Source organism: Aquiflexum gelatinilyticum (genome assembly GCF_024741135.1).
Lineage (GTDB): Bacteria > Bacteroidota > Bacteroidia > Cytophagales > Cyclobacteriaceae > Cognataquiflexum > Cognataquiflexum gelatinilyticum.
Window position 1 is genome coordinate 1 of record NZ_JANSUY010000010.1, and the last position, 115343, is coordinate 115343.

General features: G+C 41.0%; 92 protein-coding genes (1 of these 92 running past the window's edge). 50 read left to right on the forward strand and 42 right to left on the reverse strand.

Annotated elements, in window-relative coordinates; all coding sequences use genetic code 11:
• Window positions 1-192: 192 nt before the first annotated feature.
• The 4 genes from NU887_RS11710 to NU887_RS11725 form a co-directional block, all read right to left on the reverse strand.
• A complete protein-coding gene (locus NU887_RS11710; RefSeq protein ID WP_258423563.1) occupies window positions 193-420 on the reverse strand; it encodes a hypothetical protein in 228 nt (75 codons plus the stop codon).
• Complete coding sequence (locus NU887_RS11715) at window positions 375-815, reverse strand: DUF5675 family protein (protein WP_258423564.1); 441 nt, start codon at window positions 813-815, stop codon at window positions 375-377. Before NU887_RS11715 ends, NU887_RS11710 begins: the two co-directional genes overlap by 46 nt.
• 4 nt (window positions 816-819) lie before the next feature.
• The gene (locus NU887_RS11720) at window positions 820-1566 is read right to left on the reverse strand and encodes a hypothetical protein (RefSeq protein ID WP_258423565.1); all 747 of its coding nucleotides are present in this window, start codon (window positions 1564-1566) and stop codon (window positions 820-822) included.
• 2577 nt (window positions 1567-4143) lie between these two features.
• Window positions 4144-4710, reverse strand: coding sequence for a cyclic nucleotide-binding domain-containing protein (locus NU887_RS11725; protein WP_258423566.1), 567 nt, complete (start codon window positions 4708-4710; stop codon window positions 4144-4146).
• Between the two features lie 1071 nt (window positions 4711-5781).
• Between NU887_RS11725 and NU887_RS11730 the strand changes: the two genes are divergently transcribed.
• On the forward strand, window positions 5782-6366 hold the full coding sequence (locus tag NU887_RS11730; RefSeq protein ID WP_258423567.1) for a hypothetical protein: 585 nt from the start codon (window positions 5782-5784) through the stop codon (window positions 6364-6366).
• Window positions 6367-6405: 39 nt separating this feature from the next.
• Here NU887_RS11730 and NU887_RS11735 read toward each other — a convergent pair whose 3' ends face one another.
• From NU887_RS11735 to NU887_RS11745, 3 genes are all read right to left on the reverse strand, one after another.
• Window positions 6406-7596, reverse strand: coding sequence for an acyltransferase family protein (locus NU887_RS11735; RefSeq protein ID WP_258423568.1), 1191 nt, complete (start codon window positions 7594-7596; stop codon window positions 6406-6408).
• Between the two features lie 98 nt (window positions 7597-7694).
• Window positions 7695-8864 (reverse strand): helix-turn-helix domain-containing protein, encoded by a 1170-nt coding sequence (locus NU887_RS11740; RefSeq protein WP_258423569.1) that lies wholly within the window; start codon window positions 8862-8864, stop codon window positions 7695-7697.
• Between the two features lie 12 nt (window positions 8865-8876).
• Entirely contained in the window at window positions 8877-9641 is a 765-nt protein-coding gene (locus tag NU887_RS11745; RefSeq protein WP_258423570.1) for a LytR/AlgR family response regulator transcription factor, read from the reverse strand.
• 171 nt (window positions 9642-9812) lie between these two features.
• Here NU887_RS11745 and NU887_RS11750 point away from each other — a divergent pair, with 171 nt between their 5' ends.
• The 5 genes from NU887_RS11750 to NU887_RS21255 all read left to right on the forward strand — a co-directional run bounded on the left by NU887_RS11750 (window position 9813) and on the right by NU887_RS21255 (window position 16211).
• Window positions 9813-10655, forward strand: a complete 843-nt coding sequence (locus tag NU887_RS11750) for an alpha/beta fold hydrolase (protein ID WP_258423572.1) — start codon at window positions 9813-9815, stop codon at window positions 10653-10655.
• Window positions 10656-10763: 108 nt separating this feature from the next.
• Complete coding sequence (locus NU887_RS11755) at window positions 10764-13100, forward strand: histidine kinase (RefSeq protein ID WP_258423573.1); 2337 nt, start codon at window positions 10764-10766, stop codon at window positions 13098-13100.
• Window positions 13101-13212: 112 nt separating this feature from the next.
• Window positions 13213-13944 (forward strand): CPBP family intramembrane glutamic endopeptidase, encoded by a 732-nt coding sequence (locus NU887_RS11760; RefSeq protein ID WP_258423574.1) that lies wholly within the window; start codon window positions 13213-13215, stop codon window positions 13942-13944.
• Between the two features lie 14 nt (window positions 13945-13958).
• Window positions 13959-15647, forward strand: coding sequence for a serine hydrolase domain-containing protein (locus NU887_RS11765; protein WP_258423575.1), 1689 nt, complete (start codon window positions 13959-13961; stop codon window positions 15645-15647).
• A 291-nt stretch (window positions 15648-15938) separates the two neighbouring features.
• Window positions 15939-16211, forward strand: a complete 273-nt coding sequence (locus NU887_RS21255; RefSeq protein ID WP_420839762.1) for a GNAT family N-acetyltransferase — start codon at window positions 15939-15941, stop codon at window positions 16209-16211.
• Here NU887_RS21255 and NU887_RS11770 read toward each other — a convergent pair.
• The 5 genes from NU887_RS11770 to NU887_RS11790 all read right to left on the reverse strand — a co-directional run bounded on the left by NU887_RS11770 (window position 16156) and on the right by NU887_RS11790 (window position 18994).
• Window positions 16156-16707: a GNAT family N-acetyltransferase gene (locus NU887_RS11770; RefSeq protein WP_258423576.1), complete on the reverse strand. Its 552-nt coding sequence runs from the start codon at window positions 16705-16707 to the stop codon at window positions 16156-16158. The two genes, NU887_RS21255 and NU887_RS11770, sit on opposite strands and share 56 nt — an antisense overlap.
• Before the next feature lie 135 nt (window positions 16708-16842).
• Entirely contained in the window at window positions 16843-17340 is a 498-nt protein-coding gene (locus NU887_RS11775; RefSeq protein ID WP_258423577.1) for a GNAT family N-acetyltransferase, read from the reverse strand.
• Window positions 17341-17386: 46 nt separating this feature from the next.
• Complete coding sequence (locus NU887_RS11780) at window positions 17387-17815, reverse strand: SRPBCC domain-containing protein (RefSeq protein WP_258423578.1); 429 nt, start codon at window positions 17813-17815, stop codon at window positions 17387-17389.
• A 341-nt stretch (window positions 17816-18156) separates the two neighbouring features.
• A complete protein-coding gene (locus NU887_RS11785) occupies window positions 18157-18318 on the reverse strand; it encodes a hypothetical protein (protein ID WP_258423579.1) in 162 nt (53 codons plus the stop codon).
• 58 nt (window positions 18319-18376) lie between these two features.
• Window positions 18377-18994 (reverse strand): hypothetical protein, encoded by a 618-nt coding sequence (locus tag NU887_RS11790; RefSeq protein ID WP_258423580.1) that lies wholly within the window; start codon window positions 18992-18994, stop codon window positions 18377-18379.
• A gap of 467 nt (window positions 18995-19461) precedes the next feature.
• On the opposite strand from NU887_RS11790, the gene NU887_RS11795 reads away from it, so the two are divergent.
• The 13 genes from NU887_RS11795 to NU887_RS11855 all read left to right on the forward strand — a co-directional run bounded on the left by NU887_RS11795 (window position 19462) and on the right by NU887_RS11855 (window position 40712).
• Window positions 19462-20115, forward strand: coding sequence for a hypothetical protein (locus NU887_RS11795; RefSeq protein ID WP_258423581.1), 654 nt, complete (start codon window positions 19462-19464; stop codon window positions 20113-20115).
• 317 nt (window positions 20116-20432) lie between these two features.
• Window positions 20433-21914, forward strand: a complete 1482-nt coding sequence (locus tag NU887_RS11800; RefSeq protein ID WP_258423582.1) for a type I restriction-modification system subunit M — start codon at window positions 20433-20435, stop codon at window positions 21912-21914.
• Window positions 21915-23213 carry a hypothetical protein gene (locus NU887_RS11805; RefSeq protein ID WP_258423583.1) on the forward strand — a complete coding sequence of 433 codons (1299 nt, stop codon included), beginning with the start codon at window positions 21915-21917 and terminating at the stop codon, window positions 23211-23213.
• Window positions 23210-24673: a type I restriction-modification system subunit M gene (locus NU887_RS11810; protein ID WP_258423584.1), complete on the forward strand. Its 1464-nt coding sequence runs from the start codon at window positions 23210-23212 to the stop codon at window positions 24671-24673. Before NU887_RS11805 ends, NU887_RS11810 begins: the two co-directional genes overlap by 4 nt.
• The gene (locus NU887_RS11815) at window positions 24666-25856 is read left to right on the forward strand and encodes a restriction endonuclease subunit S (RefSeq protein WP_258423585.1); all 1191 of its coding nucleotides are present in this window, start codon (window positions 24666-24668) and stop codon (window positions 25854-25856) included. The genes NU887_RS11810 and NU887_RS11815 overlap by 8 nt, the downstream gene beginning before the upstream one ends.
• Window positions 25856-26581, forward strand: coding sequence for a hypothetical protein (locus tag NU887_RS11820; RefSeq protein ID WP_258423586.1), 726 nt, complete (start codon window positions 25856-25858; stop codon window positions 26579-26581). The genes NU887_RS11815 and NU887_RS11820 overlap by 1 nt, the downstream gene beginning before the upstream one ends.
• A gap of 18 nt (window positions 26582-26599) precedes the next feature.
• The gene (locus tag NU887_RS11825) at window positions 26600-26959 is read left to right on the forward strand and encodes a hypothetical protein (RefSeq protein ID WP_258423587.1); all 360 of its coding nucleotides are present in this window, start codon (window positions 26600-26602) and stop codon (window positions 26957-26959) included.
• A 153-nt stretch (window positions 26960-27112) separates the two neighbouring features.
• Window positions 27113-28087, forward strand: a complete 975-nt coding sequence (locus tag NU887_RS11830) for an AAA family ATPase (protein ID WP_258423588.1) — start codon at window positions 27113-27115, stop codon at window positions 28085-28087.
• Window positions 28088-28090: 3 nt separating this feature from the next.
• Window positions 28091-30598, forward strand: coding sequence for a S8 family peptidase (locus NU887_RS11835; protein ID WP_258423589.1), 2508 nt, complete (start codon window positions 28091-28093; stop codon window positions 30596-30598).
• A 71-nt stretch (window positions 30599-30669) separates the two neighbouring features.
• The gene (locus NU887_RS11840; RefSeq protein ID WP_258423590.1) at window positions 30670-33636 is read left to right on the forward strand and encodes a type I restriction endonuclease subunit R; all 2967 of its coding nucleotides are present in this window, start codon (window positions 30670-30672) and stop codon (window positions 33634-33636) included.
• Between the two features lie 1460 nt (window positions 33637-35096).
• Window positions 35097-36959 carry a tetratricopeptide repeat protein gene (locus NU887_RS11845; RefSeq protein ID WP_258423591.1) on the forward strand — a complete coding sequence of 621 codons (1863 nt, stop codon included), beginning with the start codon at window positions 35097-35099 and terminating at the stop codon, window positions 36957-36959.
• A 130-nt stretch (window positions 36960-37089) separates the two neighbouring features.
• Window positions 37090-38724: a hypothetical protein gene (locus NU887_RS11850; RefSeq protein WP_258423592.1), complete on the forward strand. Its 1635-nt coding sequence runs from the start codon at window positions 37090-37092 to the stop codon at window positions 38722-38724.
• Between the two features lie 116 nt (window positions 38725-38840).
• A complete protein-coding gene (locus tag NU887_RS11855; RefSeq protein WP_258423593.1) occupies window positions 38841-40712 on the forward strand; it encodes a CocE/NonD family hydrolase in 1872 nt (623 codons plus the stop codon).
• Between the two features lie 146 nt (window positions 40713-40858).
• Here the strand turns inward: NU887_RS11855 and NU887_RS11860 are convergent, their stop codons facing one another.
• From NU887_RS11860 to NU887_RS11870, 3 genes are all read right to left on the reverse strand, one after another.
• Complete coding sequence (locus tag NU887_RS11860; RefSeq protein WP_258423594.1) at window positions 40859-43513, reverse strand: DNA gyrase/topoisomerase IV subunit A; 2655 nt, start codon at window positions 43511-43513, stop codon at window positions 40859-40861.
• An 88-nt stretch (window positions 43514-43601) separates the two neighbouring features.
• Window positions 43602-45497: a DNA topoisomerase IV subunit B gene (locus tag NU887_RS11865; protein WP_258423595.1), complete on the reverse strand. Its 1896-nt coding sequence runs from the start codon at window positions 45495-45497 to the stop codon at window positions 43602-43604.
• A gap of 24 nt (window positions 45498-45521) precedes the next feature.
• Complete coding sequence (locus NU887_RS11870) at window positions 45522-46022, reverse strand: DNA topoisomerase IV (RefSeq protein WP_258423596.1); 501 nt, start codon at window positions 46020-46022, stop codon at window positions 45522-45524.
• A gap of 124 nt (window positions 46023-46146) precedes the next feature.
• Between NU887_RS11870 and NU887_RS11875 the strand changes: the two genes are divergently transcribed.
• Entirely contained in the window at window positions 46147-47397 is a 1251-nt protein-coding gene (locus NU887_RS11875) for a sterol desaturase family protein (RefSeq protein ID WP_258423597.1), read from the forward strand.
• Complete coding sequence (locus NU887_RS11880; RefSeq protein WP_258423598.1) at window positions 47390-47785, forward strand: hypothetical protein; 396 nt, start codon at window positions 47390-47392, stop codon at window positions 47783-47785. The genes NU887_RS11875 and NU887_RS11880 overlap by 8 nt, the downstream gene beginning before the upstream one ends.
• A gap of 794 nt (window positions 47786-48579) precedes the next feature.
• Here the strand turns inward: NU887_RS11880 and NU887_RS11885 are convergent.
• Window positions 48580-49509, reverse strand: coding sequence for an ROK family protein (locus NU887_RS11885; RefSeq protein WP_258423599.1), 930 nt, complete (start codon window positions 49507-49509; stop codon window positions 48580-48582).
• Window positions 49510-49983: 474 nt separating this feature from the next.
• Between NU887_RS11885 and NU887_RS11890 the strand changes: the two genes are divergently transcribed.
• Window positions 49984-50343: an arsenate reductase family protein gene (locus NU887_RS11890; RefSeq protein WP_258423600.1), complete on the forward strand. Its 360-nt coding sequence runs from the start codon at window positions 49984-49986 to the stop codon at window positions 50341-50343.
• On the opposite strand, the gene NU887_RS11895 is transcribed toward NU887_RS11890, so the two are convergent.
• A complete protein-coding gene (locus NU887_RS11895; protein WP_258423601.1) occupies window positions 50340-51167 on the reverse strand; it encodes a CvfB family protein in 828 nt (275 codons plus the stop codon). The genes NU887_RS11890 and NU887_RS11895 overlap by 4 nt on opposite strands.
• Window positions 51168-51317: 150 nt before the next feature.
• Between NU887_RS11895 and NU887_RS11900 the strand changes: the two genes are divergently transcribed.
• From NU887_RS11900 to NU887_RS11910, 3 genes are all read left to right on the forward strand, one after another.
• Complete coding sequence (locus NU887_RS11900) at window positions 51318-52205, forward strand: 3-hydroxybutyryl-CoA dehydrogenase (protein WP_258423602.1); 888 nt, start codon at window positions 51318-51320, stop codon at window positions 52203-52205.
• 60 nt (window positions 52206-52265) lie between these two features.
• The gene (locus NU887_RS11905; RefSeq protein WP_258423603.1) at window positions 52266-52883 is read left to right on the forward strand and encodes a deoxynucleoside kinase; all 618 of its coding nucleotides are present in this window, start codon (window positions 52266-52268) and stop codon (window positions 52881-52883) included.
• A 159-nt stretch (window positions 52884-53042) separates the two neighbouring features.
• Window positions 53043-53558: a hypothetical protein gene (locus NU887_RS11910; protein ID WP_258423604.1), complete on the forward strand. Its 516-nt coding sequence runs from the start codon at window positions 53043-53045 to the stop codon at window positions 53556-53558.
• A 90-nt stretch (window positions 53559-53648) separates the two neighbouring features.
• On the opposite strand, the gene NU887_RS11915 is transcribed toward NU887_RS11910, so the two are convergent.
• Genes NU887_RS11915 through NU887_RS11925 form a run of 3 tightly spaced genes read right to left on the reverse strand, consistent with a single transcriptional unit; the run spans window position 53649 to window position 54917 of the window.
• Window positions 53649-54293, reverse strand: coding sequence for a DUF7255 family protein (locus NU887_RS11915; RefSeq protein WP_258423605.1), 645 nt, complete (start codon window positions 54291-54293; stop codon window positions 53649-53651).
• Between the two features lie 8 nt (window positions 54294-54301).
• Window positions 54302-54763 (reverse strand): DUF2452 domain-containing protein, encoded by a 462-nt coding sequence (locus tag NU887_RS11920; RefSeq protein ID WP_258423606.1) that lies wholly within the window; start codon window positions 54761-54763, stop codon window positions 54302-54304.
• A complete protein-coding gene (locus NU887_RS11925; protein WP_258423607.1) occupies window positions 54741-54917 on the reverse strand; it encodes a hypothetical protein in 177 nt (58 codons plus the stop codon). Before NU887_RS11925 ends, NU887_RS11920 begins: the two co-directional genes overlap by 23 nt.
• Before the next feature lie 228 nt (window positions 54918-55145).
• Here NU887_RS11925 and NU887_RS11930 point away from each other — a divergent pair, with 228 nt between their 5' ends.
• The 3 genes from NU887_RS11930 to ggt all read left to right on the forward strand — a co-directional run bounded on the left by NU887_RS11930 (window position 55146) and on the right by ggt (window position 59649).
• Window positions 55146-55478 carry an Hpt domain-containing protein gene (locus tag NU887_RS11930; protein WP_258423608.1) on the forward strand — a complete coding sequence of 111 codons (333 nt, stop codon included), beginning with the start codon at window positions 55146-55148 and terminating at the stop codon, window positions 55476-55478.
• A 99-nt stretch (window positions 55479-55577) separates the two neighbouring features.
• Window positions 55578-57953, forward strand: coding sequence for a S9 family peptidase (locus NU887_RS11935; protein WP_258423609.1), 2376 nt, complete (start codon window positions 55578-55580; stop codon window positions 57951-57953).
• On the forward strand, window positions 57943-59649 hold the full coding sequence (ggt, locus tag NU887_RS11940; protein ID WP_258423610.1) for a gamma-glutamyltransferase: 1707 nt from the start codon (window positions 57943-57945) through the stop codon (window positions 59647-59649). The genes NU887_RS11935 and ggt overlap by 11 nt, the downstream gene beginning before the upstream one ends.
• Window positions 59650-59667: 18 nt before the next feature.
• On the opposite strand, the gene NU887_RS11945 is transcribed toward ggt, so the two are convergent.
• Both NU887_RS11945 and NU887_RS11950 read right to left on the reverse strand, forming a co-directional pair.
• Window positions 59668-61053, reverse strand: a complete 1386-nt coding sequence (locus tag NU887_RS11945; protein ID WP_258423611.1) for an NAD-dependent epimerase/dehydratase family protein — start codon at window positions 61051-61053, stop codon at window positions 59668-59670.
• A 1-nt stretch (window position 61054) separates the two neighbouring features.
• Complete coding sequence (locus NU887_RS11950; protein WP_258423612.1) at window positions 61055-62305, reverse strand: protoporphyrinogen/coproporphyrinogen oxidase; 1251 nt, start codon at window positions 62303-62305, stop codon at window positions 61055-61057.
• Window positions 62306-62459: 154 nt separating this feature from the next.
• Between NU887_RS11950 and NU887_RS11955 the strand changes: the two genes are divergently transcribed.
• Window positions 62460-63686 (forward strand): serine hydrolase domain-containing protein, encoded by a 1227-nt coding sequence (locus tag NU887_RS11955; protein ID WP_258423613.1) that lies wholly within the window; start codon window positions 62460-62462, stop codon window positions 63684-63686.
• Between the two features lie 88 nt (window positions 63687-63774).
• On the opposite strand, the gene NU887_RS11960 is transcribed toward NU887_RS11955, so the two are convergent.
• Complete coding sequence (locus NU887_RS11960; RefSeq protein WP_258423614.1) at window positions 63775-65154, reverse strand: DEAD/DEAH box helicase; 1380 nt, start codon at window positions 65152-65154, stop codon at window positions 63775-63777.
• A gap of 11 nt (window positions 65155-65165) precedes the next feature.
• A complete protein-coding gene (locus NU887_RS11965) occupies window positions 65166-65510 on the reverse strand; it encodes a DoxX family protein (protein WP_258423615.1) in 345 nt (114 codons plus the stop codon).
• 134 nt (window positions 65511-65644) lie between these two features.
• Here NU887_RS11965 and NU887_RS11970 point away from each other — a divergent pair, with 134 nt between their 5' ends.
• From NU887_RS11970 to tyrS, 3 genes are all read left to right on the forward strand, one after another.
• Window positions 65645-66706 (forward strand): carboxypeptidase-like regulatory domain-containing protein, encoded by a 1062-nt coding sequence (locus NU887_RS11970; RefSeq protein WP_258423616.1) that lies wholly within the window; start codon window positions 65645-65647, stop codon window positions 66704-66706.
• The gene (locus NU887_RS11975; protein ID WP_258423746.1) at window positions 66706-68547 is read left to right on the forward strand and encodes a gamma-glutamyltransferase family protein; all 1842 of its coding nucleotides are present in this window, start codon (window positions 66706-66708) and stop codon (window positions 68545-68547) included. Before NU887_RS11970 ends, NU887_RS11975 begins: the two co-directional genes overlap by 1 nt.
• Before the next feature lie 142 nt (window positions 68548-68689).
• On the forward strand, window positions 68690-69985 hold the full coding sequence (tyrS, locus tag NU887_RS11980) for a tyrosine--tRNA ligase (protein ID WP_258423617.1): 1296 nt from the start codon (window positions 68690-68692) through the stop codon (window positions 69983-69985).
• Window positions 69986-70062: 77 nt separating this feature from the next.
• Here the strand turns inward: tyrS and NU887_RS11985 are convergent, their stop codons facing one another.
• Entirely contained in the window at window positions 70063-70506 is a 444-nt protein-coding gene (locus tag NU887_RS11985; protein WP_258423618.1) for a styrene oxide isomerase, read from the reverse strand.
• 145 nt (window positions 70507-70651) lie between these two features.
• A complete protein-coding gene (locus NU887_RS11990; RefSeq protein ID WP_258423619.1) occupies window positions 70652-71422 on the reverse strand; it encodes an SDR family NAD(P)-dependent oxidoreductase in 771 nt (256 codons plus the stop codon).
• A 564-nt stretch (window positions 71423-71986) separates the two neighbouring features.
• Between NU887_RS11990 and NU887_RS11995 the strand changes: the two genes are divergently transcribed.
• Both NU887_RS11995 and NU887_RS12000 read left to right on the forward strand, forming a co-directional pair.
• Window positions 71987-72625: a hypothetical protein gene (locus NU887_RS11995; RefSeq protein ID WP_258423620.1), complete on the forward strand. Its 639-nt coding sequence runs from the start codon at window positions 71987-71989 to the stop codon at window positions 72623-72625.
• Window positions 72626-72709: 84 nt separating this feature from the next.
• On the forward strand, window positions 72710-73411 hold the full coding sequence (locus NU887_RS12000) for a TetR/AcrR family transcriptional regulator (RefSeq protein WP_258423621.1): 702 nt from the start codon (window positions 72710-72712) through the stop codon (window positions 73409-73411).
• A gap of 1222 nt (window positions 73412-74633) precedes the next feature.
• Here the strand turns inward: NU887_RS12000 and NU887_RS12005 are convergent.
• Window positions 74634-75605, reverse strand: coding sequence for a zinc-dependent alcohol dehydrogenase family protein (locus NU887_RS12005; RefSeq protein ID WP_258423622.1), 972 nt, complete (start codon window positions 75603-75605; stop codon window positions 74634-74636).
• Between the two features lie 145 nt (window positions 75606-75750).
• Between NU887_RS12005 and NU887_RS12010 the strand changes: the two genes are divergently transcribed.
• Genes NU887_RS12010 through NU887_RS12025 form a run of 4 tightly spaced genes read left to right on the forward strand, consistent with a single transcriptional unit; the run spans window position 75751 to window position 79648 of the window.
• Complete coding sequence (locus NU887_RS12010; RefSeq protein ID WP_258423623.1) at window positions 75751-76518, forward strand: SDR family NAD(P)-dependent oxidoreductase; 768 nt, start codon at window positions 75751-75753, stop codon at window positions 76516-76518.
• An 11-nt stretch (window positions 76519-76529) separates the two neighbouring features.
• Window positions 76530-77738: an acyl-CoA dehydrogenase family protein gene (locus NU887_RS12015; protein ID WP_258423624.1), complete on the forward strand. Its 1209-nt coding sequence runs from the start codon at window positions 76530-76532 to the stop codon at window positions 77736-77738.
• Window positions 77735-78766: a phosphotransferase family protein gene (locus NU887_RS12020; protein WP_258423625.1), complete on the forward strand. Its 1032-nt coding sequence runs from the start codon at window positions 77735-77737 to the stop codon at window positions 78764-78766. Before NU887_RS12015 ends, NU887_RS12020 begins: the two co-directional genes overlap by 4 nt.
• Window positions 78767-78769: 3 nt before the next feature.
• Window positions 78770-79648, forward strand: coding sequence for a 3-hydroxyacyl-CoA dehydrogenase (locus tag NU887_RS12025; protein ID WP_258423626.1), 879 nt, complete (start codon window positions 78770-78772; stop codon window positions 79646-79648).
• Between the two features lie 184 nt (window positions 79649-79832).
• On the opposite strand, the gene NU887_RS12030 is transcribed toward NU887_RS12025, so the two are convergent.
• From NU887_RS12030 to NU887_RS12065, 8 genes are all read right to left on the reverse strand, one after another.
• A complete protein-coding gene (locus NU887_RS12030) occupies window positions 79833-80732 on the reverse strand; it encodes a phospholipase D family protein (protein ID WP_258423627.1) in 900 nt (299 codons plus the stop codon).
• Window positions 80733-80912: 180 nt separating this feature from the next.
• Complete coding sequence (locus NU887_RS12035) at window positions 80913-81335, reverse strand: hypothetical protein (RefSeq protein ID WP_258423628.1); 423 nt, start codon at window positions 81333-81335, stop codon at window positions 80913-80915.
• A gap of 83 nt (window positions 81336-81418) precedes the next feature.
• Complete coding sequence (locus NU887_RS12040) at window positions 81419-83926, reverse strand: GIY-YIG nuclease family protein (protein ID WP_258423629.1); 2508 nt, start codon at window positions 83924-83926, stop codon at window positions 81419-81421.
• Window positions 83919-85439: an Eco57I restriction-modification methylase domain-containing protein gene (locus NU887_RS12045; RefSeq protein ID WP_258423631.1), complete on the reverse strand. Its 1521-nt coding sequence runs from the start codon at window positions 85437-85439 to the stop codon at window positions 83919-83921. The genes NU887_RS12040 and NU887_RS12045 overlap by 8 nt, the downstream gene beginning before the upstream one ends.
• On the reverse strand, window positions 85436-86095 hold the full coding sequence (locus NU887_RS12050; protein WP_258423632.1) for a DNA methyltransferase family protein: 660 nt from the start codon (window positions 86093-86095) through the stop codon (window positions 85436-85438). Before NU887_RS12050 ends, NU887_RS12045 begins: the two co-directional genes overlap by 4 nt.
• 69 nt (window positions 86096-86164) lie before the next feature.
• The gene (locus tag NU887_RS12055; protein ID WP_258423633.1) at window positions 86165-87091 is read right to left on the reverse strand and encodes a GIY-YIG nuclease family protein; all 927 of its coding nucleotides are present in this window, start codon (window positions 87089-87091) and stop codon (window positions 86165-86167) included.
• Window positions 87092-87186: 95 nt separating this feature from the next.
• Window positions 87187-87771 carry a hypothetical protein gene (locus tag NU887_RS12060; RefSeq protein WP_258423634.1) on the reverse strand — a complete coding sequence of 195 codons (585 nt, stop codon included), beginning with the start codon at window positions 87769-87771 and terminating at the stop codon, window positions 87187-87189.
• A gap of 119 nt (window positions 87772-87890) precedes the next feature.
• Window positions 87891-89348, reverse strand: coding sequence for a Fic family protein (locus tag NU887_RS12065; RefSeq protein ID WP_258423635.1), 1458 nt, complete (start codon window positions 89346-89348; stop codon window positions 87891-87893).
• 620 nt (window positions 89349-89968) lie between these two features.
• Here NU887_RS12065 and NU887_RS12070 point away from each other — a divergent pair.
• Complete coding sequence (locus NU887_RS12070; RefSeq protein WP_258423636.1) at window positions 89969-90139, forward strand: hypothetical protein; 171 nt, start codon at window positions 89969-89971, stop codon at window positions 90137-90139.
• 1238 nt (window positions 90140-91377) lie between these two features.
• Here the strand turns inward: NU887_RS12070 and NU887_RS12075 are convergent.
• On the reverse strand, window positions 91378-91803 hold the full coding sequence (locus tag NU887_RS12075) for a c-type cytochrome (protein ID WP_258423637.1): 426 nt from the start codon (window positions 91801-91803) through the stop codon (window positions 91378-91380).
• 375 nt (window positions 91804-92178) lie between these two features.
• On the opposite strand from NU887_RS12075, the gene NU887_RS12080 reads away from it, so the two are divergent.
• From NU887_RS12080 to NU887_RS12095, 4 genes are all read left to right on the forward strand, one after another.
• On the forward strand, window positions 92179-93333 hold the full coding sequence (locus NU887_RS12080) for an efflux RND transporter periplasmic adaptor subunit (protein ID WP_258423638.1): 1155 nt from the start codon (window positions 92179-92181) through the stop codon (window positions 93331-93333).
• A gap of 30 nt (window positions 93334-93363) precedes the next feature.
• Complete coding sequence (locus tag NU887_RS12085; protein WP_258423639.1) at window positions 93364-96513, forward strand: efflux RND transporter permease subunit; 3150 nt, start codon at window positions 93364-93366, stop codon at window positions 96511-96513.
• 1 nt (window position 96514) lies between these two features.
• Complete coding sequence (locus tag NU887_RS12090; protein WP_258423640.1) at window positions 96515-97891, forward strand: efflux transporter outer membrane subunit; 1377 nt, start codon at window positions 96515-96517, stop codon at window positions 97889-97891.
• A 177-nt stretch (window positions 97892-98068) separates the two neighbouring features.
• Window positions 98069-100453 carry a hybrid sensor histidine kinase/response regulator gene (locus tag NU887_RS12095; RefSeq protein ID WP_258423641.1) on the forward strand — a complete coding sequence of 795 codons (2385 nt, stop codon included), beginning with the start codon at window positions 98069-98071 and terminating at the stop codon, window positions 100451-100453.
• Here NU887_RS12095 and NU887_RS12100 read toward each other — a convergent pair.
• From NU887_RS12100 to NU887_RS12110, 3 genes are read right to left on the reverse strand one after another with little or no spacing between them, the layout of a single operon-like run.
• A complete protein-coding gene (locus tag NU887_RS12100; RefSeq protein ID WP_258423643.1) occupies window positions 100450-101280 on the reverse strand; it encodes a maleylpyruvate isomerase N-terminal domain-containing protein in 831 nt (276 codons plus the stop codon). The two genes, NU887_RS12095 and NU887_RS12100, sit on opposite strands and share 4 nt — an antisense overlap.
• 2 nt (window positions 101281-101282) lie before the next feature.
• Window positions 101283-102272, reverse strand: coding sequence for a glycoside hydrolase family 43 protein (locus tag NU887_RS12105; protein WP_258423644.1), 990 nt, complete (start codon window positions 102270-102272; stop codon window positions 101283-101285).
• A 10-nt stretch (window positions 102273-102282) separates the two neighbouring features.
• Complete coding sequence (locus NU887_RS12110; protein ID WP_420839756.1) at window positions 102283-104130, reverse strand: glycoside hydrolase family 2 protein; 1848 nt, start codon at window positions 104128-104130, stop codon at window positions 102283-102285.
• Between the two features lie 321 nt (window positions 104131-104451).
• Between NU887_RS12110 and NU887_RS12115 the strand changes: the two genes are divergently transcribed.
• Both NU887_RS12115 and NU887_RS12120 read left to right on the forward strand, forming a co-directional pair.
• The gene (locus NU887_RS12115; protein WP_258423645.1) at window positions 104452-105837 is read left to right on the forward strand and encodes a 3-keto-disaccharide hydrolase; all 1386 of its coding nucleotides are present in this window, start codon (window positions 104452-104454) and stop codon (window positions 105835-105837) included.
• Window positions 105838-105851: 14 nt separating this feature from the next.
• The gene (locus NU887_RS12120) at window positions 105852-107207 is read left to right on the forward strand and encodes a Gfo/Idh/MocA family protein (RefSeq protein ID WP_258423646.1); all 1356 of its coding nucleotides are present in this window, start codon (window positions 105852-105854) and stop codon (window positions 107205-107207) included.
• 66 nt (window positions 107208-107273) lie between these two features.
• Here the strand turns inward: NU887_RS12120 and NU887_RS12125 are convergent, their stop codons facing one another.
• Complete coding sequence (locus NU887_RS12125; protein ID WP_258423647.1) at window positions 107274-108287, reverse strand: LacI family DNA-binding transcriptional regulator; 1014 nt, start codon at window positions 108285-108287, stop codon at window positions 107274-107276.
• 197 nt (window positions 108288-108484) lie between these two features.
• Between NU887_RS12125 and uxaC the strand changes: the two genes are divergently transcribed.
• The 3 genes from uxaC (at window position 108485) to uxuA (ending at window position 112128) form a co-directional block, all read left to right on the forward strand.
• Window positions 108485-109915, forward strand: a complete 1431-nt coding sequence (uxaC, locus tag NU887_RS12130; protein ID WP_258423648.1) for a glucuronate isomerase — start codon at window positions 108485-108487, stop codon at window positions 109913-109915.
• Between the two features lie 11 nt (window positions 109916-109926).
• Window positions 109927-110733, forward strand: coding sequence for an SDR family oxidoreductase (locus NU887_RS12135; RefSeq protein WP_258423649.1), 807 nt, complete (start codon window positions 109927-109929; stop codon window positions 110731-110733).
• Window positions 110734-110946: 213 nt separating this feature from the next.
• Window positions 110947-112128 (forward strand): mannonate dehydratase, encoded by a 1182-nt coding sequence (uxuA, locus tag NU887_RS12140; protein ID WP_258423650.1) that lies wholly within the window; start codon window positions 110947-110949, stop codon window positions 112126-112128.
• Between the two features lie 24 nt (window positions 112129-112152).
• Here uxuA and NU887_RS12145 read toward each other — a convergent pair whose 3' ends face one another.
• A complete protein-coding gene (locus tag NU887_RS12145) occupies window positions 112153-112854 on the reverse strand; it encodes a LytR/AlgR family response regulator transcription factor (protein ID WP_241127612.1) in 702 nt (233 codons plus the stop codon).
• 1 nt (window position 112855) lies between these two features.
• Window positions 112856-113911 carry a sensor histidine kinase gene (locus tag NU887_RS12150; protein ID WP_258423651.1) on the reverse strand — a complete coding sequence of 352 codons (1056 nt, stop codon included), beginning with the start codon at window positions 113909-113911 and terminating at the stop codon, window positions 112856-112858.
• Between the two features lie 359 nt (window positions 113912-114270).
• Between NU887_RS12150 and NU887_RS12155 the strand changes: the two genes are divergently transcribed.
• Window positions 114271-115146: an alpha/beta fold hydrolase gene (locus NU887_RS12155; protein ID WP_258423652.1), complete on the forward strand. Its 876-nt coding sequence runs from the start codon at window positions 114271-114273 to the stop codon at window positions 115144-115146.
• Between the two features lie 69 nt (window positions 115147-115215).
• A protein-coding gene (locus NU887_RS12160; protein WP_258423653.1) for a DUF7010 family protein crosses the window boundary here: on the forward strand, window positions 115216-115343 show its 5' portion. Its footprint extends 430 nt past the window's final position; only the first 128 of its 558 coding nucleotides appear in the window; it begins with the start codon at window positions 115216-115218; its stop codon lies beyond the right edge, outside the window.

The window sequence follows — 115343 nt, forward strand, 5'->3', positions numbered from 1 at the left end:
TCATGGCCTTCGCCGGCGCGGAATTTCGCCTCCCCTCGCTCGGCGGTTTCAGTATTCAATTTGTTGAATGTATTAAGTTTCTGCTTGAGATTATTGGCAGTTGGTGGAGTTGGCCTTAGGGGAGAAAGAAAAAATCATCCCTATCTCAATAAGACAGGGATGATTGGTCAAAGGGTCAAATAATCAACAGTATTATACAGGTGCTTTCTTTTGGAGTTGTAGCCTGAGGGCATTCAGGTCCTTGGACATGGTCTGCATGGCTACTTCCATCAACTGGTACCTGGTCTGCACCTCATGGAGGTTTTGTTGCAGTGCCCTGAAGTCCTGCAAGAGGAACTTCAACAGGTAGGCAATAACGGAGAGCATCAATGAAATTACCCCTCCTGCGCCTGCAAGGTATTCTGCGGATTCAATTTCCATCGGATCTGTGTTGAAGGTTTGGACTTACTGTAAATCTCCAGCCATACCTCTTCCCCCTCTTCCATGCAATCCATCAACCTGTCGGTCAACTTCCTACATGCAAGCCGGGTAAACAATGGCATGCTTTCTTTGAAACAGGTGACCGGGACTATGCAGTCTTTTGCAGCTGACACCGAATTGTACCTAATTTTTATGCGTCTGTCATCCGCTTCAAAATAGAGGTGCCAACCGCTGTTCTCGTCATATTCGCATTCCAATCTGTACAATCCTTCCGGACAGGGGATACTTTCTGATGATACCGAAGGTTCAAGGGTTTTGCAAAGCAGCTTTCCGTATAGGGAAATTTCTCCCCTAGTTACGTGCGTTCCATACTCCCTTTTCATGAGCAGCTTCATGGCCTTAGACTTTTTCGACAGTGACGATAGCCGCGGCATTGTGCTCCTCACTGTTGAAGGCATAGTCTTGCCCGTTGACCACCTGCAGGAATTCAATCCCGATGATAAACATCTTGTTTGGTTCGGGTAAACCTGCTTTGGGGATGGTCACAGAAATCGCTCCTGTGAGTTCTTCCAAGGGAAGGTTTGCTCCTGCATCAAGCAAGAAGCTTTTGGTCCCTGCCTGGAAATCAAATGATGCCCCTGCAGCCATCAATCGAAAATGCGTAGCTCCCAAGGGAATGGAAAGGAAATCCACCGGCAGGAATGAATTGATGGAAAATCCCCATTCTGTAGGGCTGTTGGTCACCGTGATTTCTGTCTTGATTGAGCCGGATAGGACTGCACTGGAATTGATCTCAAAACCCTGGAGCAGGTTCCAATCTCCTTCCGAAACAAGGCGCTTTCCCCTGCCGTTGATAGGATCAGTTCTGAGGACTTTCATCATTTCCCTGATCAACCTGTTGTGCAGCTTTGCGTCCGCAATTCTGAGGATTGCCGGTCTGATGGTATCCTTGACCATCTTGACAGTCCTGGCATTTTCGGAAAACTCTTTCAGGTTTTCCCTGGTCCGCGCGTATTTGGGATCGGTCATGATCCTGTCTTTGGAGACGCCTCCTTTTTCTCTGGCCATGTGGCCATCCCTGGTTTTGTAGAAGGACAAGCCTCCTATGTTACCTTCGAGTTTGAATGCACTTGATTGCTTTCCCATTTTTGATTTGGTTTAAGTGAAACATGGTCAAATGTGGGGAGGCCTGGAATGGAATAAAAAACAATCTGCGGATCCTGCGGATATTGCGGATATTGCGGAAAAGTGCAGTTTCTGCGGATTCTGCGGAATTGGGCAGTTTTCAGTTAGCAGTAGGCAGTCGCAGTAAACAGTGGGCAGTTTTCAGTAGGCAGGCACAGTAAACAGTGGTAAGTTACTCTTTCAGTGATCAGAGATCAGTATGCGGTCACAATGGGGAGTGTTGAATCAATTTTGATTGGGGATTTTTTATCATCATGAGCCAATATTTCTTTCTTAGAAAAGTACAAGAGTAAAAAATATTGGAATAATGATATGGTTTCTTGGAAATTGGTCAAAAGGTAACGAATGGGTAAGGAGGGTGTAACGGAAGGGTAAGGGAAGGGTAAGGGAAGGGTAACGGGAATGGGGGTAAAATCTACCTATTTCGGCGATTTTTATTGTATTATTTCTTAAATAATTGATTTTTTCTAAGGTTTAAGGAGTTGTATTTTTAAGGGAAATTGACTTTAAAAGGTTGTAATTGTTGTATTTGTTCTAATTGTTGTCTGCTGCGCGTTGTCAGGTTGGAGTATCCGTCATCCTGAGTGCAGCGAAGGATCTCTTATGAAATTGTTGTAGTTGTTGTAATTGTTGTAATTGTTGTCAAGTTCTCAGGTTGTCGGGTTGACTGAACCTTGATTTTTCAACTGGTTAAGTCTTGGATCTTGTGTCATTTTTGTTGTCTGATTCGCGTTGTCGAGTTCTCAATGTTGTCGGGGAAACAATCTTACATCTTGTGTCTAGCATCTTGAGTCTTATTTTGTTGTCTGCTTCGCGTTGTCAGGTTCTCAGGTTGTCGGGTTGACTGAACCTTGATTTTTCAACTGGTTAAGTCTTGGATCTTGTGTCATTTTTGTTGTCTGATTCGCGTTGTCGAGTTCTCAATGTTGTCGGGGAAACAATCTTACATCTTGTGTCTAGCATCTTGAGTCTTATTTTGTTGTCTGCTTCGCGTTGTCAGGTTCTCAGGTTGTCGGGTTGAAAAACCCCGAAGGGGTGGCATGTTTATAGAAAAAATGTGAAATGAGTCAGATTTGGTTTTGGCTAATTTGATGGTCGAGAGTAAAAAAGACTCCCCGCCAAAACATTTAAAGTTGTTTTTTTCCCACAGATTAAAAGGATGAAGCATATTCCTTTTGTCACTTTTTGTCTTACCACAAAAAGTAACCAAAAAAGGCAAGCGAAATAATCCTTCCCCCCACTAGGCCATCGCCGGCCCGGAATTTCGCCTCCTCACGCACTCTTGCTTCGAATGAAATTTTTACCAAAGTATGAATTTGAGTTTAGAAAGGTCTGGTAAAAATAAACCCCGAAGGGGTGGCATGTTTATAGAAAAAATGTGAAATGAATTGGGTTTGGTTTTGGCTAATTTGATGGTCGAGAGGAAAAAAGGCTTTCCGCCAAAACAGGGAAGGTTATTTTTAACCACAGATTAAAAGGATGAACGCAGATACAAAAGAGTTGTAATTGTTGTAGTGGTTGTAATTGTTGTCAAGTTCTCAGGTTGTCGGGTTGACTGAACCTTGATTTTTCAACATGTAAAAGTCTTGTGTCTTGTGTCTTGAATCTTGTTTCTTTTTTGGTTGTCGGCTGCGCGTTTTCTGTTTGGGAAAGTTCCGCCACGGCGGACAGGTGTAATTGTTGTCGAGTTGAAAAACCCCGAAGGGGTGGCATGTTTATAGCAAAAATGTGAAATGAATTGGGTTTGGTTTTGGCTAATTTGATGGTCGAGAGGAAAAAAGGCTTTCCGCCAAAACAGGGATGGGGATTTTAACCACAGATTTAAATGATTTTCACAGATGGAATAATATGAATTTTTTACCACATAGGGTCATAGAGAACATAGGGTGGAAATGTTGTAATTGTTGTAGTGGTTGTAATTGTTCCGCTACGGCGGACAGGTGTAGTGGTTGTAATTCTTGTCAAGTTGACTGAACCTTAATTTTTTAACGGGCCAAAGTCTTGAGTCTTGCGTCTATTGTCTTGCGTCTTTTTTTGTCTTGCGTCTAATATCTTGTGTCTATTTTTAAAAATTCAAAGAAATGGTTCAACCTCATGTAGCGGGATTCCTGAAAAAGTGCAGAACTCCTGGACGGTGATGAACTGGTGGGGCTGTTTTTTGTATACTTCCCTGATTTTGTTCAACAGGTCTTGCGCATACCTCTCACTCTTGCCGGTGATGAGCTGGACGTCTTTCGGGTAAATGACACATCGCTTTCGGTACATGGGGCTTTTGGTTAATGGTTATTGGGTTAATAGTTATTTGGTTAATGGTTATTTGGTTAATGGTTACTTCGACTTCGCTCAGTACGGGTACTTCGACTGCGCTCAGTACGGGTATTTGGTTAAGGGGTTAAGGGGTTAATGGTTAATTGGTTACTTCGACTTCGCTCAGTACAAGTATTTGGTTAGAGGGAATTTTTTGAAAAGGCATGGGGGTATCGGGCCATATGGAGATGGCAAGGTAAAATAGGTCTTTAATAAAGAAAGTTGGGGTAGTTAGCTTTTTCCTCTCAGGCGGTGTAGGGTTCTTTCGGGCAGGTTGAGGATGCCGCAAATATCCTTGATTTTGATCAGGGCAAAGTCGGGGCAGATTTGGGGCAGTCTGCTGTACCTTGCCTTGGGGGACAGCCAAAGAACACTGGCCCATTCCAAATTCTGAACCACCACCTGATGGCTTAACCTTAAAATCAATTTGATGATGTTGGGTGCGGGAATCAATATGGCTGCTTCAAGCTCTTTCGGAATTTCACAGACCAAACAGTCTGTGTAGGCCACTATGGAAAAGTCGGTAAGTCGCTCTTTTTCGAAAGATTCAAAATCACAGACCAAACAGTATTTGCTATATATCCTTCTGCAAACTTTCGAGCCCTGTTGGTTTTCAAACAAGGCCAAGGTACCTGAGATGAGGTATCTTCTGGTCGTTTCGATCTCATGGCAAGCTTTTAAAATTTGATTTTTGCTGTAGCTTTTGACTTTTAAAAAGGGCAATAGCTCATTGTACTCTTCGATCGGGATGGGTACCTGCGAGATGATGGTCCCCTCTCCTATTTTGTTTGATTCCATATAGTTGTGTTAAAAAATTACTTTACCTCTTGATTTCCTTGAACCGTTGCAAGGATGAAACGCCCAAAATATTTACAGAAATCCGCCTTTTGGGTCATCTGAAGGTGGTTTCTGTCCCATTTTCCATTTTCATGGAGACGATACTCTTATTATGATAGTTAATTTAGGAAGATCTTTATGATAACTGCAAGTTTATTTACAAAATATTAACATTTAAACTAAAAAAACTGCCTACAGGCAGGAAAAATTGCTGAGTTTTGAGTTTGCTGGGTTTTGTTGGGTTGAAAAAGTTCCGCCACGGCGGACAGGTGTAATTGTTGTAGTTGTTCTAACTGTTGTCTGCTTCACGTTGTCAGGTTAGGAAGGTTGTAATTGTTCTAGTTGTTGTAGTGGTTCTAATTGATCTAGTTTTTGATGGGGAACCAAGTCTTGGACCTTGTGTTTTTTTTGGTTGTCTGCTTCGCGTTGTCGAGTTTTTTGATTGGTAAAAAACCCCGTAGGGGTGTCATGTTTGTAGAAAAAATGTGAAATGAGTCAGATTTGGTTTTGGCTAATTTGATGGTCGAGAGTAAAAAAGACTCCCCGCCAAAACATTTAAAGTTGTTTTTTACCCACAGATTAAAAGGATGAAGCATATTCCTTTTGTCACTTTTTGTCTTACCACAAAAAGTAACCAAAAAAGGCAAGCGAAATAATCCTTCCCCCCACTAGGCCATCGCCGGCCCGGAATTTCGCCTCCCCACGCACAGCGGTTTCAATTGAGACTTTGTCGAAAATGTTGAAGGTTGGGGAGAATTGGAGTTGTAGTCGGGTGGTCGGGTTGGGAAAGTTCCGCCACGGCGGACAGGTGTAATTGTTGTAGTGGTTCTAATTGTTGTGTGCTGCGCGTTGTCGGGTTGTCGCTTCGCGTTGTCGAGTTCTCATTGTTGATGGGGAATCAAAGTCTTGTGTCTTGTGTCTAGCATCTTATGTCTATTTTGAAATCCTGATTATGTGACAATATGCGTCGGAGGGGTCCCAATGAATTAACACCTTTATTAGAATTTCTTAATTTGATGAAAAATTGAGGATATGGTAATTTTTGAAATCGACAGCAAACAGGCCAAGAAGGTTTTTTTGGAAATTAAAAATCTGATGCGTGTCTCCAAAACATGGAAATTGACTTCATCGATTGAAATCACTGTCCTGGATGGAAAGATCCAATTGGTGGGGCAAGGATTTGTCAAGGAATTGGATGCATCGACTACCGGTACCTGCAAGCTGGTGGTCAGGGCGCTTTATTGGTTTGATTTGGTGGACATGACCCAAGACAAAATCTTCAAAGTCGTGGTCACAGATGGAGAAGCGATGGTCAGGACGGTGACTGTACCGGTGCAGACCACATTTTTTGAAACAGACAGGATTCTGAGAAGTATTCCGCTTCCGGCCAATCCTGAGACCATTGATTATTGGAAACTGGAATACCAAGGGTACACAGTGGACGAACTTCAGTTTAACAGTGTTGCTGACAAAATCCCCAAGGCCAAGAAAGAATTCGAGGCCTGTATCCGAAAAGCAGCCCTGATTCTTCATCCTTTTAGAATTTCAAATTCCGAGTTGAGAGAAATAGTCCTTAATAGATTGAGAGAAAGGGAAAAAATTGATTTTGAAATCTAATTTACTCCCTTATTTCTCAAAGCTTATTTGGAATATACACTAAGTAGTTTTAAATGAATGATTTTTTAAATCTTCAGATTTTTCAGCATCTACGGGCTTCATCCCAAATAGAAACCTTACCCCGTTAAAAGGCCTAATCAGCCCAAAATATATTCCCAAGCATATTTCCAGAGTCCCAAACGAGATTATCCAATATTTTGCCCAAATACTTAAGTCCCATTTACAAATGTAATAGCCAATGACAATTATAACTGTCTGGTGCAGAATGTAAAAAGGATAAAGCCCCTCGTTGATATATTTGAGTATGGGATGGGGTCGGTTGAGATAAAACTGACCATAAGAAATGATAGTCAAGACCGTAAACCAACTGAGAAAAATCGAAGTTACATCAAAGAAAGACTCGACATCGTCCGGATTCATAGGCAAACTCCAAGCCCCCCTGAAATGAAGGAATGACCCATAAAACGGGATTAAAATTAAAACCGCTGCACTGAGGAAGATTTTTCGGTTTCTGCCCAAACTATCCCAAAGTTTAGGATTACTGTAGAAAATCAACCCAAAGGCAAAAAACAGAAAATAAAAGACAAAATATGCCCAATCTTGAAAATCGTGCGTTTCGTTCGGAAAATACGGTCTAAGTACAAGCTGACTGAGTAATATGATTACCGCAGGGATCATTAGTGCTGCTACCGGCTTGGTAAAAATTTGCTCCATGAAGGTTTTGAAACCTTGGGAAACAGGCTTCCGCAAAAACGCCAACAATGGCAAAATCAAAATCGAATAGATCAGCAAGTATGCAATAAACCATAAGTGATGCCAGCTGAAGTTCCCTTTAGGATAGGGATCAAAATCAAAAGTTGTAGGATAAAACTCCCAAAAACTTGAAAATTCAGCGATACGCTCGAAATAAATCTGGGGAGGAACGATCACAAACATTCCAAATGCCAAAGGGACAAACAATTTTGTGAAGCGCTCCCTGACAAATTGGGCTTTACTTCGCTTTCCCAAGGCCATAAAGGTACCTGCACCCGAGATAAACAAGAGCAAAGGCATCCTCCAATCATGGGACCAGATCATCCAATAATTGAATAACAAACTTGTTTCCTCATTTTTGACATGCCATCCCCAACTGCTGAATAGCATCCCTGTGTGATAAAACAATAACAAAATAATTGCAAAGAATCTGAGCCAGTCCAAATCATATCGGCGGAGAGAAGTAGTTGTTTCCATAAGAATTTTTAGGTTTTGTTGGGCTCAAAACTCAAAAATATCCAGGCTACCGACGACTGATTTTATCAAATCAGTGTTCGACTTTATCAAATCGAACGTTAATTATCAGATTGGACTGTTTTTCGGAACTCAGAAGGAGGCATTCCCACGTGCTTTTTGAAAACGGTATTGAAGGAAGATTTGGAATTGTATCCTACCCGTTCGGCTACTTCTTCCATTTTGAGATATGCTCCCTCTTCGCTTTTCAATATTTTGCAGGCTTCCATGACCCGGTATTCGGCAGTCAGTTCAAAAAATGTTTTTCCGAATCCCTCATTTATTGCTTGTGACAATAAATGAACATTGGTCTTAGCTTCTTTGGCCAGATTGGGCAAGGAAAAATCCGAATTTAAATAAGGCTTTTCCCGCTCAAGAATCTGTTTTACTTTCTCAATGAGTTCCCGCTGCGTCTCAGGATCTAATCTGGAATTTTGATATTTCTCAGGAATTTTCAGATCAGCATGCTCCAAATTGGAATTCCTAATGTGTAGAAAACTGGTCAAGTAAACCGTGAATGCAATATAGGCAGCATACCAATGGTCACCGGTATCTTCCAGGTTGAAAATTTTGATGACAGTTACACAAAGCAAAATTGTTACCAGAATAAATGGTACAATGCGCAGTCTTTTTTGCGCTTCGGTAACGGGATTCCAGATTGAGGCATTCTGCTTGGAGAAAAATGTGGAAACCTCACAGAGACAAAGCAAGCCATAAACCGCAACTGAAATCAAAGTAAGCGGAGTGACGTATTCCCGAAGCAATAAGGGGTCGGTCGGGTAAGGATGGCTAAAGTCCTGCCTAGAGAATTCCGGGTAATAGGCAGAAATCCAAGCATTAAATTTGGCTTCATCCGGTAATGCCCAAAATGGAATCATATACAATGTGTAAGCAAAAAAGGGCACTAATTGAGGCCAAAACTTAACAGGAAGTTTACCGCGGGTCAGGCAAAGAATCACGCCATAAAACAAAGGTCCAATCAAAAAGCCCAACGGTTCCGAGAAATCAACCAAAAACCAAGCATATGAAATCAAACCCGAATACATCATAAAAATCTCCAAAAGAAAGCCTCCTATACCCCAAAGCAGCAATCCCTGAAGTATTAAATTCTGAGTCCGTTTAGCGGAAAAAACCAAATATACCAAGCCCAAATAAAGTGCCTGCATCAATCCAAGAAAAATAAAAATGCTGAAAAGGTCAATTCGTAAAGGAGGCATGGTGAGGTGATCCATAATATCAATTATTTACCGATCCAACCAATCCTTAAATTGAGAATAGCGTTCAATGCTGACAAACACTTCCTGCTTCGGATCGGGCAACAGACCTAACTTAAGCCTTGTTGGTGAATATTTGTTGATTTGAGAAATACTCTCCAGGCTGGCAATAAATTTCCGGTTGATTCGGAAAAAAATTGACGGATTCATTACTTCCTGAAGCTTGTCCAAAGATAAATCCAAGGGAAATCGTTGCCCCTGTCGGTTCACCAAGAAAGTGATTTTCTCTTCAGAGTAAAAGTAAGCCACTTGATCAACTGGTACAGTTTGGATTTTACTTCCAGAGCTGACCAAAAAACGCTCCTTGTAATTAAGCTTCTGCTCGACAAGGGGATTGAGGATTTGTTGGAAATCTGCTAAAGAGAAGGATTTTATAGGGGTATGGTACTTTTTAAATTTATCCAGAGCTTGGCCTAATTCCTGAAAATTGACAGGTTTTAGAAGATAATCCACACTGTTGAGTTTGAATGCCTTGATCAAATATTCGTCAAAAGCGGTGATGAATATAACCGGGCAGTCAAGAGAAATCTGATCGAATATCCCAAAACTTTGTCCATCTTCCAGGTGGATATCAAGTAGGATCAAATCCGGAACAAGATTGGATGAAAACCAGTCGACTGCTTTCTTGACAGAAGGAAGATCTGCAAGTACCTCCATTTGAGCGTCATATTTTTCCAAAAACCCTTTAAGGCGGTCTACTGCAAGACGCTCATCTTCAACAATTACCACTTTCATAACCAAACAATTGAGTCGCAAAATAAAAATTTCCCAAAATTAATCCTACTCAGTACGCTTGGATCTTTTCTTTGGAGGTTCAGTCTTAAATATCCGGCGTTCATCGACTTTTTATTTCAAGAAGGAACCGGGATAGTCAAATTTGTACCCAACAACAAAACGCAAACTTCTATGATTTACAAACCGCTTTTATTATTTGCAACAGGAATTCTTCTCATGTTTAGTATTTCTTCATGTAGCATAAACTTTGATGTTGAACCATTTATTCCCAAGTCAAAAATTGTATGGGTCGATCTGGACGGCTATAAGCTTTACACTAAGATCCAAGGAAATTCCGGATCATCGATCGTTTTTTTATCTGGACTGGGTGATGAGCTTGGCACTTGGAGTAAAATCCAAAATGAGCTTGGAAGAAACTATAGGACCCTTTCCTATGACCGTGCGGGAGTGGGACTCTCCACTCAAGCAGGGCATCAATCCACTGGTTCGGATTTAGCGCTCGAATTAAAAAAAGTGTTGGAAAAAAGTGAATTTGAACCTCCCTACCTGCTCGTAGGACACTCTATAGGAGGACTATATGCAAGAATTTTTGCGGGAAAGTATCCACATTTGGTATCCGGAATGGTTCTGATTGACTACACTTTGGAAGATAAAATTCTCGCTTTGAAAGAGGTTGATTTGGGAGGAATGAAACCGGAGCAACTTTTGGAACAAATCGCTTTGGAAATGGGTTTGGAAGACGGAAGCAAACGAGAATTTATTGCCTCACTAAAAACTGCAGAACAGGTCAAAGCATCCAATTTTCCCTTAGAACCCGTGACTGTAATCACTGCGCTGAAGCCAAGTCCGGAGGAAACTCCGGAGGATGTACAGATGAAAAGTCTGCTTCACGCGCAGTATGCCAAGTCGATCCCAAAGTCAAAGCATGTCCAGGTGCAAAGTTCCCACCACATTCATTTGGATCAGCCCGACTTGATTATCGCAGAAATCAAAGCCCGGATTTTGAATAACTAAACCAATACACCACCACTACCACCGAAGAGACCTGTCCTCACTTGGGGATGGGTTTTTTGGTAATTTCAAATTCAATAACTTCCTTAGCTTTAGTCAGAAATTCAGTTTATGTCGCTTTTCAATCTCAAATCAAGTCGGTCCAGAACCACCATGTATTCTTGGAAACTTCAAATCGCCGTCGCGGCAGGATTTGGATTGATCATTTTGGTCAACCAGGTATTTTTCTCCGTATTTAAGGCCTTGGAGCTTTTTCAAAATTTTCTGGCCAATGTCTTCATTGTTCTTTTGATATGGAAGTCGGCCGTGTGGGTGTCTCAGTTAGGAGAGAACTTTTTCAACTGGCTTGAAAAACCTCTTAAGCGAGTCTTTCTTTCCGCCGTTTTGGGGTTGATTTGCAGTTTTTTGGTGGTGTTAATTTCGGCTTATTTTTTCCAGCTACTTTACCAATCGTCCTTTCCGGCAAACAATGAAATTTTTATCAATACACTCGTTTCGTTTTTGCTGTTTTCCGTGCTGTTTACCGGTTTTAACATCATTCATTTTTTGGAGGCCCTTCGGGAAAAGCAGGTAAAAGAAACTGTCGAGAGACTAGGAAACTACTTTGAGCAACTCATCGAAAATATAGAAGACATCGTGCAGGTCTGGGATACAGACGGCAGAATCAAATATTCCAGCCCATCTGCAGAACACCAATTGGAATACGCTATTCCTGAATTGACCGAATTCCCTCCTTTTTACTGGATTTTGGAGGAAGATAAGTCAAAGGTAAAAAGCCGGTTTAAAGCATTTCTGGAGGAGGAGAAAAATGGGGTTTATTTCGATCAATTCCGTGTGAAAACCAAAACCGGAACGGTCAAAATGCTTGAAGTCAAAATCTCTGATGGAAGAAAAATACCCATGATTGAGGGATTGATCGTTACCTGTCGAGACATCACCGAGCGCCACGAAACGGAGCAGTTAATCCTAAGACAAAAAGAACTTTATGAATTGACCAGCTCAATCTCTGGTTCGTTTTTGAGGATGGATTTCCACTCGGCCCTAGTCGAAATGTTGGAAAAAATGGGAAAATTTTCCTCCGTGGACCGGGTCTATGTGTATCAGCTGAATCCTGAAAAAAATTACTGGAACTGCCTCCACGAGTGGCGAAGTGAAAAGGGAGATCAGATTCCTTCCATTTATTACCAAAAAGGAATTCCCATCGATGCGATGAATTGGACTTTCAATCAGTTGAGTTCTGACAAGATCCTGAATTATAAAACCCTGGATAAAATGCCTCCTGAAGCCGAGCAATGCCGAAAAGCTTTTGAAGCGGACGGAACAGTCGGGATTTTGCTGCTTCCGCTTCGAATCAATGGAGAATTGGTCGGGATGATCGGTTATGATGCCCTTTTTGAGCCCAAAAACTGGTCGGAGGATGACATCAGGTTTCTCAGGCTCTGCAGCGAAATTCTCACTTCTTCACTTGCCCGTTCGGAGGCCGAGGCATCTACCCGTGCATCGCTTTCATTCAACCAAACTATTATCGATTCCTCCGCAGAGGGTTTTCTGTTGGCAAATCTTGAAAACCGGGTAGTCTACGCCAATGAGATTTTCCACACACTATGGGAATTGGATCAAAATCCCATCGGGCTCAGTGTGCAAGAAGTCAGTAATCTGGTTCAGCCTAAAATCGAAAACAAGGAGGAAATCGAAAGCGGATTTGAGATTCTTAGGGAAAACCGACAGGCTATTTTTACCATGACTCTCAACCTTCATAACGGAAAGGTCCTGGAAGTCTATTCGGCTCCGCAGATTCAGGACGGAAAGCTTGTGGGCCGGATTTGGAGTAATCGGGACATCACAGACCGTATACTTTCGCAGCGGGAAGAACTTGAAAAAGGCATGGCCGTAGCCCAATTTGAATCCCTGAAAACACAAGTAAACCCTCACTTTTTATTCAACAGTCTAAACGTACTAAGTTCCTTGGTCCATGTGGATGCTGACTTATCCGAGAAGTTTATCGATCAGCTGGCAAAGTCATACCGGTATCTGCTTGAGCAAAAAGACAATACCTTGGTACCTTTGGAAGTGGAACTGGATTTTGTATATTCCTTCGTTTTCTTACTAAAAATCCGTTTTGAAGAGAAAATCCAACTTGAGGTTGATATTCCTGAGCGCTTCCATTCCATGCAAATTGCTCCGCTGACCATGCAGCTCCTGATTGAAAACGCTGTCAAGCACAACAAAATATCCGAAGACCAGCCTCTGAAAATTCTTATCGGAATCGAAGGCCATTATCTGGTCGTCAAAAACTCCCTTCAAGTTCGGATCAATCATGCTCCATCGACGGGGCTGGGGTTAAAAAATATCCAAAAGAGATACCTCATCCTTTCCTCAGATTCCCCCAAATTCGGTCAGGAAGGAGATTTATTTGTGGCCCGAATTCCTTTGATTGAAGAAAAATAGACATGGATTCATCACGGTTTTTTAAGGGTTGGGTAGGATAAATCAGGCACTCATCTGGAGAAATTAGCCCGTGGACTTGAGTAAATTTAGCTTCGCGAAGAATTAATCTTTTATGCGAAAGTCATCAAATCTCAGAATTGCTGTCAGCCTTTTCGGAATGGGTTTAGTGGGTATAGCTTCTCTTTTGAGCGTTTCTCCACCCTCCCTTTCCCCTGGATTGGAAATGGATCCCGCCACAGTCCGGTGGATTACGTTGGTCAATCCCATCATTCTTCTGATTATCAGTATCACGATAGGCACACTCCTGAAAGAAGCCGCAGGTGTGAAGCTACCGATTCTTGATTCAAAACAAGGTGAACCCTTAGTGGCCGTCTTTCAGTCCCTGATTCAACCATTTTTGGTTCTGACTACAGTCTCTGCACTTGGTGTGTTACTCATCTATTTGTGCACTTACCGGGGTTTTGGTTCTGCCTACAGGGAAGTAATCAATGGGCCGGGCTTGCCTTTTTGGACACGGATACTTTACGGGGGAATCACGGAAGAAATCCTCATGCGGTATGGGGTAATGACTGTGTTGCTTTGGATATTGAAGGAAATCAACCGCCCCAACTCCCATGTCCAATTTTGGATTTCAAATTTCCTTACAGCCATGCTTTTTGCCACGGGCCACCTTCCTGCAATTTTCAATGAGGTGCCTTCACCAAGTATCTGGACACTCATCTACATTCTTGGCGGAAACTTCTGGGCAGGGCTTTGCTTTGGCTATGCCTTTTGGAGATATGGATTGATTCTGGCTATCCTAACACACATGGGCTTTCACCTGATCACGTATTTCATTATCTAAACTAACCCTCTATTATGAAAAAACTCCTATTTCTTATCTTTTGCCTATCCGCAGCTCAACAGGGTTGGGCGCAGGACTACTCTACACTTCCACCCATTAATGCCAGCATACTTGACTCCCTGATAGGTAACAAACCAAGTTCAGACGAACCTGGATTTGCTTTGGGAATCAGTAGAGGAAGCGAGATTCTTCTCGAACATTACCATGGTCTCGCAGATCTTGAAAATAAAATCCCCATCTCTGATATTACCCAATTTAACTTAGCTTCTGTATCAAAACATTTTACCGCATTTGGGATATTGTTCCTTCGGGATCGGGGAAAAATGAATCTAAACACTCCCATCGTTCAATACCTAAACGATTTTCCCTATTCCGAGCGAATTACTCCTATGCAACTCCTGCACCATTCTTCAGGAATTCCATCTTCAGATAATCTCCGAGTCTTTGCAGGCCTATCCCTCGAATCAGATTGGGGAAAAAGGGAAGAACTTCGACTTCATTCCAAATACCGAAAGCTAAACTTCATGCCAGGAGGAGATTTCCTTTACTCCAACTCTGGATACTTCTTTCTTAGTCAATTGATCGAAGCTCAAATTGGCCTTTCTTATTCTGATTTTTTCGAAAAATCTTTGTTCCCTTCAATGGGTATCCAGGGGTGGGTACTGGATAAGTCGGGAAAGGATATCCCGAATCTTGCTTACCCCTATAAACCAGTGGAAGGTGGATTTGAACGAAAGTTCCCCGAGAAAACCACCATCACCGGCGAATCCAATATCTATCTTAATCTTCCTTCACTGATGCGGTGGATGCAGTATTTATTGCTTTCCCATCATGCAGAATCACATTTTTCCTTCCCGATGTTTTCCAGTTCTTATAAGTTATCAACAGGAAGATCTGTGGATTACAGCTTTGGTTTGGAAAAAGGAGATATCAATTCGCTTCAAGCGTTTACGCATGGGGGAGGTGTGCCAGGATATTCTTCTTATGTCGTTTACATTCCAGAACTAGATTTGGGTATAAGTGTCCTGTCTAATTCAGAAAAACTTCCAAAAAGTCCTGGCGCGATAGCTCATTCCATCGCCCGATACCTGACGGCTGAATTTGCTCTATACACGAAGAAAATAGCTCACACGGAAATTGAACTTACATCCGTAGTCACTCAAAAATATGTTGGGGAATATCGCTTTTGGGATGGTGCTCAGTTTGAGATCAAGCAGGATAAAGGTGGATTGTATATGTACTTGCCTGACGCCCCTCCTTTTCAGCTAGTCCCTGAATCAGACAGCCTGTTTTTTTTCCGGGAATTTGACGGACAGGTTGCGTTCCGCCAAAAAAATGGAGTTATGACGCTTGAACTTATACAAGGGAAAAAAGTAGATCCTGCAGAAAAACTGAACCCTAACCGGCAAAAAGCTCAAAGTCCCACTCCAAGCCAGCTCCTCGGTCACTTTGAAAACAAGGGCCTAGATGTGACCTACGAGGTTCAAGAAAAAGAAGGCAAGCTTTTTCTGGTCCTGCCTGAGACCTTACTTCAATATGCAGGATTTCGAGAAGTAGAGCTCCTTGCCATTGAGGGAAATACTTTCCGAACTCGGGAACTTGGAATTATCGAATGGGAAATGAATCCCAAAGGAAAGGTGATGGGATTCCTCATCAAGGATGTAGGAAGGCTCAGAAACCTTCATTTCACAAAAAAATCATAAAGTTAAGTTGGTAAAGAAAATGACTAATTCCCTCTTGTTTCAGGAGGGAGTTTTTATTTCCAATTCAACTTACAGCACTTTGGTTCTTATGAAAAATATTCATCCCTAAGTTCTTCAGACCTTTCTGATATCCTCCAGATTTGGAGGCTAAGCGCAAGCCATGCTTACACATTCCTTAAGACTGATTTCTTCCTGAAGGAAGAAACTCGAATAGTCAGCGAATACCTTCCCAAAAGCGAAACTTGGATTTGGAAAGATCAAGAAGGATAGAGCTTGGGGTTTATTTCACTTTTGGGCAATGAAATAGGCGGATTGTTTGTCCATCCTAAATTTCAAAATCAGAGAATAGGAAAGGAGTTGGTGCAATTTGTCTCGGTGAATTTTCCCGTTCTTTTGGTAGAAGTCTTTGCCATAAATCAAGAAGGAATCTGTTTTTACGAAAAAATGGGATTCTCAGCAGTACAACAAAAAATCAATCCGGAAACTGGAGAAATTCTCGTTCGGATGATTAGGGATAAGCAGGGATTAATCCTTCACCAGTCTTCTCTTTACGGAGATAAGTAAGAAAGACTTCCTCTTTTTCCTCATCACGTCTTTTTTCTATCCCCACCAATTCAAATTTGGCTTTGTTGGCTACCCGTTGGCTGGGGAGATTACCTTCCGCACACTTGATCCAAAAGGTTTGAAAGCCCAATTCCCGTGTGAGAAATTCGACCAGGTGATTGATGGCATGGGACATCACACCCTGGTTTTGAAGTGCCGGGTCAAGCCAATAGCCCAATTCGGAGCATTTTTCGATCCAGTTCAGTTCTTTTGCCGAAATCAATCCCCTTGCGCGATTGCTTTCGAGAATAGCAAAGGAAAAGTCTTTTTTTGATTCCCATAAGACCTGTGCTTCACGGATAAATTTTTCAGTTTGTTCGATGCTATGAAGCTCATTCACAAAAGGTAACCACGGAGAAAAATGGCTACAGTTAGCAGTCAAAATCTCAAACAGGTGTTTTGTGTGACCAAGATGCAGGGGTACCAAATTGATCCCATTGTCAAGTTCTATTTTCATTTTTGAAAGGTTTTATAAGGCAAAAAGCTCCAGAAAGGAGCTTTTTTAATTATGAAGTTAGACCAAAACACAATTCAACTGATTTGGCTTTTTTATGAATCTAAAAGTTTTGTCAAAGGATACGTTAAGGCCATTTTAATCAGCCTCGATTCTTTTGCTTCGCCTTTCAAGGAGCAGGGTGTCTCGCCATTTTCCGTTCATTTTTCCGATTTTTTCTCTAAATCCCACTATTCTAAACCCAAGCTTTTCATGAATTTTAATACTTCCGGAATTTTCAGGAAAGATACCGGATTGTAATGTCCAGAAATTTTCATCTTCACTCTCCTTGATCAGCTGTTCCAATAATTGAAACCCGATCTTTTTTCCTCGAAACCGCTCAGCTACATAGACGCTGACCTCAGCCAGCCCGGCATAAACACATCTTCCCGATACGGGAGTTAAAGCTGCCCAGCCTATAACTTTCCCTTCAAAAAGGCACACCAACCTGCACTTTTTAAGATGATCCTTGTCCCATTCTTGCCAGGTAGGAATGACTAGTTGAAATGTGGCATTTCCAGTTTGAATTCCTTCAGCATAAATGGTTGATACATCTTCCCAATGGCTGGGATTCATGGGTTCAATCGATGTTTTCATTTTTACAAAATTTCAAGGCTCGTTTTGAATCGGACTGTTATTTTACTTAACACTCACATGTTTTTTTCAGGGCTTGATTCATCTGATCAAAACCCGATTTGGTTTGCTCCAGCATGGAAGACATTAATCCCACCAAAAGTCCGGAGAAATATTCCCCATGTACAAAAAGGGTGGTGTTTTCATCTATTTCCTCCAGCCCAAAGTAATGCTCTCCATCGAAGAGTCCTTTGAACAGGAATTTTCCGGACCACCGAAGTTCCCTTCCGGGCAAAGTTCTAATTACCATCGGAGAAAATGACATTTCTTTCTCGTTGGGCGGAGAGATTTTTACTTGTAATTTTTGGCCTTCCCTCAGTTCTCCGGAGATTTGCCTGATGAAGGGATTCCAGCTTGGGTAGGATTCAAAATCGGTCAGGATCTGCCATACTTTTTCGTAAGGCGCATAGATCCTAATCGTAGTTTCTAGATGTATCATTTTGTGGTCAAAGTTTTTAAAGTTTAATTAAGTCTTGTTTCCAGGATCAGAAGTTGGTTTTCATTGGTTGCGTTTATACCCGAATTTTTCTGGCCCAAAATTTTGAATCCGGAATTGAACAAAAAGGGTATGAGCTCAGAGTTCTCTTTCAGATGGATCAAGCACGACCAGAATCCGAGGTTTCGTGCTTTGATAAGGAGGAAATTAATTGCTATAAGAATGCATTCACAGTCTGCCTTAATTGGGTCAAAGCCAAATTGAATTTCCGAGATTCCAAGTCTTCCAAATGGGTCCAATACGGGATACAATCCGATCCAACCCAACCACATACCATCATTTATTTATGAAAACAGAGAATAGGCGCTGCCCGGGTCTACCAAAGCAGAAAGCTTTTCTGAATCCAGTAAATGATGAGCACATTTGTAGGTGGATGGTGGTGTGGTTAAACCATCAATCCATTTCACATCATCAAGCCGGATTTCTTTAATCTCAAGATTTTTCATTTTTCAGGATTAAAAAAGCCAGCTCTTCCGAGCTGGCCAAGTTGGTTGGTGGAGAAACTTAGAATTTCGCTTTTAAGGAAAGTGTACCGCCCCAGCCATTGAAATCTTCGGTCGAGATACCCCACTTTTCCTGGTTTCTGACATTGTATCGGTAGGTACCACCTACTTCAATATCCAACCAGCGGTTGAGGTGTGCACCCACTATCAGATCAGGTGAAAGTGCGATCGAATTGGTTCGGCTTTCTGCTTTGTTAACCACAGTTCCATTTTCTTTTGTAATGGTATAGTCTTGCTTGATGTCGGCATATGCGGCTCTCAAACCAACTTTTCCATAGAAAAGACCTCCGAAATCCTGAACGTAACTGCCGGACAACCCGTAATGTACCTGCTTCATATCCAGTGCATTGTTGGGGGTTTCTTTCCAAAGATCAACCGGTACGATGGACTGTGTGTAGTAAATCCCGAAGAACACCTTATCCTGGAATCTCAATCCCAATTCGGTACCGATGCTGTAGTGGCTTCTTACCGGAGAGGAGTTTTTAGTAAAAATGTATTCATTAATTACCGATCCATAAAAGCCCACAGGCTTTACCGTTTGCGATTTTGATTCCTGCCCGAAAGCGGTCAGCAGTCCTAGGCTCATTAGAGCTACCATGGTTAACATTGACTTTTTCATTGTGTGTAGTTTGTTTGTGAATAATTGGTTTGTTTTTGTTTGTGTGTTAATGATGATCCAAAAGTAGATCAGGCCATACACCTAGGATAAAAAGTCTGGACCAACCCTGAAAAAACCGGACTGAAGCCTGAATTTTGGGAGATAAGTGAAATTGAGATCAAAAGGGGATTTTAACTGAGTTGCGGGGAATGGTGTTGCAAAAATTGAGAGAAAGGGAGAAAATTGATTTTAGAGTTTGAGTGAGAGAATTTTTAACCTTAATAAGGTAAGTCTCCCGCCCGAATACTCATCCCAAAAAAAAACATTATTACAATGTTATTTAGGTTTTACTTCCTAGGAAAAAACTATCAGCGAAATGAAGAATTTTTGATTTCAATATAATGATAACTACCTTTTGATTCAATGATGACCAAAGCATGAACATTATTCCGGATTATCTCAGGTACCTTAGGAAAATCAAACAATTATTGGACACCTATCTTGCAGATCCCTACTCTCCTATGGAAATCCGATCTACAGATTTGCATGATCTTATTATAAAAGATCCGGAACTGGCCCAGGTTTTTGAATATCCAAGAGATTTTGGCAGGTTCTTAAGAAAGCAGCATGATGATGGAGTCTTGCAACAAATTATTCCAAATTGCTCTGTTGATACGACAAATAAAAGCTCTTATCAATGGCATTTTCGGAAAGCATTTCGAGATCAAGAAGGAAACAAAGGAATCCAAAGTCAAAATATTGTAAGCAAATACAAATACTACTCAAAATCTAAAAATATTACGACCTCTTCCGGTGAAAAGGTTAGATCGAAACAAGAAAAAATCATCTATGAAAGGTTATTACAATGTGATTTTTTGACTATTTTTTATGATCATCCTGTAACCAAATGGGATGAAACCAAATACGTGGATTTCTATATCAAAAATGAAATGACCAGAAAAACTTACATATGGGAACATTTTGGAATGACCAATTCAGAACCCTATATAAATGGTATACCCAAAAAAATTGATTGGTTTGAATACAATGGATTTAAGGAAAATCTAATTATAACAATTTATGTTTCTGATAAACAATTTATCAGGGAAATTGAAAAAAACATAGACATAATAAAAATGTAAATTCTTCTAAAGTATTAACGAGGTCCGTGATTGTAAGCATCTTCCATGAAAGTAAAAGCCAGTATTATCCCCTAAAAATCGGAGGCTCGGTCAGGGTTATGGCGGTGCGGAAGGGAATAATCAATGATAAATATTGAATTAATATTTTCTGAAAAAAGGAATCGCACTGAGGAAATTACTTTATTTCTAAAAATAAAAACATTGTAGTTCTCCGTTAACTATCTTATTTTTGAAAAATAGGAAGGACAGCATATTTATACTTTTTAATATCTGTTATTCTAATAACCCAATTTTATCCCAATCAGAATTCTTATTTGATGACCAAAACCAAACTCACCCTCTCCCAACTTGAACAATACCTTTCAAAAGCGGCATGGATTCTTAAAGGACCTGTGGACGCTTCTGATTTTAAAGTATACATATTTCCTTTGTTGTTTTTTAAGCGATTGTCTGATGTGTATGATGAGGAATACCAACAAGCTTTAGCCGAGTCCGGTGGTGATTCAGAATACGCTTCCCTGCCTGAATTCCACCGTTTTGAAATCCCAAAGGATTGCCATTGGAATGATGTGCGCGAAACCACCACGAATGTGGGTCAAGCGATTGAAAAGGCTTTTAGAGGTATCGAGCAGGCGAATCAGGAATTATTGTACGGTATTTTTGGAGATGCCCAATGGAGCAACAAAAACAAACTGTCTGATCGTTTATTGGTGGATTTGATTGAGCATTTTTCACAGTATGCTTTGTCCAACTCATTGGTGGATCTTGATATCCTGGGTCAGGCTTACGAATACCTGATCAAGCATTTTGCAGATTTGACCAATAAAAAAGCCGGGGAATTCTATACGCCACGGTCGGTGGTCCACCTGTTGGGTTTGATCCTAGATCCCCATGAAGGAGAAAGTGTGTACGATCCTGCCTGTGGGACCGGCGGTATGCTTTTGGAATGTGTCAACCATCTTCAGGAAAGTAAAGAGGATTACAGAACGCTGACCCTCTATGGACAGGAGAAAAACTTGACTTCCAGCTCCATTGCCCGGATGAATATGTTCCTTCATGGAATTGAGGATTTCAATATCGTGAGAGGAGATACCTTACGTAACCCTGCCTTTTTCGCTGCTGATGGATTGAGAACTTTTGACTGTGTCATTGCTAACCCGCCGTTTTCTTTGGATGATTGGGGAAGTGAGAATTGGGTTAATGATCCCTATGGAAGAAATATCGCCGGTGTACCGCCAAAAGGAAATGGCGACATGGCTTGGGTGCAGCATATGATCAAGTCCATGAATAGCACCGGACGGATGACGGTCGTTTTGCCTCATGGGGCTTTGTTTCGCAAAGGCGCTGAGGGAAGAATTAGAGAAGAACTCCTAAAGCAGGATCTGTTGGAAGCTGTGATTGGGCTGGGATCAAACATCTTCTATGGAACCCAATTGGCAGCCTGTATCATGGTATTCAAGCAAAATAAACCTTCACACAAAAAAGGCAAAGTTCTGTTTATCGATGGATCAGATCAGGTTAGGGTTGGTCGCGCTCAGAATTTCTTGGAGCCGAACCATGTAAAGCAATTGTTCGATTGGTATTCCGAGTTTGAGGATGTGGAGAATTATACCAAAGTGGCAACGCTGCAAGAAATCGCCGAAAACGACTTTAACCTCAATATTCCTCTCTATGTAGAAAAAATCATTGAAGACAATCTACCAACTGTGGAGGAAGCTTTGACGGATTTGAAAAAGGCTTGGGAAGAAAGCCAAAAAGCTGAAGTACGATTTAAAACCATTTTATCTAAATTTCTATAAATGAACAGTCACCTAAATATTTTCAAAACTTACACAAAAGAGACTCGTCAATTTCAACTCGAAAACGACTTGACCCGAGCTTTTGCCATTTGTATGCAAGAGAATACTTTGTTTTTTAATGATGTATTAAAAGCAATTCTGGATGAAAAAGACTCAAAATCCTTATTTGGTGATATTTATTCAAAAAATGAAATCAATATCAGTATTCAAAAACAGAGTTCTAGCATTAGTGATTTTGAGAAAATCTATGCTGTATCCCTAAGTGAGCATGAAATGACGGAAGATTATTTTTGGAAACAAAAGCATGAAACAAGATATGATCCCATTTGCGACATAGTTGTAAATATTAATGGTATTGCAATCATAATTGAGGCAAAAAGAGATTATTGGGATTGCGCAGCCCAATTGTACAACCAGGTCTATAACATTTGTCAAAATGCCCCTGATAATGAAATGAAAGACCTTGTAATCCCTAAGGACTTAAATTGGTTCAATTTAATGGAGATAGCCGTTAGGGTTCACAGTTTTGAAAAAGCTGCAGGAGTTACCAATAGATTTTTAATTGATTTTATCAACTTGGTTAAAGAACATAACTTCAGATGGTTACCAGAACCTGCCATTTTTTCCGTTTCCTCTGATAATAAAGTGGCCATTAAGAGAAGGATTGAGTCTGCAATCAATGAATTTTCAAAGAGCCATGCAATTAAAAAACTTGAATATAATAATAGACTCGGTCTTTGGTTTAACCAGCCATGGGCTCAGGAAGTGTTATTTGATGTGACTGATAACGGAAATTTATATGTTTCCATTTATCCTGGTAATACTAAAGCACAAGGGAGCTATATTTTCTTTCATGCCCCCCACCTAAAGCAAAACATTGAAATAAACAATAAATCTTATGCTTTACTCTCACTCTATCATGTAAAATTTACGAGTTATCAGAGATATTTTACGGGTTTATGGTTTGATGAAAATAGCCTCGACAAGCCGCTATATACCAAAGAGAATTTCAAGCAATATTGTGGGCGGAAAAAAAGAGATAATGATTGGGATCAAGTGATGAAACTTTTTGATCAATCTTTTAAACCTTCTTATGATTGGAAAGCTGAATGCCAATGGAATGCAAAGGTTGTGAATTCCGGTAGAAATCAATTTGACCTCTCATTTGGCTATCAAGTTAATTTTGAAATCCCCTTTAAAGAACTTAGGGATATTGATCAAGATAAATCCGACTTATCAGGTTTAACTGAGTTAATTAAATCTGCTTATGAGGCGCTAAAAACAATATATTCTAAATGACCCAACAAGAACTAGAAAAATACCTTTGGGGTGCGGCCAAAGTACTCCGTGGCACTATTGATGCCGGGGATTACAAGCAATATATCTTTCCGCTATTGTTCTTCAAGAGGATCTGCGATGTCTATGACGAGGAATTTGAAAAGGCACTGAAAGAAAGCGATGGCGATATGGAGTATGCTGCCTTTGCGGAGCACCACCATTTTATTGTACCCATAGAAGCACATTGGAATAAAGTCCGAGAAACAACCACCAATGTCGGAATGGCCATACAAAACGCCATGCGGGAAATCGAAAAAGCAAATCCGGATACGCTGTATGGGATATTTGGGGATGCGAGTTGGACCAACAAGGACCGGCTCTCGGATGCTACGCTCATCAACCTGATTGAGCATTTTTCACAACACAAGCTCAACCTAAGTGCTGTGGCGGATGACAAACTTGGAAATGCCTACGAATACCTGATCAAAGAATTTGCCGACGACAGCGGGCATACTGCAGCGGAGTTTTATACCAACCGCACTGTGGTGAAGCTGATGACAATGATCATGGACCCCCAACCGGGAGAAAGTGTCTATGACCCTACCTGCGGTTCGGGTGGCTTGCTACTCAACTGTGCGCTGCACTTGCGTGACGAAGGCAAAGAATACCGGACTCTCCGGCTCTACGGACAGGAAATCAACCTCATCACCTCCGCCATCGCCCGGATGAATATGTTTATGCATGGCATAGAGGAATTCAGCATTGTGCGGGGGGATACCTTGGCGCAGCCGGCATTTTTGGAAAATGACACACTCAAAAAATTCAATGTCATCCTTGCCAATCCCCCCTATTCGATTAAAGCTTGGGACCGCAAGGGCTTCGAAAACGATCCCTATGGCAGAAATGTCTGGGGAACACCGCCACAGGGATGCGCAGATTATGCCTTTCAACAGCATATCCAAAAAAGCCTCAATGACAAAAACGGACGTTCTATAACACTTTGGCCACATGGGGTTTTGTTTAGGGATTCGGAATCAGAGATGAGGAGAAAAATGATTGCAGAAGATTTGGTGGAATGCGTGATAGGCTTGGGACCTAATCTGTTTTACAATTCTTCAATGACATCCTGCTTGCTCATTACTAACAATAACAAAAGACCTGAGCGAAAAGGTAAAGTATTGTTTGTCCAAGCTGTCAACGAAGTTCGTAACGAAAAAACAATAAGCTATTTAGATCCGCAACATATTGAACGAATTCACAATGCTTTTTTGAGCTTTAAAAATGAAATCACTTTTACGGCTGTTGTGGATAACGATGAGATATTAAAGGACAACAATACCCGATTGAGTGTACAACTCTTTGTAAAGCAGGACAAAATTGAAGTAGAAGCATTTGATGTTTTACTTAGCCAATGGGAAGAAGGTTCTCATCAATTAAGGAATTCAATGGATGAGCTATTTAAAACCTTAGAAAATGGATAATCTAATAATGGAAAGCAAGGTTTTGAATATTGATAAATCAAATTGGAAGTTGACCAAATTGGGTGATCTGTTAGAGGATATTTCCCAAAGAGTAGACAATCCAAGTAAATCAGGCTATGATCGATTTGTTGGCTTAGAACATTTTGTTTCAGGTGATATCAAAATCAAAAATTGGGGTACAACGGAAAACCTTACTTCATCAACGAAGGCATTCAAAGCAGGAGATATATTGTTTGCGAGAAGGAATGCGTATTTGAGAAGAGCTTCACTTGTAGATTTTGATGGATGTTGCTCAGGTGATGCCTTTGTGCTTAGAGAAAACCATGTTAAAGTGGTGCCAGGTTTTATGGCATTTTTCTTTAACTCAAATACCGTCTGGGATTTTGCGAATGAAAATGCTGCGGGTACCATGTCGCAAAGAGTTAAATGGCGTGATTTAGCAGAATACGAATTTCTCCTTCCCCCCAAAGACGAGCAAGCCCGTTTGGCAGAGTTACTTTGGTCGTTGGATGAAGTGATTGAGAAGGAGAAGGAGGTTTTGGAGAGGTTAGAAATTAACTTGGATGTTCGGGGATCACATCTTATTTGGAATGAGGAAAATAGAATGGAGGAGGTTGTAAAATTTGCTTCTGCCAATTTAAAGAAATTTGTTGATGGGGATTGGATAGAATCAAAAGACCAATCAGATTCAGGAATAAGGTTACTACAACTAGCGGATATTGGAGTACGTGAATTTATTAATAAATCATCCAGATTTATTAGTGAGGAAACCTTCAAAAGATTAAGATGCTTTGAAGTTTTACCAAATGATGTACTCATAGCAAGAATGCCCGATCCAATAGGAAGAGCTTGCATTATTGAGAATATAGGTCATAAAATGATTACTGCAGTTGACTGTTGTATTGTCAGGGTGGAATCCTCACATTCTTACAATAGATATCTTCTTCATTTACTGAATACACGCGAATTCTTGCACAAGGCCAATTTATTAGCTTCAGGGACGACAAGACAGAGAATTGCGAGGAAAAGTCTTGAAGAAATTAAGGTTCCAAAACCGAGTTTAGAATGTCAATTTAAAATAGCGAATGAGTTAGATTCTTTATATGAAATAATTGGATTGAATAGAGCCAAGATTAGAAGTTCCGAATCCCTCCAAAAATCCCTTATCAATCAAATATTTTAATGGAAGCTAACCAAGAAAAAACATACTTAGCAGTAGATGATCGGTGGGCAATTTTTGGGACTAATTCCATTGACGAACACATTCATAAGAATGTGGTCAAAGGTGTGTTTGATGATACTGTACCCAAAGAAATTATTGGAGATTTTAAGACGATTGAATACCTGCAAGTATATGCCTACTATCATTGGCCAATGATGGATGAAGCCTTGAGTAAAGGTCTTCGACTATTAGAAATGGCCATTAAACTCAAAGCTAAGGAATTGAAAATTCCACTGCAGAATTCAGGAGAAAAACCAAAGGACAAGAATTTCAATCAGTTAACCAATGAAGTTTGCGCTGAAGAGCCGCTGATTCAGCTAAAGGAAACTATTCATCATTTAAGGAACATCCGGAATATCCTGACTCATACAGATTCAAATGATTTTGTTGGAGGGACAGGGGACATTGTAAAACGAAATCTGATGCGCTTAGTCAACCTTATAAATGATCTCTTTTTAGCCCCTGAAGTACTAAAAAGTAAACTTGTTTTAGAGAAGGCTGAGAGAGCAGTATTTGTGAAAAATTATTTAAACAGACTTACCATTTCTCCTCCATTTACCAAGGAGCATTTCATGGGGATAGCAGAATGGGCATTTGAGGAGAAGAAGTATATGGATAAGCTTTGGGAAAACAAGATCAAAGGATTGCCTGTAATTTCATTTAAAACTGATAAAAATAGCCACTAATGTTAAAAGAAATGCCCTATGGAAAAGAAGCAGCTTATTGATCGTATAAATACTCAGTTTAAAGGAAATTTGAATTCCCAGAATACGAGCTATTCCGGTATCAATAAAGCTAAAGCGGTTTGGTGGTTTAATATCCATGTCTCCAAGTTTGAGGACGATGTGCATTTATTGCTAGACAATACAGACCATGTGCTTTGGATTACCTTACCCAAAAGTTTTGTCAGCAACCTTCAAGGCACTTTTAAAATCCGGGAAGACAAAAATGCAGTGGATTTAGAAATCTCCGCAGATAGCAAATTACTGTATCTCAGAGATCGAAAATCCGGAGGTACAGGCTTTGATTTTAGGGGTTTTGTGAGAGATAAGATAGGGTTTTGAGAAGAAATGGCTTTGGTGATTCGGTTTTGATGAAGTTAAACAATCTCTCTTGAATTAAAATTAAATCAATTGCTTGTTTTTCAAGCTGATTATTAAGAATTTGGGGATGATTTTTGTGTTTAGTAATATTGGAATAAAAAGTACTTTTGTCTTATGGGAGCGACGGAACAAATAAAAAGTTTGATCAAGCATTTTGGTGAAGGGGATGATGAACGATTTATTTCATCTGCCTTGCAGATCGCTGCTGCCGAAGCCCAAAAAGGCCATACAGCTTTAGCTCAAGAATTAAAGTCCTTGATTGACAAGGCGAAACTAAAAAGGAATCAGCCTTTTGCAGACCGAAGTAAGACCATTCCCATACTACCTAGTCAGCGGGATTTGAAAGAGTTATTGGATGTGTTCCAGCCGGCAATCAAGCTTAATGATATGGTTTTGGATGTAGAGACCAAATCTTCTTTAGAGAAGTTGATTGAGGAACAAACCAACTGGCAACTTCTTCGCCAATACAACCTTCAACCGAAAAGAAAACTTTTGTTAACGGGCCCTCCCGGTTGTGGTAAGACCATGACTGCACAAGCACTCGCAGGTGAATTAGGCATTCCGGTATTTATTGTTCGCTTAGACGGCCTGGTATCCAAGTATATGGGAGAATCCATTGCAAAGCTTCGGGTGATATTTGACACCATGGTGAATCAGCGGGGCGTTTACCTTTTTGATGAGTTTGACTCTATAGGTAGCCACAGAAATATTGGGCAAGATGTAGGTGAAATCAAAAGGGTTTTGAATTCCTTCCTGATCAATATTGAAAAAGACCAAAGTAACAGTATTATCATTTGCGCGACCAATCTGCCTGAAATGCTTGATAAAGCACTTTTTAGAAGGTTTGATGAAGTGATTGAATTTCCTCTGCCTAAAGAAACAGAAATAACTAGTATGCTTCAAAAGCAGCTGCAGGCATTTGAATTTGAATCAAAGGTTGACTTGCAATCTATTGCCCACCAGTTTTTAGGACTTAATTTTTCGGATATCCTCCGTGCTTGTGAAGAAACTATCAAAGCCATGATTTTGAGTGGCAGAAATAAACTTAACCCACAAGTCCTGATCGATGCCCTTTCAAAAAGAAAGTAATCGATGGCATCAGATCCCAAAAGACATTTAATCGGAATAGAAAGGTTTGCCTCTGGTCAGGAATACACCTATCCTAGGACTGTAGTAGCTTCTTTTCCAATAGCAACAAGAAACAGGGCTATGCATGGAAATAGAATAAAAAGTCAGATCGAGACTATTCGGGATCAGTTTGAACTCCAACAGGATCAGGAAATCCCAGAAGGTTTGGTGAAAGACGACGTAATCTATGTGGAGTTTTATTCTGCTTGGGGGTTTGAGTTGAAGTTTGAACAGCTTCACTCTGATTCGAGAGGACATTATCAAATCCTTAAAATTTCGAAAGAAATAAGAATTCAGAATGAGCAAGAAGAAAAGCGATTCAGGGTGCTTGTGATGCTTTCCAAACGGGGAATAGAACATTTTTTGGTTAAAGTTGAAAATTACTTAAACCTGACCTATAGAAATTTGCCTGATGGAAATCCTCTGTCTCAGAACTTAATTGCAAATCTTGAGGAAATTCGCTTGGCTACACTTCAAGCTTTTTGGGTAGATATTGATTCTTATACTTTTCCGGACTCAGACCTTGAAGTTTGGTGGGAAGTATGGTTTAGGAGAAGTACTTACAGCAGGGATAAAACAGACCAACAGCTTGAGATCGCAGGTCTAAGTTTTAGTCCAAGAGAATTAATGTTTCCTGAGCATGTCATCCGTATGGTCAGAGGAACAGCAAGGCAATTGGCCTCTTCGGTTTTTCTTTTGGACAGTCTGGCAGAATTAAGGAGACCTCAGGAAATCAATGATTTCATTACTTCAGAAAGAATAAATTATGAGACAGAACAAGAATGGTTAGAGGATTTAATTTCGAGAACTGATTTTGTTTCCCCGCAAGATTCAGAAAATGTATTTGTTTGTCTGTTTGATTCAGGTTTGACACATAGACATCCATTACTATTTCCTCTGATAGATGGAGGAAATCTGCATGCCTGGAATCCGTCTTGGGGGTTGGAGGATTCTGCAAATAATGGAGGGCATGGTACCGGAATGGCAGCATTGGCACTATTCGGAAATTTGACAGATGCCTGTGCCAGTTCGGTTCCTATCCAGATACTTCATGGAATAGAATCATTTAAGATATTTCAATCAGGAAGTTCCATTGACAAAGAATTATTTGGGATTATATATCTGGATGGCATAACTACAGTTTCTATTTCCAATCCTCATGTAAAAAGGATCATTTGCCTATCAGTTACCAATGATGGTTTAATAAAATCCGGAAGACCGAGTTCAGCATCCAGCTCACTGGATAACATTGCATTTGGAAATGCTTTTGAGGAGGCTGAACCTCAAATGGTCATAGTAAGCGGCGGGAATGTATTATTGTCAAACCATGGCGATTTCCCAAGTCAAAATTTCATTCAGAGTATCCAAGATCCAGGGCAAGCATACAATGTATTAACAATTGGAGCCTACACCGAAAAGGATAGATTGTCCAGACCAAGTGGATATACTCCGGTTGCGAGATTGGGAGAAATGTCACCAAGAAATTCCACTTCAGCGATGTGGGAGCCTCAATGGCCTAATAAACCTGATTTGGTCATGGAAGGAGGAAATATGATTTCTGATGGTCATTTTCTTTTTTCCCACGAAGAGTTAGAGCCGCTTTCTATTGATAAAGATTTTACAAGAAGGTTGTTCAGGCCATTTGGGGGGACAAGTTCAGCAGCAGCCTTTGCATCCAAAATGGCAGCTGAATTAAGAACTACCTATCCGGATTTTTGGCCGGAAACCATTAGAGGGTTGATGATTCATTCCGCAGAATGGACGCCCCAAATGCTTCATGGTAAGGATATCACAAGAGAGGGAGATAGACGAGCCTTAATTCGATCGGTTGGATATGGAGTTCCAAACTTAAACAGAGCACTCTATAGTGCGTCCAATGCACTTACTTTGATTGCACAGGCAAATATTAAACCTTACAGAATGGATAATGGCGTTGTCAGGTACAATGAATATCATTTGTATGAGATTCCATGGCCTGTAGAAGTTTTGCAGGATATGCTATTCAATCAAGAAGTGACTATTAAAGTTACCTTATCCTATTTTATTGAACCCAATCCTGGAGCAAGGGAATACGCTAAAAGCTTTTCATATCATTCCCATTCGTTGGATTTCAAGTTGATAAAAGAAAATGAAACGCCTTCTGAGTTTAGGAGAAGAATTTCAGCTGCTGCTGAACAAGAAGATGAGACGGAACGCCCCGACTTAAGAGATGAAGATTGGACGATCAAAGAGCGGGTAAGAAATAAAGGTTCGGTTAAAAAAGATTTTTTGAAAACTTTTGGGGCAAACCTGGCTTCCCGCAACATCTTGGCAGTTTATCCAAAAGCAGGATGGTACCGTAGCAGAAAGAGTCTTGAAAAATATAATCATGAGGTTAGGTATTCCTTGATAGTCAGTATTGAAACCCCCATTTTGGAAGTGGATATTTATACGCCAGTTGAAAACCTGATTCAAATTGCCATTACCACCTAACCTGAAAATCTTTTATCTAAACACCCAATCATTTAGATCAAAATCCTTAATTTCAAAAGAAAGATTTTTGCATGTCGTTTAACGAACTCAATAGCGTAGAGCATTACATTATCCACCAGCTGAGTGGGGTGAACCTCAATTTTCAGGGTAGTTCTGAGCCTAAGACGAGTTATGGCCTTCAATGGCAGTATATGTCAGCGGTAGACTTGAACCGATCTGTCAACGAAGTGCTGATGGAGCAGGACCTCAAAGATGCTTTGGTTCGCTTAAATCCTGAAATAGCTGCCAAACCAGAATTGGCAGATGAGGTGATCTATAAACTGCGGGCTATTTTGATTTCGGTCAATCAGATTGGGTTGGTGAAGGCAAATGAGGAATTTTTCAAATGGCTTGGAGGAGACAAAACCATGCCTTTTGGTAATAACAACCGTCATGTTCCAGTGAGGATTTTTGATTTTGATGATCTTTCTGAAAACAAATATGTCGTCACCAACCAGTTTCGCATCCACCACCGAGAAACCAAAATACCGGATTTGGTATTTTTCATCAATGGAATTCCAGTAGTCGTCGGAGAGGCCAAAACCCCCATCCGGCCAAGTGTAAGTTGGTTGGATGGTGCCTATGAAATCCATGAGGTGTATGAGAATACTGTTCCGCAGTTATTTGTCCCCAATATCCTGTCTTTCGCCACCGAGGGCAAATCCTTGTATTTTGGAAGTATCCGTTGCCCGTTGGATTTTTGGGCGCCTTGGCGCCTGGAGGATGAAGATGAAGCCCTTGCACGTAGGTTAGGTTTGGTTGAAATCGGCAAAGAGATGGGTGACTTGTTGCACCCGGCAAGGTTGCTCGATATTTTACAAAATTTCTCTTTGTTCACTACTAATAAGAAAAAACAGCGGAGCAAAGTAATCCCTCGATTTCAGCAATATGAGGGGGCAAACAAGATTGTAGAGCGGGTAAAAGAAGGACGGGTAAAAAAGGGACTGATCTGGCACTTTCAGGGCTCAGGTAAGTCTTTGTTGATGGTGTTTGCTGCACAGAAATTAAGACGTTCACCGGAATTGAAAAGCCCAACCGTCATCGTCTTGGTGGACCGTACAGATTTGGATACCCAGATATCAGGCACTTTCAATGCATCGGATATTCCCAATGTCGAGGCTACAGAAAGTATCAGGGATTTACAAAAAATGTTGGAGCAAGACACGCGGAAAATCATCATATCGATGATCCATAAATTCCGCGATGCCAAACCCAACATGAATACCCGCGACAATATTATTGTGCTGGTCGATGAAGCCCATAGGACCCAAGAAGGTGATTTGGGTCGGCAGATGCGTGCAGCCCTTCCAAATGCATTTTTGTTTGGGTTGACAGGTACCCCGGTCAACAAAGCTGACAAGAATACTTTTTGGGCATTTGGTTCTGAGGAAGATGAAGGAGGATATTTATCCCGGTACACATTCCAGGATTCCATTCGGGATGGGGCAACCCTACCCTTGCATTTTGAGCCACGGATGGTGGATGTGCATGTGGACAAAGAAACCATCGACAAGCTTTTTGGAAACTTCAAAGAAGAGACTGCGCTTACTGATGAAGAGGCCGATGCTTTGAACAAGAAATCCGCTAAAATGGCAGCTTTCCTGAAATCACCGGAGCGGGTCGCAAAAATTGTGGCGGACATTGCAAACCATTTCCGTGAAAAGGTGGCTCCACATGGATTCAAAGCCATGATAGTAACTCCTGATCGTGAGGCATGTGTGCAATACAAAGAAGCTTTGGATCACTATTTTCCGGTAGAGGCGAGTAAGGTTGTCATCTCTACCACTGCAAATGATAAATTTGATTTCAAACAGAAATGGGGAATTGATAAATCCCAACAGGAACGGATAGTCGATGAATATAACGATCCGATTTCTGATTTACAGTTTTTGATAGTCACTGCCAAATTACTAACGGGCTTTGATGCCCCCATATTACAAACCATGTACTTGGACAAGTCAATCAAGGACCACACTCTTCTGCAGGCCATTTGTAGGACCAACAGGTTGTTTCCAAATAAAAGGCATGGGCGGATTGTTGATTATTTTGGTGTTTTTGATGATGCTGCGAAGGCTTTGGAGTTTGATGAAGCATCTGTCAAACAAATTATCACCAACCTATCTGAACTGAGGGACCAATTTCCCCGAGCCATTCATGATACTTTACAGCATTTTGAAGGGGTGGACAGAACTCAACAAGGTTTTGAGGGATTGGAAGCCGCACAAAATGCAATCAAGACCGATGAGAAAAAGGATGCCTTCGCCAAGGATTACAAATTCTTAAGCAAACTATGGGAATCGCTTTCCCCGGATAATATCTTGAATGCCTACCAATCTGATTACAAATGGTTGTCTCAGGTATTTGAATCCGTCCGACCGGCTTCCGACAATGTAGGAAAACTGCTTTGGTTGACCTTGGGGGCCCAAACAACCAAACTGATTCATGATAACATTCACGTAGGAGAAATCCACAACCTGGATGAATTCATATTGGATGCAGATGTGATCGAAGAGATTTTTAACAATCCTGATCCCAAGAATGCCAAAAAACTCACCAAAATTCTTGTTAACCGATTTAAAAAACATGGAGATCATCCTAAGTTTAAAAAACTGAGCGAACTCTTAGAAGAGTTGCGGGATAGGGCAGAAAGGGGATTGATCACCTCGATTGAATTTGTGAAGGAACTCTGTAAAATCGCAAAGGAAACTGTTCAGGCAGAGAAAGATCTCGAAGCCGAGCTGCAAGAAAAATCTCCCAAAGCAGCACTGACCGAATTATTTTTAGAGTTGAAAACCGATCAAACCCCGGCAGTGGTAGAGCGGATTGTTGCGGATATCGATGCGATTGTCCGTTTAGTTAGATTTCAAGGTTGGCAAAAAACAACTTCAGGAGAACGTGATGTCCAGAAATCATTGAGGCAGGCACTATTGAAATATCAATTACATAAAGACCAGGTTTTGTTTGATAGGGCTTATAGTTATATTAAGGAATATTATTGATCAGAATTGATTTTCACCTTGGGGCTGCGGCTATTGGGGGAAAAATAGAAGAACACTCACTCCATTTCGGTAATTAAGATTTTCCTCCTGAGGAGATTCGTGACCGAAATACCTTGCACCGCCATTTTATCCCCGAGCGGCGGTGCATTGAAATTAGTATGAGTATGAGTATGAGAATCAGAGTAGCACCTTGCACGGGGTTATTAATAATCAGCCCGCTTCGGGGCTGTTGGTTAATTGGGAAAAATAGAAGAACGCTCCCACCATTTCGGTAATAAAGATTCTCTTTCTTAGAAGATTCATGACCGAAATCCTGTATAATTCGACCATTTATCCATGGGCTACGGTGCAGGAAGATTCGAGAAAGTAAGAAGTTTGGTTTAGCACCTTACCCATGGCTAGTCATATTTCGCCCCGATGGGGCTTTTTTTCCAAAACATCTAAAAACAAGAAAAATCCTTGTAAGGGATCATCTACTTTAAAAAATCTCGTTATGAAACACCGGCGGGGAGGAGGAAATTTTTCCGGGCCGGCGGTGGCTAGGATCGCGGATAGGATTAAAATTTCTTGCCTTTTTTGGTTACTTTTTGTGGTAAGACAAAAAGTGACACGAGGAGAAAACGAAAATAATTTATCAAATGAATGAAACAGGAAAACGATAGGATTCTCCACCCATTTCGGTATTGAAGATTCTAATTCTTAGGGGATTCGTGACCGAAATACGCTCTATCTCCACTTTTACCATGGGCTGCGGTGCATAGAGAATTGTGTAAGTATATAGTTAGATTTAGCACCTTACCCATGGCTACCAAGATTTCGCCCCGATGGGGCTTACTTTATCAGACACTTTTAGGGAAGGGAGTATCCCTACTAAATGATTGCCGTCGGGTTTAGGATTCCATTTCACATCTCTCTCAACCAAATTCCTATTGTTTCGACAAAAGTCCCCCTTCAGGGGGATTAGGGGGCAAAACCTTCGCGACCCATTGCGAAACCTTGGAGTCCATTGCGGTTTAAAAATATTTCCTCACGCAGAGGCGGAGAGAATAAAGATGTTTGTGGAGACACTAACATGGGCGAAAGAAATAACATCAATTGTTGATTTTAACCATGGGTTGCAATGCGAAGAGATAATTTGAATTATGAAAAGCAGTGTAGCATCTTACCCATGGCAACCTAGATTTTGCACGGATGGAGCTGCGGGTCTACCCCCCTATCCTTTGAAGTTTTTTATGTTTTGATGAAAATGCTCCAATCATTTCTCTTTTGGTAATTCCTATGAAAAAAAACCTCACCGAAAAATCTTATCCTACCCATTCCAGTCCTTTCAGCACCAGGTTTGGATGGTCTTGTTTATAATTACGGAGGCAATTTTTGTGGCTGTCCTAACTTGACAAGGTTTGATTTTTGGTCATTTTCGATTAGATTTTAGAAATTATTGAGATTTGAGAAGGTTAAATATGCATGGGCGGTGTTTTTTTGGTTGTATTTGGATACTCCTCCTCTCTCCCATTTTTGAGGTAAAATCACAAAATTCCGACAGCCTGCTTGCGGTCTACCATTCCGGTCAGGAAGGCCAAGCCAAGCTTTCCGTACTTCATCAATTGTTCCTTTCCTACCTTAACAATGACCCGGTAAAAGCGGCTGAATATGCCAAAGCACAACTTGTATATGCTGAAAGTATCAGTGACCTGACAGGGATCGGGATGGCCTATTATAACTTTGGAGTACTGGCAAACAACAGGAATCAGTTTGATTCTGCTGCCTATTGGTATCAGGAAGCGCTTGGTTTCTTTGAAGAGGCCGACAATCCTGAGAAAATAGTCCTTGTCAGGTATGGCTTGGCGATTCTTGCCTATTATGAAGGGGATTACCCGGCTGCTTTGGATTTATTGGAGGAAAATGTCCGGCTGACCCTAGAGACTCAGCCTGATTCATCCGAATTAGGTGATGAATACCACCTGATGGGATTGATCCATATGCGGAAAGGTAATTTGAATATTGCCCTTTCAGAAGCACTGAAGTCACTGAGGATTTTTCAAAAAGCCGGAAATCAGGTCGGGATTGCAGATGCTTATAATTCCCTCGGTGGGATCGAAAGCAGTTTGGGAAACTTCCAAAAATCCATTGACTACAACCGGCTTTCCCTGAAAATCTATCAGGAAAGAAACGACAAGATATATGAAGCCCAGGCATTGAATGATATCGGTAACAACTTCTTTTATCTGCGGCAATACGAAGAAGCGGTTTCCCATCTCCTTGAGAGTGCTGCGCTTTCGAGACAACTTGAATTCAAAGACCTAGAGGCTACTGCCTATACCAACCTTGGAAAAACCTATACCGCTCAAAAGGAATATGAACAGGCCATTGAAATTCTTTTGGAGGGGCTAAAACTGGTGGAAGAAACGCAAACGCCCATCAAAATCGTAGAAATTTGCAATGCTTTGGGTCAGGCCTATCAGGGTTTACAAAATCATGGAATGGCGATTCTGTACTTTAACCGGTCCATAGAACTAGCAGTTCCAAATGGTTTTCTTGAAGCTTTAAGTGAAGGTTATATGTACCGGTCCATTTCAAATGAAAGATTAAAGGACCTCCATGCTGCCTTTCAGGATTATAAAAAACATGCGGACTTGAAGGATTCAATCATGAATGTGGCTAAATCCAGACAGATTGAAGAGCTTCGTGCCATTTTTGAATTAGAAACTAAGGACAATGAAATCCGGATACAGCAAACTGCCATCCAACTTCTTGAGCAGGAGGCGCAAATCACCGCACTGCAGAAAGTACTTTTGGGTTCGGGATTGATCTCTTTGGTATTGGTCGCAGGCTTTGGGTGGTATGCCTTTCGGCAAAAGATGAAAAAAACAGAGCTTGCCAAGAAGCAAATGGATGCAGCCCTGCATTACAAATCACGGGAACTTACGACGCAGGCATTGCACCTTGCCAAAAAGAATGAGACGCTGGTCAATCTGAAAGAAATTGCCCAAAGAGGCAAGGAAACTGACAGTACTGAAGGCTATCACAAGCTGATCCAAACCATCAGTTCAGACCTAAGGGAAGATCGGGGCTGGGATACTTTTGCCGGTTTTTTTGAAGAGGTTCACCCTGATTTTTTTTCTAGGGCAGCAGCTTCCTGCCCAGGTCTTTCCCCCAATGATTACCGGCTGATGGCATTGATAAAAATGAATCTTTCCTCCAAGGAAATTGCCAATATCCTTTGTATTTCGATTCCGGGAATCAAAAAAGCCCGTCAGCGGCTCCGCAAAAAGCTGGGACTGGATACCGGAGATTCTTTGGAGGAGCTTATCATGAGGCTTTAAAATAGGGATTTATATGGGTTTTAGCTCTCAGTATACCGTTTGTCTCCCCTTGTTTTTTAGCTTTTCATAGGGTTTTGAATAGGTTTGATTTTGTCAGTTTTGGCACATTCAACTTATTACAAAGCTTAACATGAAAACAAAGATTTTTACCTTGCTTCTCGGAATTGGATTCCTTCTTTTGTACTCCTGCAAATCCGATGAGGATATTGCACCTGATGGACCGGGAGAAGTGATTGCAGGGAATGGCATTTCTACGGAAGACTTGGATGCATTTTCAGGAGAAATTGGAATCATCCTCAATGCGCGTTCCCTCGCTAGACGTGGCCGTTTTCCTACTGCCGCTGTAGTAAGTGTGAAAGCCCCTTCTGGCACCCTTACAGAGACCCTATCTTTGGATCCATTTGCTTACATGGGATTGGTTAAGTTCCCTGTAGCAGGGCTTTCCCAAGCTCAATTCAAAGAACTTACCGATGGGGTCCAAGTTGAAGTCACTTTGAAAGATGAAGCGGGCGAGGATATCCTTTCCAACCACAACCTAGGGACAGTTTCTTTCCTTGCCAATCCAACACCTGCAATTATTGAAACCAACATCAATGAGACCTTTGACTTTTCTACCCTGATGATCGATTCGGGAACGGGCGTTTATTTGCAACAAGTCAATGCGGATGGAACACCTTTGGAAGCGGGTGTAAGGTGGTTTCGACAGTCTGCTACAGCTGAAATGACAGTAAGTGCCAATGATTTTAAAGATAACCTGCCCGATTTTGTTTTCCAGTTGACCCCTGTTCCCGAGCGGCGAAACAATTTTTATATACAGCTGAAGAGTAGCGGTGATTATTTCAGCTTTACAAGACTCCCTTCTGTCAATACTTTTCCGGCAGTTGTCCATACTGCGCCAAGAAAAACGACGAGAAAAACATTGAACGGGCTTTCTTTTGCTGACAGGTCAAGTTATTTCTTCCATCTTTTTAAGGTGAGGGATGGTGTATATCGCTTGCTTACGCATGATGGAAAGCAGGTAAAAGAGGCTGCAGGAGTTGGACTTACCCTTGATTATCCCGGTGCAAAGGAAATATTCTTCCGTGTTGTGGCTAAGGAAATTGAATGGTCGGTTCAGCCTATCTCCGCCTCTGTCGTCGAACCCATCCTGCCCAAAGCCACTTCCGGATTCGGGTTCAACAGTACCCTGACCAATTGCAGCGGAGGAGAATTGCAGCAGACAGTAGGTGCGGATTTCAGTGAAGCAAGGACAACCACCACAGGTTGGTCGGAAACCATTTCCGTGAATACCACCAAAACCGTTTCTGTTTCTTCTACTGTAGGTGTTTCACTGAATGCCCCTTTTTTTGGAGCGGTATCGACTTATAATGCCTCTGTGACTTCGGGATTTGAATGGTCCCACTCCATTACTTCCACCTCCTCCACCTATGCGTCTGAAACCCGAACCCAAACAGAAACCTATTTTTCCAGCAGGGTAATCACAGTCCCACCCCGAAAGGCTTCACTGGTCTATGATGCATACCAATATTATGCGGATGTGCGGGTGAATTATGTGCAGCGGATGAGAATTTCGGGTAAAAACGAAAGTGGAAGGGTCCTCTCCGGGCAGGAGATCAGTTCGTTATTTAAGATTTCAAGGTTTGATGGGGTGATCAATGCGGTGGAAGACAATTCGATAGTGGTCACTCTTCTTGGGTATTTTGTTCTGGATAAATTCCTTGAAACCCAAAGCAAGGTACAGGAGGTACCTGCAACATGTGATTAAAAAAATGGGGATTCCCTCCTACCATTTATCCCAAATTCCCATTCAATCATCCCTTTTCTTGCAAAGAAGCAGATATTGATGGTAATTTAAGAGGTAAAGAAAAAACCCATTTATTTATGAAAAAGATATATAGCCTGTTTCTGCTGGTTTTTGTATTGCTGCATGCGGGCAGCTTTGCCCAACAGCAGTCAATATTACAGCAACTGGAAGAAATTGCCATTATTGACCAAAAGGTCATGATGCCCATGCGGGATGGGGTCAGGTTGGCCACTGACATTTATAGACCCAAGACTACCCAACCTGTTCCGATCATTTTTTCCCGGACTCCATACAATTTCAATGCTTACCGTGATGGGGAATTGCAGGAAAGAAGTCTTCAAACAGCCCTAGAGGCAGTCAAAAGAGGATATGCTTATGTGGTTCAAAACGAGCGGGGCAGGTTCTTTTCCGAAGGAGAATGGGATATCCTCGGCACGCCATTGACTGATGGATATGATGCCTTTACCTGGATGGCGGCACAGCCTTGGTCAAACCAAAAAATCGGAACTATCGGCTGTTCTTCTACTGCGGAATGGCAAATGGCTGTAGCTTCGCTCAACCACCCTGCCCATGTGGCTTTGGTGCCGCAAGCATTTGGAGCAGGAGTGGGAAGGATAGGGAATTTCTATGAACAGGGAAACTGGTACCGCGGCGGTGCAGGTCAGATGTTGTTTACAGCCTGGCTTTATGGTACCCAACATGACCCGATGGCACCCAAGTTACCGGAAGGGATTTCTCAGGAAGATTTGTTGAGGCTGCAGCGTTTCTATGACATGGCCCCAAGGTATCCCAAAGTAGATTGGAAAGAGGGTCTGGCACATTTGCCGGTGCAGGATATCATCAAAAACGTAAACGGCCCTCAGGGAATTTATGAGGAAATGATCACCCGAAAGCCGAATGACCCAAAATGGTATGAAGGCGGTTTGTTCCATGACAACATGGAATTTGAAAAGCCGGCTTATTGGTTTGTGTCTTGGTATGATGTCTCTACGAGCCCCAATTTGGCGATGTACAACCATATTAGAACCAATGCCAAAGACCCTAAAGTGAGAGATAACCAATATTTGGTTATTGCCCCTACCCTTCATTGTGCCTTTACGAGGGCGAGTGAAAACACCATCGTAGGTGAAAGAAGTATGGGTGATGCAAGGCTTCCTTACAATGAGATGACTTATGCTTGGTTTGATTATTGGCTCAAAGGAGATCCAAAAAAGGAAATGGCCAAAGTGACTTACTTTACCATGGGTTCCAACAAGTGGCAGACTTCCGACACTTGGCCTCCCAAAGAAGCCCAAATGACCACTTATTACCTGAACAGCGCCGGCAAGGCGAATACCCGAAACGGTGATGGGATTTTGACCAATAAAAAACCGGGAAAAGACAATCCGGACACTTTCCAATACGATCCCATGAATCCAGTGACTTCTTATGGCGGCAATGTCTGTTGTACCGGCAATGCCGTGCAGGGCGGGGCTTTTGACCAACAGGAAATGGAATTGAGGGAAGATATCTTGGTGTATACTTCCGAACCACTCGCAGAAGGCATAGAAGTCAGCGGATTTATCGAGTCCAAATTATTCCTTTCCACCGATGTCAAAGACACTGACCTGACTATCAAGATCATCGATGTATATCCTGATGGCAAGGCCTACAATTTGGATGAAACCATCCAAAGGGTTCGGTACAGGGAAGGCTACGAAAAAGAAGTGTTTATGGAATCGGGCAAAGTATATGAGGTAAACCTTACGCCTATGTCTACTTCCAATTACTTCGAAAAGGGTCACCGCATCCGGATTGAGGTTTCGAGTTCCAATTTTCCGAGGTTTGACAGGAATATGAATACCGGTGGTAATAATTATGATGAAACAGAGGGTGTGGTTGCAACCAATAAGATCCACCATTCGAGTAAGTATCCGAGTTATGTCAGTTTGCCGATTGTAAGGAAATGAGTCGAGAAACGAGAAGCGAGAAGCGAGAGACGAGAACCAAGTTTCAATGATGGATTTAGAATGAATAATTCTGACAGGGATCAATGGAAAAGGCACAAAAGATCGATTTCTTTTGTGCCTTTTATGGTAATAAATGAATCCCGAATTTAGAATAGACCCAATTGGTCTTTGTCTTCGTCTTTTTTGATTTTGAATTCGACGGTAGATCCGATTTCCAAGTCCTCCTCTCCTTCTGATGTTTCTGTTTCTTCTTTCTGATCTGTATCTTCTTTGGAATCAGATTCTTCTTCCGGTTCGGAAACTTTAGCGGCGCTTTCTATCAATCCCAATTCCAATACCGGGTAGGAAGACAGTTTATTTCCTATGGCTTTCCATCCTTTGACATCGATCAGGATATCGAGGTCAAACTCCTGTTCTTCTTTCTCCTTGCCTTTTTGAAGGACGGCTTTTACCTGAGGTTGTTTGTCGGTGGAGACGATCTTGAGGAAGGATTGTTTGTGGTCTGAAATGAGGTTGAATTTCTTGTTGATCGTGGTCGTTTCGATCAGGAAGCGTTTGACAAAATAGGTTTTTGTCGCCCCGTCAAAGTAAACTGCGGAGATCACTTTTTCAGGATCAAATTTTTGGATCAGGACCACTTCATTGGCTTCATACCTGTTGGTAAGTTCAAAGGTCGTCAGCTCGTAATCACCGTTTTTGTAGAACACGATGATCCTATCTTCACCGAGGAAATTACCGATTTTGCGGCCTCTTTGGTCAGTATTGAGTCTGCCGATGGAGGCATCAAAATAAATGTCCAACCCCCCCAAAGTGGATGTTCCCGCCATTTTCCACTGGATCTTCCTTACAGGGTATTTGGTCAGGATATTTCCTCCTGCTGCGCGTCCTTTGATCTCGATGGTGCTGAAGTCAAAGTCAAATACTTTGATCTTGGCTTTGGCACCTTGGGTAAGGAAAATGGTAATGACTTCTGCTTCGCCGTTGGGGTTTGCGGTCAGGTACATGACTTTGGAACCTTTGGTCCCTTTGGTCAGGTCATATTCACGGTCTCTCGTCACGCCAATGACCTGAAAGCGCTTTACCATCGCCTTGCCGGATTCACCATCAAGGTAGACCATGTTGTATACCATGCGTTCGTCGCCCTTGCGGAAGATGGCGACATGAAGGATGTCTTTGCCCACAAATCCCTTTTCCTGGATTTTGGTTACGACACAGTTGCCATCCCTTCTGAAGACGATCACATCGTCCAAATCGGAACAATCACAAATGAACTCGTCTTTTTTCAATCCAAACCCAACAAAACCATCAGCCCTGTTGACATACAATTTGGCATTGTTGGCCGCTACGACAGTGGCTTGGATGGTATCAAAAGCCCTGATTTCGGTTTTTCTTTCACGGCCTTTGCCATACTTGTCTAAAAGGTTTTGGTAGTATTGGATGGCGTAATCGGTCAGGTGTCTCAGGTGGTGGTTGACTTCCTTGAGTTCTTCCTGTAACCTTCTCATGAGTTCGTCAGCCTTGAAAGCATCAAACTTGGAGATCCGCTTGATTTTGATTTCTGTCAGCCTGACAATGTCTTCGGTGGTAATTTCCCTGTAGAAATCAGGCTTAAAAGGTTCTAGACCTTTGTCTATCGTTTGAATGACCGCATCCCAAGTTTCACATTCCTCTATGTCCCGGTAAATCCTATTTTCGATGAAGATTTTTTCGAGAGAGGAGAAAAGCAATTTCTCCATCAATTCCGCCTTACGGATCTCAAGCTCCTTTTTAAGAAGGGCTTTGGTCTGCTTGGTATTGTATTCCAAAATGTCATTGACAGAAAGGAAAACAGGCTTGTCGTTGATAATTACACAGGCATTGGGAGAAATACTGACCTCACAATCCGTAAAGGCATATAGCGCATCAATCGTCATGTCAGGAGACTGACCGGGAGCCAATTGGATCTGAATCTCTACATCTTTGGCGGTATTGTCCACCACCTTTTTGATTTTGATCTTTCCTTTGTCATTGGCTTTGATGATGGATTCTATCAAAGAGTTGGTAGTGGTACCAAATGGTATATCCTTGATCAAGAGGGTTTTATTGTCTTCCTCTTCAATTCTTGCTCTCACTTTGACCCTTCCTCCCCGTACACCTTCATTGTATTCCGAAAAGTCCGCCATTCCACCTGTAGGGAAGTCAGGAAGGATATGTGTTCTTTCGCCTTTCAGGATTTGAATCGAGCCCAAGATCAGTTCGCAGAAGTTGTGTGGGAGGATCTTGGTAGAAAGTCCTACCGCGATTCCTTCCACTCCCTGTGCCAAAAGCAAGGGGAATTTTACCGGAAGGGTGACAGGTTCTCTTTTTCTGCCATCATAAGAAAGTTGCCATTCTGTGGTCTGTGGGTTGAATACCACTTCGAGAGCAAACTTGGACAATCTTGCCTCAATATACCTTGCTGCAGCTGCACCATCGCCGGTTCTGATGTCTCCCCAGTTTCCTTGGGTTTCTATCAGGAGGTCTTTCTGACCCATATTTACTATGGCGTCTCCAATAGAAGCGTCGCCATGTGGGTGGTATTGCATGGATTGGCCGATGATGTTGGCGACTTTATTGAATCGACCGTCATCCATCTCCTTCATGGCGTGAAGGATCCGACGCTGTACTGGCTTGAGGCCATCTTCAATTGCCGGTACGGCACGCTCCAGAATTACGTAGGAGGCATAATCCAAAAACCAGTCTTTATACATTCCTGTTACCGGAATGGATTCATGCAGGCTTCCGTCTTTTCCTTCAGGAGTTTCGTTGATTATATCGCTCATGCTATATTTTGAAATATTTGATGGGCACTATGCCATCCCAATTGGGTAAATTGTAATTGAATCCACTGCTCAGATCGAAATAAAGGCTTTAGGCAGCTTCTGTCTCTTCTTCCTGCTTTTTGGAAGGGTCATCAAAAACGATGTCTTTTTCTATTTTGAGGTTGTCGATGATGAAGGTCTGTCTGTCCGGGGTATTTTTGCCCATGTAGAAGTTCAGTAATTCCACAATTTTGGTTTCCTTGCTCAGAATGATTGGTTCCAGGCGGATGTCATCCCCGATAAACTTTCCAAACTCTTCCGGAGAAATTTCCCCCAGACCTTTGAATCGGGTGATTTCGGCGGTTTTACCGATTTTGTGGATTGCCCTTTGTCTTTCCTCGTCGGTGTAGCAATAGATGGTTTCCTTTTTGTTTCTTACCCTAAAGAGCGGTGTATCCAAGATATAGAGGTGGCCGTTTTTGACCAAATCTGGAAAAAACTGGAGGAAATACGTCATGATGAGCAAGCGGATGTGCATGCCATCCACATCGGCATCAGTGGAGATGACTATTTTTCTGAAACGCAGATTTTCTATGCCGTCCTCAATGTTCAAGGCATGTTGCAGGAGGTTGAATTCCTCGTTTTCATAGACCACTTTCTTGGTCATGCCAAAGCAGTTCAATGGCTTACCACGGAGGGAAAACACCGCCTGTGTCTGCACATCACGTGATTTGGTGATGGAACCTGAGGCTGAGTCCCCTTCGGTGATGAACAGCATGGTTCTGTTTTTCTGTTCTTCGTCTCCTTTCGGATCGTCGTAATGAACCCGGCAATCTCTCAGTTTCTTGTTATGCAGGTTGGCTTTTTTTGCCCGTTCGTTGGCGAGTTTTTTGATGCCTGAGATTTCTTTTCTTTCCCTTTCGGACTGCAAAATCCTTTTGAGAAGGGCATCAGCGACAGCGGGATTTTTGTGAAGGAAATTATCGAGTTCTGTTTTGACAAAGTCATTGACAAAGGTCCGCAAGGTCGGTCCATCCGGACCAATGGATTGGGACCCCAATTTGGTTTTGGTTTGTGATTCAAATACCGGTTCCATGACACGGACTGCTACAGCAGCCACCACGCTTCCCCTGATATCCGCTGCATCATATTCTTTCTTATAGAATTCTCTTATTGTCTTGACGATGGCTTCTCTGAATGCTGCAAGGTGGGTTCCGCCCTGCGTGGTATATTGCCCATTCACGAAGGAATAGTATTCTTCTCCATATTGGTTGGAGTGCGTAAGGGCTATTTCAATGTCATTTCCTTTAAGGTGGATAATGGGATATCGGATGCTTTCCTCGTCGACTTTTCTCATCAGGAGGTCATAAAGCCCCTTTTCGGAGAAAAACTTCTTACCGTTATAATTGATGGTCAGACCGGCATTGAGGAAAGCGTAATTCCAAATCTGGTTTTCGAGGTATTCGGGGATGAAATGGTAGTTTTTGAAGACTCCGGCATCGGGAGAGAAAACCACTTTCGTCCCATTTCGCTCTGAGGTTTTTTCAACAGGACGGTCTTCGACCAAAATCCCTTTTTCAAATTGGGCAACTTTCGTTTCTCCATCACGGTAGGATTGTACCTTGAAAAAATCAGAAAGTGCATTCACCGCTTTGGTACCGACACCGTTCAATCCAACAGACTTTTGAAAAGCTCCGGAATCATACTTGCCGCCGGTATTGATTTTGGACACACAATCAATGACTTTGCCCAAAGGAATCCCACGGCCGTAATCCCGGACTTCTACTTTGTGTTCGGATATTTTGATGTCGATGGTCCGGCCATAACCCATCATGTGTTCATCGATACTGTTATCGAGGACTTCTTTGACCAAAACATATATCCCGTCATCCTGGGCACTTCCGTCTCCTAATTTTCCGATGTACATTCCGGGTCTGAGCCTGATATGTTCCCTCCAATCCAAGGACTTGATGCTGTCTTCGGTGTATTTTACGTTTTCTGCCATGAAAATTTATTCTTGGTATTTTGGTTAAATGGTACTGTTATTTCTGATTGCATTGAATTTCTGCAACAATATCCAAAACAAAGCGATAATCCAAACCGCAAAAAGAATAGGAATCAGATAAAAGAAGAATGAATAACTGCCCGAACCGATTTCATTCTGGTTGTTGATGGCATGGATAAACAGGCCCATGATGCTAAGCGAAATATTGACCACACCGGCAAAACTGTATATCCATGTCAACATGTAGTCCCTGAAGATATCTCCTGTAGGGAACAGTTGTTTTAGGGATCTGGTGCTTTTATTTTCAATGAGTTTGGCAGGGGTGATCAGGGCAAAGTTTAAAACCGCAAAGAGAATGATGCCTGTGTAGAAATAGGCGCTTCTTGAAAATTCCTTTAGGGCATACCCGTTCTCATCGAGTTCATAGGCCACAAATTCCGGCATAGCCGAATAGAAATAGAGGAAGGTGAATAAAAACAGGAGTACTGAAATGAAATGAAATACTTTTCCGAATCGGTAATACATAAAACTAGTTGATTTTGGACGCTAATATAAAGATTAATGATGGTACAAATCCGAAACTGTTTTTTCCTTTTTGGGTTTTTATGGGTAGATTTCCAAACCAAAAACCCAAATAGCTGACAGTAAGATGAATTTGAGTCCTGTAGTAATTGCCATCCCGATGTACTTTATCCTGATGGGGATAGAGTTGCTCGTTTTGAGGTTTCAGAAAAGCCTAACTTATAGACTTAATGATGCCATCACCAATATCAACCTTGGAGTGGTGTCCCAGGTTTCAGGGGTTTTTCTAAAAGTGTTGTCTATAGGCATTTACACATTCTTTTTTGAAAAGTTTGGTCTGTTTCAGATCCCGAACAATGTATGGACATTCTTTATCTTGTTTTTCCTCTACGACTTATGCTACTATTGGGCACATAGGCTGAGTCATGAAATCAATTTATTTTGGGGCGGTCATGTGGTCCACCACTCTTCGGAGGAATACAACCTTTCTGTGGCACTCAGACAAAGCTCCACGCAGACGATTTGGACATTCATGTTTTACCTTCCTTTGGCGGTAATCGGTTTTGATCCTGTGATGTTGGTGCTGGTGTCAGGAATTAACCTGCTTTACCAGTTTTGGATCCATACTGAGGCGATTGACAGGATGGGATTCTTGGAAAAATTCATGAACACACCCTCCCACCATAGGGTTCATCATGGTCGCAACCCAAAATACATAGACAAAAACCACGGCGGTACATTTATCATCTTTGACAAGTGGTTTGGGACTTTTCAGGAAGAGGAAGAACGCCCCACTTATGGCATTACAACACCTGTGCAAAGCTGGAATCCTGTTTGGGTGAATATTTCACATTATGCGACCATGAAAGAGGAATTGAAGATGATTCCCAATCTGAAGGATAAAGTCAGGTACCTGTTCAACAAACCTGGATGGCTTCCGGAGTATCTCGGTGGTTACCGCGCTGTCAAGGATGTGGGACCTGATTACAAAAAATTCGATACGACTGTGCCATTGCCGCTGAATTATTACGTGTTTTTCCAGTATGTGGTACTGATGGGTTTGACGGCATTTTTCCTTTTCAACTTAGGCAAATTTGATTGGACGACCAAAGTCGGTCTTTCAGTATTGATTATTTGGAGTACAGTAAGTTTCTCCGGAATTTTTGAACAAAAGAAATGGTATCATGTTCAGGAAATTCTCAGGATAGCCGTTTTTGTTATAGCAAATTGGTTTATTCTAAAAGAATTAGCACCTGAGAACATATCCATGTTATTGCTTTCAATTTATACAGTCCTCTCCTACTTTTGGCTTTGGTTCAATTATGGAGCCGTGAAGAATTTCCAAAAATCAGTTAATCAAACCCCTCAAAATGCGTAATATTTTCATTGTTGTTTTTGGAATAATTTCATTTTCATTCCTTTCCTCCGCCTGTTCCAGCAAAGTGGACCTCAAAAATGTAAACCTTGAAAATTGGAAGGAAGACAGGGACGGCTGTTCCGGACTGAGGATGCAAGAATTGGAGGCTTTTAGGGAGGTGAAGAATGATTTGTTGGGTAAAGACAACCAATCCATCATCAAGACATTTGGAAGGCCTGACAAAGTCGAATTGACTGACAGAAGTCAATCCTTTTTTATCTATTTTATCGATCCCGCCCCTTCCTGTACAAATTTTGATGCAAGTGCTGAACAGCCGATGAAAGTCATGCTCAGGATGAATGCCTACAGCAGGGTGAGTGAGGTGGTGATCAGTAGGTTGGATCCGTGAGAAAGGGTCTCTTGGTTCTAATGGTTGTATTGGTTGTAATTGTTATAGTTGTTATAATGGTTGTCAACTTCGCGTTGTCGGGTTGTCGAGTTGGGAACCGTCACCCTGAGGAACGAAGGGTCTCTTGGTTCTAATGGTGGTAATTGTTATAGTTGTTATAATGGTTGTCAACTTCGCGGTGTCGGGTTGTCGAGTTGGGAACCGTCACCCTGAGGTACGAAGGGTCTCTTGGTTCTAATGGTTGTATTGGTTGTAATTGTTATACTTGTTATAATGGTTGTCAACTTCGCGTTGTCGGGTTGTCGAGTTGGGAACCGTCACCCTGAGGAACGAAGGGTCTCGAGGTTCTAATGGTTGTAATTGTTATAGTTGTTATAATGGTTGTCAACTTCGCGGTGTCGGGTTGTCGAGTTGGGAACCGTCACCCTGAGGAACGAAGGGTCTCGAGGTTCTAATGGTTGTAATTGTTATAGTTGTTATAATGGTTGTCAACTTCGCGTTGTCGGGTTGTCGAGTTGGGAACCGTCACCCTGAGGAACGAAGGGTCTCTTGGTTCTAATGGTTGTAATTGTTATAGTTGTTATAATGGTTGTCAACTTCGCTTTGTCGGGTTTTCGAGTTGGGAAACGTCACCCTGAGGTACGAAGGGTCTCTTGCTTCTAATGGTTGTAGTGGTTGTAATTGTTGTCTGCTGCGCGTTGTCAGGTTGTCAATTCGTCAGGAAAAACCAAAAAAAAAGGTTTTAAGGAACCTCAGAACCTTAAAACCTTTTAAAATTATAACCTTAGAACGCTTTATTTATCCTCCATAAAGCACAGTGCTGCTGCGCCAAGTGTTCCGGCATTATTTGCCAATGTGGCCCTGACCAATTGAAGGTCTTTTACATAGTATGGCGTCAGGTATTGTCTGACGGTCTTGTCCAAAGAAGGCATCATATATTCTAATCCTGCGGAAATACCGCCTCCGAAATAGACATGGGTCACGTCAAGAATCCTGATAGTTGAAACGATGGCTTCACCCAAAATTCTTCCCACTTCCTCGAATACCATCAGAGAAACTTCATTTCCTGCTTTTGCAGTATCCACGAGCAGGTGTGTACCGAGTTCTTTGTCTATCAATTCGCCGGCAAGTCTTGGATAACCTTGAATAAATCTTTCCATGATTTTGAGGATGCCGTTCCTTCCTACCAACTTCTCCAATCCTTCATTTCCTCTAGAAAGCATATGTCCCATTTCCATGGCATTGCCTCTTGATCCCTTAAATATCTCTCCATCTAAAACCAACGCACTTCCAATCCCTGTGCCCATGGTGATGAAAAGAAAGTTTTCAGGAGGATTGTTTTTGCCGTACCTGTATTCGCCTATGGCAGCAGCAGCGGCGTCATTTTCTAGGTAGAAAGAAATACCTGGATACTTTTTCTTGAGTTCGCCTTTTAAGTTATAGCCGTTCAGGTCAGGAATGGCGGGTATTTCCAATGTAGTGGTCCGGTCTTTGGAAATCAAACCCGGTAATCCTATACCCACTTTTTTGACTTCTGGATATTTCTTGAGGATATCAACCATATTGTCCGTAAAACAGACACTGAAACCTCTTGGGTCATCTCGGTAAGGTGCGGTATCAATTTTATCAAATGAAACTATTTCCCCTTGCTTATTCACTAAGCCTATTTTTAAATGGGTTCCTCCCACATCGACTCCCAAAAAATGTTCTTGTTCTTTGCTCATGGTTATTTTCCAATAGGTTTTAAACCCTAAAATAATAAACAGAATGTCTTACTTCCTACAATCTTTGATAAAGTCTTCAAATATTTCGAGGCTTTTCTGATCTGTCAAAGAAATTCTGAGCGTTAAGTTCTTGATAAAAAGGGGTTTTCAACTGGATGAAGCCATAAATGAATCCAATACTATTTTTGCAATTCTAAATTTCTACTTGACCAGTATTGTCTCCTAAGCTGCAAGTATTTCATTCAGACTTTTCCTTGGGAAAGGAAAAACAATTGTAGTAATTTTTAATGAAGCAGAAATAAAACCCTAAGACTTTGTTCGATTTTGACTTTGTCTGTTCATTTTCCCCAAATTTATAAGTCATGATCTGATTTTTTTTAACCGGCAAAAAGAACCATTCCAAAAATTTGAAGCCAAATAGCTTGATACTTCCTTATAAAAAAAGTATATTAATAGTCTGTAAACCAATAGACTATGAAAGGACATCCCAACGAATTGTTTTTCTACTACAATCCAAGCCACAGTGTAGACAAGCAAATGCGGGCTTACGCCAAGTCGATAGCCCGCCACATCAATGAAATCAACATTGAGAAGGAAGCCATCACTATGACAGGGTGGAGGACAATTTTGGATAAGTTAAATCTCAGACCAAAGGATTTGATGAACAGGGCTCATCCGGATTACCAGAGTTTCATAGCCGGAAAATCATGGGACGATGAAGGATGGCTCAATATCCTGATCAGAAATCCACATTTACTCAAAGCTCCTATTGCCATAAAAAAAGACAAAGCTGTGCTTTGCCTTACGCCAAACCATATCTTGGAACTTGACTAAACGAGTCTGATTCCATCTTCATGTATTGTGATTTTTTTAGCTTTATACAGTTGACCGATTGACTGTTTGAAATGTTTTTTACTCATTCCCAATAACTCTTTGATGGACTCAGGGGATGATTTATCTTGAAGGGGCAAAAATTTCCGGACTTTTAAGGCTTCCAGGATTTTTTCGGCCCCTTCCTCGTATTTTTCCCTTCCTGAAGGCAACAGCTGTAAATCTATTTTCCCATCATCACGGCGCTTTTTGACAAAAGCTTTGGTTTTATCCCCTACTTTGAGTGGTTGAAAAACTTCATTTTTATAAATCAAACCCTCATAACTGCCGTCGATGAGGGTTTTAAATCCCAAGTCTGTTTCTTCAAAAATCAGGGCATCAACCTCCTGCCCTGCTGCATAGGCCTGCGTATCAGTCAGAATAAAATCCTCATATTTTGAAACCCCGATCAAGCGGTTGGTCTTATAATCCTGACAGACCATCACCAGGTATTTTCCGCCTACTTCCATGGTTTTTCCCATTTCTGATTTAGGAACAAAAAGGTCCTTGGGAAGCCCCCAATCCATAAATGCTCCAAAATCTGTAATTTCTCTCGCTTCCATGACAGCAAATTCATCCAATAATGCGGTCGGTCTGTTGGTGACAGCAACAGGTCTGTCCTCACTGTCGGTATAAACAAAAACCTCCAATTCCTCCCCTTCTTTTTCCTCGCCTTTCAGGTAGCTTTTTGGCAATAAAACTTCGCCGCCTTCACGGAGTGCCAAGTATGCGCCATTGGCAGTAAAACGGTTGATGAGAAGTGAACTGATTTTTCCTAATTCTTTCATGTGCCAAAGTTAGCCATTTTATGTGATTGGGAATTGGATTTGCTTCCGAATCAAATTAGATTTGGCCAAAATATCACTGGAAAAAAAACCGTTTTCCAGTCCATTTTTTATTTCATTTGTTAACTACCTGAATATTAAACCCAAATCAAAATGAATAAAATTTCTGTTATCGGTTCCGGCACTATGGGAAATGGAATTGCCCATGTCTTTGCGCAATATGGCCATCAGGTTTCTCTAATTGATGTACAGCAGGCTGCTTTGGACAAGGCTTTGTCCACCATTTCCAAAAACTTTGACAGACAGGTTGCCAAAGGCAGTATCAGTGAAGAAGATAAAAGTGCGGCATTGGGAAGAATCCTGACCTTTACTTCGCTTGGAGATGGCGTAAAGGACGCCGACTTGGTGATAGAGGCCGCAATAGAAAACCTGCAGGTCAAATTGGACCTTTTCCGCCAATTGGATGAATTATGTCCACAGCATACCATTTTGGCTTCCAATACCTCATCCATTTCCATTACTAAAATCGGTTCAGTCACCAAAAGGCCAGATAAAGTGATCGGAATGCATTTTATGAATCCTGTACCTGTCATGAAGCTAGTCGAAGTCATCAAAGGGTATGCAACATCCAATGAAACAACCGAGACCGTGATGACTGTTTCATCTAAACTTGAAAAAATCCCTGTTGAAGTAAATGACTACCCGGGTTTTGTGGCCAATAGGATATTGATGCCGATGATCAATGAAGCCATTTACACCCTGTATGAAGGGGTTGCGGGGATTGAAGAAATAGACACTGTGATGAAGTTGGGCATGGCACATCCGATGGGTCCTTTGCAGTTGGCCGATTTTATAGGCCTGGATGTTTGCCTTTCGATAATGAAGGTTTTGCACGATGGTTTTGGAAATCCGAAATATGCTCCCTGTCCTTTATTGGTGAATATGGTGGAGGCAGGATTCAAAGGTGTGAAAACCGGTGAAGGATTTTATGCATATACTCTGGGAAACAAAGAATTAAAGGTTTCAGGGAGATTCAAATGATGGGCCAACCCTTTGAGTATTAAATTAAAACAATCAGGCATCAAATTGAATTCAACAAACATGCATATAGCGGTTTCAGGAAATATAGGAAGTGGGAAAACAACATTAGCCATCAAATTGGCCAAGCATTATGGCTGGCATGCAGAGTTGGAAGCAGTTGAAAACAATCCCTATCTGGCGGATTTTTATGAAGATATGAAGCGTTGGTCTTTTCATCTTCAGGTTTTTTTCCTCAATAGCCGATTCAATCAGATCAAAAGGATCAGAGAAGGCGGTTTATCGGTCGTTCAGGATAGGACAATTTATGAAGATGCTTATATTTTTGCTGCCAATCTCCACAAGTCGAATTTGATATCTGAAAGAGATTATGAGAATTACCTTTCCCTTTTCGATTCGATGATCAATTATGTCAAGGCACCCGACCTGTTGATATACCTGAAGGCTGATATTCCAAAATTGGTGGGTCAGATTGAAAAGCGTGGCAGGCATTATGAGAATGCCATCAGGATTGATTATTTAAAAAACCTGAATTCTCATTATGAAGAATGGATCGGAGGATATGATAAGGGAAAATTATTGATCGTGGATGTCAATCAGATGGACTTTGTGGAATTTCCGGAAGACTTTTCTTCGATTGTGCAGCGCATAGACAGAGAGATATTTGGGTTGTTTTCTTAATTTGATGATATCAATTTGTGGCAATTCCTAAAGTCGTAGAAATAAAATACCTGATTATCAATTTGTTTCAATAAAAGGGTTTTGTTTTTTTTAAAATTTGTTTCTTTTTCAATTAAATGTATTTAAGTTGGTTTCCTAAATATTCTTTAACAAAAAAGTATGAAAAAAACATTCCTATTATTTCTTTCAATAATTTTCATAAGCAACTCTTTTGCAAGTGATATTATTTATCTAAAAGATGGATCCAAAATTAAAGGAGACCTCATCAGTGTTGATGTCAATGAATTGACATTCAAATCAGCCAAAAAAAATCAAAAATTGCTTAAGCTTAAATCTGAGGAAGTTGAATTTGTAAAGGTTGAGGATTACGAAAAGCTTGTCGAGGTACAAGAGAGTATGTATTTGAAAGGGATGAATGATGCACAGATTCATCATAAAAGATTTGGCGGGAACTTCTGCGCAGGCCTTTTCGGTGGAGTTATCGGTTTTGTAATCGTTGCAGTCACTGACGCAAAATCTCCAAATCCTTTACTCGTGGGTGAAGAAAACTTCAAAAGCATGGAATATAGAGAAGGCTATAATAAAAAGGCAAAAGGAAAAAATCTTGGAGCAGCAGGTGTGGGTTGGGCCGTGAGCTTTTTGGTTCTGCTCGTTTTGATTTCCTCTGGGTCATAAAAAATAAAAACCCTACAATTTCAATTGTAGGGTTTTCATTTTTTGATTTTAAAATTCAATTTTATAAATAAATCTGTTTTTTTTTATTTCTTAAGTTATTTTCCTTGAAAACCAATTGACGATTCCATGCCGGTTTTCCTCTTTAGGATGCAGCAATAGATCGTCTATTTTCTTTAGACTTCCCCCTATCATCAGGTTTTCATAAATCGGTATCCTGACCAGTTTGTAACCGTGTAGCCTGCTTACAAGATCGTATTGGGTGTCATTGTAAGCATTTAGCTTCCATCCTGCAGAACCATTACCAGAAAGGTCTCCGGCAGTTTCACTTTTTCCAAAAAACTTTGCGGCGATTGGAGGTCCATTCCATACCCTTTCATGAAGACCTGTTTTCAGGCATTCCTTTTCATATGTCCTGCAAAGCCTGAGGTAAGCCTCTGCCCATGAAAAGGAAAATGTCTCATAGAGTGGTGATTTGAGTGTCGCCAACCTGTACCTGTTGAAATGCACCTCATCATCATAGAGGAATACATGGCGGTTGATTTTAAAATCAAACTTCAGTTTTTCCAAAACAGGAAGTCTTCCATTTCCTCCAAGTTCTATCAATACTGCATTCAATAAGGTTTCACCTTTACCTTTGAGATAGCTTGGATTGACTTCCAATTGGTGGTTATATTCTATTTGGAGTCCTGATTCTTTCAGGATTCCATGCAAATTCTCCACTTTCAAATGATGCATGGACAAAATTAAGCTTCTTTTCGGATGATTTCCCAAGTATGGTCAGCCAACAGTTTGATTTCGGCTATGAATTTTGAGAACTTACTCTTTCTTCCCCATTCTTCCGGTGCGACCAAACTGAGGAAATCGCTGCCATCCTCCTTTTCATACAAAAAATAATGGTGGTTGATCAGGGGTTCAAATCCCATGGAGGTTTTGTAGATTCTTTCCGAAATTTCAACCCTGTTTTGAATCAATTTTGCCTGCTCTGCCAAAAGTTGCATCTGCTGATAAATCTGCGCCATCTGCATGTCTGTCTGTGAATGCATGGCTGCCACTGCCCTTCCGGTGATTTTTCCTTTATCCTCAGGTTTGATGATGGCACTTCCTGATTGGTGGGCATATGGCAAAAGACCGGGAATGTCTGTGGTCTTTTCCTTCATTTTATCCAGGTCAATCAGGCTGACATCAATCTTTTGTTTCTTTGACATTGTTTTTTACCGTATCTGAGGGGGCTATTCTTTCTTTTAAATTTCGTTTGGATCCCGGAAAAGTCGTTCTGCTTGACATATCGATTCCGATCCAAAGCATGCACAATGCAAAAATTGCTGCAAGCACCAAGAAAACTATTTTATTTTTCTTCATTGTTATTATCTAAGAAACATTAATAACTTTAAGATGTTTCGACCTGACAAAATTATCAGATAAATTATTCATATAAAATATGAAACTACCGCATAATGAACGACTTATAAAGTTTTGATAATAAAGGTGTATTATGGTTTTTAAAAAAAAACAATAAAATCACTTTTTTTTATTTTGAAATACATAAATTTGATTGTTATACACACTTGACAGCTACTTGATTATTTTATGTATCAGCTTATTAGCCCACAAACAATTTTTCAGTATTTCGGCGATGACGACAAAGAAATGTTGCAAGAAATGATTCAGATTATTCTGGATTCGAACCTGAAAGATTTGAAGGATATGGATGAACTGTATCAAGCTGAGGACTTTGCATTAATCAAAAGAAGATGTCACAAAGCAAAACCGAGTCTAAGTTATATCGGTGCCATTCAGACCAGAAAAATACTTGAATCCATTGAAGCAGATCTTGAGAATTCACAGGAGCAGTTCAAACACCTTTTGCACGACATCGAAATAATTGAAAAAGAATTACATACTTTCCTTGATTCCCTTTGATCAAAATAATTTTTTTGCCTCTCCCCATTTTTTTATTTTCAAATCAATCCGATTCTTAGACCTTTATTCTTACAATCAATTTCAGTAAAACCAATTCCTATGAAGAAAAGTCTATTTCTGACAGCTTTTGTATGCCTTTTTGCCTTGCAGTATTCTTTGGCCCAAACCGAACTTTCGGTAGAAAAAATAATGAAAGACCCAAAATGGATGGGGACATTTCCATCTGATATTCAATGGGATGAGAAAGGGCAATTTGTTTATTTTAAATATAATCCAGAACAACATCCTGCGGATTCATTGTATAAAATTGCCATTACCGGCAATTCTAAACCAGAGAAAATTTCCTTGGTTGAACAAAGAAATCAGGTTCCCCGGAATGCAAAATTCAACCTCGCAAAAACCAAAAAAATCTATGCAAAGGATGGAGAAATCATACTTTATGACCTTGCGAGCGGCAGTAAGACCTCATTGCTAAATTTGGGAGAGAGAATTTCAAATCCTGTTTTTTTAGCCAATGAAAACAGGATTGCCTTTGAATCTTCGGGAAACCTATTTGTCTTGGATGTTCCTACCGGGAAACTTCAAAAAATGACCAGGGTCCAAAATGGAAACCGGCCCAAGGAAAAGGACGAAAAGCAGGCTGAAAGAGAAAAATGGCTACAAGAGGATAATTTGAATCTTTTGCAAGTGGTCCGGGAAAGGGAGGAAAAGGAGGAAAAGTCTAAAAATTATTATGAATCCATTGCTGAAAAAGAAACTTTCACCTTTTATACGGAAGGAAAGCAGGTCATTAATATCCAACTTTCTCCCGATGAAAAGTACGCTACTCTCTTACTCCTTGGACGCGCCGAAAATAAAAGGACTGAGGTGCCGGATTATACCGATGCTTCAGGCTATACGACCAACCTGAATACAAGGTCTAAAGTGGGGGATAATCCGCAAACGATAGAATTGGCAGTATACAATTTTGCTAAAGACACAGTACTATACGTGACCACCGACAGCCTTCCGGGCATCAAAGACCTTCCGGATTATGTCAAAGATTATCCAGAAAAAACATGGGAAGAAAAATTGAGGAAAGTGACCATTGCAGCACCGATTTTTTCAAACGACGGAAAAAATGCCATCGTCAATATCCGTGCAAATGACAACAAAGACAGGTGGATTACCTTACTTGACCTTGAGTCAGCATCCTTGAAATCTGTTGACAGACAGCGTGATGAAGCTTGGATAGCAGGCCCGGGGATCGGATGGGGTTTTGGAGGGGGAACTTTAGGTTGGCTACCTGACAACAAGCATATCTACTTCCAATCTGAGGAAAGTGGCTATTCCCATCTTTACGTATTGGATGTAACCACAGGCACCAAAAAAGCATTGACCTCCGGTAAATTTGAAGTCTTTGATCCCTTCATTTCCAAAAACGGGAAGTTTTGGTACCTCACCACTTCTGAAGTCCATCCTGGTGAAAGGCATTTTTATATGATGCCACTCATGGGTGGAAAGATGGAAAAGCTGACCACACTCACCGGAAACAATGAAGTATCCCTTTCTCCGGATGAGAAAAACATGGCGATCCTCTATTCTTACAGCAATCAGCCTACCGAATTATTTATCCAACCCAATACCCCAAAATCCCAACCAAAGCAATTGACTTTTGGTCAAAGTGATGAATTCAAGGCTTATGATTGGCGTGACCCCCAATTGGTCAACTTCAAAGCTGCTGATGGCCAAATGGTTCCTGCAAGGTTGTACCTTCCTGAAGCTATCAACAACAATGGTGCAGCGGTAATATTTGTCCATGGAGCAGGGTATTTACAAAACGTCCATAAATGGTGGTCTAGCTATTTCAGGGAATACATGTTTCATAACCTTTTGGCTGACTTGGGATACACTGTTTTGGACATTGATTACAGGGGAAGTGCGGGATATGGCAGAGACTGGAGAACGGGCATTTACCGTCACATGGGCGGAAAAGACCTTTCTGACCAAGTGGATGGAGCCAAATTTCTGATGGAAAATCATGGCGTCAAACCTGGAAAAATCGGGATTTATGGGGGAAGTTATGGCGGGTTCATCACCTTGATGGCACTCTTTAATGAATCGGAAATCTTCACATCAGGCGCTGCTTTGAGGTCCGTGACAGATTGGGCGCATTATAATCATGGCTATACTGCCAATATCCTGAATGAACCTTTCAATGATCCTATTGCTTACAGGAGGTCCTCACCTATATATTTTGCAGAGGGCTTAAAAGGTAATCTTTTGATAGCGCACGGAATGATCGATGTAAATGTGCATTTTCAGGATGTGGTACGACTAGCACAACGATTGATCGAATTGGGCAAGGACAATTGGGAAATGGCCGTATATCCTGTGGAAGACCACGGCTTCGTTGAACCAAGTAGTTGGACTGATGAGTATAAAAGGATTTTAAAGCTTTTCAATGAAACACTGATTGACCAAGATGAGAAATAAAAAATATACCCTTCTTTTAGCAAGCTTTGCTTTTTTGCTTGTTTTTTCCTGTAAGGAAAATGACCCTGTTTCATTAGAAAATCGTGGACTGATTGCAGAAAAAGCAATGGTCGTAGCCGCCCGCGGAGAAGCATCCAAAATCGGCTTGGAGATCATGGAGAAAGGAGGAAATGCCTTTGATGCCATGATTGGTACGGAACTGGCACTGGCAGTGGCCTATCCATTTGCGGGAAATCTTGGAGGCGGGGGATTTATGGTTTTCAGGCTCGAAAACGGAGAAATCGGATCTTTGGATTACAGGGAAAAAGCCCCATTAGCCGCTACTAGAGACATGTATCTTGATGAAAATGGAAATGTCATTCCCGAACTGAGTACTTTGGGGGCCTTGGCAGTGGGTGTTCCCGGAACAGTGGCAGGAATGTTTGAAGTTCACCGAAGATTTGGGACCCTTCCCATGGAGGAAATCCTCGCTCCTGTAATTGAATTGGCAGAAAAGGGTGTTGTCGTGACCGAAAACCAAGAAAAAAGGCTTGCAGGTAACAGAGCCAATTTTATCAAAGTCAATGGTGAAAACACATTTTTCGGGAGGGAATTCAAAGAAAATGACACGATCAAATATCCGATTTTGGCGGAAACGTTGAAAAGAATAGCCAAAAACGGCAAAGATGATTTTTACCTTGGAGAGACTGCCCAAAAGTTGGTGGACTTTATCCAATCAAAAGGAGGAATCGTCAGCATGGAGGATATGGCAAGTTATGAAGCCAAATGGCGTGATCCCATTTCCTTTGATTACAAAGATATCAAAGTCATCTCCATGGCTCCCCCGAGCAGCGGAGGGGTGACATTGGCACAAATCTTTGGAATGTTGGAAGGTTTTGACCTGAAGTCAATGGGTCATAATTCTGCCCAATATATCCAAACATTGACGGAGGCAGAAAGACGGGCTTATGCAGATAGGAATTTTTATTTGGGTGATCCGGATTTTGTTGCTGTTCCTGTGAATGAAATGATTGACAAAGAATACCTGAAAAACAGAATTTCTGATTTCAATCCCGGGAAAGCGACCCTTTCAAGCGCCGTTTCTCAGGGTGTGATCCAATACGTGGAGAGCGATGAGACTACCCATTATTCCATTGTAGACTCTTATGGGAATGCTGTAGCCATAACAACGACTTTGAATGGGGCTTATGGTTCCAAACTGTATAGTGACGAATTGGGATTTTTCTTAAACAACGAAATGGATGATTTCAGTGCTAAAGCAGGAGTTCCCAATATGTTTGGGCTTGTCGGGGCCGAAGCCAACAGCATCGCACCCGGTAAAAGGATGCTCAGTTCTATGACCCCCACAATTGTGGAAAAAGATGGTCAGCTTCTCATGGTGGTTGGAACACCGGGAGGATCTACTATTATCACCTCAGTTTTGCAGACCATCCTGAATGTGGTGGAATTTGACATGACCATGCAGCAGGCGGTTGATGCACCGAGGTTTCACCATCAATGGCTGCCTGACTTGATCAATTTCGAACCTGAAGGATTTCCTGTTGCCATATTGGACGAGCTGAAATCAAAAGGATACCTTATCAATGAAGGATTTACACCGATTATAGGAAAAGTCGATGCAATCCTATTGCTTCCAAACGGTAAATTTGAAGGGGGAGCTGACAAAAGGGGTGATGACAAAGCGGTTGGATTTTAGACCAATCCACCTCTTCTTTCAGTTTCCCTTGTATTTTTCCAGATAATCTCGAAAGCGGTTCATCACCCAAAGGTGGATTCGGGCTTGGGTATTGACATAGACAAACCATGGAAGCCTCGGTACAAATTCATGTATCGCCGTGATCATATATTTTCCACCTAGTACCTCCCTGAATTCCAGCCATCCATAGTCAAATCGCTTCACTAGCCATCCTCCTGTGATGTAAAACAGTTGCCTCTTTATATCGCTCCTATCAGGAATGAGAGTCAGTTGCAGCATCGGTTTTGATCCTTTCAACAGGTAAAAGCCGATGTCTCCCCGGCTTGTTTCCTTGGCATTGATCAAAAATCTAAAAAAAGTCGGTAACCAACGTTTATACCTATTGGCCACCCACAAGGCGCTTTTATGCCTCGTATTGGGCATTCTTTGGATGCTCCTGACCGTATTTTTTACTTCCCTGTCATGTTTGAATTTTGGCAGTGCAGGAAGTTTATTCTTTGGATCAAGCGCTTCCTTTACACTTTCTTCATAAGTCAGGTAATCGATTTCTTTTTCTTTGAATTTCAGTTCTTCGGAAACTGTCAGCGTATGTTTGAGACTTTCGACCAAAGGAGAAACCAGTTTGGAAGGGGTTTCGCCAAAATAGGACACCCAAAGTTTCGAAAAACCCACAGAAAAAACGGGCACTGTAAAAATCACCCTTTTCTTTCCCATTACCCTTGCGGTTTCTTCCAGCATTCCTTTGTAGGATAAAATTTCGGGGCTTCCGATTTCAATGGCCCTTCCAAATACATTTTCATTTCCAATGCAGGAATCCATAATCGTCAATGTATCGCGAAGAGAAATGGATTGTGTTTGGGAAGTGGTCCATTTGGGACACATCAGGATAGGAAGTTTTCTGACCAGATTTCTAACCATTTCAAAGGAAGACCCTCCCGGGCCAACAATGACTCCGGCCCTAAGTGCAGTGACAGGTACTCCCCTTTCACCAAGCGTTTTTTCCACTTCCAACCTGCTTCTAAGGTGGATGGACATTTTTTCTTCTTCCACTTCTTTGGGGAGAATTCCTCCCAGATACAAGATCTGTTTGATGTTGTTTGCTTCGGCAGCCCGGGAAAAATTATCAGCCAGCAAAAGATCAGTATCCTCAAAACTACCTTGGTCTAAGCGTGTCAAAGCACTCATTGAATGGATCAAATAGATGGCATAATCTACCCCTTGCAAAGCCTCAATAGTCGAGGTGATGGAAAACAGTTCTACTTTTCGCCATTCCACTTCAGGATCAGGATTTTGAATGGCATCCCTTCTACTCAGTGCGATGATGTTGTACTTGTTTTTATATTTATTGATAAACCACCTTCCGATGTATCCTCCTGCTCCGGCTATTGCTATGGTCTTTTTCAATTTAGTGGATGGGTTGAAGGCTTAACATAACCGCTTCCGCAGCCTTTCTACCGGCTGTCATGGCTGCGTTGATTGATCCGTTGAGCAAATAATCCCCGGCCAAGAAAATATTGTCCTGAATTTTAGTATTGGTGGGAGAAATCGTGTACTGCATGTCATCGACCTGTGGAAGGGCATCGAGAATCTCATAAGTTTTGATTTGGTCGAAATAGGAAGCCTTGATACCCGTTAAGGCTTCCAACTCCAAGGCCACCATTTTGATCAACAGCTCATCTGCTTTGGAATCCTGCGTTACCGAGACAGAAAGCAATGCCCTCCCCGTACTGCTGTAGGATTTGGACACATCCGTCATGAAAACAAAATTGTTGATCAGGTATTGGGTGTCAGGTACCAAGCCGATCATGGGTTGGGCAATGAATGATTTTTCGAGTGAGAAATAAATGTTGATCACCTTCCTGTATTCCTTTACCTGACCTTCCAACTGCGGCAGCACTTTGTCAGGACGTGAGGCGATGATGACTTTGTCTGCCTGAAGTTTCCTTCCATCTTTTAAAAGGATGGTATTTCCTTCGACTCTTTCAACAGGTGAATTGAAATGGAAAACAGTATGTTGGAGTTTGCTTTTCAATTGGTTAGGAATTTCCTGCATTCCTTTTTCAGGTATAGAAGCATATCCGATTGAAAACATCCTGAACACAAAATTGAACATCCGTGAGGAAGTCTGCAGGGCATTTTCCAAGAATATCCCTTTGAAAAAAGGTTTAAAAAAGTTATCAATGATGGTTTCTGAAAAGCCATAGTTCCTCAGAAAATCAATAGTGGGAATGGATGGTTCGGCAAAAATCTCCTCTTCGGTTTTCTTTTTAAGGGAATTGGTGAGGCTTAAGATTTTAAATTTATCCTTGAACGTTCCGACTTTGGAAAATGCCATTCCAAACAATCTCATTGGATTTCTTAAAGGATCATGAACAGCAAAGAAGTCACCCGGTTTGAAAATTATAGCGCCGGGGTCAAACATTTTGAGGTTTAGTTTTTCATAATCCAAATACCTTTGAGCTTCAGGATAAGCTGTCAACAATACCTGAAATCCCCTGTCCAAGCGAAATCCATTTTCAATGTCTGTCCGGACCCGCCCTCCAACTCCATCTGAAGCTTCCAATATTTCGGGAAAATATCCCGCTCTTTCAAGTTCATAGGCAGCTATCAGCCCCGAAATCCCGGCTCCGATGATGTAAATTTTTTGTTGGTCCATTTAAACACAATTTTAAGTAAGACAAATATCTGTCATAATTGTTTTACGCTACAATTTAACGCATTATTACCAACCTTTTAAAGTTAATAGGCGCTAATCCTGTAAGAAGATTTCCAAGACCACAGGATTACTGATACCTTCAATAAAAAATATTATGAGAAAGATTTTCAAAATAACCATTGCTTTAAGCGTTTTTTTGATGCCATTTTCATCTATCGGGCAGCAGGTTTATTTTCCTCCGGCAGGAAATTGGCAACAAAAAAATCCTTCAGAGGTGAAAGTCGATGCGGCTAAACTTCAGCAGGCGATAGATTTTGCAAATTCAACGGAAAGTGAGGCTGACCCAAATCTGAAAATGGCCCATTACCAAAGTGCTTTTGGAAGAGAGCCTTTTGGTTTTCCGGTTGGACCTATGAAAGACAGGGGTGCAGCAAATGGCTTGATCATTTACAAAGGATATATCATAGGGCAATGGGGTGATCCTGAAAGGGTTGACCTGACCTTCAGCGTGGCCAAAAGTATCCTGTCCTCTACAGTTGGTATGGCTGTTGACAGGGGTCTGATCAAAAGTGAAAAGGACCTTGTTTATCCTTATGTAGGGCCAATTATACCTTACGAGCCCCATAAATCTCTGATGAATAAAGCAGATCATTTGGATCAGGAAGATGTATTTGACCTTTTTGCAGGACCGCACAACCGCAAGATCACTTGGGAGCATCTGCTGCGTCAGACTTCGGATTGGGAAGGTTCACTATGGGGTAAACCCGACTGGGCTGACCGTCCTCAGGGCAATTCATCCGAATGGCTGAACAGGCCAAGAAATGAACCAGGAACAGTTTATAAGTACAACGATACTAGGGTCAATGTCTTGGCTTTGGCCATTTTGAATGTTTGGAGAAAGCCCCTTCCGGTGGTATTGAAGGAAAACCTAATGGATAAAATCGGTGCAAGCCCAACCTGGAGATGGACCGGCTATGAAAACTCATTTATCATTCTTGATGGGCAGATCATGCAGTCAGTCAGCGGCGGGTCACATTGGGGTGGTGGTATGTTTATCAATGCCTATGACCAGGCAAGGTTTGGATATCTTACTTTGAGAAAAGGTAATTGGAACGGCGTACAAGTGATTTCTCAGGATTGGATCAAGAAGTCCAGAACCCCGACTTCTGTCCAACCCAATTATGGTTTCATGAATTATTTCCTGAATACGGACCGAAAAGAAATTCCTGCGACACCTGAATCTGCTTTTTTCCATTTGGGTGCAGGTACCAACATGATTTATGTGGATGAAGAAAATGACTTGGTGATCGTGGCTAGGTGGATCAAAGACAAAGAAAAAGCAGAATTGGTCAGGATGGTTTTGGAGAGTTTGCCGAAGTGATTTTGAATTAATTATTTACACAATAAAGTATAAAAAAAGAGGGCAGCGTTTTCGCTGCCCTCTTTTTGGTTTATTTGAAACCCCGTGATCAATCAATCACATTGGTTCTTTTCCCAAACGGAGTGCTTTTTTCTTTATTGGAATCAACGGTTTTTTCTCTGGGAGGCCTTGTTTCCTGTTTTGGCTCTGAAGACTTTACCGTTGGTTTTTCCTTGGATACGGGATTTTGATTGTCCCTAGGTTTGAAGTTTTTCTTCTTTTTGGAATTCTTAGAGAAACTTTTCTTGCCTTTGAAATCACCGGATTTTTCAGGATGATGGCTTTTGCTTTTGTACTCAGGACCTGATTCAAATCCTTCGGGAAGCGGGAATTTTTCAATTTCCATACCGATCATCTGCTCTATGCGGGATAATTTGTATTGGTCTTTGTCACTTACAAATGTGATGGCTTCCCCGTTGCTGTCTGCCCTTGCGGTACGTCCTACCCTGTGAACATAATCCTCAGGATCGTTTGGCGTATCATAATTGATGACCAACTCGATGCCTACCACATCAATCCCCCGGGAAATGATGTCTGTTCCGATAAGAATTTTGAGGGACTTATTCTTAAATCTTGACATGATGATTTCCCTTTCAACCTGCTCTAAATCAGAGTGAAAAGCTTCTATATCAAAATCCTTTTTTAATAACTTATAAAGGTTTTTTACTTTCTCTTTGGTAGAAGCAAAAATGATCACTGCCTCGTAATCCTTTTTGGTTAGGATACTTCTTACCAAAGCTTCCTTTTGGCTTTCATAGACCAAGTAAACCCCTTGCGTAACATTGGCTGCGGTCTTTCCGATTGCAAGGCTTATTTCCTCAGGGTTGTTGAGGAGTTGTTTGGAAAACTGCCTGATCTTGGGTGGCATGGTGGCAGAAAAAAGAATCGTCTGCCTGTCTTTTGGTAGGTAGTTGACGATTTTGAGAATATCTTCTGAAAAGCCCATATCGAGCATCCTGTCCGCTTCATCCATGATGAGGTGCTCCAATTTGTCAAAATTGATCTTTCCTCCTGCCAATAATGCAATCAGTCTACCAGGGGTGGCTACAATGATTTCCGCACCTACTTCCATGGCCTTTTTCTGTTGCTCCCAAGCAATACCATCTCCCCCACCGTAGACCGGAATGGAACTTACTCCCAAGAAATAAGCAAAGCCTTGGATCTGTTGGTCAATCTGAATGGCCAACTCTCTTGTAGGGGCCAAAATCAGGGTATTCAAACCGGTCTGACCTTCCTTGGCCATCTTGTTTAGGATAGGGAGAATAAATGCGGCAGTTTTTCCGGTACCTGTCTGTGCGCAGGCGATCAGGTCTTTCCCTTGTTGGATTACGGGAATTGCAAATTCCTGTATGGGTGTGGGTTTATCAAAACCCATGGCATCAAGTCCTTCGTTCAGGCTTGATTCAAAATTAAAATCACTAAAATTCAAAGTCAATCAGTTTAGACATATACATAGGCCCAGGCAATAAGCGCAAATTGCATCGGCAACCTTAGGAGTAGGGCCCATTTTGGGATTCCTTTAGCGCCTTTTCGATACATATAAATATTGGCAGGGAACACTGCCAAAAGAAGAAGAATTATCCCGATGGCTGATATTGAGCGTGTTGGTTCAAATAACAAACCCAAACCAAAAACAAGTTCAAACATACCTGCAATCGCATTCAATAGCTTTGGTTTTGGAAAATACGGAGGAATGATTTTGATGAACATTCTTGGTTTGACAAAATGCATTGTCCCCGCAAAAACGTAAAACCCACCCATTAAGTAAAGAAAAAATAAGTACATGGGTTTTTGTTCCTGTTATTCCAAATCAATAATTATATTCAAGTGTTAAATGTAGGATAACATAGTCAGATTACAAAACAAATGGTATTCCTAACTATTTACTCTCAATACTTTAAACCGCAATAAAAAGCAAAATGAATAGATTCAGGGAGTTATTGCTTATGATTTCGCTTTTGACTTTTTCAGTACAGGAATTAATCGCCCAAAGATTTACCTTGACCGGGATATTGAGAAACGGTGCAACTGAAGAGCTAATCTCCGGTGCGGAAATCACATTGAGAGATTTTGCTTTTTCTGCAATTTCCAATGAATCCGGTAAGTTTACCATTGACAGTGTGTTTGCAAATACCTATGTCCTGAATATCAAATTAAACGGTTTCCAATCGTATCAGGCACAGATTCAAGTCAAGGAAGATTTAAACTTAGGGGTAATCACACTTTTCCCGATGGGCTATCAAGACGCCACAGGGGCTGCCTTACAAAAAACAATCAGAGCCACCAACATTGCCGAATTATTCAACAAAAGGCCCAATTTCATAGGCGGAAATGCCATTTATGGGATTCCACCTGAACCTAAAAAGCTGCAGGGAAATTTCTATTTGGATACAAAATGGAACAAGGCCTCTATCCTACTCTATAGGAACGAAGAGCTTATTGAAGGTTATTTTGTCAGGTATAATATCAACAGCAATACATTTGAATTGAGGTCAGAAAACTCTGAAGAGGCCACCACAGTTCCCGGATTGAGGGTAAGAAACATTGTTTGGATAGATTCAGAACATGGTGTTCCCAGGTATTTTATCAATGGCATGGATTTCAAGGAGGAAGGTTCTCCGATTGCAGGATTTTTTGAAGTGCTTGTGGATGGTAAAATGCCATTGGTCAGAAGAACCATCGCTTCCATCAAGGAGTCAAATTACAATCAGGCTTTGATGGTGGGAGAACCTGATGACAGGGTTGTCAAGCGGTATGTGTACTATTATGTTGAAGGAAAAAACATCATTGAAATCCCTTCCAACAAGAAAAAATTATTCCCGATTTTCGGAGAAAACCAAGCTGAAATGGAAGCATTTGCAGATACAAATAAGCTTAACCTCAAAGAAGCTTCTTCCCTTTTCAGTCTTTTCACCCAATACAACAGCAAATTTGAGGGCTTTGACCCTTTACTACCCAAATTAATCGACAATCAGCCATGATGAAAAAACCACTAATTCTTCTGTTCCTCAGTTTTTGTTTTGCCAGTGCATTTGCCCAAACCCAAAAACCGCCCCTCCATGGCAAACATTGGATGGCAATCACAGGCAAGCCTCTTGGTGCGACTGCCGGCGCCATGATATTCAACCAAGGTGGAAATGCTGTGGATGCTTCCTGTGCCATGCTTGCTGCTGTCTGTACCATGTGGGATGTGTTGAGTTGGGGTGGTGAGACGCAGGCTTTGATTTACAATCCAAAAACAGGGAAAGTCATTGCCATCAATGCCATGGGAATTGCCCCGACGGGTGCTACAGTGGAGTTTTTCAAAGAAAAGGGAATGGCCTATCCACCTGAGTTCGGTCCCTTGGCAGCTACTACTCCCGGAACTCCCGGTGGATTGATGACCATGTTGGCCGAATATGGCACGATGAGTTTGGAACAGGTACTCGCTCCTGCTATGGAAATGGCCAAGGGTTATCCGATAGAAGCACAAACTGCCAATATGATTGAAAACAATAAAGACAAAATCAAAGAATGGCCATATTCCAAAAAAGTGTTTTTGCCACATTTGGGAGAAGAAAGAGAAGCACCCTATCCGGGGGAAATTTTTGTGCAGGAAGACCTTTATCAGACTTTGAAGAAATTGGTGGATACTGAAAAGGCCGCGCTTGCTACCGGAAAATCGAGGAAAGAAGCCATCTATGCCGCTTATGAGCGATTTTACAAAGGGGATATTGCAGCGGAAATTGTAAGGGGTGCTAGAGAGCAAGGAGGTCTTTTCACCATGGAGGATTTTGCAAAATGGAAAGTGAAAATTGAGGAACCGCTGAAAGTCAATTACAAAGGAATAGATGTCTACAAACTTCAGGAATGGACCCAAGGCCCGGCATTGCTCCAAAGTCTGAATATCCTGGAAAACTTTGACCTCAAGTCAATGGGGTATAATTCCGCCAATTACATCAATACGGTTTACCAAAGCATGAGTCTAGCATTTTCTGACAGGGATTTCTATTACGGTGACCCTGACTTTGGACCCAAAAGCCCGATGAAAGGTTTGCTGTCCAAAGAATATGCGAAAGAGCGGGCAAAACTGATCAAGGAAAAAAACGATCCCGAAATCGGTCCTGGTGACCCCTACCCTTTTCAGGGAGAAACCAATCCTTTTAAACATCTCTTGACAAACAGAAAAGAAGCCTTGGTATATGACAGGCCTGAGCTGCCCATCCAAGGTGAAGACGATCCTTTTCTGGACCATTTTCTCGCCGGAACCACTTCCATCCAAGCAGCGGACGAAGAAGGTTGGGTGGTATCGATTACCCCTTCAGGCGGATGGGTCCCAGCTACAATCGCAGGAAACACAGGCGTGGGAATGAGTCAGAGGATGCAGAGCTTCGTTTTGGATGAAAAACTCAATCCCTTCAATGTCCTTGAACCGGGAAAAAGACCAAGGGTTACCCTGACGCCAAGTATGGCTTTGAAGGATGGCAAACCCTTCCTTTCATTTGCAGTGCAGGGCGGCGATACACAAGACCAAGACCTGCTTCAGTTATTTTTGAATATCGTCGAATTTGGAATGACCGTACAGGAAGCTGCAGAGGCCGCCAATATCCATAATTACCAGATCCAATCTTCCTTTGGCGCGCATGAATCCAAACCTGGTGCCATCACGCTCAACAGTCAGGTTCCTGCTTGGGTAAGAAAAGACTTGCAAAATAGAGGCTATAAGCCAAATATGCTGGAAAGGACTTCAGGGCCACTCAATGCCATTTGGTTCGATTGGAAGCACGGGACATTTTGGGGAGGGTCAAGCAACCACGGGGAAGATTATGGGATAGCATGGTAAACTGAATCAGAATCGGTTTATGTATTTATCCTATCTTGGCAATTCATTTTTTTGAACCAAGCTTGATCAAGAAATCCATGATTTATTCCTTATCAGGAATTCAAAAAACTATATTTGCACCTTCAAAAAATCAGAGTTTCCCATGAATAACTTTATTGAAGAGCTGCGCTGGAGAGGAATGCTTCAGGATATGACCCCGGAAATCGAAGAATACCTGAAGAAAGGAATGGCATCTGCCTACCTTGGATTCGACCCCACAGCTGATTCACTGCATATTGGTCACCTCGTCGGGGTGATGACTTTGCTCCACTTCCAAAGGGCAGGCCACAAACCTTATGCCCTCGTGGGTGGCGCTACAGGAATGATCGGTGATCCGAGTTTCAAATCAGCAGAAAGAAACCTTTTGGACAAAGCCACATTGGACCATAACGTGTCATGCCTTCAGAAGCAATTGTCCCATTTTTTGGACTTCAGAGAAGGAACTTCGAATAAGGCCGAACTGGTGAATAATTACGATTGGATGTCCCAATTTTCGTTTTTGGAGTTTATCCGGGATGTTGGCAAATACATGACCGTCAACTACATGATGGCCAAGGATTCGGTAAAAAGAAGGTTGGAAGACGGAAATGGCCTGTCATTTACAGAGTTTTCGTACCAACTGATCCAAGGTTACGATTTCTATCATTTGTGGAAAAACAACCATGTAGCCATCCAACTCGGAGGTTCTGACCAATGGGGAAATATCGTCACCGGGACAGAATTGATCCGCAAAATGGAAGGTGGAAGTGCCTATGCCTTGACGGTTCCTTTGATCACCAAAGCTGACGGAACCAAGTTTGGAAAGACTGAAAGCGGTTCTGTTTGGCTCGATCCTGAGAAGACCTCACCCTATGCGTTTTACCAGTTTTGGCTGAATGTGTCTGATGAGGATGCTTCCAAGTACATCAGGATCTTCACTGTATTAGATAGAGCTACTATTGAAAGCCTTGAAAAAGAACAGGCAGAAGCACCTCATTTGAGATTGCTTCAAAAAGAAATCGCCAAGCAGGTTACCATCATGGTGCATGGTGAAAATGAATACAACATGGCTGTCAAAGCTTCTGACATTCTTTTTGGAAAATCATCCACAGAGGATTTGGCTTCATTGGATGAAAGGACTTTCCTGCAGGTATTTGATGGCGTACCTCAGGCTGAGATTTCCAAATCTGAGTATGAGTCGGCTGCCAATGTGGTTGACTTGCTATCAGAAAAAACCAATGGACTTATCTTTCCTTCAAAAGGCGAGGCAAGAAAAATGATCCAAGGTGGTGGCGTTTCTATCAACAAAGAGAAAATATCAGACCCGAACCAAGGTCTTTCATTTTCACTTTTGCAGGGAAAATACCTTTTGGTTCAAAAAGGCAAAAAACAATATTACATCATTTCTGTCAAGCTTTAAATCCAAGCTTATTACAATTGGTTTCCATCACTTTCCCATTGTTTATTTGTGGAAAGTGATGGAAATTTTTTTATTCATCATTTTGATTTTAAGTGATTATATAATCCAATCAATACCAAAAAGCATGCGGTCAACATGGCAAGGGAAAGGGAAATCAACAAAAAGGACACGAGGGCTTCAACAACACCTGAACCCTCTTGCCCTCCTGCCAAAGGCATCATTTTCCCTGCACCTGTAGCAGCTGCTATCAATACCGCAAGAAAGTTGGCAAATGACCCATAGACTGTTAGCCAAAACGTTGCGTTGAGCCATTTTTGAGAAAGTTCCAACCTTTCCCAGATTAGACCTAAAGCCAATAAAAATAGCCCGTTCAAAACTCCTTCCAAATGGGAGGATAAACCCATCCTCGGATTGGCCATTACCGGTATCAATAAACCAACCAACAATCCTAGAAAGAAAAGGAAAACGCCTAAAAAGAGGAGGCGTTTAGATTGCAGTTTTTTTTGAAATGAAATTACCATAAGTGTTGGGATTTAAATTGGGTATGATCCGAATTTAACCATTCAAAATAATTAAAAAAATACCTTCAAGTAATTGAATTTAAGGTTCTTGAATTCATTTTTTACCTTGAGAATCCAATATAAATAGGGATGTTAAATCCCTATTTTAGCCTAATTCTTTCTTCGCTATTCTGCTCATCAAAGGGGTTGTGATCCATGTAGGCAAAAACTTAATAAGGAGCCAAACCATCGGGTTTACGATGATTTCAGCTTTCCTTTCAAAAAGTTGACGGATACATTTCTTTGCAATCTCCTCCGGTTCGAGGATCATAAATTTGCCAAAGTATCCTTTGCTGATTCTTTTAACGACATCGCCATTTGTCCTGATTGGCCCGGGACTGACCACACTCACAGACACATTTGAGCCTTTCAATTCTTGGTTAAGCCCTCTTGAAAAGGAAGAGATAAATGATTTTGAGGCAGGATAGACGGTTTTAAAACCAATGGGAAGATGGGCTGCCAAGCTTGAAACATTCAAAATATACCCTTTAGGCTGTCTCAGCAGGTTTGGCAAAAGTTGATGGGTGAGCACCGAGGTAGTTACAATATTCAGTTTTAGAATCTTATCAATATATTCAATGGAAGCATCAGTCATCCTGATGGTACCGCCGGTTCCAACATTATTGATCAAAATGATGATATCAAAATGGAGGTTAACCCAATCCGCCAAATCAATCAAATTATTATATACTGATAAATCTGTTTCGAAATACCTGCAGTCAACTTGGTATTTTTCTTTTAATTCTTCGCAAAGGTTCTGCAAACCGTCGTTCGGACGGCTTACGAGTATGGTATTGATTTTTCTTTTGGACAGTTCTATGGCAAAGGCTTTTCCCAATCCTTTTCTTGCTCCTGTAATCAGTGCATATTGGCTCATGCTTGTTTTATTTGTTAGAAAATGGCTAAATTCACCAATTTTTGAAAGGCGACATGCAAATCAAATACAGGAATTCATAGGGGTTTTTGGAAAAAGAAAGCCTTGTCACAACCAAATACAGCGCGTTATTTTCTTCTCAATGATCCCCTTCCTCAAGCGCTAGAACAATGGCATCCATAAAAACAGGGATACCTTGACATCCTAACCTACCTTAAGATGGTAAAAATTCATTTTATTTTATTTCAAGGAATTGATTTTTACTAAAAAAAGAATGCAAACAAGGAATTACTTGACAGGACTATCACCTAATTTTAAGCATTCTGAAAATGATTCAAGGCAGTTTATAGCTATTCCAAAACGAAACGCCATCGACCAACATTTTTTAAAAAATTATTCCGGTGATTTGAGAGTCCTTCACGGAACTTCAATCCAACGGGTAAATTTTTTAAGCTTTCTTATTTTAAATTTTTCAACTATATAACTATTACCATAAACAGCGACTTCCTCAATCCGGTGTTTTTTAGGCTTTTTTTTATACCTTTGAAAGACAAAGACGATTCAATTATGCGGATTTCGCCTCATTTTTTATTGCTTTTCCTACTTCTCTTTTCAGGCATTTTATCTTCCTGCATCAAAGAAGACCCCCAAATTCCTGAAGCCATTACAGCAGACATTGACAGGGTTGTGGACAAGATCCATGAAGGATTCTTTGTCTTCTCCATTCAGGGTGGTACCAAGACACAGGCTTTTTCCCTTGAAAATGAAGGAATGGATGGGGTATATGGGATCAGGATGGCCGATCTTGAAAATCCTGAAGGGGAAAACCTCAGGTTGTTCAATTGTGCCAATTCATTGAATCCCGGAATTCTCCAAAAGATCAAAATCAATGAGGCAAGCAATACTTTTGCCGTTTGTAGGTACTCGGTGGGTTTGTCTTATATCGCTGAAATCGAGGTTTTGCTGGAAGAAAGTGAAGCCGAAAGACAGGGATTCATCCAAATGTTTGAGCAAGGCATCCTTACTGAATCAGAATTGGACAAAGAAATGGATGATTTGAGGGAAAGATTTATAGGATCTTATTTGGGCATAAAAAATTTTTACAGCGAATATTTCAGGGAATGCCTGCACACCTTAGTCACTGAAATCAGTGTTATTTTTAATAACGAACAGTGGCAGATTTTTTTCAAATGCATTGACAATTAGTCCTTTGCTTTTTTGTTGATAAATTTCCAATGACTTTCTGACTCTTGTTTAATATATTTGAACAGAATTCGAAAGATTTAAAGTATGGGAGCTCAGGAAAGACAACAGAAAGAAAAATTGATTTTAGAGGCTTCAATCAAGCTTTTTACAGAAAAGGGATATCAGTCCACCAAAATGGAAGATGTGGCCAAAGCTTCCAAAATAAGCAAAGGACTCACCTATTTTTATTATAAAAACAAAGAAGACCTGTACATGGCAGTGACCAAAAAAGCCTTCGATGAATTGAAGGATGTATTCCGTGATGTCATCAAAATCAAAGGCAGAAACGGGCTTGACATGCTGACCGAACTTTCCAATAACTACTTCAAGTTTGCCAAAAGCAACAGGATGTACTATGAAGCCATCCTGAACTTTATGGGTCTGGTGCAGCAGTATAATGATGAAAGTCTTAGATCAACAATAGATCCATTGGTATTGGAAAGCGATCATTTTAAAAAGCTTTTGGAGGTACACCATGACTGCGGAAAGATAGGAACCCAAATGGTGGTCCAAGGAATAAAAGACGGCAGCATCAGACCTGAATTACAGGCTGAAGCCACTTTCTATACGATTTGGGCCATGTTGGTAGGATATGAAAGGCTGTTGGGTCCTGTTGGATATGAAGGAAAAGATGCCAAAATCAACCTGGAAACCTGGAAACCCTCTTTCAACCGATTGCTCCAAGACATGCTCAAAGGAACCTTTCAGGCTCAAAAAGTACAACCGGTACAGGGAAGTTTGTTTTAGTGAATGGGGTTATTCTTTTTTTTTCGATTAAATTTCCTCCTGCTTTAGCTGGAGGGGAAATAAAACCACCGAGTTCCCCGGCTTTAACCAAATCCTTTCCACCTCCATAATTCCAATCTCATAGTTTTAGCTTAAGCCGAGTTTTTTTTTTCGGCATTTACTTGTGAATGGGCTAAAGCTACATTCCTATTGAATTACAAATGACATCAACTTAAATGACCCCCTCGGCAAGCTCGGGGAACTAGTGTTTGGTTAAATTAAGGGGCATGAGGGGAAAAGCGGCGGTGCCGCTTTTCCCCTCATGCCCCTCTAAACACCGAATCTCCGGTCCCTGAGCTTGTCGAAGGGGAAAATTCCATTTCTGTCATAAGTAGTGTAGCGAAAAGTCTAAAGAAACGAAATCTTTCTCCCGTACAGCTGTCGGAATCGTACCTCGGATTCAAGATGACGCTGGCTGCGGTTGCCGATAGCAGATTTTGAGGCCAACACCCTGAGTTTTTAACATAATAAGAAATATTCAGAAAAGTTAAGATTAGTACTAAAAACACCCAACGGGGGTTGAACCATTAATAGCCCCGGGTTGCTCCCGATAGCTATCGCGGACCGGGGATTCAGCGCGATTGTGAAATTCAGTCCAACCCCAAAGGGGTTGAACATCCTCGAATGAAACAAATTCTGTCATTGGTAGTGAAGCGAAGGGTCTAACCTAAAGTAAATGAGATCCTTCAGTTCCCGAAGAAAACGGGACAGGCAGTACTTCTTCACCAATGACATAGACTTAAATGGCCCCTCGGCAAGCTCGGGGAACTAGTGTTTGGTTATATTAGAAGGCATGAGGGGAAAAGCGGCGGTGCCGCTTTTCCCCTCATGCCCCTTTCCCAAGAACATCCGCGGTGGCCGATCCCGATCGCTATCGTGGACGAGGCCCATTTAATTAAACCTTTTCGTCGTTCCCACTTTCTGAACATTTTCGAATGTTGACCACTCAGGATGACGTGAATTTCCGGGTCGTCACACTGAAAGTAGTGAAGTGTCTCCTTATTCAGAGATCTTTCATCCTTCCCGAAAAATCGGGACAGGCTGTACCTCGGATTCAAGATGACGCAAGACCAACCGTCATTTCTTTTCTGAACATTTCTAAAAATGTTAGTGACTCAAAGTGACGGCTCCGACAAATACCTCATCAGTAAAAAGCCCAAAGGAGAGAATTCTCTCCTATTTATTATTTGGAAACCAACAATACTTTCCCATTTCTCCCACCTTTTTCGTAGGCTTCAAGGGCTTCTTTGAATTGCACCAAAGGAAAGGAATCCTGCACATCTACCTTTACTTTATTGGAAAGAAGATAGGTAAACACAGTCTTGAATACCGTTTTTCTTTCTTCAGGACTCAGACTTTCCATATAGGTGGTCAACCAAAAACCTTCAACTTTCAGATTTTTGAAGATCAACAAGCCGGAATTCAAAGGGATATTTTCCAGACTCAACAATCCAAAAACCATCATTTTTCCGCCTGTTCTTAGGCTTGCGATGGCTTTGGCACCGAGAACCCCTCCTACTGCGTCAAATACAACAGAGACACCTTCTCCGGTTTGTTCAGCAATTACCTTTTGAAGTTTTTCCTTTTCGGTATTGATGACAAGGTCTGCGCCGATGGATTGTAGCAGTTCCTTTTGGTCGTCCCTACGTACAGTGCAGGCTACTTTGATGCCTTTTTGGTGCGCCATTTGGATGGCCAATTTGCCAAAGGCAGAAGCTCCAGCAGTGATCAAAAGCCAATCTCCTTCTTTCAATCCGCTTGTTTCGATCATTCCAAATGCAGTCAATGGATTGACAAATGCCTGACAGGCTACCTCATCTGTCATTCCCTGCGGTGTAGGGATGACCAATGCGGCAGGAATGCAAACATATTCTTTCCAGGTTCCGATCGCGGTAAAAATCACCCTGGTACCCACGGGTATGGAGTTGCTTTCATCGGATGCATCTACGACCCCGGCTGCTTCAAATCCGGCACTACTGGGTAGTTTCGGCGTAATGCCATACATCCCACGTACAAACATGATGTCCGATGGGTTGATATTCCTTGCGGTGACTTTGATCCTGACTTCATGCGGTTTTGGCTGTGGCATAGGGGCTTCTTCAAGTTGTAACACTTCTGAAGGAAAGCCTGTTTGGTGAAAAATTACTTGTTTCATGATTCTGTTGAGATGGATTTATTTTCTGTTTTCAAAAATGAAGTTATAAAAAATACTCGGTATGCATAATATTTTTCTAATCCGAATAGCCATTAAATGCTTTAATTTTTATCTTGTAGCCTATCTAAAAACCCAAATAACAATTATGGATTTATCTGCATTATTTTCATTGGCAAACAAAGTGGCCATCATCACCGGTGCAAGCAAAGGTATAGGTTTCGGGATCGCAGAGATTTTTGCAGCTGCAGGAGCCAAAGTCGTAATCAGCAGCCGAAAGCAGGAAGCATTGGATGAAATGGCCACCCAACTCAGGGAAAAAGGCTATGAAGTTGCTGCCATTGCCTGTAATGTCGGCCGAATGGAGGAAATGGACAACCTGGTCAAACAGACCATCGAAAAATATGGACAAATTGATATTTTGGTCAACAATGCTGCAGTAAACCCTGTTTTTGGACCGGTTCATAATACAACTCCCGAGGCTTTTGACAAGATCATGGATGTCAATGTCAAAGCCCCTTTTCACCTGATGAATTTATGTTTCCCCTATTTGAGGGCCTCCTCAGGAGCATCTGTGATCAATATCAGTTCCATCGGCGGGATCTCGCCTGAACAGGGCTTGGGAATCTATAGCGTCAGCAAGGCAGCCTTGATTTCCCTTTCAAAAGTATATGCCAAAGAATGGGGCGACCATAAAATCCGGGTCAACACCATCTGCCCGGGATTGATCCAAACCAAATTTTCAGAAGCACTTTGGAGCAATGATAAAATCATGGAGCACATGATGAAAGCCCTCCCCATCAAACGGGTGGGAACAAGCGAGGAAATCGGTGCCATGGCGCTCTTTTTGGCTTCAAAAGCCTCTTCCTACACCACCGGCGCTACCTTGACAGCCGACGGGGGATTTACCATTTAACTATCGACCTTATGGAATTCAATAAAATATTTGCCTCGAAAGAGGTACAGGACTTGGTATCTCGGTACGAGAATTTTATCAAAAACCATGTTCATCCTTTGGAACAGGAAGCTGTTTATGGTTCTTTCAAGGCAGTTTTGCCGAAGTTGAAATCCTTGAGGGAACTGGCAAAAAAGGAAGGGCTCTTCGCTCCCCACCTTTCCAAAGAAGACGGAGGTTTGGGCTTGGACCTGACGGAATTTGCGAGTATTTCTGAGGTGTTGGGAAAAAGCCCGATTGGACATTACATCTTCAATTGCAACGCACCCGATATCGGGAATATGGAACTGATGCACCGCTTTGCCAGCAAAGCACTAAAGGAAAAATTCCTTGCGCCGCTTCAAAGGGGTGAAATCCGGAGTTGCTTCGCCATGACCGAACCCAATAATCCCGGCAGCAATCCTGTTCACCTTTCGACTACTGCAGTCAAAGAAGGAAATGAATATGTCATCAACGGCCACAAGTGGTTTACCACGGCTGCAGATGGGGCGGATTTTACCATCGTCATGGCTTTGACAGATCCGACTAACCCCAATCCTTACCTGAGGGCAAGCATGATATTGGTTCCTTTGGATAATCCCGGCTACAAATTGCTCCGAAATATCCCCATCATGGGTGATGTAGGGGAAGATTACCTATCTCATGGAGAAGTGATGTTTACCAATTGCAGGGTTCCGGTTTCCAACCTGATTGGGGAAGAAGGACAAGGATTTGCCTTGGCACAGGAAAGATTGGGACCGGGCAGAATCCACCACTGCATGCGTTGGATTGGAATCTGTGAGCGGGCTTTGGAAATGATGTGCAGGCGGGCCTTGTCCAGACAATTGGATCCCGGCAAACCCCTCGCCTCTCAACAAACCATCCAAAATTGGATTGCCGAGGCCGCTGCCAGCATCAAAGCCTCCCGATTGATGGTGATGATGACTGCGCACAAGATCGAGCAGGAAGGAGCAAAAGCCGCCAAAGAAGATATTTCTACCATTAAGTTTTTTGTCTCTGATGTCCTGATGACCACCTTGGACAAAGCCATTCAGGTACATGGGGCATTGGGAATAACCGATGACACCCTGCTCTCATTTTGGTACCGACATGAGCGCGGGGCAAGGATTTACGACGGTCCTGATGAGGTACATAAATCAGTTTTGGCCAAAAGAATCCTAAAAAACTATTCCCAAGAATGAACAAGGAACCTCAAGGTCTCGAAAACCTCTTTCCATTTTTGGAAGCAACACTGAATCTCGATCCCCAAAGCACGGTGATCTCTCAATTCAAGGGCGGGTATTCCAACCTTACTTTCTTGATCAATTCCCCCGATGGGCAATATGTCTTGAGAAGGCCGCCTTTGGGTATGAAAATCAGCAAAGCCCATGACATGGTCCGGGAATTCCGGATTTTGGAGGCGCTGGAGAAAGCCGGATATGACAAAATCCCAAAACCCATTTTATGCTGTGAGGACGAAACGGTCATCGGCGTTCCTTTTTTTATCATGGAAAAAGTAGAAGGCCTGATCCTCAGAAATAAAATCCCGGAGGGCATGACGCTCGGAAAGGACTATTTCCAAAAACTGTCCAAAAACACCATAGATGGATTATTGGAGCTCCATCACCTGGAGTTGGAGAAATCAGGTTTGTCCCAATTGGGGAAACCGGAAGGCTATGTGGAAAGGCAGGTTATTGGTTGGTCTGAGCGGTATTTCAATGCCAAGACCAATGAACTGAAAGCATTGGAAGCGGTCATCGACTGGCTCAAATCAAACCTCCCAAAAAACGAGAACATCGGGTTCATCCACAACGACTACAAATATGACAACCTGGTATTGGCAGGTCCCCATGATCCTAGCATAAAAGCCGTCTTGGATTGGGAAATGGCGACGGTCGGAGATCCTTTGATGGATTTTGGAACCTCATTGGCCTATTGGGCAGAAGCAGGTGACCCGGATATCCTCAAAATGTTTAACCTCAGCTACATGGAAGGCAATTTTACCAGGGCTGAAGCCATTGCCTTTTATGCCTCTAAAAGTCCGCTCAATTTGGAAAATATGATTTTTTATTATACCTATGGTTTGTTCAAGGTTGCTGTAATTGCACAACAGATATATAAAAGATTTACAATGGGTTTTGCCCAAGACCCAAGGTTTTCCGCCCTGATCCATGTGGTGGAAGCCTGTGGAAAGAAAGCATTGACTGGTATCCAAAATAATAAAATATAAACTATGAAAATCAAAAAAGTTTGTGTTCTAGGTGCAGGTACATTGGGAACCCGTGTTGCCCTTCAGGCAGCCCTGTCAGGATATGAGGTTTCCCTTTATGACATCAATCTCAAATCCCTGAAAAGCGCAAAAGAAGTGATGGAAACGATAGTCACCAAGCTTGCCAAAGCAAGTGGCTTGGAATCCGAATCAGGTTTGATGGCCATCGAAAAAATCACTTTCACCAAAGATCCAAAAGTCGCTGTCCATGAGGCAGATATTATCAATGAAAGTGTGTTGGAAGAGGTAAGTGTCAAAACGGAAGTGTGGAAACTCTTTGGAGAAATAGCTCCTGAAAAAACCATTTTTACCACCAATACCTCCTACCTGCTGCCTTCCATGTTTGCGGAAGTTTCAGGCCGTCCTTCCAGGTTTTGTGCCCTGCATTTCCATGATGTATTTACGGCAAAAGTGGTCGACATCATGCCTCATCCGGGTACAGACCCCGCACTGATTCCCTTATTGATGGACTTTGGCAGGTCATTGGAACAGGTTCCTGTTTTGGTCAAAAAAGAAAACAACGGTTATATCTTCAATACCATGCTGATGTCATTTATTGGCGCCGCAGGAAAGCTTTTGGTAAACGACATCGCCTCGATTGAGGACATTGACAAGTCTTGGATGGTCAACTTCAACATGCCCAAAGGTCCCTTTGGAATCTTGGATACCATCGGTTTGGAGACCGCTTGGCATGTCACCAAAAACCAGCCTGACAAAGCTTCCCAAGCCTTTGCCGCCCTGCTGAAAACCTACGTCGACGCAGGAAAACTCGGTGAAAAATCCGGAGAGGGATTCTACAAATACCCCAAACCAAAATACAAAAACCCTGATTTTTTGGTGTAAGCAGAGATCAGGTTTGAATATCCATTTACAAAAAGGGATGTAGGGAATTTGGCCTTACATCCTTTTTTTTGGTCGGGGTTTACTTTGGTTCAGAGTCAAAAATGAGATGAAAGGTAAAAGGTTTCACGTCATCCTGAATAAGGTACAAGTGAAGGATCTCTTGAATAATTCTGAAATTAAAAACCTAAATAAACTGCCTTAAAAATGTAATCAATTCGTCAAGACCATTTTTCATTTTCTTGGTATCCTCCTCTTCTGAAATTCCATCCCATCCATAAATTCTACCATCCCGATATAAGGTAATTGTAGAGGTATGGTAATTCCAATAAAACTTAAAACCTCGAAATTTATATTCATTATAATGAGGTTTGAAACGGTCAAAAATCTGTTTTAATCTATCTTCAGGATAATTAATTCTAAGTATATATCTGTGCTCAACAATAACATCAATCCTGTCAAAGTAATTTTTACATATCGGCCACCAATTGTGTCCCTCACCGTCTGCTTCAAATCTTTTGTGAACAAAGATTTTATTCAAATATTTACAGTACTCTTCTACCCTATCCTTGTTCGATTTGATTAAATCAATTTCAAAACCACCTTCTTTTGTTTCTTTGTTTTCTTTTTCAAATTGCGAAGAATTAATAATTGTCTTTATTTCTGCAATCGCATCCTGAAAAATATCATCTGAATCCTCATTTGACATAAAATTGGAGGAAGATAAGTTGACTTTATGCAATAAAACACCCATTTCACGGTTGTTCTTTTCCGAATATTCATAAAGATTCATGGAGGTGATCAACAAGTAATTCTCACTATAATAGCATTTTGCATGCACATTTGGATGGTGCATTAGATTTAAGTTGTCCAGAGAATAAAGTTTGTCCTTTTCAGTTTGAGAAAGTTTGTTCTCTCGATAAATAAGGGTAATTGCTATACCTCTTTTATTAGCTTCCCATAGATATTTAAATATCCTGTCAGATGTCTTTATATAAGGGACAATTATAATAAGTTCACTTTCCGCCTCAGAAATCAGCTTAGGAATCCACTCATTAATCAAATCTGTATTTAAAAACTTTGCCATTTTTTTAGTTTGGGAGATGTTTTCCAATTTGATACTTAAAAAGACTAATATTTAAAAAATTAACTTCCTGATCTAATTTTAGCACCCAATCTTAACTAGATACTTTTTAAATGCTTGACAGTCATAAAGAATAATTTCAAAAATTAGATTCGTTTAAAAAAGCATAATTTGGTAACCAGTCTAATCCTTCAAATAATCTCTAATTCCTTTATTTGACCAGTTGCTACCACTCCAATAAACTTTTCTAGTGATATAATCAATGACTTCAACTCTATTCAATTTCGGTAAACAATTTTTTTCAATTTCAATACCCATTGCCTCATCTGTTTGGAAATAAATTGCTAATTGCTCATAATATTCTAGTCTGTTTACCTCCATTGCAACATAATTTAAAATTATATCTACATAACTATCCCAAAAAAAAGAATGTTGACTTTGAATTTGAACACAAATTTCATCCCAAGTTGATTTTAGTCTTTGATCATTTGAGGTTGTTATATCCAATTTCTGCAATCCTCTAATACATTTTTTTACTACCCTATTAGTCAATACTTCTGCGAGCTTGTATACAATGTCTTTTTCAGTTTGGATCATATTTATCATAGCATATGAAAATTTATTAGATAGAAACCTTAGTACAAAAATTTAAGACTTCAATAAATGATTCTTGACAAAAGAAATAGGAATTACGGTTGATTTACAAAACTATCCTCAAAATCCTGTCTGGAAATAACTGTATCAAAAAGACCAACATTCTCATTTTCATGCTTATTGACCCCAACATACTCTAAACTTGCATCCTCATACCGCTTGAATTTGTATACAGCATCATTCATCAGGGCAGAATTAAAAACTCCAAGACTTACCAATAACTCAAAGTCTTTAACTGTCAAGCCTGTCACTTTCTTAAAAAGACCAGGCTCTAATTGAGTGATAACATCTCTAAGGCTTCTTTCCCGATAATCTGTCAGATACATAAAAACAGGAATCCTTGTCGCAAACTTGATCAGTTTTTCCTGAATTTGCTTTCTTAAATTTTTATATTCTTTTTCTTGATCTGTTAAATCCTGTTTTTGTTTTTTAGTAAGTTCTTTATCATTGGCTTCTTTCTTTGCCTTTTTTACAGCATCAGATTTGTTGATGATGGTTTCTATTTCCTGATTTAGGTTTCTAAATCCCTCGATATTCATCAATGCCTCCATAGCCTCTTTATTAGCCATGAGTCTTGCTAGTGTATTATTATCTACATTGACTAGCAAAGCACTTTCCCAACGTCTTGCTAATAGCGTAGCTGTAGTACCACTCATGGCCATATCCAAAATTCCTGCGGCATCTACTTGTTTCATTGAACTTCCGTCATAAGCCAACACAGGAAGGAAGTTTATAAACTCCGCAACTTTTGCTTCAGGATTAGATTCATTTACATTCAGTCGACAACTGTAATCAGCGATTTGCCTTAGTGCCCGGTCTGGCGCAAAATCAAAAACATAACATTCTTCTTTAAGAATTTCCTCTTTGTTTGGGGATTTACTATCCGGATTTTTAATAACCCATGGAGTCTGAACCCTAAAAGCAGCTTGAAAATAGGTTTCAGGACTGGAAGAATTACGCAGCATAAAAATGCCTGTCCAGGGTTTGACCGAAATACCCGTAGTAAGCTTTCCACATGAAAGTGTAATAGTCTTAGATTCCAAGGGATTATCAGTCATTGCATCCTGAACTGGAGGCAAAGCATGAACACCAATTCCAGCTTTTGGTCCTGCTGCAACAACTACAGTATAGTCATGGTAAAATTTGTTTTGCCGCTGTTTGAGCAAATTATCCATTGCATTGCAGGAAGCAACTGTAGGCAAAAACCAAAAGGTATGATTGAGAACATTGAGCAAAGGAGCATGAGAAAATGGCAAAGGAGGTTTCTTAGCTCCTAGTTTCAAATTATCAACTGTTGTTTCGCTAAATGCACCCCGAATTAGGTCAAGCCATTTTTGAACTTCATTTTCATATTTAAATCTTGCTGTACGGCCTTCACCCTCAGCTGCAAAAAAGATGTTTAAATCAAACCCATCAAATTCCCCTTGCATTGCTATTTTTCTGATGGAATCAGGAAGCTGATAAGTCATCATCACCATTCTGGGCAAAGAAGCATAAGGATTGTTTGGTCCATCCCAATTTTCCTTAGCCTTTTGTTCGTCAGAATAAGTCCAGTTGAAAATCTGCTCTTCAATAAATTCTCCCGAAGCAATTGCCCTAAAGGGTGTTCCAGACAGATACAAATAATGATTGGTGGTGATGGGCATTGCTTCTTCATCGAAGAAATCTATTCCTTCGCCTTCCCCAAATTCCAATTCCTTTTTGCCTTCTGCTTCAAAAAGTTCTTTGGCGTTTTCCCTCCAAGCTCCATAATGGTATTCATCAAATATCACACAATCCCATTGGGTAGCATGCACCCATTCATTTTTTGTTTTTATTCCTCCCGTACTGGTGTTCTTTCCAAGATAATCTTGAAATGAACCAAAACAAACAATTGGTTTTTTGTGATTGGCATCTTCAAATGACAAGCCATTACGGGCAATAAACTGCCAACCCTCAAAATCAACATGAGTCAATAAATCTTCGTCCCATGCACTTTGGACAGCAGGCTTGAAGGTGAGGACTAAAATCTTTGACCACCCCATTTTTCGAGCCAATTGATAACTGGCAAAGGTTTTACCAAAGCGCATTTTGGCGTTCCATAAAAAGTGGGGCGTTCTGTCTTTATTTTCTTTCTTGAAACTCTTGAAATAGGCAATTGATTTATTTACTGCTTCCTCTTGTTCAGGTCGCATTCCAAAAGTAAGCACACGATTTTCTTCAGACTTTTCACCTGTTTTGATTTGATGAAGCGCTCTCCGCAAATCATTTAAAGTACATTTAAACCATTCTCCGTTTGCGTTTACTACTTTCCATCCTCTCAAAACCTTATGTACTTCATGATCAGAGAATGAACTTCCGTCACGTTTCATTGCCGACTCTTCAAAAACAATCCGGTATTGAATGGCAGCAGTTCCTAATTGCTCATTAATACGTGTTTGTGCATTTCTATCGGTGAAGCCAATTTTGATTAAACCCTTGTGCGTATCCACACCCACCAATTCGTATGCATAAATGGTCGGATTTGTTGACGGCCTTGGAGGGAAGAATTCTTTTTTACTCATCTACTTCTGAATTTTTAGATAGTTCCATAGGTCGTATCATTGAGTCAATAAAAGATATTTCCTCTAATGTTAATCCATATTTAAGGTTTAATTTTTCATCTGTCCAAGATTCTGAAAAATCTTGCAATGGCACAAAAGCAAATCTGTCTTTGGTAATATCCTGTGAAAATGATAATTGAGAAACTAGAAATCTTGTAAATTTTGTCTTTAAATAACTTAACAAGTTTAGGCATTCTCTTTCGGAACTGAAGGAGCCAACAATAATGTAAGTTTCTGTGCAAATTTCATTTGGCTTTAATATTTCTAAAGTTGAAAATACTCGCCGCTTTCCTTCTTTATCTGGTTGACCAGCATGGTCATAAGATGTTTTGGAAGTTATAACTTTCCAAAGTGGAATCAATTCACTTCCAACTGTTATTAAATTGCTTGGGTATCTTCCATAACCACCATAATATTTTAGCTTCAAATCACCTCTTGATTTAGGTCTTTCGTTTGTTGCCAAACCAAATGGTTTTCTGCTAGAGACATGGTTACTCATAAATGATTTTGAATTTGCTCGTACTTTTTTGATTACGTCAGCAGCAGTTGAATATCGAATAAAAGTATCAAACTCGTTTAAATATCTTATTGAGATATCAATTTGGTACCCATTTCTAATTTCAATTTCTGTTTCACCATTATATGATTTGTCCCAAAGAAAATAACAAACCCCACCAGGAACATCAGCACCAGGAAATGCATCTGAAGCAGATGTATAATCTACTATTTTCCTAAATCGTTTATCATTAAGCATTTGATCCCTAAATTCATTTAATCCTTTACCTCCCGCAAACCACCTATCAGGTACAATCATAGATAGGTATTTAGGATTCAATTTTATTGCTTGTTGTATAAATTTATGATAAAGCGGTTTAGCACTTCTGCCGTGTCCTCCATCGCTTAATTGATAAGGAGGATTGCCAACGATTACATCAAATTTCATATTGAATATATTGTAAGGTGTGTCAGTGTGAATAAAGTTGTAAGCATATGTTTCCAAGGCATCTTCTCGGTCGTACACTTCTTGGCTTGCTCCGCAATAGCTACATTTTCCATTTTGCCAAGTGTGTTTCATTCGTTTGTAACGAATGTTGCCCTGCTCATCATTAAAGGTTTCACAAATGGAGTATTTACCATTGGCAGTTTTGGAACAATACACACTTCTGCGAGAAAGTAGAGCGGTTAAATCGGTAATGGCAATTCCATACAATTGCTTGCTAAAAATATGGTTGATACGGTCCTGCTTATTGGGTATTTGGGTTTCTAATCCTTCCATTAACCGCTTTGCCATTTCCCTTAAGAATACACCACTTTTAGAAACAGGGTCTAAAAATTTAGCGTTTTGGTTGCTCCACAGGTCAAGGGGAAGCAAGTCTAAAATGTCATTAACCAAACCTGGTGGCGTAAATACTTCGTCGTTGCTTAGATTTGCAAGACAGGATAAAACGTCAGGATTGTAATTTACATTTATCATTTCTGCCCAAGTTTAAGATAGTGTACCAACGGAAAATCTCTCACAGGTTCATCAATAGAACCGACATTTCCCTCATCATTGAAAAGTGAAAACTGATGCGTTTTTTCTACAAGGAATTTGAAAATATAATCTGTTCTTTTTATTGAGTCTCCAATTGCAAAACTCCAATCTGAAAAAACAATTGGTTTCTTGGATATAGGATTAGTAAAATCCAATGCATCCCCCCACAAAATATTCCTATTGAGGACAAATTGAATGCTTCTCAAAAAGTCTGATTTAATGTTGGTCCCATAGATGCCCATATACTTTTGGTAAATAATCTGATACAGCCTGTCCTGACATTCCAAAGCATTGTCTTCCTGAATTTCTACACCATAAATCGAACAGACGGCAATCAAAGCATTTCTTTCCCATTCAATTTGACTTTTGGAATATCTTTCATCAATTACTTTTAATTTCCTTTTTAAAACTTCGGCAAGAAAGTTTCCATTTCCACAGGCCGGTTCCAAAAATTTTGATTCAATCCGTTCTGTTTCATGCTTTACCAAGTCAAGCATAGCATTAACCTCACGTTCGTTTGTAAAAACTTCTCCGTGGTCAGCTACCCGCTTTTTAGATTTTACTTGAACACCTACTTCTACTTTATCTTGAGCCATATTTTGATTTTTTCCCGTTCCTGATTTAATAAGATCATAAATCAGTATCTATTTATGAAAATTCAAATCCTAAGACTTCACTTTCTCTTTTTCAATTTCTTTTAGAGATTTCCCATTTATATTTTTCCAAAATTGCGGACCGTTAATATTATATCCAACAACAATTGCAGCTGCAGGAGAAGCAGTACTGAATAATGTATTTTCCTGAAAGATATATTTTTCTCCTTCCATTTTTAAAACCCCATTTTGTATCAATTTTTCTTTAAGGTCAACATATCCAATTGCAAGACTGTTTGTGTTTTCTTTGGCAGCTTCTGATCCTTTTAAAACAACAATTCCCTCATCAGTCTGAAATGCACTTGCTTTATATCCCGATGTATTTAAAAACAGCTCGAGGCTAGTACCTGAATTAAGATCATTAGAAATTCCTGTTTTTGGGATATTTGATGAAGTATTGTCTTTTATTGGCAATTGAGCAGATGGCAATGTAATATCTTCTAACAATTTATGTCCTAAAACACCGATTAGTAACTTTACATAGGTTAAAAACTCTTCCATGGCATCTCTATCAGCAAGAGGAAGTGAGGATAATTGCGATTGATTATAATTATCAATCTTATATCTTTTAGTGGTTAATGCTATTTGAATCAGTCTGCTTTCAAGATATTTGACATGAGATTTTGTTAAATTTTCATCTTTGCTGACAAAAAAAATTACTTCATTCCAAAATTCCTTATTTGCAATATGATGTTGTAGTCTATCAAAAACATTTTCAGCTTCACCAATATATGATTTGGCATTTCCTGATTCCTCATCTAATCCAAACAAAAAATAAACACCCGGCCTTTTTGATTCGGGATAACTACTCAATTCACCAATTCTTGATCTAGGACAAGATATAGATTGGATTGTTTGATTAACTACTTCTCCAAATTTAATCCCTGTCACGGTACCATCTTTTAAATAAATTCTGATACTTTTTCCAAAAACAGTCATTATATTAATTTTTGATATTTATTGAGCTAAGGATTCTCTTAATTTTTCTGATTTGCTAATCTAATCCTAAAATCTCTTTTTTCCCTATGCGATAATCAGGGTATTTTCCGAAAAGCATGTTCGTACACATTAAAGAAATTAAATTCGTCAATGATTGGATAATTTCCCGTTTCCTTGTCTCTGTGTTTCTGTTGATATTCAAAATATACTTCGTAAGTCTTTATTTTGCTCCAAGGTTTAGGGTTTTTTTCATTAAACAATCCTTTTTGAACATAGCTATCAATGGGAATGTGAAAGTATTTTGCATTTTTTTCAATTCCTTTAATTCTTTTGTCACCGAATAACAACCAATATTTTAATGTCATATTTATCCATTTTTGAGCTTGTCCGAAATTTAATTCTTCCCAAGTGTCTATAAGTCTTTCACAACTTAGTCTATGGAAACTGTCAAAATCTTTTTGGTTATTAAATTGATTTTGAGTTACAGATGTCAATTGAGTAAATATGAAATTTTCTGCGCTTTGTCTCAATTTAGCTCGATACTCATTTTTAATTACTAACGTTCGACTAAAATCTAAAAATGCTCGTTTTATTCCTGCGCTGTAAAATCCGTTTTTAGTGTCAAAGTAAAGTTTGATAAAAAAATCTTCTCTTAAACTATCTGTCAATATAGATGTCATTTCTATATGTTTGTGATTTCTAAAATTCTGACTAATGTTTTTCAGCTATACACAGGCAGGGATTTTTTCCACTGAACTTCCAAAGAAGTACTTAACTTTAAATTTTGCACTTTCCTGTTCTAAGAAGTACGCCCGCCCTGATTGCGTGTAGCTGCTGTAATTGGGCGTTTTTTTCCAACATCAAAATAATTGTATAGTATTTGGTCTAGAAATGTTCTAATTATTTTGCTAGGGTTCTCTTTAATTGTGATAATTGAAGCCTTTCCATTTTTATCCTTTAGTTTAGGGTCCCAATTTCTATTATGCACTCCAAATGACAATTGATCTCCATGTGTTCCAATGTTTACTAAATCCACACTACGCTCAAGCCGAATAGAGTTTTGATCTTTCCTAGCAGTCACAAAAAGTTTAATATTTGGAGGTCTCTTCGATTTTATTTCTACAATGTTTGCTTTACCTGTTGGTCTGAATCTTTCAAAATAAAATACAAACCCCATACTTTTATCATTTTCCTTATTGTGAATAGAAATTACAATATACCATGTGTTTGACACCTTTCTGTCTTCCATTATGTCTAAATACTGACTGTAGGAGAGTATATCGTATTCTTTGGCATAAAAAGTGATATTAGGTAAAACATCAGAAAGTGTATCTACGTTTTTAAAAAGTAAGGTTTTAAAAACATTAATTTGATTTCTCCAAACTTCATATTCGTAAGAAAAGGTTTCCTTGGCTTTTGAATAGTCTTCTGAACCAATTTGTTTGTATTTTTTATGCCACTGTAAAAGCCGTTCATGTTCATTTAGGAATTCTTCATATACGTTTACCGTTTGTCTTATTTTATCAGAGAATAGTTCGACTAGATTAGTAATATCTCCGTTGTCAGCATCGATTAAAGAATTGTAATATCTATCACGATCCGCAATTTTTACAACTATCTCAGGAAATCCTTTTTGTAGTAGAAAAAAATTTGTAAAAAGTCTTGATACTCTCCCATTACCATCACTAAACGGGTGAATCCATGCCAACCAATGGTGTAAAATTGAACACATTATTATTGGATTGTATTTGTGCATGTTGCGGTTCATCCATTTAAATAATTCATCAATTTCGTCTTGAACATCAGCCCAATAAATTGGTTTATGATCAGAGTTTTTAATACTTACTTCTTCTGTCCTAAATTTACCTCCATCAATATTGGGTATATTCTTCATTAATAAATCATGAAGTTCCAAAAGTGTTCTCTGGGTCAGTGGCTCTCTGCCATCTATGAGCTTGTACAGGTATTCAGTTGCATTTGAAAGGGATCGAGCTTCAATTTCGTCTTTTAAGGGCCTTTCATTTACGACCATCCCATCTAGAATAATTTCAGTTTCTCTTAGAGACAATTTATTTCCTTCAATAGCATTGGAGTTATAGACTGAAGATATTAGCAAATGCTTTTTTAATCGATTTTCTAAATCCTTATCAAGTCCTGCATCTCTTCTTTTATTAAGATTGTCAATGATTTTATCTATGTTTTTTAAATTTTCATTTAAATCAAGATTTGCTGATATGTTTGGAATTTTATATCTCATAGTCTACAATTTTTAAATTGTTCTGCCATTTTTTAAATTGCCCTATAATTTAATTTTTTTTATCAGGTTTTTCCCGACATATCTGACTATATCGGAGAAATAAGCTTGGTTTCCTTTATTCAAATGCTGATAAAATCTGATTGGATTTTTATCTAAATTGATCTCAAATCATATACTCGATCGCCATTCTCCTATTTCCCAAACTTACCCATTCCCTAAGAACATAAAAATACCGTGATCTGGGTATTTTTCAAAAAATTGATAGAAGGGTAATATTCCAAAGTAGAATCATGTCATGGTTTTGGGGCATGTTCCCCTACCCCAAAGGTATAGTCCCGCCCACCTTCCCCTATACTTCCCCTACTCATACTCCGTGTCTGAGTTAGGGATACTCCGTGTCTGAGTTAGGGATACTCCGCCTTTGGGTTACCCTTGAGCTACTTCCTATCTACACCATCCTTGCTGTTCCTTACTAGATTACCCCTCCCATTTCGGTATTGGAGATTCCCCTACTTTACTAAATCCGTGACCGAAATTAAAATAATAGAATTCCTATTTCACCATGGGCTGCGGTGCAGGGAGATTTGTGATAGTAGAAAGTTAATCCTAGCACCTTTCCCATGGCTACGAAGATTTCGCCACGATGTGGCTTTTTTTGGAGAAATCTTTTGAACGGCAAGTTTGATAATCAAATACTTAAGGAAAATCCTGTTTTGGAAAACTGGTGGGGAGGAGGAAATTTTTCCGGGCCGGCGGTTGCCATGTGTGTGGATAGGATTAAAATTTCTTGACTTTTTTGGTTACTTTTTGTGGTTAGACAAAAAGTGACACAAGGAAATAACATAAATCAATTAATCATCAGGTTTGAAGAGTTGAAATGATAAAATTTTCCCAACCTTTTCGGTAATGAGGATTCTCCCACTTTACTAAATCCATGACCGAAATAAAATAACGGCCTTCCTATTTAACCATGGGCTGCGGTGCATGATGATTATTGATAGTATTAAGATTGATCTAGCACCTTACCCATGGCTATAAATATTTCACTCCGCCGCGGCGGACTATAATCCCAAGACTGCTTGCGTCCATTGCGAAACCTTGGCGTCCATTGCGGTTAAAATACATTTCCTCAGGCCAAGCCGGGGAGGAAAATAATGTTTGTGGAGACACAAACATTAGCCGTGGGTAATCTTCCTCTTTCGAAAAATTCCTATTATGGAACAACAGCGGGGAGGAAGCGCAATTCCGGGCCGGCGGTGGCCCTGAGCGGGGAAGGATTATTGCGCTTGAACTTTTTGGTTACTTTTTGTTTCAAGACAAAAAGTGACAGAGAACAATACATGAAGAATAAATTAAACAATTTTATTAGAAAAACACCCTCACCATTTCGGTAATGAGGATTCTCCCACTTTGCTAAATCCCTGACCGAAATAAAAATAACAGCATTCCTATTTAACCATGGGCCGCGGTGCATGGGGATTCTTGGTAGTATAAGGATAGATCTAGCACCTTACCCATGGCTGCTAATATTTCGCTCCGCCGCGGCGGACTGTCTGACTGAGAGTTATTCGGCATTACACTTCACTACAACACTAACCAAATTCCTATTTGTTTGACATTAGTCCCCCTCCAGGGGGATTAGGGGGCAAAATCTTCGCGACCATTGCGAAACCTTACTGTCCTTTGCGGTAAAAAAAACACCCCTCCCATTTCGGTATTGGAGATTCCCCTACTTTACTAAATCCGTGACCGAAATTAAAAATAACGGCATTCCTATTTAACCATGGGCTGCGGTGCATAATGATTTGAGAAAGTATGTGAATCAATGTATCACCTTGCCCATGGCTACCAATATTTCGCTCCGCCGCGGCGGACTGTCAGACAGAGAGTTGTTCGGCATTACACTTCACTACAACCCTAAACAAATTCCTATTTGTTTGACCTTAGTCCCCCTCCAGGGGAATTAGGGGGCAAAATCTTTGCGACCATTGCTAAACCTTGGTGTCCTTTGCAGTAAAATAGATTAAAATCACTGACCCCTGAGAGAAAGGATAAAAGTCACCATGGCCTCCGCATCCTCTTTCTTTACTTGGGGATGGGGACTCATCACAGGATATCCCCAAGAACCTTTGCTTCCCCTGATCACCTGTCGGGCCAAATGTTCAATATAAATTGTATTGGCAGGATATCTCTTGGCAATATCCCTGAAAGCCGGTCCTTTGGCACGGTTAACCTCTTTGTGGCAATCGTAACAATCTGAATAGGCCACCAACACCTCACCTTTCTTTATAAGCTCCGCATCAAGTTCTTGGTCTTCGCCCGGAATGGCCTTGATATAATCTTTTTCTTTTTGATTTAAGGTGATGGATTTTTCCTCTAAAGACTTTTTTTCAGCACAAGAATATACCAATAGACTTATCAAAAAAATAAATAACGGGCCCTTCATTTTTTTCATTTTATATTGATTTTACGCCTTAAACCCCTTTCGGCAATTGATATACTTGCCAAATTTTGTAAGGATAAATTGAATTTCATATATTTATTAATAACCCCAAACCTGATAATTGTCATGTTTGGTTTTTATTTCTATTTTCGGTCAAATAATAAATTACGATAAAAATTGCATGTCCCCTACTCCCTACAATTTTAGAATTTTGTATAAAGTTTTATGGATAGAATTAATTTGACAAAACAACTTATGATTTTCTTTTTCAAATGAACCAAAAAGAAATATTCCCTTTTGACAATGCCCTTTTAAAATATAGACCAATTCCTCCTCCTCTAAATTTCAAATAAAAAACTGTCCTCCGACTTTCATTCCCTCAAGATTATGAGATTTAACGCTACCTATTTACGATTCCTTCAAAAGCCGACACTGTATTTTGTGACAATTGGCTTGGTCATGGGATGTACCAAAAAAGAAGAAATTATCCTTCCTCCTGTCAAAGTCAATGTGGTGAAAGCCATTCAAAAAGACGTTCCGATTTTTGAGGAATATGTTGCCCAGGTATTTGGGGAATCAGATGTAGATATCCGGGCAAGAGTGGAAGGATGGGTCACTTCTGTCAATTTCAAGGAAGGTTCTTTTGTGAAAAAGGGCGATTTGCTCTATATCATTGATGATATCCAATATAAAAACAGGGTTGATCAAGTCAGAAGTCAACTGACTGCCACCCAAACCGAGATGGTACGTGCAGAGGGTGAACTAAGCCGTGTAAAGCCGCTTGCAGATATGAATGCCTTGAGCAAGCAGGACCTCGACAATGCCAAAGCAAAGTATGAAGCATCCCTAGCCCAAGTCAGGGCTGCTGAAGCATCGCTTGAAAATGCCAAAGTGGAATATGGCTATACGAGGGTATATGCCCCATTTGATGGATTGGTCGGAATCTCAAATTTTAGAGTAGGTGATTACGTCACGAGGTCTGGTACCACTTCAGTTTTGACGACCATTTCCAGCATCGGTGCAGTACGGGTAAGGTTTCAGATCAGTGAAAGGGAATACCTCAGGTTGACACAAATGACAACAGGAGAATTGGAGACGGCAAAGAAAAACATCCAACTCATCATGGCGGATGGATCTCTTTATTCAGAGACCGGCGAAGTTGATTTTGCGGATAGAGAGGTAGATCCCAAAACAGGTACCCTGACCATCGAGGCAAGATTTCCTAACCCAAAAGGAATATTGAGACCGGGTCTGTTTGTCAAATCAAGGGTTTTGATCAAGACCTTTCCCGGTGCCATTATGGTCCCTCAGCGTGCAGTCATGCAGTTACAGCATATTTCAAGGGTTTTTGTTGTGACGGATTCCAGCACAGTAAAGGCAGTTCCTGTGGAAACAGGTCCAAAGTCCGGAGATGGGTGGATCATTACCAAAGGTATAAATGCAGGTGACAGGATTGCCATTATCGGTTCTGCCAGCTTGACTCCTGATGCCAAAATAGAAGCAGTCGAGCAAAAATGGCCGGAGAACTCCCCCAATCAATAAAGTCAAAACCTTTAACTGAGACCAGTTTTTATGAGTGAATTTTTCATCCGAAGGCCCATAGTCGCAATGGTAATATCGATCCTGATGATCATCATGGGATTGATTACGCTACGGGGAATACCTGTTTCCAAATACCCTGAAATCACCCCGCCGATGGTTCAGGTCACCACCAATTATACCGGTGCAAATGCCGTCAACGTCGAACAAGCGGTGGCCACTCCTATCGAACAGCAGGTGAACGGGGTGGAAAACATGCTCTATATGAAATCCATCAATGCCGCAGATGGAACATTGATTCTTCAGGTTTCTTTTGAGGTGGGCACTGATTTGGACAATGCCAACATGCTGACCCAAAACAGGGTATCTCAAGCCACGGCAAAAATGCCGACAGAAGTCAAGAATTTTGGGGTTACGACCAAGAAATCATTGGTTTTTCCTTTGATGCTAGTATCTCTAACCTCTCCCAACAAAACTTATGACGGACTTTTCCTGAACAATTATGCCAACATCAATATTGTCGACCAACTCAAGCGTCTCAAAGGTGTTGGGGACGTTTTCCTATTTGGTGGGGCTGATTATTCGATGAGAATCTGGTTGAACCCCGACCAACTCACCAAACTCGATCTCACGGTAAATGATGTTTCCAATGCTGTCAGAAAGCAAAACGCCATATCACCTGGCGGAAAATTCGGAGCGGCCCCAACCCCTCCGGGTGTCGATTACACCTACACGGTAGCGCTGCAGGAAAGATTGGTAACTGAAGAAGAATTCGGCAATATCATTGTCAAATCTGATGAAAAAGGATCTATTGTCAGGTTGAAGGACATCAGCAGAATTGAATTGGGAATGGACAATTACAGTTCTTCAAGTAGGTTGAATGCAAATTCTGCTTCCACCATAGTCGTTTTTCAAATCCCGGGTTCCAATGCCTTGGAGGTGTCAGAGGATGTGAAAAAGACGATGGATGATTTGGTTAACTATTTTCCTGAAGACCTCCAATATGAAGTATCATTGAATACTACCCGGGCAATTTCTGTCGGTATAGAAGAAATTATCCATACGCTTTTTGAAGCGGTATTTTTGGTGATTTTGGTGGTGTTCCTATTCCTTCAGGATTGGCGGGCAACTTTGATACCCTTGCTGACAGTGCCGGTTTCTTTGTTGGGTACCTTTATCATTTTCCCTCTTTTAGGATTTTCGGTCAATGTCTTGTCTTTGCTCGGTTTGGTTTTGGCCATCGGACTTGTGGTGGATGATGCGATTGTGGTGGTGGAAGCCGTGATGCACAACATCGAACATGGGATGAAACCAAAGGAAGCAACCCAAAAAGCCATGAAAGAAGTAGGGGGTCCGGTGGTTGCCATTGCCCTGATACTTGCGGCAGTGTTTGTTCCTGTGGCTTTTGCAGGAGGGATCACAGGCCGTTTATATCAGCAATTCGCCATCACCATTGCCATTTCGGTGTTGTTTTCAGCATTCAATGCCTTGACGCTTAGCCCCGCGCTTTGTGCCATCCTGCTTAAGCCTAAGAAGGAATCGAATGGAGGACTCCAAAAGTTCTTCAATGGATTCAACAGGGTCTTTGACAAATTCACTTTGGGATATACAGGTGTTGCCGGGATCGTGGCCAGAAAATCCATCCGCTCGGCGATGATCATCGGGGTAGTCTTGGTTTTTGTGGTTTTGTTGGGCAAAGGAATTCCCGGAGGATTTTTACCGGAGGAAGACGAAGGTTATTATTTAGTAAACATCCAATTACCGGATGCGGCATCTATTGATAGGACTGATCAGGTAGCTAAAAAGGTTGAACATATCCTTTCCGAATTTGAAGAAATCGAATATTCCACCATGGTTTTGGGGTACAGTTTGATCTCAGGTTCTTATTCTACCAACAATGCTTTTGTGTTTATTTCACTAAAACCATGGGATGAAAGAAGCCGAACAGCAAAAGAATTGGTAGCCGCCACCAATTTTGCTTTCCGAAACTTGGTGTCAGAGGCCTCTGCCATTGCTTTTGGACCGCCTCCTATCGAAGGTCTGGGAACCTCCGCCGGATTTACGCTTCAGCTTCAGGACAGGTCAGGGAATACCCCTCAGTATTTGGATGAACAGGCCCAGTTGTTTATTGCAGAAGCTAGGAAGAGACCTGAGATCGGCAATATTTTCACTCTCTTCCGGTCAAATGTTCCCCAAAAGAAAATCAGGATAGATTATGACAAAGCAGAAAAACTTGGGATTGACCTATCCGAAATTACAAGTACCATTTCCACTTATTTGGGTAGTGCCTACTTGAATGATTTCAACAGATTTGGCAGGCAATACAAGGTCTTTGTACAAGCTGAAGGGGAAGATCGTCTAGACCCCTCTGATTTGTCCAAATATTATGTGAGGAGTAAGAAAGGGGAGATTATTCCCTTGGGTACGGTCACCACAGTAGAAGATATTTCAGGACCCGCCACCACAAACAGGTTTAATATGTACCGTTCGGCTGAAATCTCAGGAGCTCCGAAGGCCGGATTCAGTTCTTCCCAAGCAATCAAGGCTTTGGAGGAAGTGGCGGCTGGGCTGCCAAAAGAACTCAGCATCGCTTGGAGTAACATGTCCTATCAGGAAAAAGCCGCTGAAGGTACCGGAAGTACCATGTTCTTGATGGCTTTGGTCTTTGTGTTTCTGATTCTTGCTGCGCAATATGAAAGCTGGAAATTGCCATTCAGCGTGTTGCTTGGTGTTCCTGCAGCAATTCTAGGGGCCTATCTCGGCTTGTGGTTGGGAGGCTTTTGGAGCTCAAGCTATGTCAACAATGTCTTTGCCCAAATCGGATTGGTAATGCTCATCGGTCTTACCGCTAAAAACGCCATCCTGATCGTGGAATTTGCCAAGATGGAATACGAAGCCGGGACACCACTTTTGGAAGCTGCACTCAAAGCGGCAAAACTTAGGCTACGACCGATCATAATGACATCCCTTGCTTTTATGTTGGGTGTCGTTCCTTTGCTTACAGCATCCGGCGCAGGTTCGGAAGCCCGAAAAGTCATGGGAATGGCAGTATTCAGCGGTACCTTGATCGCAACCATAATCGGTGTCATTGTGGTTCCGGGATTATATGTACTTATTGAAAGCATCGGAGCAAAAAAGAAAAAATCAGATGCACCTATTTCACCATCAGAACCGGCTCATTGATATGAAGAATATATATTTTCTACTGTTTGTCCTGCTTACTTTATATGGCTGTGCTGTTGGACCAAAGTATTCCCGACCTGAAACCCAAAAGCCTGTTGGCTATGTACAAGCTGTGGCTCAAACTGATTCCATCACAAATTTGAAGTGGTGGGAGGTTTATCAGGACAGTTTGTTGCAAAGTCTGATACAGATTTCCTTAGACTCCAACTTGGACTTGATGACGGCAGTGTACCGTGTGGAAGAGGCAAAGGCTATTTTAGGATATAATAAAGCCAATCTCTATCCTTTCCTTGATTACAGTGCCATGGGAAGGACTACCGAATTCAGAAATTTATCCGAACAGGCAGGAGTGACATTTTCACCTACCATGGTGGGATTATTGGGAAATGTGTCATGGGAAATCGACCTGTGGGGTAAGCTTCGCCATGCCAACCGTGCTGCCTTCGCGGAATTGATGGCAACAGAAGAATCAAAGAAATCCTTGTACATCAGTTTGGTCGCTCAAGTGGCAGAACTGTATTTCAGGCTTCGGGGATTGGATGAAAGGCTGGAAATCGCCCAACGGGCCTATGAAACCCGCTTGGAATATTTGGAAATCATCACCGCCCGGTTTGAAAAGGGAAATGTGTCTGAATTGGATAAACTCCAGGCTGAGCAAATAGCAGCTGTCGCAAAAGCGCAGATATACAGCCTTGAGCGAGGTATCATCCTCACTGAAAATGCATTTAATGTTTTGTTGGGTAGAACATACATTCCTATCTCAAGAGGCTTAGAAAATAACCAACAGCAGTTGCCATTGGAAATCCCGAGTGGATTGCCTTCGGAATTGCTAGAAAGAAGACCCGATATCAAGATTGCAGAACAACAGTTGATCGCACAGACAGAACGCATAGGTGTTGCCGTTGCTTTGAGATTTCCCTCTCTCAGCTTGACAGGTATGTTGGGAGTGGCAAGTCCACAAATCTCAACCTTGTTTGGCAGTCAGGCGGGACTTGGAGTTCTCTCCGGGCAATTGGCAGGTCCTTTTTTCAGGTTTGGACAAAACAAAAGACGGGTAGAAGCTGAACGTGCCAAAGCTGTACAACTTGGGTTTCAATATGAAAAAACAATTTTGACGGCATTTGCAGAGGTAGAAAATTCATTGGCAGAGATCAGGACGTACAGCAATGAATTTGAAGCAAGGAAAACCCAAGTCGCAGCCACAGAAAAATCTTTGATGCTATCCAAGGCGCTGTATGACAATGGCTATACCTCATTCCTGCAGGTACTTGATGCAGAAAGGGAGTTTTTCAATTCAGAATTTGAAAAATCCTTGGCTTTGGAAAATCAGCTTGTGTCTACTGTCAGATTGTATAAAGCATTGGGAGGTGGTTGGTAGAATTTACCGACCATTTCCTTTTATTTCATTGACTAGGTTATAACAAAAAAGGCGAACAACAACCATTTTATATCGATTTTTCGCAAAATTTCATAAACAAGTTGTTTTTTTAGGCTAGAAGTCCAATATTTATAGCTATATATTTTCATTTGCTAATCACCCCCAAGCAAATTTCTTATGATCAAACAGTTATGCGCTGCCATACTGTTGACCTTTGTTTTTTTTCACGAAGTTCTCAGTCAGCAATTGCCCCATTCTTACCCATCTAGTATCCATTCCACGGCCGAAATTGTGGATCTTGGAGACCTTGATATGGAATTCGACAAATTCCTAAATGCCGAAGATACTCTTGAGTTCATTCCTTTAATAAATCTAAATACAAACTTGGGTTTTACAGATTCCAATTATTGGGTTCGGTTTAAGTTATCTCATGAAGAGGATTTTCCCCTCAAATTGTACCTGGAGACTGCACGCCCCATAACGGATATTGTGGATTTATATCAAGTCAACAAAACGGGTACGGTTGTAAAACTCCATAGTGGGGATTTGGGTAAAGTCAGCGAAAGGCCATTATACCATCGAAATATCATCTTTCCTATTACCTTACATCCGGGAGAAGAGTATCAGTTTTACCTGCACCTCAGCAGTGATGGTGAAGTCATTAACCTTCCGCTCAGGTTGTTTGATTCAGAAAGTATGATCAGAGAATCCTACTTTAACCAATTGGTCTTTGGTGCTTTCTATGGATTTTTGCTTTTAGCAGGAATTATTTACCTGTTCTTTTATTTTGGCATCAAGGAGAAAAGTTTTCTTTTATACACCGCTTACGTGACCTCCATCATCTTCCTACATCTCGGATTGGATGGTTATTTTTATCAATACATCACCCCCAACGGAGGTTGGTTTTCCAAAAATGCGGTTTTGATTTTTGCAACAGTTTCGGCAATAGCTTTTGGCAGATATGCACAGGTTTACCTTTCTGTAAAAGACTACAGTACTAAAATTCACCAATCTTTCAATATTTTATTATTCTCCCTGATAGGTCTGTTGGTTTTGATTTTCACTTTTCAGGCTGGAATGAAATATTATTATCCCTTGGTAAACCTGTTGGGAATATTGATTTTATTTCATGTAATCGCTTCCTTGATTTCAGGATACATCCATGGAAAGTCACCTGATATCTTCTTCAGTTTGGGTATAGCAGCCTTCTTTTTGGGTTTCATGGTATTTATCCTGAATAATTTTAACCTCATCCCAAATTCCGATTGGACCGAATTCAGTTCTAAAATCGGAACCGGACTTGAAGTCATGTTTCTTTCACTTTCCATGTCCAACAGAATCAAAATCCTAAAGACGGACAAGGAAAAGATGCAGGCAGTAGCCCTTCAAAGGGCTCAGGAATCAAATGAAATCAAGTCATTTTTCCTTTCCAATATCAGCCATGAAATGCGGACACCATTAAATGCCATAATCGGACTCTCAAGGTCAATCCAAGAATCGGTTTCAGACCAAAAAACCAAAGACGAAATAGAAGTCATCCAATATTCATCCGCTGGACTTCTAAGCGCAATAGATGATATTCTGGATTATTCAAGGATCGAAAAAAAGGAACTAAAGCTTGAATACAAATCTTTTGATTTCCACAGACTATTGAAGGAAATTAGAAGTAATTGTGAAAAACAAGCCGGTGACAAAGGTTTGAAATTCATCTATGAAGAGATTAACCAAATCCCCCAATTCATTATCGGTGATCTTCACAGAACCCGTCAGATTCTCTTCAACCTTCTCGGCAATGCCATAAAATTCACCTCCAGTGGAGAAGTCAGACTCAGTATCCAAACTTCGTCTAAAGGTGGAAATTCTGTTGGTTTGGTTTTTAAGATTTCCGATACGGGAGTAGGCATCCAAAAAGAAAAACTGGACAGTATCTTTGAGTCATTTATCCAAGAACAGATTGATGATAAGCGGAAATTTGGAGGATTTGGATTAGGACTGTGCATTGTAAAAGCACTAGTAGAACAATACGGGGGAAAACTTGACCTTCAAAGTGAGCAAGGGAAAGGGACTCAGGTCATGGTTGACCTTAACTTTGAAACCATTGAGCAGAAGACAATTGTCGAAAATGACTTTATTAAAAAAGGAATTTATGACCTTGAAGGCAAAAACATCCTTGTCGTAGAAGACAATCCCGTCAACCAACTGGTGATGAAATCCATATTGAAAAAATGGAAAAACACCACTTTTGACACTGCAATGAATGGTCTTGAAGCATTAGAAAAACTCAGCGCCGGAAAGTTTGACCTTATCCTGATGGACCTGCAAATGCCCGAAATGGACGGTTATGAGGCCACAGAGGCCATCCGAAAGGGCGATTGCGGTGATTTGTATAAATCTATCCCCATCATTGCAGTAACAGCGGACGCGACGGAAAAAGCCAAAAAGAAAGTGATGGAGGTGGGTATGGATGAATACATTACCAAGCCGGTGGATCAGGAGGAATTGTATATTAAAGTCAAAAAGTGCTTGTACTTGCAGACTCTCGATATTTCGCAGGTGGTTTAAGCCATAACTGATACCATTTCCAGCACTCTTTTTCCCAATTTCAAGTCTCCCGATATTTCAATTTTATGCAATATGTCCTGTGGCCGGAGGTTTTTACAAAAAAGTTTCCAGGCTATTTTATCTTCTAATTGGACAATGGAAGTCGGCGGATTACTTCCCTGCTTGATTAATTTCCAAAGATCTTGGTTTTTTTCAAGCCACCAGGATTTTGAAAACTCTCCAACAATCTTGACTTCTATCACGGTGCTATCTATTGCATTTTCTTTGGCAAAAGTAAAAGGCAAAGCCATCATAAATGTGTCCATCAGAGGTTCGAAATACCTTGCCTGAAGTAAGCTGGGTTTACCGACTGCATCCCTGATTTGCTGTTGGTGATGCCATTTTTCGGTGTATTCCCTCGCAAGATGCATCCAATTCAGGCTCTTCTCCTCCCCTGCCCAAGCCACAGAAAATATCGCTTCCTCCATTTCAGGTAAGCTGACATAATAATCCGAAACCTCTTTGCCGGAACTTTCCAATAAACCAATCAAAACATCAGGGCTTAACCTTTTACTGGCATTGACCCAATCTGCGTTTAATTGGTTAAGCCATGAAATCAAATCCTTGTATTCCTTGAACTGAGGTGGTTTCTCCCCAAAATATCCATCTCTTTGGATACTTAAAGTGCGCAGATTGGTATCCAACAAATGGGAAGCAACATCCTTCACATTCCAAAGTTTGGCTGAAGTAGGTTTTTCCCAATCGGAAGGTTCCAGACTTTTGAGTAAGTCAATCAGCAGGAAATCCAATTCATAAAATAGATGTTTTACCTCAATCATAACGGTCATTGCTACAATGGATTGGCAGCCACTCCTTCAAAAGTGATTTTTACAGGCTTGATAAAACCTTTTTCGTCAAATTCCATTTTGTCGATGCAGGTTACCCGATGGTTTCCGTCTGTTTCACCCAAAGGTCTCCTGTGGTACACCATGTAGTACTGCTCTGAACCTGGTTCAAATAAAACAGAATGATGTCCTGCTCCTGTTGCCACTTCAGGATCCTGCTCGAGCACTACTCCGATTCGTTCAAAGGGCCCAAAAGGGCTATCTGAAATCGCATAAGCTACCTTATAATCAGGACCAGTCCAACCTCCTTCGGACCACATAAAGTAATATTTTCCTTCCCTGATAAACATAAACGGTCCTTCCACATAACTTTCCGGAGTCACCTCTCTGTAATATTCACCATCCTCAAAAGGCAGCAGGCCGGTAAAATCATCATTTAACCTGACCACATTACATTTACCCCAACCTCCATAATACATCAAAAAACCACCATCCTTGTCTTTGAAAATAAACTGATCTATGGGTTGGGCGCCGTTAACAATGTCATTGATCAAAGGCTTCCCAAGCAAATCTTTAAATGGTCCCTGAGGTTGGTCAGCGACTGCCACACCGATTCCCCCGACCTGACCTTCGTGCACATCATTGGCTGCAAAGAAAAGGAAATACTTCCCTTTATTTTCAATTACGCCGGGTGCCCACATCGCTGAATCGGCCCATTGAACCGCTGCGGTATCGATAATCCGCTCATGCTTGGTCCAGTTGATCAGGTCTTTGGAAGAAAAACAATCCATAAAGACCTGTTTTGCAAACTTGTCAGAATAAGTCGGGTAAATCCAATAAGTATCCCCATAGATGATTGCTTCCGGATCTGCATACCATCCTTCAAAAATCGGATTGCCAGAGAGTTTAATTTCTGTTGATTTTTTTTCGGGGGAGCATGAAAGGAAATTGACTGCACAAATTACTACGCCTATTAAATTGATTACTTTTTGCATCTTGGGCCCCTTACTTTTTATATAATTCACTATGCAACTTTTTCAAAACATCCACAGGCATTTTAATCACTTTCCTGTCATACGTCAAAATCCCGTTGGTCTCAATTTCGACATCTGTCGTTTGTGTGTAGACAGCTGCGGCCAAGCCCATAGGAATCAAATCCTTCAAGTCTTTCATCAGGATTTTATACCTGTCCAACAGTTCTTCTTTGGACTTGAAACTTTGGTATCCCCAATTATCTTTTTCCTGCCAGGTATGCCCTTCTACCGGTAATCCCAACCCGCCAAACTCTCCCAAAACCAGAATCTGGATCTTGCCAAACAACTCAGCAGAAGGCATCACCGGATCCGGATAGTTGTGCACGTCCAGGATATCACCTGCGATTTTTGCACCTTTCAACTCAAAATTCCCTCCACTGGCACTGTTGACCAATCTCGTCGGATCATAGGATTTGGTCCAATCGGATATCTCATGGGTTTTGAACTGTCCCCAAGCTTCATTGAACGGCACCCAAACCACGATGGAAGGAAAGTTGTAATTGGCATCGATGATGGCCTTCCATTCCTTTTTGTAAATGGCTTCAGATTCAGGAGTCCTTTCCCGATCAGTGCCTTTTCCGATTACGCCTAGCTTTTGTTCCCATCTATTTCCCATATCCCCGCTCGGCATGTCCTGCCAAACCATTATCCCCATCTTGTCACAATGATAATACCAGCGGGCCGGCTCGACTTTGACATGTTTTCTGATCATATTGAAGCCCAATTCTTTTGTCTTGATGATGTCAAAAGCCAAAGCTTCGTCAGTAGGCGCAGTGTATAATCCATCAGGCCACCAACCTTGATCCAATGGACCATAATGAAATACCTCTTGATCATTCAAAGCAAAACGCTGCATTCCTTTGGAATCATAAACAATGGAAACCTTTCTCAAGGCGCCATAGGAAGTAACTTTGTCAATGACTTTTTTTCCTTTTAGCAAGCTGATTTCAAAGTCATATAGGTGTGGATTCTCCAATGACCAACTGATTGGGTTTGGGATTTTAAGGATTGATTCTTTTCCAAAACCCTCGGTACTTTCAGCGACTTTGACCCCTTTGTCCATCGCAGTAATTTTATAAGTCAAAGTCGGATCTGAAGTATTGGCATTTATGGAAAATTGAAAAGTCCCGCTGTCCCAATCTGGAGTGGTTTTGATATGGGTGATATAGGTGGTAGGAACAAACTCCAACCAAACCGTCTGCCAAATTCCTGTGACAGGCGTGTACCAAATTCCTCTTGGCTGGTTGACCTGCTTGCCTCGTGGCTGAGGGCCTTTGTCACTAGGATCCCAAACCCTTACCGTGATTTTTTGATCCACACCTTTGGCTAGAAAATCTGTGATGTCAAATGAAAAAGGATCGTATCCTCCCTGATGTTTGCCTACGGATTTTCCATTGACAAAAACCTCTGATTCCCAATCCACTGCTCCAAAGTGAAGCAAAACCTTCCCTTTTCTTTCAGTATTGGAAACCTGAATGACCTTGTCGTACCACAATTCCTTTTCTGCGCCAACCGCTTTGGTCACTCCCGAAAGGTAAGATTCGACAGGAAAAGGAACAGTGATCTTTCCATCAAAAGTTACCGGTGCTCCATTTCCTTTTTCCAAAATGGCGTAATCCCATTGGCCGTTGAGATTTCTCCAACTTCCTCTGACCATCTGAGGCCTTGGATATTCTGGATGTGGCGCATTGGAATCCACATTTTCGGCCCATGGAGAGAGTATGGGTTTGGTATTGATCTGCTGTGCAAATGAAGGTGAATATGATCCTAAAAGAAACATCAGGATGAAATTGAAAAAACTTAGAGATTTGGTTTTCATAGGTTTTATTTTGGGAGGATTGTTAACAAGAATTCTATGGATTGGATTTCAATATAACAGAAACCAAGTCAAACTGAAAGAAATTCCCAAAAGGATGTAGCAAGATTTTGGAGGAGCATTTCTTCACTTGGGAGTATTGGCTCAAACACCTTATTTCCCTTTTGTCAATTCCGGGAATTTTATTCTTTTATAATTTTTTACCTTGTTAAAATAATGTTTGACAATAGCCAACTCGAAATCGATTGCGTAATTTAGAACTTGATAACCTTGAAAATGACCTTGTTTTTAAGGACTTTGGTATCTGAAACAAAACCCAATTTTATGAATAGAATCTCAATTCAATTACTATCTCTAGTTTGTTTTATGGCAATTTTTTCCTGTCAACCCAAGGAAACAAATACTGCGGATGGGTGGACCGAATTATTTAACGGTGAAGATCTTAAGGGATGGAAAATCTTGGGCGGAGAGGCTGAATTCAAAATTGAAAATGGAGAAGTTGTAGGATATGCAAAAGCGAATACGCCCAACACTTTTTTGGTCACAGAGCAGGAATATGGTGATTTTATATTGGAATTGGATCTCAAAATCGAGGACCTTTCAAGCAATTCCGGTGTCATGGCAAGAGGGCAATATGATCCCGCAGGCAAAGATGGGCAAGGTTTGGTCTTTGGGTATCAGATCGAAGCTGATCCAACAGAAAGGGCTTGGTCAGGCGGATTGTACGATGAGGCAAGAAGGGGTTGGCTGTATCCTTTAGACTTGAATCCTGCAGCAAAGTCAGCATTTAAAATGGGAGAATGGAATTCCTACCGGATTGAGGCGATTGGAAAGGAAATAAAAACATGGGTTAATGGGCAAGAAGTCGCCTACCTGGTTGATGATATGGACGCGAAGGGATTTATAGGACTACAGGTACACAGTATCGATAAACCTGAAGATGAGGGGAATAAAACTTATTTCAAAAATGTAAGGGTACAAACTGAGAACCTGACCCCTACTCCATTTACTGGAGATATTTTTGTGGTCAATACGGGATTGAATGAATTGACGGCATTTGAAGAATCGAAGGGATGGAAATTGCTTTTCAACGGACAGAATTCTGAAGGTTGGAAAAGTGCCAACAAGGAGACATTTCCCGAAAAAGGATGGCATATCAAAGATGGCATCCTGATGGTCGAAAATGCCGATGGCGGTGAATCCAGCAATTTCGGAGACATTGTCACAACTGACAAATACAGTGCATTTGACCTTGCTTTTGATTTCAAATTTACCGAAGGGGCAAATAGCGGCTTGAAATATTTTGTCACACTCAATGAACAGACCTCAGGTTCGGCTATTGGTTTGGAATACCAGATATTGGATGACGAGAATCATCCTGATGCCAAAATGGGAATCGAAGGCAACAGGACTTTGGCTTCTCTCTACGATCTGATCAAGGCTGACAAGCAGCCACGTTTTGTAAAAGGTCCCGGAGAATGGAATAAGGGCCGCGTGGTGGTGTATCCTGACAACAAAGTAGAACATTACCTCAACGGGGTCAAAGTGGTAGAATATGTCAGGGGTTCGGAGGAATACAAAAAACTGGTTGCCATCAGTAAGTATAAAATCTGGGAAAATTTTGGCGAAGCACCAGAAGGCCATATCCTGCTGCAGGATCACGGCAATGAAGTACATTTCAAAAACATAAAAATCAAAGAACTGAAGTAATTAACCCAATAACCATGGACAACAATAAAAACAACCGAAGGGAATTCATCAAAAAAGCAGCTTTGGCCACTGCAGGGGTTTCCTATTTGGGAGCAGTTGGATTTTCAGCCAAAAGCTACGGGAATATCATCGGTGCCAATGACCGTCTCAATGTCGCCATAGCAGGCTTGGGAAGGAGACTAGGTGCTTTTTATGAACCGATTGCATTACCGAAAAGCAATGTCCGCCTAGTTACGCTTTGCGATGTCATGAAATCCCAAAGAGACGATGCTGCTGCAAGTTTTTCCAAGCACATCGATTATATACCCAAGCTTGAAAACAGCATCGTAAAAGTTATTGAAGACAAGGAAATAGATGTACTTATTAATGCTACCCCTGACCATTGGCATGCGCCCGGCACATGGATGGCAGTGGAAGCCGGAAAACATGTCTATGTAGAAAAACCTTGCAGCCACAATCCTTGGGAAGGTGAATTATTGATTGCTTATAAAAACAAGTACAACAAGGTAATCCAAATGGGTAACCAACAGCGCTCCTCTGACCATACCATCGAAATCATCAATCAGATTCATAATGGAATTATTGGTAAAGCCTTCCGGGCTACTGCTTTTTATATCAATGGCCGGGGCGAAGTTCCCTTGCAGACGGCAGCCAATCCACCCGAAGGATTGGATTGGGAGCTTTTTCAAGGACCGGCGCCAAGGAGAAGTTATACCCACAATACTTGGGATTATAACTGGCATTGGTATGGTTGGGATTATGGGACAGCCGAAACAGGAAACAATGCCACCCATGAGTTGGACGTGGCACGATGGGCACTTCAGGTGGAATACCCCAAGCATGTGACCGTAGATTCAGGCAAATACCATTTTGTCAATGACGGTTGGACGATGTATGATACCATGCTTGCTACTTTCAAATTTGAGGGCGACAAGACCATCCTTTGGGATGGAAAAAGCAGAAACAACTACGCCACTTATGGTTCTGACAGAGGAACAATCATCTATGGTTCTGAGGGTTCTGTATTTGTAAACAGGGAATTGTACAGGCTCTTTGACCGCAATGGCAAGCTAATCAAAGAAGTCAAAACAGGAAATGTCGAAGGAAGCACCAATCTTGGCGGCGGAGGCGATATGTCAACTGTTCACATTATGAATTTCTTTGAAGCCATCAGGGGGAAAGAAAAACAAAACTCAACCATCGATGAAGGTGCGGTCAGTACATTGCTTTGTCATTTGGCAAATATCTCCCACCGAATCGGGGAAAACTTTGAATGTGATCCTACAAACGGTCACATCAAAAATAAAAAAGGAATGGAGCTTTGGTCTAGGCAATATGAAAAAGGCTGGGAACCAAAATTGAAAGTCTGATTTCTCTAAATTAACCTATTAAACTGCCCTATCGGAAAATTCTGATAGGGTTTTTTATTGTCTTTTTCAGTTTGAAGATTCCCTGAAATCTATTTGTGAAGGCATTTGGATAACCTTGTTTTCAAAGGCAGGTTGATTGGGTTTGGTAAGTTTTTTCATGAGTAGCTTGGCCATTTCGGATCCAATCTCAAAGGCAGGCTGGGAAATGGTGGTCAAAGACGGTTTTAATAAACCTGCAATTTTCATATTGGAAAAACTTACCATTTTAAAATCCTTTGGCATTTCAAGTCTTGTTTCGCGAGCTGCATGGTAAGTGGCTATTGCCAACTTTTCAACAGAGGCCAATATCCCGTCCGGCCTGTCCAATCCATATAGAATCCGTGCTATCAATTTGATGTTTTCCTCTTCGGATTGACTGCACTGGACAATCCAATTTTCTTCATAGGGCAAGCCATATTTCTTGAGTGCATCCTGATATCCACGAAACCTTTCTCTCCCTATTGATATTTCTTTTGACAACATCAAAAAGAAAATCTTTTTGCAACCCTTTTCAATGAGGTGGACAGTAGCTTTAAACCCATTCTCATAATCGTTGCTGATAAATTTTGTAGTCGGGATTTCCTGGCAGATCCGGTCAAAAAATATCAGCGGTACCCCTTTTGAATAAACTGTCTCCAAATGATCTATTTTCTTTGTCTGACTGGAAACTGACATCACGATCGCATCGACACGTCCATTTAATAGGTAAGAGACTATTTTTCTTTCCGTTTCCACATTTTCATGGGTACTGTAGACCAAAAGATGGTAGCCATATTCCTGGGTGATTTCTTCAATACCATCTATCACCTGACTAAAAAAATTATTGATCCTTTCCGGGATAATGACGGCAATGGTTTTGCTTTTTTGTTCCCTTAGGCTTCTCGCAAATGGATTGGGCTGATAATTGAGCTCTTTCGCCATCGCAATAACCCTGTCTTTGGTCGGTTGGCTGATCTCATAGCTGTCATTTAGTGCTCTGGAGACCGTTGACGGGGAGAGTTTCAGTTTTTCAGCGAGATATTTGATGTTGACTTCTGCCATTTTTTCTTTGAGAACAGTAATTCAATTTAAAATTAACCATCCTTTTGTCGATTTACCAAATAAACCACAATTCCATGGTGTTGCTGTTAAAATTGATCCTTTGACCCGAAATCGTTTGCATCAAAATTTGAAGAATGGTTATCCGGAATTCTCTTTAATATTTTAAATTGACCTTATCTTTGTAATCATTGAAACCTATGCCTGCGTCAATTTCAAAAATAAGCCCATCATTTATAACAGAAGATTTTTTGCTGGAAAATAAGTATGCAAAGATTCTATACCATGAATATGCAGCCAATCAACCAATCATTGATTACCACAACCATTTGGCCCCGGATCAAATAGCAGAGAATAAAATTTTCGAAAGCATCACCTCCGTTTGGCTGGCGGGAGATCATTATAAATGGAGGGCAATGCGGGCTTTGGGTATTTCCGAAAAATACATCACAGGACAGGCAAGTGATTGGGAAAAATTTGAAAAATGGGCCTATGCAGTTCCCTATACCATGCGAAACCCGCTATACCATTGGACCCATTTGGAACTGATGCGGTATTTTGGAATACATGATACACTGAATCATAACAATGCAAGGGAAATATATGACCTGTGCAACAGTCAACTTCAATCTTCCGAATTCAGTACCCAAGGATTGCTGTCAAAAATGAATGTGAAGGTGGTCTGCACTACGGACGATCCTACCGACAACCTGATCCATCATCAGAATTTTGTCAAACAAGGTACAGGTTTAAAAATGAAACCGGCTTTCCGGCCTGATAAAGCTTTTGCGGTTGAAAATCCCTTGACTTATCACAGCTATATCGAAAAGCTATCTGCAGCCTCTTCTATTTCCATCAATTCCTATGATGATCTTTTGGCAGCACTTCAAAACAGGATAGAGTTTTTTCATGAGGTAGGCGGACGATTATCTGATCACGGATTAGAAAGCCTGTACTTTGAACCGGATTCAAAGCTTGATTTGGACACCATATTCAAGAAAGCAATTTCGGCACAGGTTCTCAGCAAAGAAGAAATCTCCTTCTTCAAATACCGGACATTGATAGAATTGGGAAAAATGTACCATGCCAAAGGTTGGGTACAACAGTTCCATTTGGGTGCTTTGAGAAACAACAACACCAGAAGTCTTACCAAATTGGGACCTGACACCGGATTTGATTCCATTGGGGATTTCAGTCAGGCTTCTGCCCTATCGGGATTTCTGAATGAGTTGGATAAATCAGACCAATTGGCAAAGACCGTCATCTATAATCTCAATCCCTCAGACAATGAAGTAATCGCAACCATGGCAGGCAATTTCAACGATGGAAGTGTCAAAGGAAAAATTCAGTTTGGGTCGGCTTGGTGGTTTTTGGATCAAAAAGACGGCATGGAAAAGCAGATCAATTCTCTGTCCAATATTGGCTTGATATCCTGTTTTGTCGGGATGCTTACAGATTCCAGAAGTTTTCTTTCCTTTCCGCGGCACGAATATTTCCGAAGGATTTTATGCAATTTATTCGGAAGGGATATCGAAAATGGAGAATTACCGAATGATGAGCAGTGGATTGGAAAGATCATCAGCGACATCTGTTATAACAATGCCAACGAATTCTTCGATTTTGGCAATTAACCCAAAAAAGCATGTTTGATATCACAGATAAAAAAATAATCATTACAGGTGCCACCGGAGTTTTAGGCGAAGCGATGGCTTTTCACCTTGCCAAAGAAGGAGCCAACGTGCTGATAATTGGCAGGACAGCATCAAAAGTTGAAAAATTGGTCAGCGAAATCAGGTCTAGAAACGGGAAAGCAGACGGGTTTTTAGCGGATGTGACCAAAGAACCTCAAGTTGAAGCTGCAGCAAGACAGATTCAGTCGAGGTATGGAACCGTTGATATTCTTATCAACCTTGCCGGAGGAAACTTGCCCGGTGCTGTGGTCAGGCCGGATCAGACGATAGGTGAATTGTCCGTTGAGGCTGTAAAAAATGTGATGGATTTGAATTATCAAGGGACTTTTATCCCCATCAAGCACTTCATTCCGTTGATGCTACCAAATGGCAAAGGAAATATCATCAACATCTCCTCCATGGCGGCAAGCAGACCGATGACCCGCGTATTGGGCTATGCTTCTGCCAAAGCTGCTATCGATAACCTGACCAAATGGATGGCCGTAGAGCTCAATACCAAATATGGACCTGACTTCCGGGTCAATGCCATCGCTCCCGGATTTTTTCTGACTGAGCAAAACAGGTCATTGCTTACCGAAACAGACGGTAGCCTTACCCAAAGAGGAAATCAGATAATCAACCACACTCCAATGGCCCGATTCGGAAAACCCGAGGACCTATTGGGAACACTTCAGTGGCTTTGTTCTGATGCTTCAAAGTTCGTGACCGGAACCATAGTCGCAGTCGACGGTGGTTTCAGTGCTTATTCGGGGGTGTAAAATGACGCAAGACATAAGACAAAAGACTCAAGAGATTTGAGATAAAGATTAATCTTGATTGATCAAAGTATTAAGTACCAAGTACCAAGCCTCCTGGCAACGCGAAGCAGACAACAATTACAACAACTACAACATTTCCAACCATTATAACCACTAAAACAACTACAACATTTCCAACCACTACAACAATTACAACCCTTATAACAAAATACTATGGCTTATAAAATGGAGCAAACCATGCGTTGGTATGGTCCCAAAGATCCGGTAAGCTTGGCAGATATCCGTCAGGCAGGTGCAACAGGAATAGTTTCTGCCCTTCACCATATCCCAAACGGAGAAATTTGGACCAAAGAGGAAATCAGGACACGAAAAAATACCATCGAATCAGCAGGCTTGAAATGGTCTGTGGTGGAATCTGTTCCCGTCCATGAAAACATCAAAACGCGCTCAGGGGATTTCCTGCGAAATATTGAAAATTACAAAGCCACCTTAGAAAACCTAGCTTCAGAAGGCATCCATATCGTCTGCTACAATTTTATGCCGATTTTGGATTGGACCAGGACTGAATTGGCTTGGACACTGCCCAATGGTGCAAAGGCGCTTCGGTTTGAGAAAAAGGAAGTCGTGGCCTTCGATTTGTTTATGTTGAAAAGAAAAGGTGCCGAAAAGGAATATACTCCACAGGAAATCCAAAGAGCCAAAGAGTTTTTTGAAAACGCTTCTGAAGAAACTCTTAAAAGGGTGAATGACAATATCCTCAAAGGTCTTCCAGGATCGGAAGAAGGTTATACCATGGAGCAGTTTCAGGCCGCTTTGGACTCTTACCAAGGAATCGGACATGCAGAGTTGGAGAGAAACCTGCAACTTTTTTTGGATGCCATACTTCCGATTGCTGAGAAAAACGGGGTCAAAATGGCCATACATCCCGATGACCCTCCTTTTGATGTTTTTGGATTACCAAGAGTGATGAGTACCGCAAAGGATATGAAAAGGCTCATTACGGATAATAACAGCCCAAATAATGGATTTACTTTCTGCACAGGATCTTACGGTGTCAGAGCGGACAACGACCTTCCCACAATGGTTGAAGAGTTTGGTGACCATATCCATTTTTTCCACCTCAGAAGCACAAGAAGGGACGTCGATGGCAACTTCTATGAAGATGACCACTTGACCGGTGATGTACCCATGGAAGCAGTGATCCATCAAATTCTGAAAGTCCAGCAAAAACGTCACATATCCATTCCGATGCGTCCTGACCATGGTCATCAGATGTTGGACGATATCAAAAAACCGATTGTCAACCCAGGTTATACGGCAATCGGAAGGTTGAAAGGTTTGGCTGAAATCCGGGGAGTGGAAGCAGGTCTGATCTATTCTGGGATTCTCAAGTGATTTTGAGCGTAAAATTACCAGAAATCAACGCCCGATCAGTTCATCGATGATTTCATTTCTTCTGTTTCTGGACATGGGAACTTTTGTTTTTCCCATGTCTATTTCATTTCCTTCTATTCCCTTGACGTGCTGTTTTGAAATAATGTAGGTCTTGTGAATCCTCAGAAATCTGTCAGTAGGAAGGTTTTCTTCCATGCTTTTCATAGTCATAAGGGTAATCAGCCGACCTTCGCCGGTGTGGATTGCTACATAATTCTCCATTCCTTCGATGTAAATGATATCCTGAAGCAGGACCCTTTTCAGGATATTATCGACTTTGACAAAAATCGCCTCTTTTTGAATCGGGTTTTCTTTAGGATTTTGTCTCAGCTGGAATAAATCCTTGGCTTTGTTTACAGCTTTCAAAAACCTGTCAAAGGGATAAGGTTTGACCAAATAATCCACCACATCCAATTCAAATCCCTGTAGGGCATAATTGGGATAAGCAGTGGTCAGGATCACCATCGGTGGCGTTTGGAGAGATTTGAGAAAGTCAATTCCTGTGATTTTGGGCATTTGGATATCCAAAAACATCAGATCCGGCTTTTCAATTTTGAGCACCTCATTGGCTTCAAGGGCATTTTCGCAGGTAGCACAAAGCTCCAAAGAATCAATTTCCCTGACATAGCTTTTCAGTCCTTCCCTAGCCAACGGTTCGTCCTCTACAATGATTGTCCGGATTTTCATATTACTTAATTCTGATTTTCAACTTGACTTCGTAACTGTCATTTTCCGCTTTGGTTTCAATCCAATGGGATTTTGGATAGAGCAGTTCAAGTCTCCTTTTGATATTTACAAGTCCTATTCCCCCTGTATTTCTTGCCTGATTTTTTTCTTTGGGTTCGGTAGTGTTGTAAAAATAGGCCAAAAGGAAACCATCCTCCAACCAAATTTTAACCTTGACTATATTGGGTCGATCGGTATGGGTAGAGAGATGTTTGAAGCAATTTTCAAGAAACGGAATCAGAATCAACGGGGCAATTGAAAAGTCTTCAAGATTATCGCCTTCTTCAAACGACAGTTCGAGGCGCTCCCCTTTGCGGATTTTTTCCAGTTCAATATAATTTTTGAGATACTCGATTTCCTGCTGTATTTCTATCTTTTCGGCCGAAAAATCATAAAGTTGGGAACGAAGCAAATTGGAAAGTTTGATCAAAGTATCCGATGCCAATTCGGGATTGATCCGGATCAAAACATACACACTGTTGATGGCATTGAAAAGGAAATGTGGATTGACTTGGGATTTCAGAAACTGCAATTCGCTTTCAAGTCTTTCTTTCTCTAGCAATTCATTTTTCCGATGCATTTTCCGGGTTTCAAAATATCCCTTTATCGCCAACATGATTCCTGCTGCAAAGAAATTGGAGAAGAAAAAAACAGAGATGATTTGGAAAAAAGAAGCTTCAAAAAGGCCATTGGGAGATTTACCCATGATCAATGCTATTGCAGCATACATCAACAACGACAGAAATACACAAAGACCCAAAAATGAAATCAGAAATAGAAATGAACGGTCTTTCTTCAGTAATTTGGGATTGAGGAAGTATTGGGAGGTATAATAAAGAGTCGCATGCGAAAACAGATACACCGAGGTTACTTTCATAAGCAGGCTGAAGTCCTTATACATACTCTTGTATGAAAATAGCCAAAACACATAATACAACATCCAAAACAGGATATGATGGACTTTATACCGGCCTATTTTTGATAGAACACCATAGGTCCAATTTCCGAGATTTACCATTTTAAAATTTGATTAGAAACACTCTTTGCTTTACAGAAGCCCTTTTCATCCGATCTGTATCCTGATAGCTTCAGACCAATCAAATCAAAACTCTGCTTATGTTTCGAGGCTAAATTAACCATACTCCTATTTTTAAAATATTGGTATTGACCAAAAATAAGAATTACTTGACCAAAGGGATAATATGAAGGACAAACCAAGATAAATCACCATACCAGGATTATTTACAAGGTAAAAACGGTCTTTTTCAAAAATTTACCCAATTAAAACAGATGGTCAGGAAGTAATCTCTCTTCGTCAAATGATTTTTCTCAGTTGGTTTTCAACCTCCAATTTTGGACAAACAAAAACAAAAAACTATGAAAACCAACAAAATCAAATGGATGTTAGTGGCCTTAATTTTGGTCATCTTCCAAATGTCAACTGTTTCTGCCAACCAAGAATTGATTTCAACCACAGTTGTCGGAAAAGGAAAGCCTATAATTTTGATCCACGGTATGGCCTGTGCACCTGAAGTTTGGGATGAGTTTGTCGAAAAATACAAAACCAAAAATGAACTCCACTTGGTCAGGATCAAAGGATTTGGAAATGGAGAAAAAGGCGAAGCGAATCATTATCTGGAAGAAGTAAAAAATGAATTGATTGCATATGTAAAGGAAAACAAACTGAATAAACCAACCCTCATTGGACACAGCATGGGTGGCTTTTTGGGACTTTGGGCTGCAGCTGAGGCACCGGATGTTTTTGGCAAAATCGTGTCAGTGGACGGTGTACCTTATTTTCCGGTTTTGGTAATGCCCGGAATCACCGCAGAGACAGCCAAAGCAGTATCTTCCCAAATGACCACGGCCATGTCAAAAATGTCTCCCGAGGCGGCAAAGGCAAATCAGGAAATGATGATCGCATCCATGATTGCCACTGAAGAAAAGCGTCCAAAAGTGGTGGAAATGGGAATAAAAAGCAATCCTGCCGTCATTGGGCAAGCTTATGGTGAAATGTACACCACGGACATCAGGCCATTAATGGATAAAATCAAAGTACCTGTCTTGGTTTTTGGTTCTTGGGCTGCTTATGAAACTTATGGTTCCACAAAAGAATCTGTTGAAAAAAATATGGATGACCAATTGAAAACCATTCCTGAATACAAGCTATTGATAGCCGAAAGCGCTTACCACTTTGTATTTTATGACGAACCGGAGTGGTTTTATTCTGAATTGGATACCTTTTTGAATTGAGTTCAATACCATAATTTGTAAACAAGCATTTGAAGCCCACTCAAAAAAGTTAACCAAAATTTAAAAGCAATGGAACAAAAGAGTTTATCAGAGTTAAAATTTGAAATTCAGTTACAGACAAAAAAGGGAATTGATTTCATTATATCAGCGGGTACATTATGGCTTGCAATTTCTTTGGTTTGGACTTTGGATTATTC

Bases quoted from the DNA above. Each gene is read 5' to 3' on its own strand.
- NU887_RS12090 (WP_258423640.1), top strand. From the start codon at position 96,515: ATGAAGAATATATATTTTCTACTGTTTGTCCTGCTTACTTTATATGGC.
- NU887_RS11905 (WP_258423603.1), top strand. From the start codon at position 52,266: ATGCATATAGCGGTTTCAGGAAATATAGGAAGTGGGAAAACAACATTA.
- NU887_RS11845 (WP_258423591.1), top strand. From the start codon at position 35,097: ATGCATGGGCGGTGTTTTTTTGGTTGTATTTGGATACTCCTCCTCTCT.
- NU887_RS12150 (WP_258423651.1), bottom strand. From the start codon at position 113,911: ATGGTAAATCTCGGAAATTGGACCTATGGTGTTCTATCAAAAATAGGC.
- NU887_RS11935 (WP_258423609.1), top strand. From the start codon at position 55,578: ATGAAGAAAAGTCTATTTCTGACAGCTTTTGTATGCCTTTTTGCCTTG.
- NU887_RS12125 (WP_258423647.1), bottom strand. From the start codon at position 108,287: ATGGCAGAAGTCAACATCAAATATCTCGCTGAAAAACTGAAACTCTCC.
- NU887_RS11840 (WP_258423590.1), top strand. From the start codon at position 30,670: ATGTCGTTTAACGAACTCAATAGCGTAGAGCATTACATTATCCACCAG.
- NU887_RS11820 (WP_258423586.1), top strand. From the start codon at position 25,856: ATGGAAGCTAACCAAGAAAAAACATACTTAGCAGTAGATGATCGGTGG.
- NU887_RS11950 (WP_258423612.1), bottom strand. From the start codon at position 62,305: ATGGACCAACAAAAAATTTACATCATCGGAGCCGGGATTTCGGGGCTG.
- NU887_RS11885 (WP_258423599.1), bottom strand. From the start codon at position 49,509: ATGAGCAAAGAACAAGAACATTTTTTGGGAGTCGATGTGGGAGGAACC.
- NU887_RS11875 (WP_258423597.1), top strand. From the start codon at position 46,147: ATGAATTTGAGTCCTGTAGTAATTGCCATCCCGATGTACTTTATCCTG.
- NU887_RS11985 (WP_258423618.1), bottom strand. From the start codon at position 70,506: ATGGTAATTTCATTTCAAAAAAAACTGCAATCTAAACGCCTCCTCTTT.
- NU887_RS11910 (WP_258423604.1), top strand. From the start codon at position 53,043: ATGAAAAAAACATTCCTATTATTTCTTTCAATAATTTTCATAAGCAAC.
- NU887_RS12075 (WP_258423637.1), bottom strand. From the start codon at position 91,803: ATGAAAAAAATGAAGGGCCCGTTATTTATTTTTTTGATAAGTCTATTG.
- NU887_RS11850 (WP_258423592.1), top strand. From the start codon at position 37,090: ATGAAAACAAAGATTTTTACCTTGCTTCTCGGAATTGGATTCCTTCTT.
- NU887_RS12055 (WP_258423633.1), bottom strand. From the start codon at position 87,091: ATGACTGTTTTTGGAAAAAGTATCAGAATTTATTTAAAAGATGGTACC.
- NU887_RS12025 (WP_258423626.1), top strand. From the start codon at position 78,770: ATGAAAATCAAAAAAGTTTGTGTTCTAGGTGCAGGTACATTGGGAACC.
- NU887_RS11760 (WP_258423574.1), top strand. From the start codon at position 13,213: ATGCGAAAGTCATCAAATCTCAGAATTGCTGTCAGCCTTTTCGGAATG.
- NU887_RS11855 (WP_258423593.1), top strand. From the start codon at position 38,841: ATGAAAAAGATATATAGCCTGTTTCTGCTGGTTTTTGTATTGCTGCAT.
- NU887_RS12060 (WP_258423634.1), bottom strand. From the start codon at position 87,771: ATGACATCTATATTGACAGATAGTTTAAGAGAAGATTTTTTTATCAAA.
- NU887_RS12045 (WP_258423631.1), bottom strand. From the start codon at position 85,439: ATGATAAATGTAAATTACAATCCTGACGTTTTATCCTGTCTTGCAAAT.
- NU887_RS12005 (WP_258423622.1), bottom strand. From the start codon at position 75,605: ATGAAACAAGTAATTTTTCACCAAACAGGCTTTCCTTCAGAAGTGTTA.
- NU887_RS12085 (WP_258423639.1), top strand. From the start codon at position 93,364: ATGAGTGAATTTTTCATCCGAAGGCCCATAGTCGCAATGGTAATATCG.
- NU887_RS12135 (WP_258423649.1), top strand. From the start codon at position 109,927: ATGTTTGATATCACAGATAAAAAAATAATCATTACAGGTGCCACCGGA.
- NU887_RS11830 (WP_258423588.1), top strand. From the start codon at position 27,113: ATGGGAGCGACGGAACAAATAAAAAGTTTGATCAAGCATTTTGGTGAA.
- NU887_RS11925 (WP_258423607.1), bottom strand. From the start codon at position 54,917: ATGAAGAAAAATAAAATAGTTTTCTTGGTGCTTGCAGCAATTTTTGCA.
- NU887_RS11870 (WP_258423596.1), bottom strand. From the start codon at position 46,022: ATGTATTACCGATTCGGAAAAGTATTTCATTTCATTTCAGTACTCCTG.
- tyrS (WP_258423617.1), top strand. From the start codon at position 68,690: ATGAATAACTTTATTGAAGAGCTGCGCTGGAGAGGAATGCTTCAGGAT.
- NU887_RS11770 (WP_258423576.1), bottom strand. From the start codon at position 16,707: ATGAAAATAGAACTTGACAATGGGATCAATTTGGTACCCCTGCATCTT.
- NU887_RS12000 (WP_258423621.1), top strand. From the start codon at position 72,710: ATGGGAGCTCAGGAAAGACAACAGAAAGAAAAATTGATTTTAGAGGCT.
- NU887_RS11715 (WP_258423564.1), bottom strand. From the start codon at position 815: ATGAAGCTGCTCATGAAAAGGGAGTATGGAACGCACGTAACTAGGGGA.
- NU887_RS11805 (WP_258423583.1), top strand. From the start codon at position 21,915: ATGAACAGTCACCTAAATATTTTCAAAACTTACACAAAAGAGACTCGT.
- NU887_RS11745 (WP_258423570.1), bottom strand. From the start codon at position 9,641: ATGAAAGTGGTAATTGTTGAAGATGAGCGTCTTGCAGTAGACCGCCTT.
- NU887_RS11740 (WP_258423569.1), bottom strand. From the start codon at position 8,864: ATGGATCACCTCACCATGCCTCCTTTACGAATTGACCTTTTCAGCATT.
- NU887_RS11990 (WP_258423619.1), bottom strand. From the start codon at position 71,422: ATGAGCCAATATGCACTGATTACAGGAGCAAGAAAAGGATTGGGAAAA.
- NU887_RS11920 (WP_258423606.1), bottom strand. From the start codon at position 54,763: ATGTCAAAGAAACAAAAGATTGATGTCAGCCTGATTGACCTGGATAAA.
- NU887_RS12155 (WP_258423652.1), top strand. From the start codon at position 114,271: ATGAAAACCAACAAAATCAAATGGATGTTAGTGGCCTTAATTTTGGTC.
- NU887_RS11835 (WP_258423589.1), top strand. From the start codon at position 28,091: ATGGCATCAGATCCCAAAAGACATTTAATCGGAATAGAAAGGTTTGCC.
- NU887_RS12100 (WP_258423643.1), bottom strand. From the start codon at position 101,280: ATGACCGTTATGATTGAGGTAAAACATCTATTTTATGAATTGGATTTC.
- NU887_RS12080 (WP_258423638.1), top strand. From the start codon at position 92,179: ATGAGATTTAACGCTACCTATTTACGATTCCTTCAAAAGCCGACACTG.
- NU887_RS11880 (WP_258423598.1), top strand. From the start codon at position 47,390: ATGCGTAATATTTTCATTGTTGTTTTTGGAATAATTTCATTTTCATTC.
- NU887_RS12145 (WP_241127612.1), bottom strand. From the start codon at position 112,854: ATGAAAATCCGGACAATCATTGTAGAGGACGAACCGTTGGCTAGGGAA.
- NU887_RS11900 (WP_258423602.1), top strand. From the start codon at position 51,318: ATGAATAAAATTTCTGTTATCGGTTCCGGCACTATGGGAAATGGAATT.
- NU887_RS12015 (WP_258423624.1), top strand. From the start codon at position 76,530: ATGGAATTCAATAAAATATTTGCCTCGAAAGAGGTACAGGACTTGGTA.
- NU887_RS12035 (WP_258423628.1), bottom strand. From the start codon at position 81,335: ATGATAAATATGATCCAAACTGAAAAAGACATTGTATACAAGCTCGCA.
- NU887_RS11915 (WP_258423605.1), bottom strand. From the start codon at position 54,293: ATGCATCATTTGAAAGTGGAGAATTTGCATGGAATCCTGAAAGAATCA.
- NU887_RS11730 (WP_258423567.1), top strand. From the start codon at position 5,782: ATGGTAATTTTTGAAATCGACAGCAAACAGGCCAAGAAGGTTTTTTTG.
- NU887_RS11810 (WP_258423584.1), top strand. From the start codon at position 23,210: ATGACCCAACAAGAACTAGAAAAATACCTTTGGGGTGCGGCCAAAGTA.
- NU887_RS11785 (WP_258423579.1), bottom strand. From the start codon at position 18,318: ATGAAAAATCTTGAGATTAAAGAAATCCGGCTTGATGATGTGAAATGG.
- NU887_RS11750 (WP_258423572.1), top strand. From the start codon at position 9,813: ATGATTTACAAACCGCTTTTATTATTTGCAACAGGAATTCTTCTCATG.
- NU887_RS11890 (WP_258423600.1), top strand. From the start codon at position 49,984: ATGAAAGGACATCCCAACGAATTGTTTTTCTACTACAATCCAAGCCAC.
- NU887_RS11970 (WP_258423616.1), top strand. From the start codon at position 65,645: ATGAATAGATTCAGGGAGTTATTGCTTATGATTTCGCTTTTGACTTTT.
- NU887_RS12010 (WP_258423623.1), top strand. From the start codon at position 75,751: ATGGATTTATCTGCATTATTTTCATTGGCAAACAAAGTGGCCATCATC.
- uxaC (WP_258423648.1), top strand. From the start codon at position 108,485: ATGCCTGCGTCAATTTCAAAAATAAGCCCATCATTTATAACAGAAGAT.
- NU887_RS12030 (WP_258423627.1), bottom strand. From the start codon at position 80,732: ATGGCAAAGTTTTTAAATACAGATTTGATTAATGAGTGGATTCCTAAG.
- NU887_RS12070 (WP_258423636.1), top strand. From the start codon at position 89,969: ATGGCTACGAAGATTTCGCCACGATGTGGCTTTTTTTGGAGAAATCTT.
- NU887_RS11995 (WP_258423620.1), top strand. From the start codon at position 71,987: ATGCGGATTTCGCCTCATTTTTTATTGCTTTTCCTACTTCTCTTTTCA.
- NU887_RS11720 (WP_258423565.1), bottom strand. From the start codon at position 1,566: ATGGGAAAGCAATCAAGTGCATTCAAACTCGAAGGTAACATAGGAGGC.
- NU887_RS12110 (WP_420839756.1), bottom strand. From the start codon at position 104,130: ATGAAAACCAAATCTCTAAGTTTTTTCAATTTCATCCTGATGTTTCTT.
- NU887_RS11765 (WP_258423575.1), top strand. From the start codon at position 13,959: ATGAAAAAACTCCTATTTCTTATCTTTTGCCTATCCGCAGCTCAACAG.
- NU887_RS11710 (WP_258423563.1), bottom strand. From the start codon at position 420: ATGGAAATTGAATCCGCAGAATACCTTGCAGGCGCAGGAGGGGTAATT.
- NU887_RS11930 (WP_258423608.1), top strand. From the start codon at position 55,146: ATGTATCAGCTTATTAGCCCACAAACAATTTTTCAGTATTTCGGCGAT.
- NU887_RS12020 (WP_258423625.1), top strand. From the start codon at position 77,735: ATGAACAAGGAACCTCAAGGTCTCGAAAACCTCTTTCCATTTTTGGAA.
- NU887_RS11860 (WP_258423594.1), bottom strand. From the start codon at position 43,513: ATGAGCGATATAATCAACGAAACTCCTGAAGGAAAAGACGGAAGCCTG.
- NU887_RS11725 (WP_258423566.1), bottom strand. From the start codon at position 4,710: ATGGAATCAAACAAAATAGGAGAGGGGACCATCATCTCGCAGGTACCC.
- NU887_RS11775 (WP_258423577.1), bottom strand. From the start codon at position 17,340: ATGAAAACATCGATTGAACCCATGAATCCCAGCCATTGGGAAGATGTA.
- NU887_RS11975 (WP_258423746.1), top strand. From the start codon at position 66,706: ATGAAAAAACCACTAATTCTTCTGTTCCTCAGTTTTTGTTTTGCCAGT.
- NU887_RS11780 (WP_258423578.1), bottom strand. From the start codon at position 17,815: ATGATACATCTAGAAACTACGATTAGGATCTATGCGCCTTACGAAAAA.
- NU887_RS11955 (WP_258423613.1), top strand. From the start codon at position 62,460: ATGAGAAAGATTTTCAAAATAACCATTGCTTTAAGCGTTTTTTTGATG.
- NU887_RS12095 (WP_258423641.1), top strand. From the start codon at position 98,069: ATGATCAAACAGTTATGCGCTGCCATACTGTTGACCTTTGTTTTTTTT.
- ggt (WP_258423610.1), top strand. From the start codon at position 57,943: ATGAGAAATAAAAAATATACCCTTCTTTTAGCAAGCTTTGCTTTTTTG.
- uxuA (WP_258423650.1), top strand. From the start codon at position 110,947: ATGGCTTATAAAATGGAGCAAACCATGCGTTGGTATGGTCCCAAAGAT.
- NU887_RS11790 (WP_258423580.1), bottom strand. From the start codon at position 18,994: ATGAAAAAGTCAATGTTAACCATGGTAGCTCTAATGAGCCTAGGACTG.
- NU887_RS11815 (WP_258423585.1), top strand. From the start codon at position 24,666: ATGGATAATCTAATAATGGAAAGCAAGGTTTTGAATATTGATAAATCA.
- NU887_RS11895 (WP_258423601.1), bottom strand. From the start codon at position 51,167: ATGAAAGAATTAGGAAAAATCAGTTCACTTCTCATCAACCGTTTTACT.
- NU887_RS12120 (WP_258423646.1), top strand. From the start codon at position 105,852: ATGGACAACAATAAAAACAACCGAAGGGAATTCATCAAAAAAGCAGCT.
- NU887_RS12115 (WP_258423645.1), top strand. From the start codon at position 104,452: ATGAATAGAATCTCAATTCAATTACTATCTCTAGTTTGTTTTATGGCA.
- NU887_RS11965 (WP_258423615.1), bottom strand. From the start codon at position 65,510: ATGTACTTATTTTTTCTTTACTTAATGGGTGGGTTTTACGTTTTTGCG.
- NU887_RS11735 (WP_258423568.1), bottom strand. From the start codon at position 7,596: ATGGAAACAACTACTTCTCTCCGCCGATATGATTTGGACTGGCTCAGA.
- NU887_RS12050 (WP_258423632.1), bottom strand. From the start codon at position 86,095: ATGGCTCAAGATAAAGTAGAAGTAGGTGTTCAAGTAAAATCTAAAAAG.
- NU887_RS12040 (WP_258423629.1), bottom strand. From the start codon at position 83,926: ATGAGTAAAAAAGAATTCTTCCCTCCAAGGCCGTCAACAAATCCGACC.
- NU887_RS11800 (WP_258423582.1), top strand. From the start codon at position 20,433: ATGACCAAAACCAAACTCACCCTCTCCCAACTTGAACAATACCTTTCA.
- NU887_RS11755 (WP_258423573.1), top strand. From the start codon at position 10,764: ATGTCGCTTTTCAATCTCAAATCAAGTCGGTCCAGAACCACCATGTAT.
- NU887_RS11865 (WP_258423595.1), bottom strand. From the start codon at position 45,497: ATGGCAGAAAACGTAAAATACACCGAAGACAGCATCAAGTCCTTGGAT.
- NU887_RS12105 (WP_258423644.1), bottom strand. From the start codon at position 102,272: ATGCAAAAAGTAATCAATTTAATAGGCGTAGTAATTTGTGCAGTCAAT.
- NU887_RS11825 (WP_258423587.1), top strand. From the start codon at position 26,600: ATGGAAAAGAAGCAGCTTATTGATCGTATAAATACTCAGTTTAAAGGA.
- NU887_RS12065 (WP_258423635.1), bottom strand. From the start codon at position 89,348: ATGAGATATAAAATTCCAAACATATCAGCAAATCTTGATTTAAATGAA.